Consider the following 115343-nt stretch of genomic DNA (forward strand, 5'->3'; position numbering starts at 1 on the left):
CTCAAATTTTATTTCGATATTTTTATGGTTGCTTTGGTGGTCATCAGTGTTTTGTTTCTTCTGTATGAAGTCAAACATCCCGATGGGCACCCTTTTTTAGATGCATTTGTACAGTTCTCTTTGGTTGTTTTTATTATGGAATACCTGCTACGTTTTTGGATTTACTCCGATAGTCACAAACTCTTTTTAGAACGTTATGAGTATGCGATCAACAACAACCTTCCTTTTTCACTCCGCCAAACCCTGTATATGGTTGTAAAGAAAAAAGTGGAATACGTCTTTTCACCTATGGCGATTATCGATCTTTTGGCGATTCTGCCAAGTTACCGTCCACTACGTTTTTTGCGTATTTTCTTGCTCTTTAGAATTTTTAAACTCTTCCGTTATGCCAGAAGTATGAAAACATTTACAGCGATCATTACAGAGAAAAAGTTTGAACTTTTCACCTTAGCGATCTTTGCCAGCTTTGTGATTTTTACAGGAAGCTCCGCCATTTATATCTTTGAAACACACCAAAATCCTAAGATCAACACCCTTTTTGATGCGCTCTACTGGGCGATTGTCACGATGGGTACGGTAGGATACGGCGACATTGTTCCTGTGACGACCGAGGGAATGGTTGTTGCGATGATTCTTATCATTTTAGGTATTGCCACCATCGCTTTTTTAACATCCATCATCGTATCCTCGTTTCAAAACAAGCTGATCGAACTGAAAGAGAGCCGCCTTTTCTCTGAGATCGAAAAACTGGAAAATTATATTGTTATTTGTGGCTATGGACGTGTTGGCGAAGTGGTCGCGAAAATGTTGCATGAAGATGGCTATAAACTGGTCATTATCGATAATGATGATGAGAAGATAAAGCTGGCACAGCAACGTGGACTCATCGGTATTGTTGCCGATGCTTCCAAGAGTCGCATTTTAGGCGAGCTAGGTGTTGGTCAGCGTGCATCACAAATTATTTGTGCAACCCAATAGCGATGAGCTCAATGTCTTTATCACCCTAACCGCTCGAAGCCTGAGCAAACAGATTATTATCATTGCGCGTGTGATCAAAAATACCCATAAAAAGAAGTACTTTTTAGCAGGGGCTAACTACGCATTTAGTGCCGATGAGACGATAGGACTTATGGGAGCACTTTACATTACGCAACCGATTTCCTATGTAGCCCTTGATGAGATGGTGACTGAAAACACGGGTGTTGTTTTTGATATGCTGCCTATTCACGAACATGCTTATTTTGTTGACAAACCCCTTGAAACACTGGAACTTCAAGACAAACATCTGATACTTTTTGGAATTTTACGAAAAGAGTCTGAACCTGTATTCCAGTTCAATCCAAGTCCTAGTTTTGTGCTTCAAAACCATGATATTCTGATTGTTATGGGGCGTAAGCACCACATTAATGCCCTGCGCAAACTGAATGACAAAGGAAGCATGCGATGAGAGAAAGCAAAATTCTCCTTTTTGGCTTTAGCCGATCTGCCATTGAAATTGGAGCCAGACTTAAAGCGCAAGGGTTGGCATTTATCTGTATTGACAATGACGCAAGCCTTCTGCCTAAAGCTAAAAAATTAGGGTTTGAACTGCTGATTGCAGACTACAGCGATGACGAAACGCTTTTGAGTTTGGGCATTGGAGAGGATGTTAGCTTTGTTTTCACTCTTTTTGATGAAGATGTTCACAATGTCTTTTTAACCCTCTCCATTCGATCCTTAGATCCAAAAGTGCAAATTGTCTCTACCACGCACACCAAAGATGCCATTCATAAGCTCGAAATTGCAGGTGCAAGTACCATTTTAGACCCGTATCAGATTTGTGGAAAACGTATCTATAAGCTCATCACACAGCCTGAGATTATGCAGGTGATTGATGCGACTATTTTTGGTGAAGAGGATATTAATATGGAGCAGATCACCATCACTGCCCATTCACCGCTTAATGGGTTACTGCTCAATGAGTGTTACCCCACAGAGCGTTACAATATGCTACTCATTGGCTTACACGACAAAGAGCTCAAAAAAGAGTTTCTCTTTATCACCGAAGGGCATAACCACAAGTTAGATCAGGGCGATATTTTAGTTGTGATTGGAAAAAGTGCTGAGATTGAGCGCTTTAGAATGGATTTTAGTCTATAAAAGGGGTACGATCAAAAAGAGTGTTCCCACACAGGCTAACGTCTCAAGCGTCGTAATGGAAGCCATCAAAGAGACATCGCCACCCAGTTCGCGCGCTAAGATATGCGAAGAGGTCGCCGTTGGCATCGAAGCAAACAAAATGGCAATGCTCAAACTCATACCAGAGAGTCCAAACAAAAGCGATAATCCATAAGCAATCATAGGAAAGAGAACCAGTTTTGCCACGGTTGAGACAACGAGCTCTTTTTTAGCCTCTTTCAGATACTTAAGCTCCAACCCCACACCCACAGACAAAAGTCCCATAGGAAGGGCTGCATGACTGAGGATGGAGACACTTTTTAGAATGAAAAGAGGCACTTCCACGCCCGTAATATTGATCAAGCCACCGATCGCACACGCACCAATCAAAGGATTTTTAATGATCGTTTTGAAAAACACCATCAGTGAAAATTTTCCCTCACGCAGATAAATAGCAAAGACCGAGATGCACAAAACATTGATAAACGGAATGGCAAAAGCGATCACAATGGCAGCTAAAACCAACCCCTCAACACCGTAAACCGCATTGACAAGGGCTAAAAAGACATAGGTATTAAAACGAATGCCGCCTTGCACGATTGAGGTAAACGCCCTATTTTCAAAATGGAGGATGAGATTCAGCATGATCAAAACAACCAAGATGGCAAAAATGCCTCCCAGTGATGTGGCAACCAGAGAGAGGGTGTACGTCAAATCGATTTTGGCAACGGCTAGCTCATACACCAAAAGAGAAGGCATCAGAACATAATAGGTGAACTTATCCATCTTGGGCCAAAAATCCGTTGAAGGAAATTTCGCATGCTTAAACGCATACCCCGCAAAGATGATCAAACAGATCGGTAAAAGAGCACCCAGTACGTAATTCATGCTTATCCCTTAAAGCGAAATTCCTCAGCCATTAAAATCATTTTGAGTTTTTCGCGACATTCGCCTTGAAACTCCATCCACGATTCTTTACATGTACCGCCACTGCCAAGCTTTTTTTTGACTAAAGAGCAGAGCTTTACCAGTGTTTCTTTCTCCAGAAAAAAAGGACCCACGATTGAGACAGGTTTGCCTTGGCGCTTTTCCATTTTTAACACTAAAAAATGCTTTGTTGGCAGTTTGATCTCATGAGTCGTTGAGGAAGCTTTCTCTTCCTCAAACTGCCATGCGGTACCTCGATCTAATGCAGAGACGATGGAAAAGAGGGGCTTATTTGCCATGCGTCTCTCTAAAGGCTTCGTAATCGCCTTTAAAATCAATCATCGTTCCATCCGCATGGAGTTCAATGATGCGGTTTGCAAACGCGTCAATAAGCTCCCTATCGTGTGTGACACAGATAACATTACCAGGGAATTTATAAAGCCCCTCACCCAGAGCGATAATCGCTTCAAGATCAAGGTGGTTATCGGGCTCATCAAGGACTAAAAAGTTACCTCGTTGAAGCATCATTTTAGAGAGCATCATACGGTGTTTTTCACCACCACTGAGCTGACTCACACTCTTTTTTTGCTCCTCACCAGAGAAAAGCATACGCCCTAAACACTTTCTAATTTCGTCCAAATCTTTTTTATCATCGTACTGTTGCAACCACTCAAAGAGTTGAAAATCTCCCGTGATCATATCGGTAGCATTTTGAGGGAAATAGCTCGACGTGATCGTAGCACCCCATTTTACACTACCCGTATCAGAATCAAGTTGTTCCATAAGGATGTTGCACAGTGTCGTTTTACCCACACCATTGTGTCCAATGAGGGCAATTTTTTCACCTTTTTCCACTTTGAAGCTGATGTTATGAAGTACTTTTTGATCCCCATAACTCTTCTCGATGCCTTCGACGTCCAAGACTTCGTTGCCAATGTCACGTCCCATGCGAAACACAATGCTTGGATCTCTGCGCGAAGAGGTTTGGATGTCTGCAATGTCCAGTTTTTCAAGTCTTTTTTGACGTGAAGTGGCTTGTTTGGCTTTAGACGCATTGGCAGAGAAGCGTCTTACGAACGCTTCAAGATCTTCTTTCTCTTTCAATTTCTTATCGCGATCAGTCTCTTGCTGTTTCGCAATCAAGTTGGCCGCTAAATACCACTCATCATAGTTACCTGAAAATTCACGAATTTTCTTAAAATCGACATCTAAGATATTGGTCACAACTGAGTTAAGGAAGTGTCTATCGTGCGAGATGACAACCATCGTGCCTTCATGGCGAATGAGTTGCTCTTCTAACCACGAGATCGCTTCAAGATCTAAGTTGTTGGTAGGCTCATCGAGAAAAAGGACGTCAGGTTTTGGGTAGAGCACTTGGGCAAGCAAAATCTTAAACTTATCGCCTCCGGTGAGTTCACTCATTAACGTCTCTTGTGCATCAACAGGAAAACCTAAAGAAGCCAAAATTTTCTCGATATTCACTTCCACTTCATACGTCGGATCTTCTTCCGCACAGATGATCTCTAGCTCGGCTAAACGATCATTGACCTTCTCATCGGAAAAATCGCCCGTAACATACAAGTGCTCTTTTTCTTTAATCGCATCGTACAGTCTTTTGTTACCGTACATAACGGCATCTTTGAGCGTAAACTCTTCAAAAGCGTACTGATTTTGATTTAAAACGCCGACACGAAGACCATTTTCAATCGAAATATTGCCACTCGTTGCATCAATTTGCTTCGACAAAATTTTCAAAAAGGTTGTCTTACCTGCACCATTCGCACCGATAAGTCCGTAACGTTTGCCTTTGTCAAGCTTTAAACTAATATTTTCAAATAAAAGCTGATGCGCAAAACGCATCGTTAGATTGTTCACTTCGACCATAGATTCTCTCTTTGTTTTTCGCGGATTATAGCACTATGTTGCTTGTTTCAAAATTTAGCATACACAAAGTCACCTACTCTCTTAAAAGAAAACCTTGGTCCTTTGGTTCAAAAAATGTTACAATTTAAAATGCTTGAACCTTTTTTAAAGGATATTTCGTGGCAATTTTTAAAAAAAACATTTGGCTTATTTTTTATGTTTTAGCACTAAGCGCTGCTCTATTCTTTTTAATCATCTCCTATTTTAAATGGCAAAACACCTACCTCAAATACCAAACTTCGCAAGAAAACATCGTTGAACTCATGGCAAATGCAACACACTCTGTATTTGATACCCAAGAGCGATTGATGGATATATTGGGTGTCACCATCCAGACAGATCAGCACTATCTTAATGATCCTCAAGGCATCGAAAAACATGTCAGCTCTTTATTGCAAAACCCAGATGTTCTTGCCTTTGGTGTGACAACCCCTGAGGGTGATTTTATTTACGGCAGTTCGCATAAAGATCCAACCAAAATCCCCAATATTGCGAAGCAACGAGATAGTCATGCCTCTTTTGCTGAAGCACTTTCGTATGAAACCATGTTTTTGGACGAACCTATTTTTCGCCAGCGGTTCAAAAATGGGCGATGCCGATTCGTAAAACGGTTCGTGACGAACAAGGACGTCCTCTTTTTGTGATGACAACGCTGTTTAAACTGACCAGCACCTTTGATCGGTTGATCAACAGTGTACGTCATCGCCAAAACCTGATTGTCTCAATCATTAGAGACAGCGATCTTTTTCAACAATACAACTCGTTAGGACAAAATGAATACAACCTCACCTACCAAACACCTTTTCCCAAAGCGTCGATGGAGCGTATGTTTGAGACCATCTTTGACAACTACCACCTCACGCCTCACAATCTCAAAAGAGATGAACCGCTTGTCTCTTTTCGGTATCAAGACAGCCAAGGGATAGAGTATCTTACCTCCATCAAATACAATAAAACCTATAAACTCTGGATCGTTGTTCACACTTATGTAGATACCATTATCGAAGATTTCCTTGAAACACTCGCACTCTATTTTGCTGTATTTATCACCTCTGGCGGACTCTTTTTCTTCCTCTTTCACTTAATCGCACATGCGGAGGAGAAACGCCGTAATGACCTTTTATATCAAGCCACCTACGATCAGCTCACAACCCTTCCCAATCGTAGCTACCTGCATCAAAATATTTTTAACTGGGCCTATAAAAATGCACCTGCTTTTAGCCTTTTTTACATTGATATGGACCATTTCAAAAACATCAATGACAGTTTTGGGCACCAATTTGGAGACTATGTTTTAGTGGAAATCGCCAAACGTTTAAAAGAGATGCTGCCAGTAGATGCAGACGTCATTCGTTACGGTGGCGATGAATTTGTGATGATGACGCATCTTTGTGAGCGCCAAGAGTTGATCTTTTTTGCGACACAGCTTATTGACGCACTCTCACGTCCGTATGATGTGCAAGAGCTTCACTTTAATATCGGTGCTAGCATTGGTATTGCCCTCTATCCCGATCATGGGCAAAGCCTTGATATGCTACTGCGCGCTTCGGATATTGCACTGTATGAATCCAAGAAAATCAAAAATAGCGCGCATATTTTTGCCAATGCCATGCAAGAGGGATTTTTAAAAAATGTCCACATTGAACAAGAACTTCGCAAAGCAATGGCGCATCATGAGCTCTTTATGGTGTATCAACCCCAGATGGATGTTGAAGGCTCGGTTTATGGAGTTGAAGCACTGATACGGTGGAACAGTTCTCATTTGGGTCTTGTTCCACCCAATGACTTCATTCCTTTAGCCGAAGCTTCGGGGCTTATGCCTAAAATTGGGCGTTTTATTGTTGAAACGGTCTGTTTGGAGATGCAAGCGCTACACCAAATTTTGCAGCACCCGTTCCAAGTCTCCATTAATATTTCGGTGCGTCAGTTTATGGACGCTGGATTTTTGGAGCATCTTCTTCAAACCATTGAACAAACACAGATGCGCTCTCTTTCTATCACACTGGAAGTGACTGAAAATCTTTTCATTGAAGATGTTCACTCCCTTTTACCACTCTTAAAACAGATCAAAGCGATGGGTATTCAAATCTCCATGGACGACTTTGGCACGGGCTATTCTTCGTTAAGCATGCTACGCAAACTCCCCATAGATGAGCTCAAAATCGATAAAAGCTTTGTGGATGAGATGTTTGAAGATGATGCAGCACAAAAGATGGTGCAAAATATCATCGCCATTGGAAAAAACTTTGGCATGCACATTGTCGCAGAGGGCGTTGAGACGAAAGAGCAAAAAGAGCTTTTAAGCCTGTTTGGATGCGACCGTTTTCAAGGATACTACTTTGCAAAGCCACTTCCCAAAGAAGATCTTCTGAAATTTCTTCAAGAAAACAGCTTTACATGTAACGTATAATACGTCACTACTTTACATGTAAAGAAATAAGGAGAAAAGCATTCTTGAAAGAAATAATAAATTTTTAAACTACGCTATTTTCATGCTATACATTTAAGGTAGTATTCTCCATGAGAAGGGTGAATATCATAGCTAAGTCATTTGGCAATGATATAATTCTTAAATTGCTATTCTAGTTTATTTATTAAGATAAATATCCCTTAGAGGAACGTCTATGTCCAAAGTTCATAAATTCGTTATTACCAATCCCGATATGTGTATTGCCTGTAATGCCTGTATGAAAACATGTATTAAACATGCCTACATGCGTGGCAAACTCTCCAAGAAAAGACTCGATGTGCTTACACTAGAGAGCGGGAAAATGCCCAACCAGTGTCGTCAATGTGACGATGCGCCGTGTGCCAATGTCTGCCCAACCGGTGCACTTCGTATCGCCAATGCGTGTGTTGAGCTGTGTGAAGAGATTTGCATCGGCTGTAAGCTCTGTACGATTGCCTGCCCTTATGGTGCGATCAACATCGATGCAGAGTTTCCCCCTTCTATTATCGAAGAAGTAGAGCGCCACCTAGAAGCAGGTTGCATCAGTGGGCTCAAAAGCATTGCCATCAAATGCGATATGTGCGATGGTATCGAAAGTGGACCTGCCTGTGTAAGTGTCTGTCCAACGGGTGCACTGGTGATGATTGACCCAGTGCTAGGTGAGTGCAAATTTGGCAAAAAAATCAAAGGCGATCTGGCACCTTTTTTAAAAGCAGTTGTACCGGATGTTACGTTTGAAAACATTCCTGCACCTGAGGTGAAAAAGCCTAAAGAGCCTAAACCTGCGCCGACCCCTACGGAAACGTCAGAAACCAATCAAGAGGAAGCATAATGCAAACAATATACACTCTCTTTTTGTTAACCTCCCTTCTTTCCCTAGCTCTTTACAAAAAACCACTCCTTGCCCAAAAGATAGGATTTGGTTTGTCCAGTCTCATTTCACTTTATGCAGCGATCTTTTTCTTCTCTCATCTTGGTGAAACGATGACATGGCAATTACCGGGGAATTTTATCAGTTCACCTCTTTTTAGACTGGATTCAATTGAAATGTTCTTTAGCTTTTTGGTAAGTTTAATTGCGTTTGCAGTTTCACTTTTTAGCTTTGATTATGCGAAGTTCTATGAGAAGAAAGCAAATTTAGCCGTTTTTGCTTCGTTGTTTAACGCGTTTATTCTCTCCATGCTCTTAGTCATTGCAAGCGATAATGTCTTCTCGTTTATGCTTTTATGGGAAATGATGACATTAATATCCGCACTTCTGATTTTAATTAACGATGGTGAGGGTGCTGGGAAAAAGGTTATGATTTACCTAGGAATTGCCCAAATCGGAGCCTCTTGTTTAATGGTTGCGCTTTTAATTATGGCAAGTTTTGCAGGCAGTTTTGAGTTTAGTAAGTTTGCAGATCTAAACATTGGTTTTGGCATGAGCATCACACTGTTCACCTTGCTTCTTGTCGGTCTTGGTTCCAAAGCAGGTATGTTTCCTTTTCATGTATGGTTGCCTTTAGCCTACTGCCAATCTCCATCAAACGCCTCAGCACTGATGAGTGGTGTTATGATCAAAGTAGCCCTCTTTGCGTTTATCAAATTTTCACTCCTTTTGCCACAGTTTGCCCAGTTTGGGTATATCTTACTCTTCATGGGAGCACTCAGCTGTATCTTTGGAATTATCTATGCACTTGCTTCCAACGACTACAAAGCATCCATCGCGTACAGTTCATGTGAAAACGTCGGCATCATCTTTTTAGGATTAGGTGGCGCTTTTTATGGACTGGGAATCAATTCCCCAATGATTGCACTGATGGGCTTTATCGCAGCCTTCTTTCATATTTTGAACCATGCCGTTTTCAAATCACTCCTGTTCATGTTAAGCGGTAATGTCTTCACGGCAACCAAAACACGCGATATGGACGCGCTTGGCGGACTTCATAAAAAGATGCCTATCACCTCTATCATCTTTTTTGTTGCCGCTATCTCCATCTGTGCACTGCCTCCGCTCAATGGATTTGCAAGTGAATGGGTCATCTATAAAACGATGGTGATGGGCGGTATTGATGAAGGTGTTGCATCACGCTTCTTCTTTACACTCGCCATCATCGCTCTTTCCATCACGGGTGCTATGGCTATTATGGCATTTTCAAAAATGTACGGCTCCGTTTTTTTAGGTATAGCTCGTAATACCAAATGCGTCGAAGAAGCAAAAGAGGTCTCTTTCATAAGACTTCTACCACTAGGACTACTCGCAAGTCTTTGTGTGGGAATAGGCATCTTTATGAGTGATGTTGTGGGTATGCTCTCAAAGATTGTTCTAACATTGATACCCCAAACAAGCCAGAGTGTTTTTGGATTGATCTCCATGCCTATCATTATTATGATTATGCTTCTATGCGCCATCATTCCGTTTGTGTTCCTTTACCTCTTAAAGGCAAATCATAAAGAAGTGAGAGTTACCGAGCCATGGGCATGTGGTTTTCTTTACAACAAAAATATGCAAATTGGTTCAAACTCCTTTACGGGTGATATCCGCAAAGCATTGAGCTTTATTTTGAGACACGAACAAGAGATTAAGATTGATGGGTACTTTTCAAAAGCAGTCTATACGCAAAAAGTCCATGACCTCTTTTGGGATAAGCTTTATGCACCCGTGATTCATTCTGTCATGGTGATTGCGGATAAGATAGGTATCTTTCAAAATGGTAGAACCAATCTTTATGCGGGCTATATCTTGATTTATCTTTGTTTTGTACTCATCTTTGGGTATTACTATCTATAAAAGGGAGAATAAATGGACTTTTTTTATCTATTATTACAACTTATTTCAGCAATACTAGTCGCTCCTCTCTTTGATGGAATTTCAAGGAAACTCAGAGCCAAATTTCAATCAAGAGTGGGACCTAGTATTTTTCAAACCTATCGTGATCTTTTGAAACTGTTAAAACGGGGTCGTACAAAGTCGCACAGTACAAGCTATATTTATCAAATCGCACCTTATGTACTCTTTGTGAGTGCGGCGGCGATGTTTTGTGCTTTACCCATTGCGTATGACATCCGTTCTTCTGTTTTATCACAGTTTTCTGATATCTTTGTCTTGCTCTATTTGGGTGCCCTTTTTCGATTTATGTTTATCATTGCAGGTATCGATACCGCCAACCCTTTTGCAGGGGTGAGTGCGAGTAGAGAAGGCACACTTGGTTTTTATACCGAAGAGATTGCCGTCATTTGTCTTGTCGTTGTCATGATGGGGACAGGAAGCACAAATCTAGCGTATATTACTAACTTAGTGCAAGAGGGTCAATACGGTTATGCTTTTCCTTCGTTTTCGATTGCAGCCACAGCATTTTTGTGGGTCATGTATGTTGAAACGGGTCGAAAACCTTATGACTTGGCTGAAGCTGAACAAGAGCTCCAAGAGGGTGTTTTGGGTGAATATTGCGGTAAAGACCTTGCCATCATTGATGTAGCAATACTGCTTAAGCAATTTACGATGCTGGGATTTTTCCTCGTCATTTTTATACCGTGGAGTTTTGAGAATCCAATTTTATCCTTGATTGCTTTCTTGGCTGAAGTAGGATTTCTTTATGTTATGGGCGTTTTTATCGATAACTTTGGACCAAGGTTTACGGTCAACAATGGAATAAAAAGAACCATGCTCTTTGCTCTTGCAATTTCATGTACTTCATTATTACTCTATATTATGGGAATATAACTATGGCAAATATTAATATTATTGATGTCGTTGCAGTGTTAATGATGATCACGAGTTTTGCGGTATTTGGTTTAAGACAATACCGTCATAGCATTCAAGCGTATGCACTGCAAACGCTTTTGTTGGTCATTATCTTTTTGGCTTTATATTTTAAATACGGCACGCATGAACTTCTTATCTGGGCAGGCACCGCTTTTGTGATCAAAGTGCTCTTTGTGCCTTTATATTTAATGAGCCTCGTCAAAAAACTGGGTCTTGTTGTTGAAGATGAACCCGTGGGTGGGTTTTTTATATCGCCTGTTGTAGCGCTTAGTTTTTCACTCGCAGTTGCCATGATGCTGTACAAAGTATTTATACATTTTTCACTTTTTCAAGATGTCTTGCCACTTTATGCGGCTTCATTTATCTTTATGATGGGTATTTTTGGATTTATTTTGAGAAACTCATTTCTCAAACAAATCCTCTCGTACTGCCTCTTTGAAAATGGCATACACCTAAGCCTAGCGCTTATGGCATACAGTTCTCATGAACTTGTTGAGATTGGTATTTTAACCGATGCTATCTTTGCAGTTTTGATTATGAGTGTTTTGGCGAAGCGATTTTATGCCGCTTATGGAAGTCTTGATACCTCCAAAGCCGTAAATTTAAGGGGATAAAATGGATATTTTAGTATTAATACTCACCGTACCTTTTGTTTTTGGCGTGATCATGTTTTGCATGCCACTCCATTTTAAGCTCTTACAAAGTCTCCATATCGTTTTAAGTGTGGCTGTTTCTATTCTTTTGCTGAGTGCTGTGGGAAAAGTGGTCAATGGAGAAGAACTTTCTATTTTTCATAACTATATTTTCTTAGATTCCCTAGGCGCTATCTTTTTATCATTGATTGCAATTACTGGCTTACTGGTCAATGTCTATGCCACGACCTATATGAAGTGGGAGTTAGAAGATGGACATATCGATATTAAAGAGGTCAAAAACTACTTTGCACTGAGTTTCATCTTTACGTGGACAATGAGTTTAAGTGTCGTTTGTAATAACATCGCCTTTATGTGGGCGGCTATTGAAGCAACCACACTCGCTTCGGTGTTTCTTGTAGCGGTTAAAAAAGATAAAAAATCCACAGAGAGTGGATACAAATACATCGTTTTATGTAGTATTGGTCTAGCGTTTGCCCTGTATGCAACGATATTACTCTTCTCAGCAGCCAATGGCAAAATTGATGGTGAAGCAATGCTTTACACCAATCTTCTTGCCAATGCCGCCAACTTAGACAGTGTGGCTTTAAAGCTGGTCTTTATCTTTGCACTCATTGGTTTTGGAACAAAAGCGGGACTTGCCCCTACACATACATGGTTACCCGATGTTCACGCAGAGGGTCCTGCACCTACATCGGCTCTACTTTCAGGCATACTTTTAAAATGTGCCATGTTAGGGCTTATTCGTTACTATGCCATTGTCGCTAATGGAGTTGGTTTTGACTTTGTTCAAACGGTGATGGTTGTCAGTGGAACACTCACTCTTTTTATATCTGCTTTCTTTCTTATTCGTCAACACAATGTCAAGCGTATGTTTGCGTATCACTCGGTAGCCCACATGGGTGTTATCGCGTTTGGACTAGGAGTCGGTGGCGCTATCGGTCTTTTTGCAGCACTCTTTCACTGTGCGGCGCACTCATTTACCAAAGCGTTAGCTTTTTGTTCAACGGGAAACATTGCTCGAATTTACGGCACCAAAGATATGACGAAGATGGGTGGCATGATACGCATAGCTCCACTTACGGCAGTTTTATTTGGTATTGCCATCTGTTCATTGGTTGGTGTTCCTGGATTTGCGATTTTTGTGAGTGAATTTTTGATTTTTAAAGCTGCCGCTATCGGTGAGCAGTACCTTTTGATGGGTATTTTTGCTGTTGCCTTAGCTATTATTTTTATAGCTGACTTTTCACACTTCTTTTTAGCTTCGTTTGGTAAAGTAGAAGGAGAAGTGGTTCATAATAGTGAGATGAAATTCAGTGAAAATTTTCCATTGATTGCCTTAGCCATTTTAATTGTAGCATTTGGTATATGGCAATTCGATTCCTTTACGTTTCTTTTAGATGAGAGCGTAAAAAGTATAATGAAAAAATAGGACTCAAAATGAAATGCGATAAATTTATAGAAGCTCTAGGAACTAGAGTAAAAATTTCAGAAGTCACCAGGCAATGCGACGATCAAGTCACCGCCTTGGTTGAACTAAATGACCTTCCTGAAGCAGTTCGCTTCTTATATTACGATATGGGTGGCTATCTCACGACTATGGTTCCTAATGATGAGAGAAGCATCAATAAACACTATGCACTCTATTATGCTCTCTCTATGGAGGGTGGAAAAATGTTTGAAGGTGATGAGATAGCGCAAGATGAAAAATGTTTTGTCACCATCAAAACGCTCATCTCGCCTGATAGCCTTGTTTACCCCTCTGTTACGCCATTGGTTCCTGCTTGTGTTTGGTATGAAAGAGAAGCCTACGATATGTTTGGACTCGTAGCAGAAGGGTTGCCTGATAAAAGGCGTTTGGTACTCAGTGATGATTGGCCAGATGATCTTTTCCCACTACGAAAAGATGCAATGGACTACCGATACCGCCCTGATATGAAAGATCATTATATGGAACCTGAATATGAGTTCCTAAGACCTGAAGGCTCAGGAATCATTGACGTGCCTCTAGGACCTTTGCATATCACGGCTGATGAGCCTGGACATTTTAGACTTTTTTGCGATGGCGATACGATTATTGATGCCGATTATAGACTCTTTTACCAACACAGAGGCATGGAAAAACTCGCTGAAAACCGTATGAACTATGACCAGATGGGCTATTTGGCTGAGCGTGTGTGTGGCATCTGTGGTTATGCCCATGCCATTGCGTGTATCGAAGCGGCGGAAAAAGCGATCAACTTAGAGATCCCAGCTCGAGCGCAAGCCATTCGTGTGATCTGTTCAGAAATTGAACGTCTCCACAGCCATTTGCTCAATATCGGACTGGCGTGTGAAGTAACAGGTAACTACAACGCGTTCATGCACATTTTTAGAATCCGTGAATACTCTATGAAACTAGCAGAACTGGTTACGGGTGGACGAAAAACCTATGGTAACGTGGTTATGGGTGGACTTAGACGCGATATCACCGGCGTTGAGATCAAAGAGAGCTTACGCATCTTACAAATCATCGAAACACAAGTTGATGAAGTCTGGGATGCTGTTATGGATGACAAACGCCAAATGAGCCGTTGGAAGGGTGTGGGTATCCTTGATAAACAAGTAGCGCGTGATTTCTCGCCTGTGGGGCCTAATATCAGAGGAAGTGGAATCAAGCGCGATACCAGATATGACCATCCGTACGACTTTTTCAAACAGATTCAATTTGATGTCGCGGTTGTTGAAGGTGGCGATGTGTTTGCTAGGGAGATGGTTCGTTATATGGAGCTTAAAAGCTCTGTTTCTATCATTCGTCAATGTTTTGAACTTATGCCACAAACACAAATCATCGTCGATCCAAAATTCCATGTCAAACCTGAAAACTACGCTTTAGCGTATGTGGAAGCACCAAGGGGAGAGAATGTTCACTGGATTATGCAAGGTAGTGCGCAAAAGGTCTTTCGTTGGAGATGTAGGGCTGCTACGTATAATAACTGGCCAAGCCTTCGCTTTCAGTTCCGTGGAAACAATCTTGCCGATGCCGCCCTCATCGTGTGCAGCTTAGATCCGTGTTATTCGTGTACAGAGCGTGTAACCGTTGTCGATATAAAAAGCAAAAAAAGTAAAATTTTGACCAATGACGATTTGAAAAATTTCGCTAGGACACAAAAAGATAGTCCGCTAAAGGATTTAAGATGATGAAACTTCTTGATATCAGCAAAAAATACGGTGAAATTACCCATAAATATCCGTTTGAACCTTATAAAGTTTCGGATAATTTCAGGGGGAAACCCGCCTATATCTTTGATTTGTGTATTGGCTGTGCGGCGTGTGGTATAGCATGCCCCTCCAATGCCATAACGGTTCAATTTAACGACGATAAAAGTAAGCTTGTTTGGGAGTTTGACTGTGGACGTTGTATCTTTTGTGGTAGATGTGATGAAGTCTGCCCAACAGGTGCGATTAAGCTCAGTGAAGAGTTTGAACTTGCCGTCAAATTTGATAAATCAGCCCTGATTCAAAGAGGCGAACTTGATACCCAATATTGCACAACCTGTCACAAACCCTTTAGTGCCAAAAGACTGGTGAAGTATAGCTTTGAGTGTTTAAGCAAAGCCAATGTCAGTGAAAAAAGGCTTGAAGAAGCTAAAAATTATCTGTGTATGTGTCCTACATGTAAAAAAACTGCTACGGTGGCAACCTTTACCAGTGGCAAAGAGATGGTGATAGAATGAAAACGTATGAAATTCCAAACGAAATCGAACTTGCCAATACGTTAGAGCAAAAACTTGAGCTTTTAAAGCAGATAGGCAGAAGTTTTAGTGTTTTCCGTATCGACTGTGGCAGTTGCAATGGCTGTGAAATCGAAATTTTTGCTGCCATTACACCGCTTTGGGATCCTGAGCGCTTTGGTTTTAAACTGGTTGCTAACCCAAGACATGCCGATATTTTACTCTGTACGGGTCCCGTTACTCGTCAGATGTATTACCCACTTCTTCGTGCTTATGAAGCCACACCTGATCCAAAAATTGTTGTAGCACTGGGTGCTTGTGGTGTAACAGGCGGTATTTTTTACGATGCGTACAGTGTTCTGAGTGGCATAGACAAAATCATCCCTGTTGATGCCTACATTCCAGGCTGCCCTCCTCATCCTGCAAGTATCATCTATGGACTCACAACAGCACTGGGCGTTTTGGAGCAAAAACTTCATAAAGTAAGTTTTGACCATGATGGAGATATGCCTCCACTCGTAGAAGACTCCGTACTTGGCAACACACTGTTTGAGAGAGATCTATTGGTTCAGGCTAAAAGGCTTATGAGCTATGTATTTGGACGAAAACTGTTTGATAAATACATCAAAGCGCTTGTGCAAAGTGGCAATACCAAAGATGCAAAAGCTACCAAAATCTCTGTCACTGAAGCGATGCAAGTAGAAGATGATCCACGCTATGCAGAGTGTATGGGTATCTTACACAATGAGATTTATACCCAATATGTCCTGTGCGAAGAGGAAGATAAAATCGACCTCCATCGCGTTATATGGGGAGCAAAATAAGTGGTAGAAGTTTACAAACTCATCAAAAGACATCTTGATGGCGCAAAATCAGGTGATGCGAAGGCTGATCAGATCAAAATCTTCTCAACCTGCATCGGGCATGGTGTTGGAACGATTGATTTTAGTGAAAAAGTCTTAGAGATTGATGAAGTTGAATACGAACAGATTTTGCAACATGGTGGCGAATATCTGAAGTTTAAAATTGGACATTTGAGTAAATATTTTGAAATAGAAATCTTTCCCGAACACGCAATGAAGCTTTTACCCGAAATGATGGAATGCCCGCTTAAAGAGATACTCAAGGGCTTAAATGAAGGCTACTTGGTTCTTAGAAAAGATTTTAAAAACACATAAAGTTTAAGGAAAAGCATCGTGAAAAAAGCACTGTTATGTGTTGGCAATGAACTCAGAGGGGATGATGGCGTTGCTATCGCTGTGGGGCGACTGGTTGAAGAACAGTTGCCCCAGTGGAAAGTCTTTTATGGCTACGATACACCTGAAGATGAGTTTGCACATTTGCGTGACTTCGAACCCGATGTCATCGTTGTCGTCGATGCGATGAGTGGTTTTAAAGAGGATAAAATCGAGTTTTTAGACCTCAGCGATGAACGCACGTACATCTACTCCACACACAACCTCCCAACCCCCATTCTGCTTAGTTATCTCAGAGACATCTGCACCAAAACAATCTTTTTAGGTATTTGCGTTTTGCTTGAAAATGTCTTGCATTTTACCGAAGGGTTGAGCGAGAATGCAAAAACTTCCGCCATTACAGCCCTTGATAAACTCAAAGCGTTTGATGCACTCCTTGATGCATAGCCGTATTCACTAAACAACTTCCAAAGAGGCGTTCTTTGCCTCTTTAAAAGCACAAATCTTTACATGTAAACGTCATACTTCATTTTTTTAAACAAAGTTGTTGTAAAATCGTGCAACTTTTTAGTCTCCTACGCAATGGTAGTACGGCTGGAGAGAACTCTATCACTTTTTTCGGAGCATACGGTTGAAATATTTCAAATACATCCTACTTTCCCTCGTTGTAACATCCCTCATTCAAATTTTATTCTGGACAAGAGCTGGCGATAAAATCGTCACGTCACCGCAAATTGGTGAAAAACTAGAGTCTCTCTCCTACACACCCTACCGTGGATTTGAAAAGGCGCCTAAGAGCGATCGTGAAATTGCTGAAGATATGAAAACCATTGAGCACATTGCACGCAAAGTAAGAACTTATGCGATTGATGATGCCAAGCGTGTTTTAGAAAATGTGAAAGATACTAAACTCAAAGTCGATGTCGGTCTTTGGCTCTCAGGGGATAAAGGCGCAAACGAATCTGAAATCGAAACGCTTTTTGAATTGACCAAATATTACAGCCCTAAAATTGCTTCCATCATCGTCGGAAACGAGGTTTTGCTGCGAGCTGATCTGACACCTGAAGAGCTTATGGAGTACATTGATCGTGTCTCAAAACGCACACGAATCCCTGTCACCACGGCAGAAGTTCAACACGTTTGGCTCACCAACAAAGAGCTTGCACGTCATGTTGATTTTATTAACGTTCACATTTTACCGTATTGGGAGAAAATTCCTATTGAGCGAACCCTTGCGTTTGCCAAAGAGAAATACGACTCGATTGCGGCAATGTACCCTAAAAAACCCATTACCATCGGAGAGTTTGGCTGGCCAAGCAGTGGCTATAACAACGAAAAAGCGGAAGCCACTCTGACCAACCAGATCGCTGCCATTACAGGCTTTTTGGAGATGGCAAACGCTGAGAAATGGAGCTACAACATCGTTGAAGCGTTCGATCAGCCGTGGAAAGGGGTTCATGAAGGCAGTGTAGGACCGTATTGGGGACTTTTTGACATCAATAAACAACCTAAATTTCACTTTATCAAACAGACCATTATCAACCCACTGTGGCGTTACCAAATGGCAGGCTCGGTCTTCTTTGGACTGCTTCTAACGTATTTTGGTCTTAGAAATCAGCGGGTTAACTTTGCCCATGCCATTACGTATGGTTTTGCAGCGCAAGCGATGGGCTTTGGTATAGCGATGGCTGCAACGTATCCGTTTATCTACTACATGAACTTTGGTATGTGGGTTATGTGGACAATGGGAATTTTCTTGATGATTCCTCTGGTCATCATTACCTTAGCTAAGATTAATGAGCTCTTTAAATGCACCCTTGGTATTGCACCCAAACGTCTTGCACCGCTTAATCTTAAGTCGGATCATATCCCCTTTGTCTCCATTCATGTGCCAGCCTACAAAGAACAACCGCAAGTTTTGATCGATACCCTCAATTCACTCGCGCAAATAAAGTACACCAACTATGAAGTTTTGGTGGTGATTAACAACACGCCTGAAGAGTTTTACTGGAAGCCTATCGAAGAGCATTGTCAAAAACTCGGCGAAAAATTTGTCTTTTTGAACATTACATGTAAAGGTTTCAAAGCAGGCGCACTCAATGAAGCACTTAAACTCACCCATGAAAAAGCAGAGATTTTAGCTGTTATTGATGCAGATTATGTGGTCGATGAAAACTGGCTCGTTGACCTTGTTCCACTCTTTGATGATCCAAAAGTGGCTCTTGTTCAAGCACCACAAGATCACCGTGATGGACAAGAATCGCTCATTAAACAGGCGATGAACGCTGAATATGCAGGCTTTTTTGACATCGGTATGGTTGAGCGAAATGAAGAAAATGCCATCGTAGCACACGGAACGATGCTGATGGCTCGCTTGTCTGCGATGCACGAAGTGGGAGACTGGACAACGTACACGATCGTTGAAGACTCTGAGCTAGGACTTCGCCTTTTTGAAGCGGGTTATACGGCACATTACACCAACCGACGTTACGGTTGGGGACTCTTACCCGACACCGTGGAAGCGTTTCGTACACAACGTCACCGTTGGGCGTATGGTGCCATTCAGATCTTAAAACGTCACTGGCGTCACTTTATGCCTTCATCCAAAACGTTAACGCCGTACCAAAAGTACCATTTCGTCGCAGGTTGGTTCTTCTGGCTTTCTGATGCCTTTGGAGCGTTGACCGCTTTTTTAAATATTTTCTGGGTGCCATTTATCATTTTTGTCGGTGTGACGATTCCAACACTGCCACTCACCTTGCCTATCTTAGTCGCATTTTTGGTCAACATCTTACATGCGTTTATCTTGTACCATACCAGAGTCAAAATGAGTGTAAGAGAAACAATGCTGAGTGCCATCGCTTCGATGAGTTTGCAACTGGTGATCTTCAAAGCGGTATACGATGGATTTGTTAAAGATGGACTTCCGTTTAAACGCACGGAAAAAGGTGGAAATACCAAAAAAGTCAATAAAAGCCCAATTCAGCATGAGATGATTTTAGCCACCCTGCTTACCATCTCTTTCTTCGCGCTTTATTTTACCAACTACACACGCATTACCGAAATTTATGTCTTTGCCTTCACCCTTTTGATTCAGAGTGTCCCTTATTACTCCGCAATTATCCTTCGTATCATCGAACTTCAATCCTTTAAACCTCAAAAGTAGTGGCATTTGGCCACTGCTTTCTTAAAGTAACTGTGTAAAAAAAGATATGCTAAAAAAGCATGTTTTTGTTTTAAGGTCTTTCATTGACTTTGCTATTTTCATGCTATAAACTTTAAATATTATGGTTGAAACAACCGTATTTAAAGGAGTTATTATGGCTGATCTAATTTATCGCGTTAACATGTCAAACCTAAGTTTTAAAATTGAAGAGGTTCCTTCCAAATGGATGGGATTGGGAGGTCGTGGACTTACTTCTACGATCGTGGCTGAAGAGGTTGATCCTGAGTGTCATCCCTTAGGACCCAATAATAAAATGGTTTTTGCCCCAGGGCTTCTCTCTGGAACATCTGCTTCCAACTCAGGTCGCAACTCATTGGGTGCGAAAAGTCCATTGACAGGTGGTATTAAAGAGTCCAATGTGGGTGGAACGAGTGCGGGTATTTTTTCAAAACTGGGTGTTAAAGCACTCATTATCGAAGGTTTACCAAAAGATGAAAATACCTTCTATCAATTACATGTAACCAAAAACAACGTTGAATTTATCCCTGTTCCAGAACTGGTTGGCAAAGATAATTATGCCGTATTAGATGCGATGATGGCAAAATATGACAAAAAAGTCGCCGTTATGAGTATCGGTCGTATCGGTGAAATGCGCATGAACATCGCGAACGTTTCAGTAAAAGACCCTAGTGGAAAACTCAGAAGTCATGGTCGTGGCGGTTTGGGCGCTGTTATGGGTTCTAAAAAGATCAAATGTATCACCGTCGATGCGGCTGATTATAAAGAAGTGACGATTGCTGATCCTGAAAAATTCAAAGAAGCAAGTAAAATCTTCACCAAAGCGCTTCAAGAAAACCCTATCAGCGGACAAGGTTTACCAGCATTTGGAACGAATGTTTTGGTTAACATCCTCAACGAGGCAGGCGGTCTTCCAACCCGTAACTTTAGACAAGGCAACTGGGAGCACGCTGAAAACATCTGTGGTGAGACGATGGCTGAAAACATTAAAGCCAGAGGTGGAAAAACAACGCATGGCTGTCATGCAGGCTGTGTCATCCAATGTTCCCAAGTCTATAACGATAAAGAGGGTAAATACCTCACATCTGGCTTTGAATATGAGACCATTTGGGCACTTGGAGCGCATTTGGGTATTCAAGATTTAGATCTGATCGCAAAGATGGATGGTCTTATGGATGACTTGGGTGTCGATTCGATTGAAACTTCTGTTGTACTTGGACTTGCCGTTGATGCAGGCATTCTTGCTTACGGTGATGGTCAAAAAGCGTATGAATTGCTCTCTCATGATATACCAACGGGAACTCCGATGGGGCGAATTCTAGGAGCAGGAACGCATATTTTGGGAAAATCATTTGGACTCGTACGTGTTCCTACGGTCAAAGGTCAAGGTATTCCAGCCTATGAGCCAAGAGCGGTTAAAGGTCAAGGCATTACGTATGCTACAACACCTATGGGTGCAGATCATACGGCAGGTTACGCCGTTGCGACTAACATCCTTAACAGTGGTGGACATGTTGATCCACTCAAAAAAGAGGGACAAGTGGAACTCGCACGCAATCTCCAAATTGCCACTGCTGCTGTGGATAGTACCGGTATGTGTATCTTTGTTGCGTTTGCCGCACTCGATGATGCAAAATGTTTGCCTGCTTTAGTGGATATGATTAATGCGCGCTTTGGCTGTAGTCTCACGATTGATGACGTTGTCAATTTGGGTAAAACCATTCTTAAACGCGAACATGAATTTAACATCAAAGCAGGGCTTGGCAAAGCCGATGACAGGTTGCCAGAGTTTATGAAGTACGAAATGCTTCCTCCTCACAATGTCACTTGGGACTTCTCAGGTGAAGAGATTGATGCGTTCTGGAATTTCTAATGCACGTTGTCGTTAAACTCTTTGCTCAGTACCGAGAAGGTCGCTTTAAGGCTGAGCAGAGGGAGTATGCAAATGGTACAACGGCTCAAATGATTATAGAGGCATTGGAGCTTGAGAGCGTATCACCGTTAGGTGTTCTCATGGTCAATGGAAGGCATGTTGATACGTCGTATTGCATACAAGAGGGTGATGAAATCGCCCTCTTCCCCAAAGTGGGTGGCGGTTAATCCCCTTTAAGCCCAGAGAGAAGACGAAATGAGCCAGGTGTTCCAGGCGGCAGAAGTGCTACACGGTCATTTTCATGGAGTTCTGTCTCTTTGGGCACAACAGTGTTATTGAGAAAAACTGCTTCCACCTCTTTTGGCTCAAGCCCTAAAGAATCGATCAAATCAACAATGCGTGTTTTATCCTCAACAACCCATGGAGCATTGAGATAAGGTATGCCTTGTTGTTTGAGTTTTTCGCGCAAAAATGAAAAAGCATTGAGTATAATGTGCATGAAATCTCCTTCTAGAAAATTATACACTAGGATACAGAAAATGGAACTTTTAACCTTTTTAAAAGAGCAAGCCTGTGATGGATTTCTCCCGCTTCAAGCATCTTATGCGGCAATGGAACGCTTTACATGTAAGTTTGCAGAAGTCGAAGAGATGGCGCTTAAGCATGATATTTTACCGCTTCGCTACAAACGCAATCAAAAGACCATCTCCACACAAGAGCAATACCGCCTTTTTCAATCCACCGTGCTGATTATTGGCTGTGGCGGTTTGGGTGGCTTTGTGGCTGAAATGCTGACACGCATTGGTGTGGGAAAGCTCATATTATGCGATGGCGATGTCTTTGAAGAGCATAACCTCAATCGTCAAAATTTTTCATCACCCAAAACGATAGGACGTTTGAAAGCCGAAGTGTTAAAAGAAAAACTTGAAGAGATCAACCCCGCTTTACATGTAAAAACAATAACAGCTTTTTTTGACCCACAAAAAGACACTCATCTTCTCCAAGAAGCCGATGTCGTGGTGGATGCACTGGACAATCCTGATCTGAAATGCCTCCTTGCCAATCTCTGTCTCAAAGAACAAAAACCTTTTGTGCATGGCGCGATTGCTGGCTATTACAGCCAGTTTTCAACCTCTTCTTCCCTCGACCAACTCTACCTTCAAAAAGGCGATGGAGCAGAAAAGCGTTCAGGCAATCCTTCTTTCACCGTATGCTTTGCCGCCTCTATTCAAAGCACAGAAGTGGTAAAATTGCTGTTAGGAAAACCTCATCTTCACGCACCGCTTATGGGTAATTTATGGGAGTATGAGCTAATTTCGCTATAATCGCAAAAAAACAGGGATTGAAATGCAACGACTCACAGACGCTCTTTCGACTTTTCATGCACTCTGTTTAGGGATGATTATCTTCGCACTATTAGTGGTAGAACTAGAGCTCATTCCCACATATGCTTATTACTTTATCTGGCAGAGTACCTTTGTTTTTTTACTGATTGGGATCGCGTTAAGTGTCTATTTCAATAAAAGCAAACTCTTTGTCCTCCTGCTTTTTCCTCTCTTTTTTGCACTCTGTTTAGCCTTTCCCACAACCCTTTTTACCAAACTGGGTGTTTCAGCGTTTTGGCATATGGTGCCTCTGATCACAGCGCTTGGATACTTGCTGATTTATGCACTGCAAGAGCGTGGACTGTTTAGCTCGTTTGGAGCACTACGTACCAGCATTGGTCTGATCATCCTTGGCATTGGTTATGCGGGACTTAAATATTTTTCACCAACGATGCAAAAAGCACTCGATACCCCCATTTTACATGTAAGCCTTCAAGGTCTTGCAAAAGCCAGCGATTTTACCCTGATTATTGCGATTGTATCGCTGCTGTTTATCTTTTTAATCTCAATGCTTTTTGAAGTTCAAAGCCAAAAAGCCCCATTTTGGATGCTTGTCGCGCAGATGATTCCCCTGCTCTTTTTGCAAGAGAGCAACCATTTCATTCTCTTCTGCCTTGTGGCGTCACTCATAGCGATTGCGGCACTCGTTCATGATGCGTACCGTATGGCATACATTGACACGCTCACTGGCATTCCTTCAAGGCGCGCATTGGAAGAGCGTTTCTTGCGCCTAGGTTCTAACTACATCATCGCCATGGTCGACATCGACTTCTTTAAAAAGTTTAATGACACCTTTGGACACGATATAGGCGATGACGTTTTAAAGCTCGTCGCCAAAGAGATCAGCCATGTCAAAAATGGCGGAAAGGCGTACCGTTACGGTGGCGAAGAGTTCACCATTTTATTTAATGGGAAGAAAAAAGAGGAGTGTATTATGGCGCTTGAAGAGGTACGAGAGCATATTTTCAGACGTGGTTTTGTCATTCGCGATAAAAATCGTCCCGAAAAAGCGCCTAAAGAGAAACTTAAAGCCACCTCCCTTAAAAAAGAACGACTCTCTGTTAGCATTGGTGTGGCACTCTCCGCCAAAGGCAACACACCTCAAGAGGTGATTAAACGTGCGGATGACGCGTTGTATAAAGCCAAAGAGAGTGGACGGAACTGTCTCATTTACTTATAATCAACACATAATTACTTTTTTTAATGTGCTACAATAAATTAAAATATTCCAAGGAGTTTTTCGATGAGTAGCTCACCCCTTAAATGCTCGCTTTCTGAGTGCAAAGCACGTCTCAAAGCAGTCGATGGCATGAGCTTAGCAGAGCTTGAAGAGTATGCGACGAGATGTTCCACCTGTGGTAATTGGATCTTAAAAGATGATCCCATCGCGCATGAAACGTATATGAAAATTTCAACAAAATGGGCTGAAAATTTCAATAAATCCCTTTTAAAGAACCATTAATCATTTTCTTTCAGTTGTAGCTTGGTATTTTCTTCCTATCATATTCCTAACTTTATCCTTATAAAGCCTCTTTTTTTGATTTTATCATTTTCCTAACAAGGAGATACCATGAAACAAGAGCGTCCTAGATGCAGTGAAGAAGAGTGTCAACGTAAAAGTGAACACTTTGTTTTTATGAATATGGATCAACTCTCAGCTCAGATTGAGCAGTGTGAAGGGTGTAATAAAGCTCTTGAGACCAAGAATGCACGAACAGCGCAGACCTATCAGCTTATCGCATTGCTATGGGCAGAAAAACACAATGAAACAACGGGGAAACTTCGTTAAAAAGTTTCCCTCATCCTACATTTAATGAAGCTCACTGTTAAGTTTAATCTCGCGTTTACTTCTAACGGCGACGATCATGCCATTTAAGCTATTTTGGCGAAAATGAATGCCATTTAACCCTGAAAGCTCCAAGCCTTTAAAGAAGTGCATCTCCTCTTTACCTGCTTTTTTAAGTTTTACTTTAGGATTCGCTTCGATAATCTTCGTAAGCTCACTTGCACTCACCCCAATTTTCGTTCCTTCCAAAATTGCAATACCAGCGTCGACGATACATCCATTTCCCAAAGGAATTCCCGTGACTGAGTTAGCGCCAAGCAGTGTGTTTTCACCAATGCTCACAGGATTGCCGTTGGTGCCACTGAGCACGCCTAAGATGCTTGCTCCACCACCGACATCACTGCCACGACCTACAACCACGGAAGAGCTAATGCGCCCTTCTACCATGACAGCACCCGTCGTGCCAGCATTGAAGTTGACATAACTCGCACCTGGCATAATGGTCGTTCCTGCATGCAGGTGTGCGCCCATTCTGACTTTACTGGCGTCTAAGATGCGGGTATTATCAGCTGGGATGATATGCGCTAAGAAACGTGGAAATTTATCGACTGACTCGATGAGTGGGAACTCACCCAAGAGTTTCATCTCAACTTCGTGCATTCTCAGCCATTCAAGTTCAATCGGTTGTCCTAGTGACCATGCCACATTCTCTAGCACACCAAATGCACCGGTGAGATTCAGTGAGCGAATCGGAGCTTTTCCCGTTGAAAGAGCGTAAAGCTTCAAGTAAACGGCTTCTGGACTCAAAGGGGCATCATCTTCAAACAAAAAGACAATACGGTAATCTTTTTTAAGCTTCTCTGTTTGCGCGATCCAGTCCAGTGTTTTAATCACTTGAACATTTTTATGCGCGTCACCCAAAGCAAGATTGAGATAAGGCGTAAACGCGTTCATCGCATTTTTGACAAATTTTTTCTTGACATCATACACAAATTCACTGCTGGTAAAATCCACAACAACACCACTTTCTTGAAGTGCTGCAATTAAAATAGCAGCACTTCCAAAGTTTTCATTCCAGTTAATAACAGGAAAGTTTGCTTGTAAAATTTTCTCAGGATTCAATTGCCCGCGATCGACTCTAGCGATACCAAAACCAATCGGTTTTTTATACCCCTCTTGTGCTTCAATCTCTTGAACCAATGCTTTAAAATCTGCTTCATCAATACTCACGCGTAACGCCATCTCTTCTCCTTTTAATGCTTATTTTTTTGTACTTGAACAGGCACTGGGTGCTCCGTTAATGCCCATCGTTGGTTGAATCGCTTCATTGCTAGCGCCCCCCTCTGCATTGACTTTTTCAATGCACTCCCACAATTTGCGAGCAGATGCTTGATAACGCTTTGCTGTTTCACTCTCAGGATGAAAGAAGCTCACAGGTTTTCCAGCATCTCCACCTTCGCGAACAGCAGGCTCAATAGGAATCTCACCAATGACGATGGTTTCAAACTTATCCGCCAATGGTTTGGTCGTTCCTTTACCGAAGATATCATACTCTTTCTTCGTCTCAGGACAGATAAATCCACTCATATTTTCCATGATTCCAGCGATTGGAATGTGCAATTTTTGGAACATATCTAAACTTCGCTCGGTATCATCAAGGGCGACTTGTTGCGGCGTTGTGACACAAATACCTGCTGTTACAGGCACACTTTGCGCCAAAGTTAATTGTGCATCACCGGTTCCTGGAGGCATGTCAATAAATAAAACATCCAAATCACTCCACAAGATGTCGCGTAAGAGTTGCTCGATCGCTTTCATGACCATTGCACCTCTCCAGATAAGCGACTGACCATTTTCCATTAAGGAGCCCATACTCATCATCTCAACGCCATACGCAACGATAGGTTTGACTTTTTGTCCTACAATTTCAGGATGCGTATCTACCACACCCATCATACGAGGCACGTTTGGTCCATAAATATCGGCGTCCAAAAGCCCTACTTTTTTGCCTTGACTCGCAAGTGCAATCGCTAAGTTTACGGTAGTGGTTGTTTTACCCACACCGCCTTTTCCTGAGCTTACCATAACGAAATTTTTGATGTGAGGTGCCATGTTTTTACCAGATTGTGAGTTGCTTTTCTCAACAGGAGGCTTTGGTTGCTTAACCACAACATCGACACGACTTGCGCCAATGGCGGCAACTGCCTTCTCGATTTTACTTTTTAATTCGTCACTAACCTCTTTACTTGAAGAGACAATTTCCACTTCTATATAGACATTATTATCAGAAATATCGATATCTTTAACAAAACCAAATGTCACAATATCTTTATCAAAACCTGGGTATTTTACGCCACCTAACGCGCTTAAAACAGTATCTTTATTTAACATTTTTTTGACCTTTATGCTTAAGTGATGGCAGAATTTAACACAAAAAAGATAAAAAAAAGCTTTCAAAATGTATAATATTGTAACACTTCAGAAAAAAGGACAAAGTTTGCCCGATTTAACGCTTGTGATGTTAGGAGCAGGAAGTTCGACGCGCTTTAACCAACGTGTTAAAAAACAGTGGTTACGCATAGATGAAACTCCATTATGGCTTTTTGCAACCCAAAATCTTCAACAGCTTTCTTCTTTTCAACACATTATAGTGACAACCTCACCCGATGAGCACTTCTATGCCCAAAAATTTAGCGATACGATTACCTTTGTCAAAGGCGGCGAAACCAGACAAGAGTCGCTTGCCAATGCCCTTTTACATGTAAAGACGACCTATGTCCTCGTCAGCGACATCGCACGAGCGTGTATCGACCAAGCCATGATAGATCGAATCCTTGATGAGAAAGAACATGCAGACTGTGTTGTCCCCTACCTCACTGTTGTGGACACCGTTGTTTACGAAGAGCAGACGATCAACCGTGATCAGATAAAACTCATCCAAACCCCACAACTCTCACGCACCGACATGCTCAAAAAAGCCCTGCAAACAGGCACGATCTACACGGATGATAGCAGTGCGATTAAAGCGATGGGTGGAAAGGTAGTGTATGTTTTAGGAAATCCTGAGGCAAAAAAGCTTACATGTAAAGAAGATAGTGCTACTATCTCCTGCCTTAAAGCGCCTTCCTCCAACATTTTCGTGGGGTACGGTTTTGATGTACACGCCTATGAAGAGGGAAAAGTGATGATGCTTGGCGGTGTGGAGGTGCACCCAACGACAGGGTTTAAGGCACATTCCGATGGTGATGTCGCGATTCATGCGCTGATTGACGCGCTTTTAGGTGCTGCGGGTGCGGGTGACATTGGTGAACTTTTCCCCGATTGTGACCCACGTTATAAAAATGTTGATTCAAAACTTCTCCTCAAAGAGGTCTGCGCTTTTTTAGCCAAGGTAGGATTTGAAATTGTTCATTGTGATGTGTGCGTTATGGCAGAGTTTCCACGCTTAAGTGCTTTTAAGGATAAGATGCGTTTTTGTCTTGCCGACATTATGGAACTCTCTCCCATCCACGTCAATGTCAAAGCAACGACAACGGAAAAATTAGGATTTGTGGGAAGAGAAGAAGGTGTTGCTGTCAGTGCAACGGCTACATTAAAATATTATGATTGGACGAATGTATGAAGATTTTAATCGTTGAAAACGAGATTTATCTCGCGCAAAGTATTGCCTCTAAGTTGATGGAAATTGGACATGTATGTGAGATCGCTACCAGCATCAAAGATGCACTTAAAGATGAAAAATACGATGCCATACTCCTCTCAACCAACATTTCTGGACAAAATTTTTACCCTGTGATCGAAAAGCATCGCTCTTCCATCATTATCTTGATGATCTCGTATATCAGTAACGATACGGTCACCAATCCGATCAAAGCAGGTGCATGTGATTACATTCAAAAGCCTTTTATGATCGAAGAGTTGATCCGAAAACTCCAACACTTAAGCGATTTTAAAAACCTCAAAAAAGAGAACGAAACGTACAAAGAGTATGTTAAAAACCTCTTTAGTAGCGCTAATCTGGAGCCTCTTGATAAAAAAATAAAATTCCCAGTTCTGATCAAAACCAATTTTCAAAAACATGCGGATGCACTTGTTTTCAACTATGCTCAGACGCAAAATGAGACGTTTACCTTTATCTCTTTGACACAAAGCAATGTCTACGAAAAGATCGCACGCAGTGGAAATGAGGAATTACTCTACATTATTGATCTTCAAAATCTCAAAAAAAGTGAAAAACTCAAAATCTATAACGTCCTGGAAGGCAAACATGCTATTATTTGTAGCACTGATCCTAATGAAGAAAGTGACTTTTCAAAAATCGAAATCAATACCGACAGTAAAATCTTAGACCAAGGTGATATTTTGTGTATTGATGATTATGTCAAATATGTCATTTTCAATTTTCAAAATAAATTCCCTGACACGGAACTCTCTAAAAAATTAGGAATATCACGTAAAAGTCTTTGGGAGAAAAGGAAGAAGTATGGAATCAACAAGAAAAAATAACCGACAACTCTTTTTAGATAAAGAATTTTTAGCAACCCTTGCCTTGGCAAAAGAGGGTATATTGCACCCTGTTGATAAGCTGATGAACAGCGCAGAAGCCAAAGAGGTTGAAGAGAGTGGTTACTACAAAGGCAAGCCTTTCCCTTTCCCCTTTATCATAGCGCCCGCCGGTGAAAAAAACAGAGAGGTGTTAACCACAGCGTATCAAGGAGAACCTCTTGATTTTGTGGTGGATGGCAAAATCAAAGGCACCATCATCGTGGATGAAGTTTTTGAGGTCGATAAAAAAAAGCGCATCGAGCAAATTTTTGGAACCTATGACGTCTCAAATCCTGAGACACAAACATTTCTCAAGCGCCTGGGTGATATCGCTGTGTGTGGTGAGTATGAACTGCAATTTGAGGACATTAAAAATGTCAAAAATAAAATTGCTGATGCCAAAGCACAACTCGGAGCCAAAAACGTCTCAGCCATGATGATCAACGCAAAGCCGTTTCACAGAGCCCATGAGCGCGTTATTCGTATTACCCTTGAGAAGTGCGATATGCTCGTTATCTTTTTGCTCAAACCTTATAAACAAGACCTTCTCTCCTATGAGTTGCGTCTGAAGGCGTTGCAATATTTTGTCGATAACTATTTGCCAAAAAACCGTGTCGTAATCGTTCCCTTTGAAAACACTTACCTCTTTACCAGTTATAAGAACGCTGTTTTAGATGCCATTTGTGCCTCAAATTTCGGATGTAATAAGCTCGTTCTAGGACAACATCACAGCGGTATTGGCGTCTATTACGATCAAAATGAGATGAAGTCTATTTTGGATCATTACGAAGATTTAGAGATTGATATTGAGATTATCACTGAATTTGTCTACTGCAATGAGTGCAAAACACTGGTCAGTACCAACACTTGCCCGCACGGTGGACACCATCATATCAAGTATCATGCTGAGTCGTTGCTTGAGATTTTAAAAGTGGGAATGCTTCCACCTGCTATTTTTATGCGCAAAGATATTTCAGCACTGCTTTTAAGTGACCTCTTTAAAAATCGTTTTGAAAATATTGGAAAGATTTATGACGCCATTTTCCCTAACAGCGGACTTTTAGAGAACCATGATGAACGTGATTTCTACCTTGAACTGATGCGTTTACACCAAACCACTTCACTGACATAACCCCTCTTATCTAGAGCATTTTCCCACTTTGTGGGAGAATGCTTTTTCCTATTCGCTTCGCGCTGAATTCTGATATAATAAGTGCGTCTTCAATCAAAACACTGATGGATCTCAATCATGAAAACCAATGCTTTTTTGAACAACGACACTCAAAAGTTAGAAGAGAGTTTAGCGCTTTTTTTAAAAGAGTTTAAGCCTCTCTTTGAAGATTTTTTCACCTCCTTATGCACCAAATTCGATCCAACCATCGAAGCTCATAGTGCAAAAGAGATGGCGATCGCTCTAACACAAAGCCTCCTAAACACGCAAGATGCACCTCTTTTGTATGAAAAGATTTTCCTAGCACTGCGTCAAGACCACCCTTCCATAGACTTTGTGATACAAAAATCGATGGTTTATGTGCTTGAACACTCTGTTATCTTTGCACAAACACATTCGATACCTTTGAACGTTGAGCTTCTATGTGAGCGTCTTTACCAGCTGATTGACTCCCTTGCCTTGCATGCCAATGCTCTTTCGTTGCAGAGCGATGCCGTGATTGATTATACGGATGTGATGGGGAAAATGCCCTCAAAAGCGTTTCAAAGTGATCTCAGCAATGATGTTCTCTTATCGCCACGTTATGAAATGATGAATATCTTTCAGCAAATGCTCGTCGAAAATCAAAAAAACATCTACTGCCTCAACCTTTATGAGGGCATTCCTATCAGCTCAGAAGCAACGGTTGTAGAGATTTTGGATGCAAATGTAACGTTTCAAATGAGCCCACTGCAAGAAATAGCCATGCTTTTAGAAAATCAAGCGTTTCTTGTGAAAAATAGCTATTTTCCCAACCATCTCAAAGCCGATATTGTTCACATTGCTTTCAAAACCAATCACGTCACCTTGACTAATTTTAGATACGTCCAAAGCATGCCCGCACTTCAACGAGAAGGGGTGCGCGTTTATCCTTCCAAAACATCAAACATCGCGTTGTATCAATCAGACGCACTTTATTTAAACGGCATTCTCCATGACATTTCAACCAAAGGCTTGAGCATTTTAAGCAATGAAAAAGAGGGACTTCATGCAGGCGAAGATGTGTTGTTGGAGTTTGAGCTTCAAGACGAAAAGGACTCCATCAATGGGAAGGTTGTGAATATTATCTCCTATACAAACTCTTTTCGATACTGCATTCACATTGTGCCCAACGAAGGCATAAGCCGCATGATAGCAAACTACATCGAACAGCGCGAAAAAGAGATTACCGCAAAGCTTCAGATGGAACTGCAAAAATACGCCTAAGAAGCGCTTGAATATATAGAGTTCTTACAGAACTCTTGACACGTCTTTAAAGCAAAGCTCTAAAGACTACGTTAACACTGCGTTTTCTTCGGCAGAAAGCTCACGCACCTTTGGCGCTTTTTCTTCTTGCAAAATGAGTTTTGCAAGAAGTCTTATGCTACAATTCAACCACTAAACTACACACATAGGATCGTTATGCCAAATGCTTTTTTGACTTTTTTCTACACAGGGCTCTCGCCCAAAGCGCCTGGAACGGCAGGTTCTTTGCTTGCGGTTATTTTGGGAGCGGGAATTATTCGCTATATTTCCATGGAAACGCTCGTACTTTTGAGCATTCTTTTTACGCTGATGGCGGTTAAACAGATCAATGCGTATGAAGCAACCAGTGGCAATCACGACGATGGTCGCATTGTTATTGACGAAGTGGTGGGCGTGTGGATTGCGCTGATTTTAAGCTCAGGCACCCTCTTTCAAATCGTACTCAGCTTTGCTTTTTTCCGTCTGTTTGACATTTGGAAACCTTCACTCATTGGCAAGATCGACAAAGATGTCAAAGGTGGTTGGGGCGTTATGGGAGACGATATGCTAGCCGGTGTGGTTGCAGGTATCTGCAGTGCGGGCACATTTCAACTCTTTGGGTATTTTTCAAACACTCTCTTAAAGTAAAACATTACTTTTACATAATACGAAAGCCATAAGCGTCATACAACTATACTTTTCATAGATTTTATCAAAAGGACAGACCTATGAAACACCTCTTAAGACTCCTTATGGCGACCACCCTCCTTCTCTCTTTTGCGCAGGCGAAAGAGTTTATCATCGACAATGCGCACTCCAATATTGGCTTTTCTATCAAACACATGATGATCTCCAATGTGAAAGGCAATTTCAACGCGTACACGGCAGACATTGACTTTGATGCAGAGAAAAAAGTCTTTAACAAACTGGGCGCAAAGATTGAAGTGGCGTCCATTGATACGGGCATTACCAAAAGAGATGACCACTTACGAAGTGCTGATTTCTTTGATGTGAAAAAATTTAAAACGATTGATTTTGTGATGACATCCATGAAAGATGGAAAAGTACACGGCAAAATCACGATTCATGGTATTACCAAAGATGTGGTACTTGAGAGCAAAATTCATGGCGTGATCAAAGATTTTCAAGGGCATCAAAGAGTCGGTTTTACGTTAGAGGGTAAACTCAACCGTAAAGACTTTGGACTTGTTTGGAATAAAATCTTAGAAGGTGGCGGACTCACGGTCGATGACACCGTCAATTTAACGATTGAAGTCGAGGCTATCGAGCTTTAAGCGTTTAAATCCATCGCGTTCAAAAGGGAGAGCAAAGTCTAAAAACTGCGCTTTCTCCTCTTCACTCATCTCTATCTCCCACACAACACCATCACTTTGAAACTCCCGATGCTTTACATGTAATGCATGATGCAAGCTGTAGTGTTCAAACCGCGGCACAAGCGGATAATCTGTTTTACATGTAAAGATCTCTTTGAAAACAAATGGGATGAGCGAAGCCGCGGCAATGACCTCTTTGGCACTGCTTCCATAGGCTCGCACTAATCCACCTGTACCGAGCTTTATGCCACCAAAATAGCGCACAATCAACAGCCCAGCATTAACCAGTTCAACCCCTCGCATCACATTTAAAACAGGAGGTCCCGAGGTGCCTTTGGGTTCGCCATCATCGCTATTATTTTCCACAATTTGGCGAAATTCATTGAAAAAACGCTTTGCCCAGACAATGTGTGCCGCTTTGGGATGGTCACTTTTGAGCTTTACATGTAAAGCGTCAAAGTCGCTCATTGGGCAGAGGTATGCTAAGAATGTCGACTTTTTCTCTTCAACCTCCGCAGCAAATATCTGCTCAATGGTCTGCATTAACCCTCTTTTGAGATCACGACTTTAATGTCGGCAGGTTTTGCATGATACGGCGAAGAGGTGACAATAAAATCAACCCCCGTTTTGGCATACGCAACAATGTTCTGCTCACCAATGCCGCCTGTGGCGGAGAGAAGCAGATGCGGAAACTCTTCTTTGAGTGCCACACAACGTTCCAGTGTTTCAAAACTCATCTTTTCACATTGAAGTATCTGCGTTCCCAGTGTCGCAAAATAATGTGCCTCTTCGTAACTATCCACTTCCACGACAATCTTTTTTTCCAAATACTTCTGCTTCATTTTGGCAAATTGTGCTTCAAACGCCGCGTCGCTCTCAAAAAAGACACGATGTTGTTTAAAAACTAAAACCGAGTCATACAACCCCAAACGATGATGTGCCCCACCTCCTGCGTAGACCGCTTTGAGGGCTAACTCTTTGGTGCGAGGGAAAATTTTACGGGTGGTTAAGAGTTCAATTTTAGGATTAACTTCGCGCGCAAGGGTGATCATTGTGTTGGTTTTGGTCGCAATACCGCTTAAAAACTCTAAAATATTTTGAGAGACTTTCCATGCTTTGTGCGTCGCGTCCGCTCTACCATACGCTTCTAAGATCAGCTCACCTGCTTCTAGTCTATCGCCACACGCTTTGTAGGCATAGGTTTCAAGTCCGAGCTTTTGACACATCTCCGTAACAAACTCTACCCCACACAGCACGATAGGCTCTTTAGAAGCAAACGAAATCTTGGCTTTGTGAGACCCAATATCTAATCCAACCGTGGTCATGTCGATCAAACCGACATCTTCACGTATCATATCCATCATAAGCAAACCTTTACTAAATTATAATATTGTAACACAAGAAAATTAAAGAAACTGCTCCTCTTTTTGAAAAAAATGCAGCGCTGTAAAAACCGCCAACGAGATGACGATAAGAATCGCACACAAGAGCAGTGCCAAGCGGTATTCGCCATCAAAAACGGCATTGTAGATGGCAAGCGAGATCGTATCGGTTTTGCCGATTAAATTTCCTCCAAGCATCAACGTAATGCCTACTTCGCCCAAAGCACGAGCCAAAGCAATTAAAAGTGCCGCTACCACACTTTTTTTAATGCAGGGAAGGATAATAAAAATAAAGGTATAAAACCTGCTTCTACCACCCATATAGGCGGCTTCTTTAATGGTTTTGGGGAAAAGTTCGATGGCAGATTGAAGTGGCTTGACCATCAAAGGAAGCGCGGCAACAAACCCCGCGATCACAAGTCCTTTAAATTCAAAGATAAAACGTATGCCCATCGCATTAAAATAGCTTCCAATCCAGCCCTGTTTTCCTAAAAGAAGCAGCAGTAAAAAACCAATCGCAATGGGTGGAAAGATCAAGGGAAGCGTCACGAGTGTTTCAAGAAGCCATTTGTATTTTAGCTCTTCTTTGGAGAGATAATAAGAAAGTGGTATACCCAAAAAAACCAAAAGGAGTGCAACCACACCGATGGTTTTCAGGCTTAGCACCAAAGGGTGCCAAACCTGAACCATTTCATAGCCCATATTTTGTAAATATCTCTTTCGCTTTAGGTGTTTTCAAAAAAGCAACAAATGCTTGACACGCTTGATCGGCTTCGCAGGTACTTAAACTTCCTGCAACGATCTCAATGGGCGTGTAATAGGTTTGTGGGATTTTGATGTAGCCACCCATTTTATCGATGCTATCCAGCGCTGCAGTAAGGTTCATAATGCCCACATCCACCTCGTGTGTGGCGACATACGAACTCACTTGTGGCACTGTCGCTACAACCAAAAGCTTCTCTTTGACACGCGCATACAGCTTTGCATTGTTTAAAAATTCCATACCTGCATCGCCATAAATCGCTTTTTTGGCTTCAGGCATAGCAATGCTTTTAATACTCTCTTTGGTGAGATCTTCGATGCTATCAAAACTCACTCCTTTGGCATACGCGATAACTGCGACTCCCGTGCCAATGGTTTGATACGTCGCAAAACTCAGCTCTTTTTGCTTCTCAAGAAATTTCTTATCGGCTATCACTAAGGAAATTTCAGCCTGTTTGGCATGGGCAAAAATCTGCGCCATATTGCCATACATCGCGTCTATCTTTCCATTCCCACTCGCTTCGTACGCTTTGAGCACTTCCACAACGGGTTTTTTGTACCCTGCTCCCACGGCAATTTTAAGATCATCTGCACACACATGGCTTAACAGTGCCACACATAAAAATACTAAGATTTTTTTCATGATTTTTCCTTCAATCGTTGAATCATAGGGGCAAATGCTTTCGTTCCAATGCTGACGATGTCGCCTACATGTAAATCATTCGCCTCACCGCCATCAAGGACCACTTCGACGATCTGCTGACCAATGGCGATGATCGCGATGTATATGACATCAACCTTCACAATGTCCAAAAGCTCTCCCTCAAAAGAGAATTTTTGACTGCCTTGGGTGCGAAGTAGTACACTTTTTGCATCGCCATCTTGCATCACTTTACCTTGTGAAAGAACCACAACGCGTGAACTCAAACGGTAAATTTCACTCGGATCATGACTGACCATAATGGTCGTCGTACCAAAGTTTTTATGAAGCGTTAAAATCTCATGTTGCAATTTGTTGCGCATGGTTGGATCAAGCGCAGAGAGCGGTTCATCCATCAAAAGGAGCTTGGGTCTATTCATCATCGCGCGGCACAAACTCACGCGTTGCTTTTGACCGCCCGACAACGTTGCAGGCTTACGACTTGCTAGCTCTGCAAGCTCAGTCAACTCTAAAAGCTGTTTGGCTAGTTCTCTGTCTTTGCGCACAAAAAGAAGATTTTCCAAAACGCTCATATTGGGAAACAGAGCGTAGTCTTGAAAAACAAACCCGATACCTCGTTGCTGAGGCGCTAAGCAGTTCGCACCATCAAGCCATAGCTCATCATCGACCCTAATTTTACCTTGTGCATTTTCAAGCCCTGCGAGAATGCGAAGCAGTGTCGTTTTACCACTACCACTTTGACCTGAAAGCGCCACAAAATTTTTGCTCTCAATGCTAAGGTTGACATCCAGCTCCATCTTGCCCATAGAGCCTAAAAGCTCTTTGTGAACATCAATTTCTATCATGAAAGCCCTCCTACATGATGGCTTTGATTGCGGTTAAACATATATACCAACAGCAGCACCAAAAAGCTAAGACTTACCATAATTCCACTGTAAATATGCGCACTCGTATAATCCATAATTTCGACCATCTCATAAATTGCTACCGACGCCACTTTTGTTTCACCAGGAATGCTTCCACCCACCATCAAAACGACACCAAACTCGCCAACCGTATGGGCGAAGGTAATGACAATCGCCGTCATTAATGAAGATTTGATATTGGGAAGTGCTACAAACAGAAGTGTTTGAAGTCTATTTTTACCCGCGATATATGAGGCTTCCAACATATTTTTAGGCAATGCTTCAAAACCACTTTGAAGCGGTTGCACCATAAAAGGAAGCGAATAAAAACAGCTTGCGACCACAAGTCCTGTGAAGTTAAAAACCAATTTCAGACCAAAAACATCTTGGAAAAATTGCCCAATGGGTGAGTGAAACGAGAGTGCATAGAGAATGTAAAAGCCCAAAACGGAGGGAGGCAAAACAATTGGAAGCGCAGTAATGGACTCAAAAACAGGTTTGAATCGCGATTTGCTTTGCGATAAATTCCAAGCGATAAAAAGGGAAATCACAAAGAGAATTGCGGTGGTAATGGACGCGAGTTTAAATGAAATGAGAAAAGGGGTAAACTCCAATGCCATCAGCTTTTCAAGCATTGAGCACCTCCAAAACAAACAGCTCGCTTGCTTTGATAAGCAACGTAACCTCATCGTTTTTTTGAAGATTCATCCGCGTTGAAGAGCTTAACGTGATAAAACTTTGCACCTCATTTCCGTTTACATGTAAAAGAATAGTGCTGAGCAATTTTCCATTTTCGATGCTCACAATCGTCGCAGGAAGTTGGTTAGCATAACTGAGCTCACCTCGAAGATTTTTCGCAATGGCAACATGCGAAGGCTTGATGCCAAGGGTGACATGTGCGTTTACATGTAAACCCTTTGGCAGATCAAGACCCATCATTTTTAGGCTCACACCTTCATAATCGAAACTAATGATATGAAGATTTTGCTCGCCCTCAATATGCGTCACAACGGCACTAAGTCTATTCATTGACCACATATCCATAATTTTTAAAGACTTCTTTTGCTTTAGCGCTGAGAACAAAGTCATAGAACGCTTTTGCATCAGCATTTTTCTCTGCTTGTTTTAAAAGAACGATACCTTGAGCAATAGGTTTGTAGAGTTTTGGATCAACATCAACCCATTGAACTCCTTTTTTGTACTCTTTCATTTTGTCGCTGTAAAAAGCAGACGCATTAACAAAACCAACATCAGCCGCTGTCAATGAAAATTGTAATGCTTGTCCAATACTATCGCCTTGAACCAATTTTGGCTCAACTTTATCTAAAACATTTGCGTTTTTAAATGCTTCAATACTGGCAGTTCCATACGGCGCTGTTTTTGGATTGGCAATCGCTACTTTCTCGACTTTTGGATCTGTAAGTAGCGCAAGACCTTTACTTAAATCAAGACCTCGTGTACTCACCATAGCTAAAGCGCCACTCGCATAGACAACAGGTTTTGTCACAGCAATGCCATCCGCATATAAGCTTTCAGGGAATTTCATATCGGCACTTAAGAAAACATCAAAGGGAGCACCGTTTTTAATTTGGGTAGTAAATTTGCCGCTGGCACCTAAAACGGTATTGACTTTGATCGCTGGGTTTGTTTTAGCAAACTCCGTTTTAAGCGACTCAACCGCATCCGTCAAATTGGCAGCAACCGCAACACTAATCTCTCCTGCAAGCAAGCTTGCACTTAAAATAACACTAGTTAAAAATAGTTTTAACATAGAAACTCCTTCATAAGATTTTTATTTTCCGATTAAAATACTACTGGATTTGATGATGGCGCAGACGCGAGAACCAACCCCAAGGCTTAAAGCTCTGACCGATTCTGATGTAATGGTGGAGACCACCACATCGTTTTGACCGATGTCAATGCTTACTTGTGCATTGACTTCACCGATTTTGATATCTGTGATCACGCCTGCAAGCTTGTTGCGTGCACTCGTTGCGATGTCAAGAACATTGGAAATTAACACCGAAGAGGCTTTAATGATGCCAACCACTTCATCGCCAATCTCAAGCCCTAACTCTTCGACCGCGCTGTTGGTGATGGTGGAGACAAGAATCACCCCACTTTTGAGCACAATGCTCACCTCTGCATTCACTTTGGCTTGTTTGATCTCACCGATTTTTCCCATCAGCTGATTACGCGCACTGATCTGCATAGCAATCCTTTGTATGTGTTTTAAACTGTTCATCTCAAAGTCACCGACCGTCGAAAGTCTATTTAAAAATCTTTCATACTCTTTTTTTAAAACGCTGTAGTTGGCAATCACCTCAATACCTAAGGGTGTTAGGGTTGTTCCGCCGCCTCCACTACCACCTGTAACACGTGTCACAAGAGGATGGTTGGAGAGGTTATTCATCGTATCAACGGCTTCCCATGTCGCTTTATAACTCAGCCCCACTCTTTTGGCGGCACTGCTGATGGAACCTGTCTCGGCAATCGCCTCAAGGAGCCTAATGCGCTTTTCTAAAAGGGCTGGTTTGTCAAAACTCATCACACCAGAGGTAATCCCTTCCATATATCTTCCTTATGTAATTAAAGTATATAACGGTAGATCGTACTTAAACTATTTGGAGCATTATAACGTTATTACCTTAAGCGTTATAACGCATTCTGTTTATTTTTTCACCATTTGAGGCAAAGTGGCTATTTTAGCCATTTTAAAAGGGGAATTTTAAGAAATTTTTACTAAAATCAAAAATCTATTTTTAAAAGAGCCTTATGACACACAAAATTTTATCGCTTATCTGCGGCGCATGCATTATCACAAGCTCCCTTAGTGCAGCTTACCTTGACAAAGAGACCGCGGATCGTATTAGACGCAACACCGATTCGATCATTGCAAAAGACTTAAGTACAAAACAACTTATCTTCGCCAAAGATGAACAAAAAATCAACCAACCCGCAAGTTTAACCAAAATTATGACCGCCCTGTTAGCCCTAGAGAGTGGTCGTATGAACGAGGTTGTAACGATTACCCGTGAAATGATCCAAGTTGAACCCACTAAAGCAAACCTTCGTGTGGGTGAAAAATTCTACTTAAGAGACCTTGTTAAAGCGGCAATGGTCATGTCTGCTAATGATGCTGCGATGAGCATTGGCGTCTTTTTGGGGGATGGGGATGTCGATAAATTTGTAGTACAAATGAATAAAAAAGCCAAAGCCATTGGCATGAAAAATACCAACTTCACCAACCCATGCGGATTTGACATTGGTCGTCACTACTCCACCGCACTGGATCTTTTAACGATGAGTGAATATGCAATTAAAAACAACAATTTTAACGAGATGGCAAAACTAAAGCGTCACGATTTTAGAGCGATCAATACCAAAAGATCGTATGCCGCCTACACCCATAATAAACTGCTCAACAACTACAAATACGCCGTCGGAATCAAAACAGGCTACACCCAAAAAGCAGGCCCATGTCTCATTGCGCGTGCTAAAAATGGGAAAAAAGATATCTTAGTGGTGATGCTCAACTCCGAACACCGTTGGAATGACATTAGAACCATTTTTGAAGATGTTCTACCTGACATCACCCACTCTAAAGTAGCCTCTCAAAAAGCAACTGCGCCATCAAAAAGCAAAAAGAAAACCACCGCAAGCAAGAAAAAAGCACAAAAAATCGCGTAGGCTTGTCAACAGACAAGCCTTAATCGTTTCTACTTTGAAAAACCCTTTGCTCTCTCATACGATGCTTCCATCGCTTTGATAAAACTGTCTCGCACTTTTCCCTCTTCCAGTTTGGCATAACCCGCCGCAGTCGTGCCAGCAGGGGACATCACTTTGTCTTTTAAAAGGGCTGGGTGTTCACTTTTGAGCACTTCGCCCACGCCTTCAAAAAGCGTTGCGATGTATTGGTAGGTAATCTCTCGCTTCATTCCAAGATTGACGGCACCATCACTCAGCGCTTCTGCGACCAGTGCGATCCACGCAGGGGCAGAACCAGCGAGTCCTGTTGCGATGTCGAGCTCTTTTTCACTCTCTAACCAAAAACAACGACCGATGGAGCTTAGAATATCCATCGCTTCATCTTTAAGTGCCACATCCCCGCACAATGATGTCGCAGATTTGCGTACGAGAGCTGCCATATTGGGCATAGAGCGAATGTAATGCTTTGCCATAATGCCCGATTTCAGTTTTTCCAAACTCACACCCGCCATAATGGAAATCACGCCCTCCGCGATGCCTTTGGTGTGCAGCATGCTAAACGATTGGGGTTTGATCGCAAGGATGACCAGATACCCTTCTAAGGAGGGAATCTCGCTCACAATGGTGATTGTTGGATAAAGCGTTTGAAGTTCTAGTACTCTTGGTGGGTACGCTTCAACAACTGTAATATCGTTTACATGTAAACCTTGAAGCATCGCTCCACCCATATTGCCCGCACCAATTAAAAGTAATTTCATTGATCTTCCTATGCTAATTTTGAAGAATTATAGCGCAATTATTGGTACCGCAACGCATCAATAGGTTCCAGATTGGCTGCTTTTCGTGCGGGGTAAAATCCAAAAAAGACACCAACCCCTGTTGCAACCAAGAAAGAGATAAGGATGGAATTTTGAGTAATCACCACGCTAATAGGAAAGAAATGCGCCACCGTATAAGCTCCACCCACGCCCACACAGACGCCAATGAGACAGCCAATGATCGAGATCATCAGCGCTTCAAGTAAAAACTGCATTAAAATATGACGCTGTTTCGCGCCAATCGCGATGCGAATACCAATTTCACGGGTACGCTCCGTCACAGAAACGAGCATAATGTTCATAATACCAATGCCCCCAACAAGCAGAGAAATCGAAGCAATCGCAGCCAACATCAAAGACATCGCTTTAGTCGTCTCTTGCGCTGTATTGGCAAGCGCGGTGAGGTTACGAATCGTAAAATCATCTTCCGCATTTTCACGCAGTTTATGACGTTGTCGTAAAAGTTCTCTCATCTCTTTTTCGGCTTGATCCATCACGCTATCATTAAGCGCTTCGACCATAATGAATCGCACGACGCCTTTAAACTGCGTTCCAAAAAGCTTCGTTTGTGCTGTCGTAATAGGCACAATCGCCGTATCGTCTTGGTCCCTGCCATCTAAACTTTGCCCTTTTTTTGCTAAAATACCCACAACCAAATACGGACTGTTTTTAATTCGTATTGTTTTGCCCACAGGGTCTTCATCGCCAAAAAGATTTTGTGCAATCGTTTTACCCAAAACCACGACACGTGTGGCACCTCTAACATCCGAGTCCGTAAAAGAGTAACCATTTTCGATCTCCCAGTCGCGCACTTCAAAGTACGAAGGAGTTGTTCCTGTCACTTGCGTGTACCAGTTCGTGGATTGGTAGATGAATTGAGCAGAGCTCGAAGTGGTGGGAGCTGCGGCTAAAACCGTATCCATCTCTTCGATGGCAGTCGCATCGGAAGCGGTAAGTGTTTGAACCCCACCACTTCCCAAACGTACCCCGCCTGAGCTCATAGAGCCTGCAAGAACGATAAGCAAATTGCTTCCCATCGACGCGATGGAGTCTTTGACTTTGGCTTGCGTACCTGCTCCCACCGCGGACATCACAATGACGGCTCCCACGCCGATGACCATGCCAAGCATCGTCAAAAAGGTTCTCAGTCTGTTAGCTCCCATGGCGCGCCATGCTTCAAATAACATCGCCAAAATCATGCGATCTCTTTTACATGTAACGCTGTTGGTCCATCGTGCTGAATCCTGCCATCGACGAAATTAACCAACCGTTTAGCGTAACGCGCGATGTCAGGCTCATGGGTTACGAGCACAATCGTAATGCCCTCTTTTTCGTTTAGATCGCAAAAAAGTTGCATGATCTCTTCACTCGTTTTGGTGTCAAGATTACCCGTTGGCTCATCCGCTAAAATCAGTTTAGGGCGATTGACCAAAGCGCGCGCAATCGCAACGCGTTGCTGTTGTCCGCCTGAGATTTGATTGGGCAAGTAGGTTCCAAACGCTTCAAGCCCCACACTTTTAAGGATCTCTTTGGCGCGAATTTTACGCTCGTGTGCCTTCATGCCTGAGTAGACCAAAGGTAGCGCCACATTGTCGATAAGGTTTTGTCGTGGAATCAGGTTGAAGCCTTGAAAGACAAAACCGATCATGTGATTTCGAAGGTCAGCAAGCTCATCTCTGCTCAGATTTTTGGTGTCTTTAGCGCCTAAAAAATAGTTTCCACCCGTGACTTTATCAAGGCAACCCAATATGTTCATAAAGGTCGATTTTCCAGAGCCTGAGGGTCCCATGATGGCGACAAATTCGCCTTTTTCAATCGTAATATCCACACCTTTAAGCACATTAACTTCACCCGCATCGGTGTGATAGTTCTTGCTTAAATCCTGTATCTTAATGATCTCTTCCATTAAAAAGGCCTCATGGGAGGATGAGAACCACCTCCTGTGGCACTCGTGGCCGTCGAATATTTATTCTCTTCCACAATGATTTTATCACCAGCTTTGAGCTCATCCGTGATGATTTCACTCATACGATTATCAGAAATCCCGACACTGACTTTGATAGGTTTTGGTACGCCATTTTCAAACACAAACAGTGTGGCACTGCCTCGCTCTTTTTTCTCTTTTTTTGGCGTAGTAGGTTTGGCATCTTTACTTGGCGGCATCGTTGGTTTATAACGTAAAGCCGCATTGGGCACTATCAAGACATTTTTCTTCTCCGCAAGGATGACATTGACATACGCCGTCATGCCAGGGATGAGGATTTCATCGGGATTTTCAACCGTTACGACCACATCATACGTTACAACATTGGAAACGGTGGTCGCGTTGAGTCTGACTTGCTTAACCACGCCGACAAATGCATTGTTGGGAAATGCATCGACCGCAAAGGTCACTTTTTGCCCTACTTTGATACGCCCAATGTCTGCTTCGGCAAAGTTAGAGTCGATCTGCATCTGCCTTAAATCTTGTGCAATTTTAAAAAGCACGGGTGCCGATAAACTCGCCGCGACCGTTTGTCCTACATCGATCTGGCGGTCGACCACGACACCTGAAACGGGGGAACGCACAATCGTATATCCTTGGTTGGTGCGATCTTTTTGCGATTGCGCAAGGGCAAGATTGAGCGCCGCACGCGCCGCTTTAAGCTCTTGGACACTCACGTCTAACTCTTGTTTTGAGATGTACTCTTTAGAAAAGAGTTCGCGAGAGCGTTTTTCATTGGCAATGGCAAGTTCCAAAGAGGCTTCGGCACTTTGAACGCTTGCGGCACTTTGCGCGGCTTGTGCATCCAAAAGCGCAGGATCAAGTTCGGCTAAAATTTGCCCTTGTTCCACACGATCGTTAAAATCAACATACAGTTTAATGACTTTTCCTGAGACTTGCGTACCCACCGTAACGAGCACTAACGGGTTCAGCGTGCCATTGGCAGAGACACTTTGCGTGACATCGCCAAGCTCCAAGGTGTGAAATTTATACTTCGCTTCGAGAGGCGGTTTTGTGTACTCTTCCCAACCATAATACCCACCAATACACAGTGCAATCAATGCAAAGATAATAGTAAATTTGTGAAGTAGCATCTTTTTTACAATGTTCATGGTTGTCCTTTTATCGTTGAGAAATCAAGTGAGCCCATCGCTTTGGCGAGGCTTGCTTTGGTAATGTACCAGTTGTAAAGTGACTGGATGTGTTGCTGTTTAGCACTCGCAAGGGCACTTTGAGCGCTTAAAAGATCAAGAATCGTTCCAACTCCTGCTTTGTAGCGGCCAAGGGCAAGATCGTACGAAGCTTGCGCACTGGCGACCAAATCGTTACTCGTGCGTGTGGCTTGGGTTTCGCTAATCAAGGTTTGGTACGTTTTATAGACGTCTAAGTTCGCATCTTGGGAGAGCTTTTCATACTCTGCTTCGCTGATTTTGAGCTGTTGTTGCGCTGCTTGAACTTTGTACTTCGTATTAAAGCCTGAAAAAATAGGAATGCTTACGTAAAGTCCAATGCTGGAACTTCGCTGAGAGGTATTGAACACCGTATCGGTATTGCCCGATGTTGCTGAGAGGGAAAAGGAAGGCATGTGATCCGCTTTGGCAGCTTTGAGCTGTGCTTCATACGCTTTGATCTTCGCACTTGCCGCCATCAAATCGGGACGAAGCCGTTGCGCCTCATCCATCAAAGCTCTGATATTACTCTCAAAAGCGATATCAGGAATAGCAAGACGTGGATTTTGCAGCAAAATCGTGGTGTCAGGCATCATGCCCAAAACACTCGCCAGCCCACCTTGCGCGCTTTTCACGCTCCCTTCGGCTTGAATACGGTTGAGCATCGCTTGCGAATACGCCGTTTGCGCTTGCAAGGTATCTGCAGGGGTTGCGGTGCCTACAGAGTAGCGTGTTTTAGCAGCATTGAGACTCTCCAGTGCGGAGCGTTCGGCTTCAAGACTCGCTTCCAATGAAGCGTTGGAGCCAAAAAGCGTGTAGTAGGCTTCAACAGCGGAGAGAAAAACGCTTTGAATCGTGTCGTTTTCCGAAAAAAGGGCTGCATCCAAAAGCGCTCTTGCGTTATCGTACGTCGCGTCGCGTTTGCCAAAATCGTAGAGCAAATACGAGAGCGTCACGCTGATATTCTCTTGATCACCATTGCGTGTTTCACTGCTTTCACTCTGCAAAATCGAGCCTGAGGCACTCAGTGTTGGCAGATACGCAGAACGACTTACTCCCACTTGTGCTGCTTGGTAGAGCGATGTTTGCCACGCAATGTTTGTTTGCGGATTGTTGCACAGTGCTGCCATCACGACATCGGACAATTCCAAAGACTTACTCAGATCGGTTGTGGTGCAGGTCACAAACGTCGCTTGCTGTTTTGGCAACAGCGCGTATGTGCCCAGTGGATCAAAATCCTCCGCTAACAGCACACACGCCACGCCAAAAACCATGCTCCCTATGAATTTCAAACGCATTGGTATCCTTACGTCATTGACTGTTTTTTTAGGCTAATATTACCAGTAATTTGTTAACACTTCTTTACATGTAATACTTTAGTTCTATTTTAGGAGTATCATTTGAAAAGAGTTTTTACAAGGAGTTTTTATGGCTACACCTTTTTCCCTCATCTCAATCTCGCTTCCGACTCCTTTTACCAGACAAGAGGTGGAAACAAGGCTCGATTGCACGTTGAAAAAAGGAATCGAAAAGGCGTTTTTTCATCAATACCGCGACACCTTTTTGGTCTATACGCAGTTCCATGTCCTCACCTTTATCAACTGGAAACAAGAGGCGATGGATGAAGCGCTCGTCAAATTGGGCATCAAAGATGCCTCTTTTTTGGAACAGCGCTACATTTTTCAAGACTATCCGATTCTCATTGAGCCCAATTTAGAGTTTACATGTAAAGTCAGTAATGAGCAAATTATCCTCAAAGAACCCTTGCCGCTTTACCTCATCATCATAGCGCTTGTCATCTCGCAAAGCGTGGGGTTGGAGAAGTATGAGCAAGACCTTGATGTGCATTTTGAAAAGAGTCAACAACTGCTTGATCTCACACAGAGTTATGCCCTGCTCAAACGCTCCAAACTCATCGAATTTGCACGCAACCTCACCGCCATTCAACACGGCATGGTGAGTGATCTGTTTTTGCTTGATAAACCTAATATTTTGTGGGACAACGAAGAAGCAGAAAAGCTCTACAATAGACTTTCATCCATCCTAGAGCTCAAAGATCGCTTCGAGATCGTCGAGCACAAACTCACTAACCTCAAAGACGACATCAGCATGGCGCTGGATATGTTCAACCACAAACACAGCGAGTTTCTAGAGTGGATCATCATCGGCCTCATCGGCTTTGAAATCGTGATGGGACTGATCGAGTTTTTTAAACATTAAGATTCAATAATCAGCTTTTTAACAAGCTTTCGCACGATTGGAACAACGATCAAGATTGCAGGAAATGCGACTATATAAGCTCTCCAAAAGGCTTTAAACCATTGCAAGAAAAAAGTATCCGTAAAACCTACGTTGATGAGTGTGATAACAAATGACATCAACAAGGTCATAAACAGCGACATAAAAAAGGCAAATGTGATAAACTCATACTTCTTTGGAATCAAATTTTTCTCCTAAAATTCTTACTTCACGCTGCGGGTAAGGAATGCTGATATTGTTTACATGTAAAGCGCTATAAAGCGCTAAATTGACCTCATACTGTACCTTAAAATAGCGCTTCGTCGGCACCCAATAGCGAAGCCCAAGGGTGATGGAACTCTCGCCAAATTGTGCAATGCCAATGACGGGTTTATGCTCTTTGGAAACCTCGCTAAAGCCATCCAAAACCTCGTGCATCACGGCAATCGCTTTAGCAGGATCTTCTTCATACGCCACACCAATACTGGTCTCCACAACCCTAAACTCAAACGAGTTGACCAACACATCGCCGATCATCTTTTTATTGGGAATCGTGATGAGCTCTTCATCTTCATTGCGAAGCACGGTGTAGGAGAGTTTGATCTCTTCGACCACCCCGTAAAAACCACCGATGGAAAGCGTATCGCCGACTTTAAACGGACGCGAAATGATGAGTAAAACACCTGCTGCATAGTTGGAAACACTGCCTTGAAGAGCCAAACCAGCCGTCAAAGAAACCGCACCAATCGCCGCAACAAACGGAGCGATGGAAATGCCAATTTTTCCAAGGGCAATGACGATCATCGCAGTAAAAACCAGCATCTTAACCACGCTCGCGACAAACTTAGCCAGCGTGCTATCAAAATGGTTACTCTCAAACAGACGCATCAAAAGCGCATACACATACTTCGCCGCAAACCAACCTAAAACAACGATGATCAGCGCCCCCAAAAGCTGAAAACTGTAATGGGTCAAAAACTCAATCACAACCGTGTAAAACTTCTGAAGCGTTTGCAACTCTTTGTCCATCGCGCACTCCTCATCTCATGAGAGTTCTTACAGAACTCTTTTATCACGGTTTTTAGGCAAAGCCCAAAAACCTACGCTACGCCGCTGTGGCACTAAAGCTTGCCTCTAACGAGGCAGAAATTTATGTGTATCATTATAACAAAACTATTTTTTAATGGAATAAGCACTCTCTTTCGTCCCCGCATAAAAGACAACGATCTCGACGGACTCATCGCCCTCATTCACGCCATAATGCCACTTCTCCACCACTTCAATGAGGGCATCACCCGCTTTGAGCTGCAACGTTTTGTTCTCATCCGTCACAACTTTCAGTGCGCCTTTGACCATATACCCCGCATTGATGATGGGATGCTTGTGAAGCGGAAGCTCCGTGTGAGCAGGAATGGTGATCTTCAAAACCGAAATCTCAGGCGCCTCTGTGGGGTAAGCGGGCAAGCTAGAGCCATCCCAGCTCTTGTCTGACTTGACAAGGGTTACAGATTCTACATTTCCAGCGGCAAAAACAGCGCTTGAAAGAAGCAGAAAAAAGCAGAGTAATTTTTTCATGATCGACCTTTTGATGGGAGTTTTGAGACCATTTTACTTTACATGTAAAAGGTTGTCAAGGATGATGGAAATGGTTTACATGTAAAGATTGATCACTTTTAATAAACCTCTTTACGATGCGCGATGCGGATAATGGTAATGAGCAAAATGGTGCCCTCTTTGAGATACACAATACGATAATCGCCTGCGCGTTTGCGAAATTTGCCTTTGTGGTTGCCTTTGAGAGCTTTATCGTTCGTAAAATTGCCGACGTTTAACTCTGCAATTTTTGACCAAATGAGCTGTTGCACGTCATGTTCTAATTGTGCCAACTCTTTAAAAGCTCGTTTGTCAAAAATGACCTCAAACATTGGCAAGACTCAAGTTTTTTGCGACCTCTTCTAAGCTCATGACGCCCGCTTTGCCTGATTTGATCTCATCAATGCGCTTATCGGCGATCATTTCATCCAGCGTATCCATGTAGGCAGAAACCGCTTTTTCGATGATCCACGTACGATTGCGGTCGATTTCTTTGCCGATGGTATCGATCTCATTCAAAAGCGTTTCATCCAACCTGATGTTAATTGCTTTTTTCATGGCATCTCCTTTTTTGTAGCTATTTTACTCCATATGTAGATACATGTCAACTTAAAATCTTTACATGTAAACTAAATTCATGCAAATACGCTACACTCAACAAAAAGGAACACCATGAACTTCAAAACCTTGCATTACACCTGCATTCTTGACGCAAGTCCTGAAGCAGTCTGTGCGTTTCACACCGACACACACAATCTTCCGCTGATTACGCCGCCGTCGATTAAGGTGAACATCGTAAAAATGGAGCCAAACAGCGTTATACTTGACATCAAAAAGTTTGGGATTACGACACGTTGGGAGATGGCACTGGAGATTAACTGCCCTCAAAGCATTGTCGATGTGATGATCAAAGGCCCTTTTGCGTCGTTTCGACATGAAAGACTTTTTGTCGCAGAAGGCGAAAATCGCACGCGTATGGACGAAACCATCACCCTCTCATCTCCCCTTCCCGTTTTCCAATCGCTCTTTTTCTGGTTCGTTAAAAGAGATATGGACGCCATGTTCGCTTACCGCCATGCCAAAACCAAAGCGCATTTTTTAGCTAAATGAGTTTACATATAAGCCTTACTCAATAAAATAACTGTTCTTAATTTTCTCGTAGTTTTTGCATCCTGTCTCATCTCCCAGCTCGCACGCCTTTTTGAAAAACAAGATGGCGCGCTCTTCATTTTGCTCGACGGCGCCACCCACATAGTACATGCTCCCAAGATGCACACATTCACTGGCACCTCCTGCATCACAACTGTTTTGGTAATACGTTACGGCATACTCCATATTGCCATCTTGCTCGTACAAAAGTCCGAGATGTGCGCAACTACTGCTATCTCCACCATTGCAAGCGCGATCGTAATAATCAATGGCTTTTTGCATATCTTCGCTGACTCCTTTGCCATTTTCATACAGCATCGCTAAGCTTTCACAACCCGAAGCATCACCATTGACGCATGCGCGTTCATACAATTCTGCCGCTTTTGGAAGGTTGGTACCTGCGTGTCCATTTTCGTACATATAGCCTAAACTGGTGCACCCTTTGGAGTTGCCTAAATTGCAGGCTTGCTCGTACAAAGTGCGGGCATGGGAAAAACTTTGCAATACGCCTTCCCCGACGTGGTACATGCTTCCAAGTTCCAAACACGCCTTCCCATCGTTATGGTCACATCCATTTTGAAGCTCACTCTCGCGTTCAAAATCCAGCGCAAACAGTGAAGATGCGATCATTAGAACCATGATACAAAAGAGTTTTTTCATGCCCTTCTCCTTGCTAACATTTAAATAATTATATTACAATACTTTTATGAACGAGACAAAAACCAATCTGATTTGCTATGAGCAGGCACCTTTTTTGCAGATTCGCCAAACACTTCAAAGTGAGCGCGCGTATGAAAGTCATGCCCATCCAACCCTTTCCATTGGCTTTATGGTGGAAGGTACAACGACGTTTCAAACGCCCAATGGTTCGTTTTTACTCCAACGCGGCGCCCTTGCGATCATTCCACCGCACACCCAACACGCGTGCAATCCCTTACCTCATACCAAACGAAGTTACATTATGGTTTATCTAGACGCAGAGCTTTGCGCGCGCATACAAGCCAAACACTTTAAAGAAGCCACAACCCTGCTGCCACTCACCACGCCATTGGTATTTCATAAGGCTTTATTTGAGGCGTTTGAGCGCATTATTACCGCACTCATAGAGGGGTTTTCATCTTTACATGTAAAAGAGTTAGAGGCATGGTTGGAGCACTTTTTTTGGCTTTACACGAAGCAAGGCGTGAGTCAAAAAAAAGGCGATGTGCTCCAAGACGTAGCGCACTTTTTAGAGAGTCGCATGGATGAAACACCCCGTCTCGACGAGCTTGCTAAACGCTTTTCCATCAACCCCTTTGTTCTCGCTCGCCACTTTAAACAGACTTACGGATGTACTCCAAAACACTACGCGCTGGATGTGCGCATCGAACACGCAAAGCAGTTGCTTCGCCTTGGCACCTCACTTGCCCTGTGTGCTCAATACTGTGGCTTCGTCGACCAAAGCCACTTCCACCGCTTTTTCAAACGTCACACCGCCCTCACACCCAAAGAGTACCAAGTCAATTTTATACAATAACTTTTTTCGCGTTTGCTTTATGCTTACATGTAAAAAAGGAATGACATGTTTGAGCCTCAGTTTTTCACCCTAACATCCATCTATTTTTTAGCGCTTTTAAGCCCAGGGCAGGACTTTTTTCTCATTATTAAACACGCGCTAAGTCATGGCTACAAAAAGGCGTGGTGGAGTTGTTTGGGGATTGCGAGTGGGAACGCGCTTTACATTGCTTTAGCGTACATTGGGTATGAATTTTTAAGTCGCTACAGGATGATTCTCTCACTCGTTGAAATGGGCGGTGCGGCGTTTTTGTTTTACCTTGGCTGTCTGCTCTTTTTTGCACCCAAACCACGCCTTGAAAATACGTTACATGTAAACGCAAAAATGGCGTTCAAACTCTTTGTACAAGGGCTTTTCTCAGCATTTCTCAATCCTAAAAATATTCTCTTTTATTTCTCTTTGCTTTTTACGATCATTCAGCCTGAGACAGCTTTACATGTAAAGATTTTTTACGCGGCGTGGATGATAGCGTTATTACTCGTGTGGGACATCTTTGTAGCGTTTTTGTTTGGCAATCAAAGAGCGTTAAAACTGCTTCCGTACCTTTTCATTGTGCAAAAAGTGGTAGGCGTTGGGTTGATCGGCTTTAGTCTGCACCTTGCGTCAACATGGTTTTTGAACGCCAAATAAGTTTGGTGGTATCAAAACCTAGCGTCGTGGCAAGAGAGAGAATGTGGTCGATGTCAGATTGCGCCATCTCAGGAGTGCGCGAAAGGATCCAAAAATACTCCTTGCTAGGCTCACTGATAACCGCATAACGGTAATCTTCGGCTAAATCAATAATCCAATAATTGCCGTAAAATGGCCAAAAGAAGGTGACTTTGAGTTTAGAATTGCTTTTTTCATCGACACTGTAAGCGCGTCCATTGGCTTCTTTGGTACGATTTTCATCGGCTACATAACAGCTGTTTTTAACGCCGATCATGCCATCTTCTCTGAGCGTGTAAAAGGCTTCAACACGACTGCAGCCACGCTCAAAACGATGATCAAACCGTGCGATCTCATACCAACGCCCCAGATAACGATTGATGTCAACAGATGCAACCGTCGGCAGTTCTGAAGCGTAAACCAAAAGTGTGCTCAAGCAGAGCACAATCCATTTTGTCATTTTTTTCCTTGCTTCAAACGTTTACATGTAAAAAATTACGCTTGAGTTTTGAGAAACATCGCCAGCTGTGAGTCGATGTTGCGAATGTGCAGATCCAAACGATCGCCCACACCGTTTTTGATGTAGTTTTTGGCAAACAAAGTATTGCCCTGCATCGCCATTGCTAAGAACTGGCTCATTTCGCCAAGAATTTTTTGGTGCTCCTCAAAATGCTCCATGTAACCTTGAAAATGAAGCTCTTTCATCAAGCGCTCTTCGTTAGCAAAATGCTCTTTCGTATGGTGGATCAGCGCGCTAAACGATTCCGTAAAATGAGTGTAGTCAAAAGAGCTTAACAGTTCGTCACACTGAAGATGGTAGGTATCGAGTTCGGGGCAGTTCAGGCTCAGCATCTATCACTCCTTTTTCACACAGTATACCCAAAAGGAGCGATAGATGAAGGTTATTTTTTGTGCGTCACGCCTTTGCCAAACGGTTTGAAAAAGACCACTAAAAACGGTGAGAAGAGAAGATCGGAGACAATCGCCGTTATCAAAACGATGACCGTTAAAAGTCCGAAGATAAGGGTGGGGATGAAGTTGGATGTCACCATCACCAAGAAGCCTACAATGGTAGCCAACGAGTAGTAAAACATACCAAAAGCAATCGTTCCGTGTGCTCGGTGCATCGAAGCGATGTAGTCACCATCAATTTGAAGCTCTTCACGGAAGCGGTAATAGTAGTGAATCGTATTGTCCACCGTAATGCCCAGCGCAATCGACGCAATTGTAATGCTCATCATATCAAGAGGAATGTTAGCAAACCCCATGATGCCAAAGATGACACTTACAGGAACCATGTTGACGGTCATCGCCAAAAGTGCAATTTTTAAAGAGCGGAAGAGGAACAAAAACATAGCGCCCAAGGAGAGTACCGCCAACCCAAGGGTCGAAATCTGTGAGGAGAAGAGGGATTGAAGCATGTTGTTATACAGCACCATCATGCCCACAAGATGATAATTTTGCGGATCAAGCCCGACCTCACTCTGCAACCCTTTTTGAATACTCTCCAACAGCTCAGAACGCCTGAGCTCTGGGTTGGAGTCTACAACACGCACCACAAAACGCGCTTCGTCATGCTCAATATTGATATACGGAGAGAGTAAAATCTTTTTGTATCGCTCAGGCAGTTCATTGTACAAAAGAGCTAGCTCAAAGTTGTCAAAATCGTTGCCATTTTTAACGATGCGCCCTACTTTTGCAAGCGTTCCAAGTGAGGAGACATTGCCAATTTCAGGTAACGAGAGCAGATAGTCGTGGACTTTTAAAATAGTCTGCATTTTCTGCGCCGTGAACCAATACTGTGCTTCGTTGTTCATGGCATTGAACTCCTCTTCAAACCCATCGATAGCAGAAGCTGCGTCCTCATTGTTTTCTTTCTGCGCAGGTGCTTTTGGAAATTTAACCACAATTTCTAAAGGAGTCGTTCCACCTAAATTGTTGTCAATCTTCTTCATCCCTTTGTAAATCTCAGTACTCTTTTTAAAGTAGTTGATAAAACTGTTTTCAACCACCAACCGAGATGCCCCAAGAATACTAAATAACCCAAGAGCGATGGCCACTGTTACAATGATTCGGCTGTGATGTTCTACAATTTTGGCGAAGGTTTCATTGAGGGTAAAGGCTTTGTCAAACACCAAAACGGGTGGCTCTTTTTTGAAAAGCATCATCATCGCAGGGAAAAGGGTATAGGTCACGATTAAAGAGATGGTTACACCAATGTTCATCATCGTACCAAGATCGATGATCGGCAAAATACCACACGTCATCAGCGAACCAAAGCCCGCAATAGAGGTTAAAATGACAAAGATGGAAGGAATACTCATACGCTCAAAGACAATGCCTAAAAGCTCTTTTTGTGACGCATCAGGGTAGAGCGCATACTCTTCTCTGTAGCAGACGATGAGATGGATGACCAACGAAAGTGTCGTGATAAGCTGCATCGCCACGTAGTTGGAGGAGATAACCGTGACTTCAAGCCCTAAAAGAGCATTGATGCCTGTAGTAATGACCACAGCGCTGATCGAGACGATAATGGGCAAAACCACAAAGCGAATTTGACGGAAGATAATCCACAAAATGGCAATCATAATGACTAAAATAGCAATACCGTAAATCTTGATGTCATCTTTCACAAAGCTGATCATGTCATCCGCAATCATGATAACTCCACCCAAGAAAAGATCCCCCTCGCCTTTGTAAGGTGCAATGGTTGCTCTCACCGTTTCAATCAGACGATGCGTCTCATCACGGGTACTATCACGATACGCTTTAAACGCTTTCTTGGCAGCTTCATACTGGGTTGTTTCCTCTTGAGTGAGAGCTCTTTCTTGCTCTAAAAGAAGGTATTTGTTGCGATTTGTGAGTAACTCAGTGTAGGTGAAATCATCTTTAAGATTGACCACAATCGCCGTTGTTTTAAAATCTTCACTGACAAGATTTTGCGCATACAAAGGGCTTGTGGTCAGCTCTTTTTGCACTAAGGCTTTGTCAATACCAGGCGATTCAAGTGTTTGAACATTGCCAATGAGCTCTTGAATCGGTCGAGGGGGACTTTGCAAAAGTGGGACATCTAACAAAGATGTGACGCTCTCAACACCTTCAATTTTGAGCAAAGAGGCTTTGAGATTTCGAATGGTGGAAAGCGTGGTATCGGAGAGTAGAGACTCTTTAGGACTAAACGAGATGACTAAATAATCGGGACTGATGTAACGAGCATGCACTTCGCGTGTGAGCTTAAGGTCTTGATCATTTTCAAGCAACAGTGTCTCAGCCGAAGCATCAATGCTCAAATATTGCGCGTAATAGCCAAAAATGCCCGTAAGAATCGTAACAGCGAACAGTACGGCTTTAAAGTGCTTTGTAATAAAATGGGTATAGTGTTTTAACATTCTGATTCAACTTTCTTCTCAAAATATACATGTAAAGGCAAACGCACAGGCTCTCAGTCCCACTCAGTCCCACACCTGTTTTTTCATTATCAGAAGAGGCTGTACCTTTTGTTTCAATATCAATTGATTTAACCCAAACTGCTAGTTAAACAGAAGAGCTTTTTTGTCATCACTAAGCTTCAAAAAGCAGTTGATAGCATACGCAGTGATGAAAAGTCTAAGCTTTGTTAAAAAGCCACCAATGGTTGTAGCCTTAATCACTTTACCAAACTTAGCAGTGATCATAGAAAAGGCAGTTTCAACACCTTTTCTAATTCTACGCTTGGTAAAATACTCTTCTTTGTTTTCTTGTTGCATGTTGTTACGCCCAATGGGTGAAAGTACAATCTCAAACTGTTTTAAAAAAGCTTCTAACTTTGATGAAACATACCCTTTATCTCCAATCGTGATTGATTTTTGGGGTAGATAGTGCATAAATTGATACCCCGCCGTAACATCGTGTATGGAGCCTTCTGAGATATGTACCATTACAGGCTCTTTATCGGCTGTGACTACCATATGGACTTTAAGCCCATAAAAGAATCTTCCTTTGGATGCATTATACCCCTTCAAAGATGGATCACTCCACAATCTGACTCTGCTTTGCCTTGTGATTTGGCACAATTCAACAGGAAAAGAATCAACAGAGTAAATCTTTGCACCGTTTAATCGCTGAAACAATGAGCCTAAAAACAAAAAAAGTGTGGACAACACGTCATTTATTTTTACTAAGCGGCGCAAAAATCTCGTGTAGTCAATCTCTTTCACCAAGTGCATCATCTTAACATACTGATGTGCTTTGAAATAGTTGCCATTAAAATCATTCACTGCCATATACCCGATAAGCAGCACTTCTGCATTACTAATCTTAGCTCTAACATCATCTTTTATCCCTGATACCTTCAAATACTCATCAATTAAACAATAAACGGCTATAATATCTCGATCCATAATCTCGCCTCCCACGGCTTTCTATGGAGTTTAAAGCAACTTTCAAACCATCTTCTCAACTAGCAGTTTGGGTTGATTTAAGATAAAAAGAGACTTTTAACGCATCGTAAAAGAGGTCAAGTGCCAGTTTTTCACCAATCATATAGTCTAATTTATCAAGATTATACCCCTCATCAATCGCTTCATCAATGATGTAATAGGTATTAAATTTATTGTAAAAAACACCAAGAGACAACGCCCAATTGAAACTTTTTGTGGGTTCATAATTGAGCAATGAACTCTCATGCGCCCCTATAAAATTTCCAGTGGTGATAAAACTGCGCATAGGAATACTGCTCAGCCTCAAAGAGGTGCCTACTAACGTTCCCGTGTAAAAATTTCCCAGATCGGCTTTGATATGTGTCGTAAGATCTAGGCTTAAATCTTGAATCGAAATAGGATCTGTTTTATAACCAATATTATACGAAGCTCCATAGGTAAATTCATCATCCAACTGGTTATCCCAGCCCTCTGGTTTATCAAATCCAAACACCGAATGAAAGCTTTTTTGTAAGGTGTCGGCTTGTGCAAAGGGACCAACCATGCCGATATTCACACCCACTTCATGAAAGAAATTTGCAGATGATTTGTAAGCCAACATGTTTAAGGCGACATAACCAGCATAAGGAGAATCATTTAGATCTCTTGTACGGATGTCTTTGTTTTCAGGTGTAAAAATCGCATGTGAGATCGAAAAAGCGACATTTTTGTGTTCTAAATCAATAAAAGGCAACAGATCAGGAAACGTCGTATCATGTTCACTCATCCAAGTAAAATACATCCCATTAGTATAATGATGGTCTTGCCCAACCATAGCATCATTTTCCAAAACAAGCGACGCGGTGTCCGCATAGACCCAAGAAGTAATTAAAAATAAAAAACTTTTTTTTACTAAACCCATTTTCACTGTTGCCCCCAATAATATTAAATCATGCTAAACCGTGTATTATAGCAAAATTGTCCTATTTTAAGAAATTTCTCAGCATTAAATACCTTGAAATAGGCACATTGACGTTTTATCTTCATGGATAGCTATGCCAATGACGCTGGAATGAAAAAAATCAGGGGGAAATAAAAGGTGGCGGACAGAGAGAGATTTGAACTCTCGGTCAGGTTACCCCGACGCATCCTTAGCAGGGATGTGGTTTCAGCCGCTCACCCATCTGTCCATTAAAAAGTAGAGTGAAAGTATAGCAAAAGTATCTAATAAACGGCTTAAGAGCGTTTTCTTAAGCCGTTTATCGCTTAAACATAAGCGGCATCGTGTGATTTTAAAAGCTTTTCAAGCAATTTCTGAAGCTTTTGGACACTGGCTTGATCTGTTTTTTTCGCCTCTTCAATCTTGTTTTTAAGCATTACAATCAGCTCAACACCTTCAATTAAATGCATGGGGTACTCCTTTTAGATCGGTATTTGATCTAAAAAAAGCAAAATTTATTCCCCCAAAGGCGTTGTCGTTACAACAGGATGTTTAATGACCCCTTCATAAAAAACCGTACAGTTCTCATCATTTTTTTTGGGTGTGATGGGCGCTGTTTTAGGCTTCGTTGAAAAGGAGAGTATCACATTGCTGAGTGCTGTTATCGATGCGTCATCAACTTTTAAAGAAGGCTTGGCAAACGATCCGCTCATTTTTTGTTCAAACGTTGCGCATCCTCTTGCGTCTAAAAGCGCTGTTTTAAGATCGATGAATTTTTCATCAATTATATTAACAGCCCCTTTCATTGCAACACGATTCGTTGCCGTACTGAGTGCTACGTCACTGAGGTGTATTTCAGAATAGCCTATGTCTATTTTGGTATTGATCTCTTTTAAAAGGGTATTGCCGCCTTTTAAGACACCTGTTGCACCAGAGATAAGATTGCCAAGAGAAAACCCTTTTGAGCGCTGATTGGGATCAAGCATGAATGCGATTTTATCGACGTCATACCCTTTAAGTGTCACATCTGTTCCATACAGTTGGACAAAACCGTTTAAGGTGCTCTTAAATGCGTGAGAATCACCGACAAAGAACGAGAGCCTAAGATCGCCATTGACATTACCTTCAAGCAATTCTTGATTGAGTAATTCACGAGAGAGCATTGCCAACTTTAAATCAACAATTTTGCTTTTAATCGAAATCTTAGGTTGTTTGCCACTTAAGTCAAATTTGCCACTTCCTTGGATGGGTGTCTCAAAAAGCGTATAATGGAGGTTTTCGCTGACGGCTATTGCATCTTTGATCTCAAAAGACATCGACAGGTCTTTAAGCGCATAACGACCGTATTGAATCTTATCGATATGGGTGTCTGCCGTAAAAAAGAGCGCTTGAAGATGATGTTTTGAAGTATCGTACTGGATGTGATTGATGTCTAAATCGATCTTATCAAAATCAATTTGTGTGTTGCTTTTTTGATCAACATAGACAATATTTGCATTACTAAATTTAATTTTTTTAACATTAACAAGGGGGAATCCATCTTCTTGTTCAAGGATTATATCTCCCTCTTTAGCCTTCTTATCAGTGATTTTTGGCACGGGAGGCAATTCATAGTTAAACGTGCCCTCTTTGGTCTTTTCAACCAACAAACTGAGGCTATCAATCGCGATATGTCTTACTTTAATCTCTTTTTTCAGCAAAGCAGAAAGATCCAGTGCCACATCAAAGCTTCCTAGTTTTGCAAAAGGAACTTCAGCGTGGTAGGATGGATTGGTAATTTCAACATCAAAGATGCTCACCCCAGCAGGTGAGAGAGAAAGCGTGATGTCGCCACGAATCATCACTTCATAGCCCGTACTCTCTTTAATCGCTTTTTGAATGCGAGGCTTGTACTCGTTAAAATCAATGACTTTAATAAGCAAGAAAAAAGCAACGATACTAAAGGCAAAAAACAACACGATACTTAACACTATCTTCTGAAACATTTCTACCTCTTCGTGTCTAAATATTTTCGATAATTTTCTTTACGATGCCCAGCGGATCTGCGCTATAATAGATCGGTCGCCCCACCACAATAAAATCAGACTGCTGTGCTTTAGCCATTTCCAAATCAGCAACTCTTTCTTGGTCATTACTGCTCTCACCAAAAGGACGAATGCCTGGTGTTAGCGTTAGAAATGAAGACGCCGTATGCGCTTTAATATTTAAGCTCTCATAGACGGAGCAGACCACTCCATTCAAACCACTCTCATACGCATCTTTAGCAAAATCAACCGCTTTTTGGGCAATCGGCGTTTTATAAATCGCTTCAAAAGAGGCGTTGTCAAAACTAGTCAATGCGGTTACGGCTAAAACAATCGGTGGGTTTGGAAGTGCATTCACACGCTCCATGACCATACGCATCGCTTTAACGCCACTTGAGGCATGAACGTTGAACATATCCACACCTAAACTTACCATCGACTCCGCGGCATCTGCCATGGTGTTGGGGATGTCGTGGATTTTGAGGTCTAAAAAGAGTTTAAAATGAGGGTTGATCGCTTTGATCTCATGCAAAAGTGCTTCGCCGTCTCGAATAAAAGAGCGAAGCCCCACTTTAAGCCAAACGTCTTCACTTTTGAGTTTTTGAATCAGAGCGATATTTTCAGCCTTACTTGGTAAATCAAGCGCAACACAGAGCTTCATCTATTTGGCTTCTCCATCTTTACAAATCGCGTCTAAAACACCGTTGATAAACTTAGGGCTTGTCTCGTTGCAGAGCTTTTTCGCCAGTTCAATCGCTTCGTTGATTATGACCGCATTATCGAGTTCTGAGTACAAAACTTCATACGCGCCCAGTCTTAAAATGGCACGTTCAAGCGTTCCAATTTCACTGAGATTCCACTCTTTCAGATGAAGATTGATCGCTTCATCAATGATGACTAAATGCTCTTTTACACCATGGTACAACCCAAGGGCAAACTCTTTTTGCTGATTTCGAATCTTTTTTTCTTCAAAAAGTTCATCTATAAATTTTTCAATTCCAGGATTTCCAATATCTTCTGCGTACAAAAGGGTAATAATGCTCTCTCTTGCTTGATGTCGTGTTGCCAAAGCGTTTCCTTATAGGTGTTTGTAAAGGCTAATGAGTTCGATCAAACCTGTCATGGCTTCAAAGCCTTTATTGCCGGCTTTACTGCCCGCACGCTCGATCGCTTGCTCGATATTATCGGTGGTTAAAACACCAAAGGTGACGGGTTTTTGGTACTTAAGTGCCGTATTGGCAACGCCTTTGGTCGCTTCTGCCGCAACGTAGTCAAAATGAGGCGTACTGCCACGAATAATCGCACCCACACAACACACAGCGTCATACTTGCCACTGCTTAAGATTTTATCGAGCGCTAAAGGAATTTCATACGCCCCAGGGACTAAAATAAGGTCTAAATTCTTCTCATCGCCGCCATGACGAATAAACGCATCTTTCGCACCTTCAACTAAACGATCAGTGATAATATGGTTAAATCGGCTGTTGATAATCGCCACTTTTTCTTTACCATTTAGGGAGAGTTTTCCTTCAATAATATTCATAATGTTCCTTTTTTACTTTCTCTCATAATACACTATTTTTCGTTACACTTTGATTAGAAGCGGTTGAGGAACTATTTAAAGATGCCTAAAGGCTTACCAATCGGTAAAAATGACTTTCCAAAATGATGATTGAGCAAAATTGCTCCAGAGCCATAAAACGAGAGAAATGCAATGCCAAGTTCCGCATAAGCAGCTAGCGTGTGTGCGCCATGAAACCAGCCAAATGTGTCGCCAATCAGCCCTAAAAAGAGAAGATCAATCAAAATAAAAATCGCAAGCAGAACCTTGTTGGTCTCTACCGCACCAATGGTCATAAAAAGCGTGAAAACAAGATACCCAATGAACGCAAAACCAAGCTGTTTGCCATCAGCTTGTGACGCAATAACTTCACCAAAAAGACCCAGCTTAATCATCCACGAAAGCGCCACGCCAAACCAAAAAAAGGCATACGCGCCAAAGGCAGTTGCCCCAAACGTATTATTGTGTTTAAAGTCAAAGAAACAGGCAATGAGCTGAACAAATGCGCCTAAAAAAATAGCCCAAGGTAAGACGAGTGAAAGACCCAGCGTCAACCCCAATTTTTGCGATGAAGCGACCAGTGTCACCATAGCCAAACCAAAAAGCCCCAGTGGCGTTGGGTCAGCAACAATAGTTTTAATGTGTTGAATGTCTTGAGTCACGATACACTCTCCCTTTATTTAAAATAAAGAGAGAATTGTAGTCTAACGTTCTAATAATCGCGTGACAATTTACTTTTTCTTCCACACGCTTACATGTAAAGATTTTACGACCTCTTTTCGCGCACTTTCATGGGTGCTCAAGCGCATTTCCACAGGCGTTACATGTAAATCAAAAAAGGGCGATAAATGCTCGCTTAGTGCATCGAATGTACTGTATTTTTCGCCATTTTTCTTAACACCACCGAGCCATTTGGCACGAGGTGTTTTGGCTTCATCCCAGTCGTAGCTACTGGCAATAACCAAAAATCCTTGTGGGTTCAGACGCTCTTTGATCTTCTCTAAAAAAAGCGCAGGATCATACAAGGTATCGAGCACATCATTGGCTAAAATGAGGTCATATCCATCAAAATAGGGCTTCATATTGTGCGGATCAGCCTGCCAAAATTCGACTTTTTGAACACGTGGATCAATGCCAAAATCACTCAAATTTCTCTCGATAAAGAGTGCGAGTTCGCCCTCTTCTTTTAAAGTATATTTGAGTTTGCCACTCTCTTTAAAGTTGGTCGCAAGTCTGACAACGCGTGCGGTGAATTCAATGCCATGCACCATCTCAAAATGACGCGCAAGCGCAAAGGTTCCACGCCCTACCCCACAGCCAATTTCAAGCGCTCTGTTTTTTTCGCCACCAAGTGCGATGCAAAACTGAGCCATTGTTTCATAGTAGTTGTTCTTTTTTTCTCCAAAATGGGCATCGCACATTTTGGCAAGTGCAAAGTCTGTCTCGTAAAAGACCGAATGTGTCTCCACAGACTCATTGGATTCAATGTAGCGAAAACCCGCATGTTGGTAAAAATGACGACGAAACGCGTAACGTGAAGCTCGAATGATTTCATTGCCCGTGCTAATCCACGAGCCGCCTTTGATGATGTTATGTCGATCGTCAAACGTCGGAACGGAAAAATCATCGTAGAGCGGATGGACGCAAAAACCATCAAACCCATTCATCGGCGTCTCACTCCACTGCCACACATTGCCGATCACATCGTAAAAATCACCAAAGGCGAAGGTATCGATAGGCACACTTGAAGCAAAATACTCTAGGTTGATATTAGCAGGGGCTTTGTCCCAAAACAGCTCTTCAACCTTTACATGTAAATCTCGAAGAACATACCACTCCTCTTCACTGGGGAGGCGAATAGGTTTGCCTGTTTTATGACTTTTCCAGTTGCAAAACGCTTTGGCTTCGAGGTAATTAATCTCGACAGGCCAACTCCATGGCATGGGGATTTCTTCTGCCATCAAGCGAAGGAAATAGCCATCCTCATCTTTGCTCCAAAACAGAGGCATCGTGGCATTTTTGTAGGTTTTCCACTTCCAACCCTCTTCATTCCAGAAACGCTCGTTTTCATACCCAGCATCTTCGACAAAGCCCAAAAATTCGGCATTACTCACAAGGTATTTGGAGGCTTTAAAGTCTTTTACCTCTTTTACATGTAAACCGTATTCGTTATCCCAACCGTACAGCGCGTCATCTTTTTTCTTTTCCAAACGAAGCGTTGTGCCGTTTACGCATATCAGTTCATTTTCCACAACAGGCGTATCAAGCGGACACGTTTTCCAAAAATCGCTTGGCGTTACACACTCAAGTGGCAGTTGGCGAATCAGCACCGATGACGTCTCTAAATGAATGCGCTCATGCTCAATACCCATCATAATCGCCCAAAACGGGCTTTCCCATGAAATTGGCATAACAAGCGGTAAGGTATCAATCAGCTCTAAGATTTTCATTTTCACTTGCTCACGATAAGCGCGAATTTCAGCAATTCTAGGCCATTTGTAGTGCGATTGGTTCAGATCATCCCAACTCATTTCATCCACACCAATCGCAAAGATCGACTCGAATGTGGGGTTAATGCGCTTATCAATCAACTTAGCAAGAACCAGTTTATTGATAAAAAAGGTCGCCGTATGACCAAAATAAAAAACCAGCGGATGACGCAGAGGATCTGCGGTGAGATAATAGCTTTCGTCATCCTTCATCAGCTCAAAGAGTTTCTCATAGACCGTGTAGGTTTGGAGAAAATACTCCCTGATTTCTTGCCTTTTTTGCTCGCTTGTTCCTTGATTGAGAAGAATGTTGCGCGTTGGGATCAGTTGCATCTTATGCCTTTAAGCTCTCTTGAATCGTTTTAATATCCTTAATTGCCAAAGCTAAATCATCAAGATCAAGCATATTCGGGCCATCGCAAAGTGCTTCGCACGGGTTAAAGTGTGTTTCAAAGAAGAAACCATCCACACCAACAGCTGCGGCTGAGCGTGAAAGAGGTCTTACAAACTCACGTTTTCCACCGCTTTTGCCACCCTCAGCTCCTGGCATTTGTACCGAATGGGTTGCATCAAAAACGACAGGCGCAAATTCGCGCATGATGCCAAAACTACGTGCATCGACGACTAAATTGCCGTACCCAAACGTTGAACCGCGCTCTGTGAGCCATACGCCTGCTTTTTTAGCGGCTTCGTAGCCCTCTTCTTTCACACCTCTGGTATCCAACACTTTTTTAACCGAATAGCGCATATCAGCAGGATTCAAAAATTGTCCTTTTTTGATATTAACCACGCATTTAGTCTGCGCTGCTGCGACTAAAAGATCGGTCTGGCGACATAAAAATGCCGGAATTTGAAGCACATCAACGACTTCGCCGACAGGTTTGGCTTGGGTGTAGTCGTGAATATCGGTTAAGAGTTTATACCCAAACTGAGCTCTCACTTCATCCAAAAGCTTCAAACCTTCATCCATCCCAGGACCCCTGAAACTATCGATACTGGTACGATTGGCTTTATCAAAACTGCTTTTAAAATAAAAATCAATGGTTGGATCTTCGTGATAGCTCATTAATTTCTCTGCAACCCTAAAAAGGCTGTCTCTGCTTTCGATAACACACGGTCCTGCAATTAAAATCATTCTTTCTCCTTTGCGACAATAACGCCGCTAATAATGACCAAGAGTATACCAAATAGTCCAATAATATCTGGTAAACCATCTCCTAATACCACGCCAATAATCAGCGAAAAGAAAATAATCGAATACCCAGCCGCCCCTACAATTCCCGCTTTTGTGGTCGCAAACGCCTTGGTCATATAGACTTGCCCAATCGCCCCAGACAATCCCATCAAAAGAATATAAAGCCATTGAATCCCCACAGGAGCAACGAATTTTCCTAACATAAAATCAAACATCGGTGTGTGAAAGTATTCACTCAAAACCATAAAAAGTGCGGGGAAAAACGTTCCTGTTGAGACAAAGGCTAAGACAATGACGCGCGTATCGTAGACTCTATTAAGCTCTCTGACACTCGTATACGCAAGGGCGGCGCCCAGACCGCTGAAAAGTCCGAAGAGATCGGTTTTGGAGAGCATGAGTCCGTTTGGCTTCATCACACAAACAATGCCAATAAAGCCAATAAAAACCGCCACCCACCCTTTCCAACCAATGGTCTCCTTTAAAAAGAAAAACGCCAAAATAGCGGTGAAAATAGGCGCGGTTCGTGAAAATGTGATCGCATCGGCGAGGGGAATATGCGCGATATTGTAGAAAAAAACCAGCATGGAAGCAAACCCAATGAGAGCTCGAAAAAGGAGTAACCAAGGCTTTCCACCCACTTGTTTGATGGGAAGTTTGAAGATGCTAAGGGCTACAAAAATCATCGTAACGCCATTACGAAAAAAGACCACTTCCACCGAATCCATATTTTGACTGAGCACCTTAGCAAAAGCCCCATCAAACGCAAAACTAAACGAGGAGATCAGCATAAACAAAACGCCTCTGTTTATACCGCCAATAAACTGTCCCAAAATAACTCCGATCGATCCTAAGTGCGTTATCTTAATCAATTCTGTGTTAAAATCCGTTGATTTTTCGATCTTGATTAGGGAGAGTAGATGAATCTTCAGCCATTTTTAGAGTACACACTGTTAGGACTCCCCGTTGCCCATATCACCATTGCCCTTGCCATTTTTCTCTTTGCACTTCTTTTTAAAAATATTCTTGCCGCGATCATTCTAAAACCCTTTAAAACCATTGCAAAACGCACCAAAACGACGACCGATGATAAACTGATCCTCGTCGCTGAAGAGCCTTTAAAATTCTCAATCATTCTTGTGGGTGCGTATATTGCGACGTTGTGGCTTCCTTTTTCCAACTTTGATCGGGTCGTTGATCTACTGATAAAATCTTTTATTACGTTTATGATTTTTTGGATTTTGTACCGTATTGTCGATAGCTTTTCCAATATTTTTAATTTTTTCTCTTCTAAATTTGGCAAAGAACTGAGCGAAGATATTCAACATTTTATGATCAAAACCATGCGCGCACTGATCATTGTGCTGGGTATTATGGCGGTTTTGCAAGAGTGGGGAATCAATGTGAGTGCATTTGTCGCCTCTTTGGGACTGGGAGGTTTAGCCTTTGCACTCGCGGCTAAAGACACTGTTGCTAATCTATTTGGCTCGTTGGTCATTTTTACAGACCGCCCTTTTAAAGTCGGTGATTGGATCGAAACGCCCGCCGTTGAGGGGATGATCGAAGAGATTGGTATTCGCTCCACCAAAATTCGCACCTTCGCACAAGCACTGGTAAGCATGCCCAATGCAACCCTTGCCAATACCCCAATTACCAACTGGTCGCGCATGGGAAAACGGCGTGTAAAAACGCGTTTGGGGCTGACGTACAACACCTCCGTAGAGCAGATGCAGATGATCCTCAAAGAGATTAAAGCGATGCTCAAAAAACATCCTGACATTCACCAAGAGACGATTTTAGTCAGTTTTGATGAGTTTGATAACAGTGCTTTGAGTATTTTCCTCTATTTTTTCACCAAGACAACCGTTTGGTTAGAGTATTTACATGTAAGAGAAGATGTCAATTTTAAAATCATGGAGATAGTCGCGCGTAACGGTGCGCAGTTCGCCTTCCCTTCTCAGACGCTCTATGTCGAGAGTTTACCAAAATAACAGCAAACACAGAGTATAATCAAGTCAATTATGTACTAAAGGTTACTATGAAAAAAATTGCCATTATCGGGCTGCCCAATGTGGGAAAAAGCTCTTTATTTAACCGTATCGCAAAACAGCGCATCGCCATTACGTCTGATTTTAGCGGAACAACGCGCGACATCAAATCGCATCAAGTTTATATCACCGAAAAACCATGCCTTCTTTTAGACACAGGCGGACTCGACAAATCAACAGAACTCTTTGAAAATGTCCACACGATGTCGATGGAAGCTGCCAAAATAGCCAACATCATCGTGATGGTGGTCGATGGTAAAATGCGCCCCAGTGATGAAGAGAAAAAGATCTTTTACGCCCTTCAAGCACGCAAAAAACCGATCGCTTTGGTTATCAATAAAATCGACAACGACAAAGAGATGGAGCGTGCGTGGGAGTTTGATGAATTTGGAGCCGAATTTGTCTTCCCCATCTCCGTTTCACACAACCGTGGCGTAAGCGCTCTTTTGGAGTGGATCGGCGAGCTTCTTCCTGAGGTTGAAGGCGCTACACCACTTCCAATTGAAGAAGAGGACGAGAGCGAAGAAGACGCATTAGACGATGAAGATGAATACTGGGACAATGAGGGTGTTGTTGACGATGAAGAAGAGCCCTTACTCGAAGAAATCAAAGAAGAGGTCGAAACCAATCAAATCAATATTGCGATCATCGGACGTGTCAATGTCGGTAAAAGCTCCCTTCTGAACGCACTGGTTGGTAAACAACGCGCCGTCGTCAGCAGTGTAGCAGGAACAACGATTGACCCTGTGGATGAGAGCATCGAGTATGAAGATAAAATCCTCAACTTTGTCGATACCGCAGGACTTCGAAGACGTGGAAAGATCGAGGGCATTGAAAAATTCGCCCTGATGCGCACCAAAGAGATGCTGGAGCGTGCGAACATTGCCCTGCTTGTTTTAGACACGAGTGAGCCTTTTTTAGAGCTCGATGAGCGTATCGCAGGACTGGTGGAAGAGAACCATTTGGCATGTATCATCGTCTTAAATAAATGGGACAATCCACTCGCTGATTTTGAAAAAATCACCGCAGAGGTCAGAGATCGCTTTAAGTTTCTCTCTTACGCGCCACTGATCACCGTTTCTGCGAAGAGCAAGCAAAGAGTCGCAAAAATCAAAGATATGATTTTATCGGTCTATGCGAATTATTCACAGCATATTCCAACACGTCAGCTCAACGAGATCATTAAAAATGCTACTATTAAGCATCAGATCCCCAGCGATCACTCTAAAATCGTTAAAATTTACTTTGCAACCCAATACCTCACCAAACCGCCTCGCATCGCTTTGGTTATGAATAAACCGCGCTCCTTGCACTTTAGCTACAAGCGCTACCTTGCCAATAAATTGCGTGAGAATTTCAATTTAGAGGGCTCTCCAATTTTGCTTTATCCACGCGCAAAAGGTGAGCGAGATAACGAACAGGAAGAGAACGGTGCTGAATCTTAAGAATAAAAACATCGTTTTGATTGGCTTTATGGGTGTTGGAAAAGGCACCATCGCTAGAGCGCTGATCAAAAAAACCAAACGTTTTGGGCTGGATACCGATGATTTGATCGAGAGTATGGAAAATCGAAAAATCAAGGCTATTTTTGACACGGATGGCGAAGCGTACTTTCGCAAACTTGAGAAGAAAACGGCTAAATGGCTGGAAAAAAATGTCAAAAATGCCATTATATCCACGGGTGGCGGTTTTTTCAAGGTTGACAATCTGGATGATATTGGAACGATTGTCTACCTTCGCTCTTCGTTTGATGGCATACTCAAACGACTTCATCAACACGAAAATGCCGATCTTAAACTGGCAAAACGCCCTTTGCTGACCGATGAAGCCAAAGCCAGAGCGTTATTTAAAGATCGCTCAGTGTTGTACGAAGAAAAAGCGGACATCATCATCGATGTTGAAGATCGAACCATTGAAGCGATCGTCAAAGAGATCATTGCAGTACTAAAGTTAAAAACAGAAAAAGAGTAGGACAGATTGATGAGAGTATTAACAGGCATTCAACCCTCTGGTGCACTTCACATAGGCAACTATTTTGGTGCGATCAAGCAAATGGTCGATCTTCAAGAAAAAAGCGACCTTTTTATCTTCATTCCTAATTACCACGCGCTCACCTCACTTAAAGATGGCGTGGCACTCAAAAACAATACCCTTGATGCGGCAATTAATTTTATGAGTCTTGGCATTGACCCGACCAAAGCGACCTTATGGGCACAATCCGATGTCAAAGAGGTGTTGGAGCTTTACTGGGTACTCTCTGGCTACACGCCGATGGGTCTGTTGGAACGTGCACACGGCTACAAAGACAAAGTCGCAAAAGGCATCGCAGCCAATCACTCTCTCTTTTCCTATCCTGTTTTGATGGCAGCGGATATTTTGCTCTACGACGCCGAAGTGATTCCTGTGGGCAAAGATCAGATTCAACACGTTGAGATTACGCGCGATATTGCGATTAAATTCAACAATGAGTTTGGTGACATCTTTAAAGTGCCTGACTTCAAAGTCGATGACAATGTGGCAACGGTTCCAGGTTTGGACGGTGCTAAAATGAGCAAAAGCTATGGCAACACGATTGATATCTTCTGCACCGAAAAAGAGCTCAAAAAAGCGACGTCACGCATTGTGACTGACTCAACGCCAATGGAAGAGCCAAAAGATTATCTTACATGTAACGTGTTTGCGTTGGCTAAACTCTTTTTGGAAAAGGACGAAGTAGTTGCATTGCAGGCACGCTATCAAAAAGGTGGCGAGGGATATGGGCATTTTAAAGCGTATCTTGCCACACTCATTTGGGACTATTTTGCGCAGGCTCGTGAAAAAAGAGCCTATTATGTAGCGCATAAAGAGGAAGTATTCGCTATTTTAGATGAGGGAGCTGCAAAAGCGCGTGCCATTGCCTCTGAGAAAATGCGTGTTGTTCGTGATCTTGTTGGAATTTATCGTTAAGGGAAAGCATGTTAGATATTAAACTCATACAAAATGATTTTGAAAGTGTTGCACAAAGCCTCAGAAAGAAAAAAGTCGATGAGAGCCTTTTAGAAGAGCTTCGAGCCATTTCGTTGGAACTTAAAAGTGCACGTCTTGTTTTAGAGCCGCTTCAAGCAGAACAAAATTCTAAAAGTAAACTCTTTGGTGTGTATGCGAAAGAGGGAAAAGATGTTAGCGCGCTTAAAGCGGAACTCTCAGAGAATAAAGCAAAAATAGCTGATGCGCAAGAGGTCGTACGTGCATTGGAAGAGAAACTGGAAGCGTTAGCCACTATCATTCCAAACATGCCCTCTCCTCTTGTGCCTGATGGCGAAGATGAGAATGACAATGTAGAACTCAAGCGTGTACTTGAGCCAAGAGTTTTTTCCTTTACACCCAAAGAGCATTGGGATATTGACAGTGCGCAAAATTGGATCGATTTTGAGCGTGGTGTTAAACTGGCTAAGAGTCGTTTCAGTGTGTTGAAAAATAAAGCGGCACGACTGGAACGCGCTTTGATTAATTACATGCTTGATTTTAACCGAACACGAGGCTTCGTTGAAGTCGCCGTTCCTTACATTGTAAATCGTGAAACGCTTATGGGAACAGGACAACTGCCAAAATTTGAAGATGATCTCTTTAAAATTGAGGGCGAAGATCTCTTTTTGATTCCAACGGCGGAAGTGCCTGTGACCAATCTTTTTAGAGATGAGATTCTCACAAAAGAAGAACTCCCTCTTAAAATGACCGCCTATTCTGCTTGTTTTAGAAAAGAGGCTGGTAGTGCTGGCAAAGATACGCGCGGTATGATTCGTCAACACCAATTTGACAAAGTAGAATTGGTCTGCATCACGACACCTGAACAAAGCGAAGCGGTTTTTGAGGAGATGCTTACATGTGCCTCCGATCTTCTCACCTCCCTTGGACTTCCACATCGTCATTTGATGCTTTGTGGTGGTGATCTTGGCTTTAGTGCCGCCAAAACGGTGGATCTTGAAGTCTGGCTTCCAGGTCAAAATAGGTACCGTGAAATTAGCTCCGTCTCTAACACGTTTGATTTTCAAGCAAGACGGGCGAAAATTCGTTTTAAAGACGAGGGTAAAAACCGTTTAGCGCACACACTCAATGGCTCTTCCTTAGCCGTGGGTCGAACGCTTATTGCCATTATGGAAAACTACCAAATGGAAGATGGTACTGTCTCCATTCCAGACGTTTTGAAAAAGTACATGTAAGATGGCAGAAGAAGTCGTTATCCTCGAAGCGGATCCTTTAAGCACAAGCGACGAAGAGGGATTTGCGCCGATAGCAGAGGAAGGCGCTGAAGAAACAGCCGCCGCTTCTGCTGTCCAAAATGAAGAGGATGAGCAAAAAAGCAAATCGAAGAAAAAATTGCTGATTTTACTCATTTTGGGATCGATACTACTTCTTGGGATAATGATCGCCATTGTAATCATCATCCAAAATAAAAACAGAGCCGCCAATACGCCTGTGGCTGTAGCGCCAGTGGTGGAAAAACCTGTGCTCAAAGAGCAATTTTCCCCTTCGAAATTGGAAGGTATGATCAAAAAAGCGCATCTTTTGTATGAGCAAGGAAACAAAGATGACGCCCTTAAAATCTATGAAAAAATTGCCACCTTTAATGAAGCCATCTCCTACTACAACATCGGTGTCGCAAAACTTAAAGAACAAAATTTCCCAGAAGCCTTAGAAGCGTTTAAAAAAGCGATTCAAAACAGAGAGCACCGTACCATTAGCGCTATTAATGCTGCGGTATGCGCACTTGAGATGAAAGATAACACGCTTTTTACCTATTACATCGATCTTGCTTTTGCGTACCTGCCTGAGGAGAGTAACGCCCCACTCTACTCCTATTATGTAGGACTGGTGCATTACTATAAAGATTTTTACTATGAAGCACTGAGTGCTGTGTCGCATCCGAGCAATGATTTTTACAAAGAGGATCAAGAGTACCTCTCGTCTAAAATATTAGCGTCGCTCAATTACAATGCGTATGCCCTCTCAACGCTTGAAAAAATCGAAAAAATGAGCGATTATTTTACCCTTGGTCTTTTGCAAGCAAAACTAGGCGAGTTTTCAAAAGCGAAAACATCCTTGCTAAAAGCACTTCAAAATGACCGCGAAAATCCAAAAATTAAAATGGCATTGGCGATGGTTGAAAATAAAATGGGCAACCTCGGTAATGTCGCTTCACTGATGGGCGAAGTCTACAAAGTCCGCGACACGGATGCTCAACCCATCTATAAAATGCACGCTATTTTAAAACCGTCTCTTTTTGATGTGGACAAAGCGCAAATCGAGTTTGAAAAAGAGCTCTTTTTCAATGATGAAAATACCTATAGCCTTATCTTTTACTATGCTCCGTATAAAGTGTTTGATGCCAAGCAGACGATTGATTACATCCGAAAAGGCAGTATGAATATTTTTATTGATGAGATAGGACCTGCCCTTTCGTATTTAAAAGCGAGCTCTACGATCTCTAAAGTCAATATTGCGATCAGCAAAGGGATCAAAAAAGCACTCGATTTTCATGTCTACGAAGCGAATGATATTTTTGCAAAAATGGTGGAAGAGTATAAAAATCACTCCATTTTGCACTACAATTTAGCCCTCACCTACGCACAAATGGGCGATTATGCCGCAGCGTATAAAAACTTCTCTAAAAGTTACCATCTCGATAGCAATAACTACCTTGCCGGTGTTTTTGCTTTAATGAGTGGAAATTTGATCGGCAAAGACATCACCAAACTCTCTGAAGATGTCAAAGAGAGTATTAACAAAAATCAGACACTGGAAAAAGATAACCTTTACGCTTCGCTTACACACCTCACCGATGGAAACCACTTTTCTCTTACACGTTGGATTGAAAAAGAGAAAGAAGATAGCCCTCTGAGTCTTATGCTCAACATCATCGCAGCACACAAGCTGAATAATGAGCGCATCTACCGCTTAAGCACGCAAAAGCTTCAAGCACTCCTCCCTAAAGATATCATTTCCAATATCATCGCGTTTAATGTAAAGCATAACAAAGAGGACATTAAGAATTATGCGAAAGCGATTCAAATGGAGTTTAACCGCCTGCCTTTGGAGTACGATGCCTTCTATTTTGGTCCTAAAATTGTGAAAGAACAGTACATCAAACTGCTTCAAATTGGTGGTTTACTGCATCAAAAACGCAACAGTGTAAGGGTTAAGATGGAAGAAGAACTTGTTGATATTCCTTCCATCATGCAAACGCTTGCGTACATGGAGATCTATACGAACAATTTTGAAGAGGCATTTTCTCTTTACAATAAACTCATTGATGATTATGGGAAGAAAGACACCCATACGATTTTTCTAGCCTCGGTTGCGGCTATTAGTGCAGGACATAGTGAAAATGCGATTGCTCTTTTGGAACTCTCAAAGTTGACCGATCCGAGTAATGTGGAGAGTAAATATGCGCTTGGATTGCTGTACCAAGAAATAGGAAATTTTGAAGCAGCCAATGCGCAGTATCGTAGTATTGGAAATATTGGTTTTATCTCAGATTATTTTAGTTTTGCGATTCAACGATAAGCTTACATGTAAAGGAAAAAACCTTTACATGTAAAGATTTTCAAGAGGCTAAATGCCCTCTTCATTGCCCATTTTAAGGGTTCGTAAGTTATCTCGCATCGAGATGTAACTGTTGAGTGCGCCAATGTACGCTTTAGCGGTTGCTAGCATCGTATCGACACTTAAACCATGCCCCATAATTGCAGGTTTGCTCTCATCAAAAACCACTTTTACAAGCACTCTTGCCATCGCATCTTTGCCTTGCGAAACAGCGTCCACTTTATAATCTTTAAGCTCACCACTGACCCCACACACACGATCAATCACTTTAAAAATCGCGTCCATCGTGCCATTGCCAATCGCCGCATCGGTGATCTCTTTGCCATCATGCAAAATAGTCACAGCCGCACTCGGAACGCCTCCAGGTGCACAATCAGAGAGTTGTAAACGTACCAAGTCAAAGACCTGAGGAATTTTCGTGATCTCCTCCGCCACAAGGGCACGCAAATCATCATCAAAAATCTCTTTTTTCTGATCGGCCAAAATTTTAAAACGATCAAACGCCTCATTGATCTCTTCATCTTTCAACTCATATCCAAGCGTGCTCAGTTTATCTTTAAACGCATGTCGACCTGAATGTTTACCAAGAACGATCGAGTTTTTATCCAATCCAATATCTTTTGCACTCATAATCTCATACGTTTGAGTATGTTTCAACACGCCATCTTGATGAATGCCGCTCTCATGCGAAAAGGCATTTTTACCGACAATCGCTTTGTTAGGCTGAGGCTCAATACCCGTAATGGAAGAGACCAATTTACTGGTGGGGTAAATCTCTTTAATGTTGATGTTCGTCTCATAACCACTAAAATGATCTTTACGCGTACGAAGCGCCATCACGATCTCTTCTAACGCCGCATTTCCAGCGCGCTCACCCAAGCCGTTGATCGTACACTCCACTTGACGTGCACCATTTTCAATACACGCCAAAGAGTTTGCCACAGCAAGCCCTAAGTCGTTATGATTGTGTACAGAGATGATCGCACGATTTCCTACAAACTCGCTCAACGATTTGATGATAGCGCCCATCTCTGTGGGCAAACGGTATCCTACGGTATCGGGAATGTTCAACGTTGTCGCACCCGCATTAATGACCGCATCTAACACCTCTTTCATGAAGCTTACATCGCTTCGTCCTGCATCTTCACAGCTAAACTCGACATCATCACAAAATGTTCTAGCATACTGAACCGCTTCCACCGCTTTTTTGATCACTTGCTCGGGTGTCATTTTGAGTTTATATTCCATATGAATCGAACTGGTCGCAATAAACGTGTGAATCCGATTCATCTTAGCCTTTGCTACCGCCTCACCCGCTGCTTTGATGTCACGATCCAGTGCGCGCGCAAGCGAACAGATACGACTCTTGGTTACCGCCTCACTAATGCGCGCAATTGCATCAAAATCACCAGGACTCGCCGCAGCAAACCCTGCTTCGATGACATCAACACCCAATTTTTGGAGTTGCAACGCAATTTGAATCTTCTCTTCGGTATTCATAGAAGCCCCAGGGCTCTGCTCACCATCACGTAAAGTCGTATCAAAAATGATAATTTTAGGGTTATTCATCGGTTATTCCTTAGTAGGTTTGTTTGAAAAATTAGAAAAGTAAAAAAGGGGTTAGAAGCAGAGGAGGTTTTGCAGGAGAGCGTTTTTAATCTCTATCTTGGGTAAATTTTTGATCGATTTCATAATGCCAATATCAACGCTGTTCATCGCTTCTCCTTTAAGTAAGATACGTGAGGTAAAGTAATTTTACCTCAAAGTACGCGTATTATACTAATTTTTATGAAATTTGGCAACGACGAAGTTATAAATACCGCGCGTCAGACCATACGCTAAATAGGCGGTAATTAAAAATGTTCCGACTTCAATCGGATAGAGATAAAGCATTGAAAAAAGAAGAATCAAATAGACCAAAATTTTGATCAAATGACCTTTGTGCATATCGATCTTCTTAAAGCTTGGATAGCGAATATTGCTCACCATTAAAAAAGAGAGCACGCCCAAACCAATGAGCATAATCCACTCAATGCCGTGCATAAAGGGATGTTCACGGTAAAGTAAAATCCACATGGAAACAACAACCGCCGCTGTAGGAATGGGAACGCCGATAAAAACGGAGGGTTCAGAGACACCAATCATAATGTTAAAACGAGCCAACCTAATCGCGCCAAACACGACATACATAGCGCACATCAGTGAGCCTAGTTTGCCATACATATGCCCTACGCTAAAGTAAAACAGCATAGCAGGAGCTACGCCAAAAGCAACAATGTCGGCCAAAGAGTCAAACTCAGCACCAAATTTACTCGTAGCATTGGTCATGCGAGCGACCCTTCCATCCAATCCATCAAAAATGAGAGAGAGTAAAATATAGACCGCGGCTTTTTCAAATTGTCCATTGGCGGAAGCGATAATACTAATCACACCTAAAAAAGCACTTGCTGCTGTAAAGAGATTGGGGAAAATATAGATCAATTGGAGTTTATTGCCATTGCTATTTTCTATCATCGGTATCCTTATACGCAAGATAGCCTAATACGCTTGACCCTGCTTTGACTTCATCACTTAATGAAACTTTAATGCGCGTATCAAGAGGCAGTAAAAGTGCCACCTCTCCATCGCGTAAAAAGCCCAATCGTTCACCCGCTTTAAAGGCGCCTATTTTGGAGAAAAGTGTAATCTTTTGGCTCCATAGACCCGCACTCACAATCATTTTGATAGGGGCAAAAGCACTTTTACATGTAAGCCCTTTGCGCTCTGCCATCGAGGCAAAAAGAGGTGATGTTGAGGGCATAAATAGCCCAAAACGTTTTTTGACCTCTAAAATTTCCATGCCAAGCGGTGCGCGTAAAACACCCACATCCCAAAAGGATTTTCGAATGACAATGCGCAACGCTTCACTGCCATCACTCAAACTTATTTTCGAAATGTCAGTCACCTTACCATCCAAAGGCGCAATTAAACAACGCTCATCATCTTCTTCGGCAATACGTTCAGGATTGCGGTAGCTATAAAGTGTTCCTGCAAAAATTAGAAAAAACACCCATGATAAAAACGAGAGTGCGTAAAAAAGGAGGAAAACCATAAACGCTAAAACGACTTGGTTCCATCCCTCTTTTGCAATAATGTGTGTTGAAGTAAACGACCCGTTACGCATCGGTCTTAGGTTCTTCTTCAGAAATTTTTGACTCGTGTCGCACGAGGGGAGCTTTGAGCTTTGAAGGAATGTTAAATTCAATTTCAAATGCTTCAATGACCGCACGTAACTGAACGCCATCAATCGTCTCATACTCACTCAGTTTGGACACAATGCGCTCAATACACTCACGATACTCTTCTAAACGCTCCTTCACAATAACGTAGCGCGCTTGAAGCGTCTCTTTAATGTGCTCATCCAGTTTTTCAGCCATTTTTTCACTGTAATCTTTACTAGTTCCACCATTTAAAAAAACATTACGCTGTTTTTCAAGAACCATCAATCCTGCAACATCGCTCATTCCGTAAATGCTGACCATCGATTTGATAATGTCTGTTGCACGCTCTAAGTCATTGCCTGCACCTGTTGAAATTTCGCCTAAGAAAACCTCTTCCGCCGCACGACCGCCCAAAAGCACATCGACTTCAGCAATCAGCTCATGCTTTTGCATTAAAAATTTATTCTCTTCGGGTGTATTAAGCGTATAGCCAAGGGCTGCCAATCCTCGTGGGATGATAGAAACCTTCGAAACTCTCTTCGCTCCCTTGGTTGTCTCCGCAATCAAAGCATGACCACTTTCATGATACGCTACGATGCGTTTCTCCTCTGGATTAATGCGTCTACTTTTTTTCTCCAAACCTGCAATGGCTCGTTCAACTGCATCAACTAAATCAATTTGCTCTACATGATCTTTATTTTTACGTCCACCAAGAAGGGCTGCTTCATTAATAATATTAGCAAGATCCGCACCTGCAAGACCCGCTGTTAACCGTGCAATCTCTTCAAGATCAATATTTTTACCAAGCTTGATATCCGCACTGTGTACTTTTAAAATATCTTTCCTGCCTTGGAAATCGGGCTTATCAACCAATACTTGTCTGTCAAAACGACCAGGTCTAAGAAGTGCTGCATCCAAAACTTCGGGACGATTCGTTGCGGCAAGGACAATAACCGGTGATTTATCGGAGCTAAAGCCATCCATTTCGGCGAGCAGTTGATTGAGGGTTTGTTCTCTCTCATCATTACCACCCATCATACCGTTCGCAGCTCTACTTTTACCAATGGCATCAATCTCATCAATAAAGACAATAGCCGGAGCCTCTTTTTTAGCGTTTTCAAAAAGATCCCTCACACGACTTGCACCCACACCCACAAACATCTCGATAAAACTTGAACCTGAAACAGAGAAGAAAGGAACACTCGCCTCTCCTGCAACCGCTTTGGCAAGCAGGGTTTTACCCGTACCTGGAGGGCCTACTAACAGGACACCTTTAGGAATTTTAGCGCCTAAACTCATGTAGCGATCCGGGAACTTAAGGAAATCAACAATCTCTTTCACTTCCTCTTTGGCCTCTTCCACACCTGCGACATCTTCAAATTTCACTTTTGGTTTTTCTGAATTGACAAGCTTTTTACTGCTTCCCATGCCGAGGATGCCACCACCCATATTTTTTTGCATTTTGTTTGCTAAAAACATCCAAATACCAAAGAAAACAAAGACAGGAAGCACCCATGAGAACAGAATCTCGGTTAAGATGTTAGACTCATTGTAACCACCATAGCCCACTTTTTTCTCATCCATCAAAGGAATAAGGGTGCTATCTTCTCCCACTTTTTTGACCACATACACTGTTTTTTGAGCACCTTCAGGTGAAAATGCTTTGATCGTGGTTTGACCAATGGCAACATAACTGATTTGATTATTGCGAATGAGCTCTTTGAGTTCATAATAACTAATATTTTTAGTCGCGCTGTTTTGCCCACTAAACGTAGCACCCACAGCAGGGTCAGAAACCGTCGTAAAATTTTTAAATAAAACGACGATGACAATGGCAAAAATTGCGAACATTAAAAGTGGATTTTGATTAAAAAAGTTATTTTTCTTTTCGTTTTTGTTATCGTTTTGATTATTTTGACTCATCTAATTCCTTTGTAGCACGAGTGTAAACCACTCTTCTTTTTGATACTTTTCAACCAATTTCATCGAAGAAAACTTACTTTCTACTTTATCGACGTATTTATCTAAAATGCCAGAGAGTATCAATAATCCACCCTCTTTGACTGCTTTTTGCAAGTCACTGGTGAGCATAATCAGTACATCCGCGATAATATTGGCAACAACAATGTCATACTCTTTGTCACGTTTTTGAACCGAACCGGTCCAAATGCGATTAAACTGCTCTTGATTGAGCTTAAAATTTTCCGTTGCGCTATCTGTCGCTTGTGCATCCGTATCGCACAGATCCACAATGGCACCACATTTTCGTGCCGCAATGCTTAAAATGCCACTACCGCACCCAACGTCTAAAAGTTCATTGCCTTCTTTGACATAGTTTTGCAATAACATCAGACAACCGTACGTTGTTTCATGGTGTCCTGAGCCAAACGCAAGGGCTGGATCAATAATAATATTTTTCTTACCTGCAATGCCCTCCACCCAGCTTGGATGAATGTAAAAATCGTTTACATGTAAAGGTTGTACAGAGTTTCGGTACTGTGCTATCCAATCTTCATTCTCTTTCACCAAAAGCTGTGTATCAAGCTTGATCTCTTTGCCTAAGGATTTGGATAACTCTTGAGCAAACGTCTCCACGCCAAAAAGAAGCATCTGCAAATCTTCTTCACTGCGCAAGATAATCGTACCATTGGCTTCTTCAATAGCCTCATCGCTGAGACTTAGAATAAAATCAAGAAAAAGTGAATATTCACTCTGCGGGGTTATTTGAAGTTCGTTATAGGTTTTTTCCATTCAAATTAACCTAAAACATCCTCAAGTTTTTCTTTAAGAACTTGTGGGGTAAAAGGTTTAACGATATAGTTGTTGACACCCGCTTTAAGCGCTGTAATCACTTCTGCCTTACCACCCTCAGTTGTGACCATGATGATAGGCATACCTTCATATTTTTTTTCAGCTCTAACTTTACGAACCAAATCCAACCCATTCATCTCAGGCATGTTCCAATCGGTAATCAGCACATTAATATCCGGTGTGCGCTCCATGATCTGCCAGGCTTCCACACCATGTTCTGCTTCCAAAACGTCATCAAATCCTAATCGCTGTAAGGTGTTCTTAATAATACGGCGCATTGTCGAGCTATCATCTACTACAAGCAGCTTCAATGTCACTCCTTTTGTCGTTAAGTTATTGCTATGGGTTAAATTCTAACCAAGTTTAGTTTGAACTTAGTTTAAAGCGTTTCTTTAGCGATATACGCAAAAGCTTCACGCAAATCTAAGCTCCCCTCATAAAATGCTTTTCCCACGATGACACCAGAAACCTTGTGGCTCTGCTTCAACGAGATAATATCGTCTAAATTCTTTAATCCTCCACTCGCAATCGTGGCAATGCCTGAAGCTTCTGCGATGGCAAGTGTAAAATCAAGATTGACCCCACTGAGCATTCCATCACGCCCGACATCGGTGCAGATGATCGCTTCAACCCCTGCATCGGCAAACGCACGTGCCAAATCCGTCGCTTTCATCGTGGATTTTTCAGCCCAACCTTCTACGGCGACATACCCATCAATAGCGTCAATACCAACGACCACACGGTATTTTTGTGCCATTTCTTTGACAAAAGCGGGGTTTTTCAAAGCGATGGAACCTAAAATGACGCGATCAATGCCTAACGCCACATAGCGGCGAATCGTCTCTTCATCACGAATCCCGCCACCCAGTTCCAGTTTTAAACGACAATTTTGACGAATTTTTTCAATTTGCTCAAGGTTTTTAGGCTCGCCTGCGAATGCCCCGTTTAAATCAACCAGATGCACCCATGTTGAGCCCATCTCTTCAAACACCTTTGCCACTTCCCAAGGCTCATTCGAGTAAATTTTAGCACTCTCCATCAGCCCTTTGGTAAGGCGTACGGCTTTGCCATCTTTCAGGTCTATCGCTGGTAAAATATCCATCATAACTCCACAAAATTCTTTAAAATTGCCAATCCATTGGCATGGGATTTCTCAGGGTGCGGCTGAAAACCAAAGACATTGTTTTTTTGAACCGCACTGGGAAATTCATACCCGTACATTGTTTTACCAATGGTGTATTGATCATCACACTGCGCATGAAAACTGTGCACAAAATAGAGGTAAAACGACTCGGGCATCCCTTTAAACAAAGGTGTCTCTTTCTTTACATGTAATTGATTCCAGCCCATGTGTGGTACTTTGAGACGTTGATCAAACCGTGAAGTATCAAACTTCACGATCTCTCCTTCGATCAAACCAAGCCCTGCACAATCACCAAACTCAACACTGCTTTCAAACAGCAGTTGCATGCCAAGGCAAATGCCTAAAAGCGGTTTGCCTGAAATAGCAAACGCTCTTACTGCCTCATCAAGATTTCGCTCTTTTAGGCAGCCCATCGCATCTTTAAAAGCACCAACTCCTGGTAAAATGATCTTATCAAATTTTGAAACCGTGTCAGCATCTTTGACAATTTCAACCGCAACACCAAGCTTTTCAAACGCATTGGTAACGCTTCGAAGATTGCCCATATTGTAATCAATCAATCCTATCATGAATCTCTCTTTTGCGGAATAGATTTAAGGTAAAACGCAAGCCCAAAGAGAAGGAATGTCACACCTCCAAGCAGATAAACCGCGTATAAAATGTGCGCCGCGTCAATAATTGCAAATTTAAAGACGAGCATTAATGCCTCAATGGCAAGGGCGATAATGATGGAGCCTAAAAAACGCACCATCGTTTTGTGCATGCCTCCACCTTCATCTTTTTCATTTCGACCTAACACTTCCTCTTCAAAGATCGTTTTCACCAGATCAAAAATGGCTAAAGAGAGTGTGACCAAAATGGTTGATTCAAACATCGCTTTAATATCAAGAAGATTAAACTCAAATCCATGCATAAACAAGCTACGCATCCCATTAAAAAGTAACAGAAGAGCTATCGCCAATAAGCAAAGCGAAAAAACGGTATAGATCACTTGGGAACTTTTTCCAAAAACAGACTGTAACGACGAAGGGTGGGCAATTTTTAAAATGTGCTCCAAAGAGACATCGATACAGGCAATAAATTTTAAAATCCCTTGCTCATCATAAATAGGATAAGAGGCTGTCACTGTTAAATCGTTGGTCAATGTTGAAGGATACGGGTCGCTTAAAACACAACGTTTTTCGCGCACAGCACGATAATAATAGGACTTGCCACTACGATTTTGTCCCAGTCCTCCCTTGCGGTGTGGATCATCGGTGATGTTATTGATGACCTGATCGCCTTTGTTATCCAGCAAATAAAGGGCTTCAAACTCTTCCACTTCGTGGACAATTTTATCTAAACTCGCGCTGATGACATCCAAATTGGGTTCAGGCATACGGTTCGGGATATTGCGCGTAAAGAGATAGCACAAATACGCTCTTGCTCTGGTTCTAACTTCAGAAAATTGCTGAATCTCACGAATAACCATATCGCTTCCCTTTTGTTTTTTTCGTATTGTAACTAAATTTTGAGCCGATAGACTTTAGCGTATGCCTCTAAACTAATCGGTTCGAAAAATCGTTCGTCATAATTTTCCAACACAAAGAGTTGAATGTAGCTCGAACGGAACATCGCTTCATCAAGAATCAAAAACGTATTGTACGCTTGCATGTAAATAATCGAAAAAAGCCCATCAGGATGGATGATAGTTTGCTCTTTAACCAGTTTAAACTCAGGCGTATACGCTGTTTGGATAAAGTTTTTAACAGGCACTTCTTGATTACCAATTTTAAGCATTCCTTTGGCTTTATCTAACACAACACCGCCGCTGAAATTAAGCAAAGAACCTGTATCTTTAACCTGTGAGGTTTGAAAGAAAAACGGCTGGCGCGTCATCTTTCCACTCATAAGATCCATACCACTAAATTGCGCGACCGTTGGGAAAATACTCATCATACGGTATGGCAGGTAGAAATAAATTTCGCGTGTTTTAGCCGGTAACGAAAGAGGCGTTTGAAGCGCATCCAGAAAATCATTGGCATCTTTAAAACCATAATCCAAGCTCATTTGAGCCGTGTTGTTTATAATTTTAGACTGTTGCTCTTTAGCTTTGGTCTCATTCTCTTCGGCCGTGATAAATGCTTTTTCCGTGTATTCTACTTCCAAACGAGCAAGCTTCGCCGCACTTTCTTGATCGTTGGTTAACATAAAACTCACAGGGAAATTGACATCGCCACTGTGCTTACCACCATCAATCAATGTTTTCGTATCAGCGTAGTAGCGCAAAGGATAGCCATAGTCCCACCACGCAACAATATAATCGTCTCGACCTGCAATGTTTCGAAGCGAATCGAGCTGTTCCACTTCGGTTTTATTCATCACCGTTGGCACACGATAATCGATTACATGTAAAAGGTTTGGGTACAAAACTCCAAGACTTGAGAGGATCACAAAGCTCGATTTAACCAGCCCTCCAAGCCGCTCATTGATAAACACTCCCGTGATATAAGCGCTACATGTAAAAAGCAAATACGCCATCCCCAAAGCACACACCGGCACAGCATAAATCGTAAAACGAAGTCCTCCCCAAAGGGCTAAAAAGCCAAGCCCTAACAGTGGCAAGCCTAAAAGCATCGCAGGGTATTTTTTGACCATCAAAACGTAGCCAATGAGAGAGAGAATAAACGTGATCGTATGCCCACTAATGCGTTCTGCAAAGGTGATAAAGTCAATTTGACCCGCTTCGCGTACGGTTTGCATTACGGAGAAAAAGTGCAGCGGTAGCACGTCTGGACTCATCTCAATCGCATCTTTAAAAACATACCCTTTGAGCTGTGCCCAAATCGGTGCCAATCCCCCTGTTACAAAAAAGAGCGCTATAGCCAACGCTAAAAAATACCCGATGTATGTGTCCCAATGCTTCTTTTTAAAACTCACATAAATGCCAATGACAACTACCAAGCGTACTATATTTGGCAATCCCATCATCGCAAAAAGCATAATCGTTAAGAGTTTGAAATGAAAAATATTTTTCCGATCAAAGAGGAGCGCATACGCCAAGATCAATCCAAAATACGAAAATTCCAACGAGTAGCTTTGAGGATACCACCAACGATAGGCAATAATTTCTAATGCTGTGATTAAAAGGTATTTTTCTTCTTTCGTTCGTAAGGCTAAAATCAGCGACCATAACAGAAATGTGGGGAAAACAATATTGAGCATATCGGTATCGTAATAGCCAATCATCGTTCGGTTGTAATAACTCACCGCAATCGAAGCAAGAAGTGCCGCTAAAAACCCCATCTCAATCATTTTAAAATGGTGTGCGATTAAGATAATTGGCACCACAATTAACGAGCCTAAGAGAGAAGGCATATAAAAAATTGTTGTTTCTAATGAGAACGGAAACAGTTTAACCGCAAGGTAAGTCAACCATGAAGCCGCTTCATTGACAGGAGAAAGCGCATGTTTTTGCGATATGCCATACAAAAGATCTCTTGCCCCCTCCGCCCAAAAATAGCCATCATTCGTGTTAATCATAAATTGCCCAGCAAATTTAAAACTTTCATAGTCGCTAAACTGATAAACCCAAATCAAACGTACGCAAAAACTAAATGCAAAAGCCAGTACAATAAGACTTGTAATAACATAGGTGCTTTTTTTATCTCTTAAATCTTGATTCATACCGATCCCTAGTGTGCATTATGATTAAATTCAGGAACAATCTCTTTTAATTTTGCTATTTTATCGTTACATGTAAACAGTTCTTCGATATCAGTACAGAGTTTATCAATCGCATACGGTGTTTTGTTTGTGACCATAATTGACTCATAGGCTGTCTTTTTATCGCTCTCATGGATGAGTAACTCTTCATACAGTTTTTCACCAGGACGAAGCCCTGTAAATTCAATCACAATCTCTTTTTTACCCGAGAGATCGATCATTTTTTGTGCCAAATCAGCAATTTTGACAGGCTCTCCCATATCCAAGATAAAAAGCTCTCCGTTCTCGCCGATAGCCCCTGTTTGAAGCACCAATTCACACGCTTCGGGAATGAGCATAAAATAACGCGTAATTTCAGGATGCGTTACCGTAATAGGTCCGCCTTTTTCAATTTGCGCCTTAAACTTTGGAATCACAGAACCGCTACTGCCAAGAACATTGCCAAAACGAACAGCTACGATGTGTGTTTTTTTCGCATCCACATTTTGAGCATAAAGTTCGCAAATGCGTTTGGTCGTCCCCATAACGTTCGTTGGTCGTACCGCTTTATCGGTAGAGATTAAAATAAATTTTTGAACTCCATGCTTGATCGAAAGATCAATACAAATTTTTGTTCCTAAGACATTGTTTAAAATGCCCTCTTCCACATTGGATTCGACCAAAGGAACATGTTTGTAAGCAGCTGCATGCACGACAATTTCAGGTTTATACGTATCAAAAGCTTTATCCATTAAGGATTCATTCAGCACACTTTGCATAATCGGTACCAATTTATCGCTTTGCAACTCTTCCATCAATTGATACAGATTAAATTCACTGTGATCAATCAAGATGAGCTTTCTAGCTCCATATTTAAGGCATTGGCGAACAATCTCACTGCCAATACTTCCCCCAGCTCCCGTGATCATAACTGTTTTACCCTTGATAAACTGCGAAATTTTCATTTTATCAAGATCTTTAGGATGCCTTGCTAAAAGATCCTCAACCGTAATCTCTTTAAGTTGATGGGATAAAAAAGTATCCGATAAAATCGTATCTAAGGAAGGTAAGATTTTAATCTCATGAAAATAAGGTCTGAGCTCTTCATAAATTGCATTGATGTTTTTTGCAGATGTGGAAGGGATCGCGATTAAAAGAAGATCGTATTTATTTTCACTCAATTTTTCTTTGAGCTCATCTTTTGAGATAATACGAACACTATCAATGCTACGCTTTTGAAGCCTTATGTCATCATCCACAAAATAACGCATTTTATACGCTGTATTGCGGTACTCTTCTTCAAGTTTTAAACCTGATTTCCCCGCACCATAAATCACCAATGTTTTATCTTTATGGGTACGACTATGGTTGATCCAAAAATAGTAGAGGTACATCACAAAGGTGATCGAAAAAAGATAAAAGAAAAGCTCTGAGAGCATGAGCGATAAACGAACATGGGTATAAAACAGTGGCGCATAAACACAAAAGGCGACAATATAAACAAGACTTTTCAATAAAAAAGTCTTTTGTGTCACTTTTGACCAAGAGAGTGAATAGTCTTTAAAAAGAAATATGGAAGCGATAATACGTACAACAATGACCACACCAATCACTTCAAATTGCACAGGATAATGAAAAATCCAATAGGTCCATAAAAAGGTAATGAATGTTAATGTGATGATGACTAAAAGATTTAAAATGCGTTTATCAATTGCAAACATTATTCAAACTTCTTTCGTTTATCCACCATCTTCACAGCACCGTAAAGCACTAAAATTGCTACCATAAAATACCCCATTGCGTTGCTTGGTTGAGTGAACGCACTATACCCTAAAATCAATAAAACAAGATTAATTCCAAGTGCAAAAAAGACAACGCGATCATGCAAAATGCCACTTTGTACCAAACGCTGATAAGCATGCTTACGGTGCGCTTGTGAAAGTTTTTCGTGATTTTTGTATCGACGTATAAGCGTGAGGGTTGCATCAAACCAAAAAAGACCAAAAAGAATAATCCAAATAAAAATGGAAAATCCACTGTTTTGATAATAAAGGGCAAAAATAGCAACCGTATAACCCAAAAGTGTACTGCCAACATCACCCATGAAAATTTTAGCCCTATGCCAATTCCAAACTAAAAACCCAGCGACAGAAGCTACTAAAATTAAGAAATGATCCCCTCCGAACAAGAGCCATCCTGCGATGGCTAAAAAGATCGCTTCACTTCCAGCATAACCGTCAATGCCATCCAAAAAATTATAGAGGTTGATAAACCACATGATTCCCAAAAAAGCTAAAACATTGGTTATCAATGGATTTTCAATCATCCAAAACCCAAAATCAATTTGCTCAAGTCCACCAAGTACATAAAGCCCTGCAACACTGACACCCGCTTGCACCAAGAGCCTTAATTTTGGCGATAATTCATACAGATCATCAAAATAACTTACAACCGAGAGCAAACTTCCACACAGTAGCGCATAAAATAAGGTGGGCTCAATTTCTTTACATGTAAAAAGATAAACAAGCCCTAAGAACCATGTCACAGCAATAGCAATGCCTCCACCATGCGGTGTTGGTGTTGTATGAGAGCTACGCTCATTAACTGTGGCAAGTAATGATTTTTTAAGAGCATATGTGCGAATAAGGTAGGTTAAAAAAAGTGAAGCCATAAAGATAAAAAGATAAATCATTGCACAGTACCTTGTATCATCATGGCAATACCTTCCTGCGTCGAATAAGGGTTTTTGAAATGTAAAACTTCTTTTGTCCTGCTGTTATCTACGGCTAAACTCTCAAATAATCTTTTATAAAAAGAGGGCTTAACCCATTTTAGAAATCTCGCAAACAAAGGTAGTTGGATCAAAAAAAGTTTTTTCTTTTTAGCTTTGGCAAGTTCTTGTATTAACTCCGTAGTCGAAAGAGGTACATCATCACCTGCTAAAAAGATACCGCCTTTGCATTGATCTATAATCGTATCAAGTAATGCACATAAATTCCCAATAAAAACGAGACTCCGTTTATTATCAATACCATCTAGAGGCAAGAGTGGCATTGTGTCAATCAGTTTGATCAAATTGTGCATATTTGCTTTAACACCACTACCATAAACAATAGGCGTACGGATAATAGAAACAACAAAATTTTCATCAGCCAATTTTTGAAGCTCTTGCTCAGCTTTCAATTTAGTTCTACCATAAGCATCTTCAGGGAAACATGGGCTTGTTTCGGTATATGCAATAGCACTCTCTTCACCATACACTTTAACCGTACTCATAAAAATAAACTGTTTAACGCCATTCTCTTTTGCTTTATGCGCTAACTGTAGCGTCTGATCAACATTGACTTTCTCATAAGCCATATCACTTGCTCCGCCCATCTGATGCACTAATGCGGAGAGATGAATGACTATCTCCACATCGTTTACATGTAAAGTTTCCACCTCATCATTGACAAAAGAAAAAGGCTGAATAGCATATTTTGAAGCATACTGCTTTTGAAAATAACTCCCAATAAAGCCACGAGCTCCTGTTAATATAAGATTCATTTTTGACCGCCAAAAATACTTATCAAAAGGCACGCAAAGAAAAATAAATATTTATCTTTGGGCTTCCTTCGACATTTTTGTGCATGCCAAGCGAGCTTAAAAAAGCCAATTTTATCTAAAGGCGACCATTCCTTCACAAACGGTTGTTCACCCATGCCTATAATAATAGCAATTGTTTTCGCTTGAGCAATTGCACCACCAAATAAAATTTTTTTCAAGCGATACAAAAAAGCTTTCAACCCTTGATTGACGCCAACTTGATTGTTTGTATGTTGACGATATCGCATACTTGGCTTTTCCTCAATTACCCAATGAAAACCATTAGCTCTTGCATATGCATAGCAAAACCAATCATGCAACCATAGAGTATTAACCAAATCCCATTTTTGACAAATACACTGCTTTACATGTACTGCTAAAGCCTGTGTTAGAACATAGGTACATCCAGGACCTGCTGCTTCAAAGAGGTAATCATACTGACATTGTGGCTGTGACTTTACAATCAACTTTTCACGTCCATCTTCCCAAAAGGCTAAGACATTGCTAGAATATCCATCAGATTTTGTTTCATTTAATTTTTGGATTGCGCGACTTAACTTATCTTGGTACCAAATATCATCCTGATCTGCAAAAGCAATAAAATCATACGGCGTAAAATCAACATCACGAATAAGACGAAAGAAGTTTTTTGCGGCACCTCCAAAACGACCTATATCCTCTAATATCATTATTTGAGAGTTATCGGGATAAGACGCTTCTATCCATTCTCGTGTTCCATCGCGTGATGTATCAATACTAAGAAAAATCGTTACCTCAACATCTTTTTGATTTAGAATACTGTCAATCTGCTCTTTTATGTAGGCTTTCCCATTGTAAGCCGCTAGCAAAATAGCAATAGCAGGGTTAGTCATGCTTTTCACCTAAAAGGATTTCAAAAAGTTCTTGCCATGTATGAGAAGCAATACCTTTTGGCTTTTCATTCACATGAGGTTCATACACCAATGTTTCATCGATATACTGTTTGATTAAATTGGCTAAAGAAAAGGCATCTTGTGGCGGAAAGAATTGCACTTTATCATATGAGCCCACCGTTTCATGCGCATATTCCAGATCAGCAGCAAAGATTGGTTTTTGAAACATTTTAAATTCACTGATTGGCAATCCCCATGTTTCAAGTTTAGAAGGGAAGATCAAACCATCTGCTAATTGATACAAACTGAACACTTTATCTCTACTCTGAAGTCCTATGAATTTTAACTCAGGAATTGAACCATAGTGTTGAACAATCCATCGCGAATATCTATTTTCGGTACCATCAACTGTTACGATAACTTCAAGCTTTGCTTTATACTTATCCTCTAAAAGCAAAATTGCTTCGGCAATGATTTCTATGTTTTTGAAAACTCTCGGAAAAGTAGGATAGAAAAAAATATGCTTTTGGTTTTGAGAAGATATCATAGGCTCTGTTTTTAAAACAATGTTTGGATAAGCAACAACGCAATTTCGAATCGGATACATTGCTCTAAATTTTTGACGAAGCCACTCTTGTTGAACAATAACAAAGTCATTTTTTTCGATATTGATCCTGTACAGCCATTTATAAAACCAACAAAAAAGTGCAAATTTTGGATCTAAGAACAACTCTTTTTTTGTAATCTTAAAAAAAGGCGATGGGTTATGACAATAGACTGCTCGTATTGAAGCTTCAACATTAGGGGTAATATCATGAAGAGACAACCAAAGATATGGTTTTAACACTTTAGATAACTTTTTAAAATACACATACTCATAGTAAAGTCGATACACATAAGACTTCGTTGATTTCGGAAATTCGATAAATTCAATGTTTGGAAAAGAAGGGAAAAGCTCTTTACTGTGCACCAAAGCATAAATTTTATAGGTTTTGGTTAAATGACCATCCAAGGCTTTGAGACAATCTTGAAATATAGAGAGTGGACCACCTTGTATAAAGTTAATCCCAGAAATTATAATCGTTTTCACACTCTAACCCACTCATTTTTTTCAAAATCAAATTGCTTAATCACTTTGGCAGGAGATCCTAGTGCAATGCTAAAAGGCGGTATATCTTTCGTGACAACAGACATCGTACCAACGATACTTCCTTTGCCTATCGTAACGCCAGGTAAAATAGATACAAATTCACCTATCCATACATCTTCTTCAACAATGACGGCAGAAGAAGAAAGAGCCCGCTCAAGAGGAGGAACCAAAGGAGAAGTGTGAATATGATTAGCGCCATAACTTCCATGATTATGATCCGTAATAAATACTTTACTCGCAATTAAAACACGATCTTTTATCGTAATAGATTCAATTGCAGCAATATGCACATAGTCATTTATCTGAACATCATTTCCTACATGTAAAACTATTTTGGGTTCACTTGGGAAGGCATCTAAACGGCACCCAACACCTGTTGTGAGTCTTTTCCCAAGATTCATATAGCGACGGCCTCGGACATAAAAAGGTAATCGAATAATCCGACTCTGCTGATAAAACAATTTCGTATAAAGATAATTCATCATTAATCGAAGCGAAAACTTATTTAAGTAGTATGAAAATAATTTCATTGTTTTAATAATTTCCATCCGTCCATTAGTGCTCGTAACAGTTCTTTACGCTCTTTTGATCCATATTGAACATATTTAATAATTCGTGTTGAATAAAAATAGAATAAGGAGATCATTTTTTGCATCAAATTAAAATTTTTACCAATAAAATAGAGGCGATTACGTGTTGTATAATAGATAGAAAAAAGACTGTTTGCACCACCTGTGCTAATGCTAACCTTATGCTGTACAATTGCTTGAGGAAAATATACGATTTTATAACCCGCTAATTGTGCTCTGTAAATAAAGTCTGTATCATCATAATAGACAAAATATTTTTCATCCATCATGCCAACTTTATGAAAAACTTCACAAGAGAGCAACATAAAACATGTTGGCGCAAATCCAATATATTCAATACTATTATAGTCTCCAACATCTTCTTCTTGATTACCCCTCATAGGTGTTAGTGCCTTGTATGTCAGGATTTCCCCACCTGCCATCCATAATTTTGATGTGCCATAATAATAAATTTTTGGCACAATAATTGGCTCATGTTTGGTTTGGGCATAATCCACCATCAATGAAATGGTCTCTTCTGGAAATTCAATGTCATTATTGAGTAAAAGTATATAATCACACTGCTCTTCTAATGCTTTGAAAATACCTTGATTATTCCCTTTTGCCACGCCTAAGTTTGCATTATTATTGATAAATTCGACAGGGATTGCATAATCCTTAGATAATCGCATTGCTTCATTGAGAGCATCATCATTGGGTGAATTATCAATCACATACAGTACATAATTCGTATAAGTCTGTTTTGAAAGACTTTCAAAAAAACCTTCCAAAACTTCTATACCATTATAGAGCACTGTTACAAGTCCTAATTTAGGTAATACACTCATTTATAGAGCCCTTTTTCTTTCATTTCAACAATACTTTTTTCATAATTATCTTCCATAATTTCCTGATTCTCAACCCATGATGTGAATCTTTTAATACCCTCTTCAAAAGAAACTTTTGGTTTAAAACCAAGTTTTTGCTCTATTTTTGTTAAATCCGCATAGTTATGTCTAATATCACCTAAACGGTAATTACCTGTTATAGTGACTTTTGAATCACTTTGATACGCATTGATCAACGTCTTTGCAACGGTTAAGACATCAATGGCTTGCCCCAGTCCAACATTAAAGACTTCACCATTAGCTTCATCTTTTTCGATGCCTAAAATGGTAGCATCAACCACATCATCCACATACACAAAATCTCTGCTTTCTAGCCCATCTTCAAAAATAGCAATATCATTGCCATTTTTAATTCGTGTTGAGAATATGGAAAGTATGCCAGTATATGGATTTGAAAGTGACTGCCCTGCACCATAGACATTTTGATACCTAAAGGCAACAGAAGGAATACCTAAAGATTGCCCCATCAACATAAACATTTGCTCTTGAACATGTTTGGTAATGCCATAAATAGAAGTAGGATGGATTTTACTCTCTTCATCGGTTGGCTGTAAAGTAACTTCATGTTGACAATAAGGACATTGAACACCAAAATTCCCATGTGCCATATCATTATCAAGTCTCGCAATAGGATAAACTGTACCATGTTCTTTACATGTATACTTTCCTTCACCATAAATCGCCCGTGAAGATGCAACAACAATTTTTTTGACACTATGTGTTTCATTTGCCAAAATATCTAAAAAGATAGAAGTACCTTTGACATTAACATCGGTGTATTTTTCTATCTCATACATGGATTGTCCCGTGCCTGTTTCAGCAGCTAAATGCACCACTACATCAATGTTTTCTAATGCTTTTTTCCAATCATCATAATTTAAAACCGTACCGTGAATAAAGTTGGCTTTGTCTTTAATAGAGTGATATAAAGGAGAATTTTCACTGTGAATTTGAGGCGAAAGATTATCAAGAACTGTAACGCTATAACCTTTTTCAATCAACTTTAAACTTAAATTTGAACCGATAAAACCTGCTCCACCTGTGATTAAGATATGTTTATATTTCATCTTTAAAATTTCCTTTAGCATCTGTTTTTTCCCACTGTTTTGTTATAACATCATAACGTTTTACAATCTTTGCAGGGATTCCAACAATGACACAGTAATCAGGAAATTCACCTCTGACTACGGCGTTGGCACCTACCACACAATGTTTCCCGAGAATAGTACCTGCTTGAATTTTGACGCCACTTCCAAGAAAACAATTTTCACCAATTTTTGTTTTCTTTACATGTAAAGCTTGCTGTGCGATGGGAACATTCAAAGTTTGATAGTTATGGTCTATGTCAGTTATCATAACATCGAATAAAAGCGTTGTATTTCTCCCAACTATTAGCTCATCTGCAGCCGTTATATGACATCGCTGTTCTATCGAAACACCTTCTTCAAGAATCAGATGTGGTGTAAAGATTTGATTGCCTTTTTGGGCGATACACTCAAGCCTTGCATGGTCACGAACAATCACACGATCTTTAAGTGTGATATAGTGAGCATTTTTGAGTAACAATGGATTTTTAATAATGCACGATTTTCCCAATGCTTTTAATGCATACTTATACAAAGTATACGTTTTGACTTTTGCCCATACTAAAGCAAGATAATTGCATTTTTCATAAAAAGGTAATTGCAAAAAGAGCATTATTTTTTGAATCATGCCATATTTTCCAAAATAAGATCACGATGCTTATCATTAGCTTCTTCAATGGTTGCTGTGGATAAATCATGATTTTTCTCATACACTTTCATATTTTTCACAAAAGCATAAAAAATCATTAATAGCGTTAGAGAAAGCCCCGCGAATCCTGCCTTGTAACCTTTTTTTAAAATATACTGTTTTAGAAAGTAGTATCCAACTAAAGCCAAAGGATACCATAGTCCTTTTTTCTCGGTATAACCAAAGCGCATTTCAGTCTCAGTATATCTATTAATGACATTCAGATACGATGCTGCCGTATTACTAATAAAATGATGTACAAAAAAAGCACCTTCTAAATAATAAACTTTCTCCGAAGGAACAATACATTTACCAAAACCATGAATAGGATTGTCGGTAAAATCAATCGCATGCTTTTTAAATATTTTATTGGTGCGAGCATTAAAAGCATCATGACAGAATTGACCATAAAAATAATTTTTACGATCAATGCTAATCACTTCATAACGATTAGATGCAATAATTTTTTGAATTTCAACCAATGTTTTTTGATCAAGCATTTCATCTGCAAAACCAAAATACAACCATTCCGTCGAAATTTGATCGTAGAGAAAATCTACCAATTCCTGATTTTCAACATATTCATATTCTTTTTCTCTTGTAAATACTTTGCACCCATAACGATGCGCTATTTCTGTCGTTTTATCGGTTGATTTGTTATCTGCTAGTAGGATTTCACCAAATTGTTGAAAGTTCTTTATAACGCGCTCAATACGCTTCTCTTCATTAAACGTAAAAATAACAAATGTAAGATTATTCAATTTCACATCCTTTTTTGTATTTATAAAATACTAAGTAGATCATATAGATAACGACGCCTAACTGCGAAAATATAATAGGAAGACCGATTGTCCAAACTGAAAAAATATTCAAAAAATATAAAAATCCAAAAGAGACGATAAACGTTATTAACCCTGCCCATGAGGCTACAATCGTTTTTGCGGTTAAGTTATGAATCATAAGATAAATAGATAGACCACCTATTATCATATTGCTTCCTTCCGCTAATATCCCATAAAAAATTAAATAGGAATATTGAGAAAAAAATGAGTTTGTTAGTAGTGTAACAATTTCTTTTGAAAAAAATGTACTAACCAAAATGACTACTAAAATAACACCAAATGCTATTTTAGTATATCCAAAGATATCTTTTCCATTTGTTTTATAGAGATTTGGAACAAATAATTGTGAATAAATAACAGATGCTGCATTCATGCCACTTTGCCCCACATTTGATACGGTTGTATATAACCCCATAATTTCAATATAGCCTAGCGGCGCCAACAATACCCTATAGCCCTGCATTTGGATCCAATTGATAATGGCGCTAATGGATATAGGATATGAAAAGTGAAAGACTTCTTGAGAGCTAAACGTAGCTTTTTCAGGTATTAAATACTCTTCTTTTTTCCGTAAAAGTAAATATAAAATGACACTTATACAAAAAGTTGCTAATATCGTTGCCACTAATAAAAGAACTGCTGAAGCATTAAAATATTGAATCAGTAATAAGAAAAAACTTATCTTTATAAATCCTTCTCCAACAAGTGTATAAATGGCATTTCGCCTATAATCCAAATTATTTAAAAAGCCACGGACTACTGTATTAAAATAGAATAATGGTGATAATAAGAAAATGAGTAATACAGTAAAAAGTAAAGAAGAATCAATAAAAAATATTGTACATTCAGTAAGCACCATTAAAAATACAACAATATAAAATATCTGTTTATTAAGTGGTAAAAATGACCTTAATGATTTTTGTGCTGACTTTAAATAATGTAACTTTGATTGCTGAAAATAATCTAAAGGAACTAATAAAAAAGCATTGATTGAATATGAAAGCGTAACCAAAAGATAATATATTCCTAACTCATAAACACTTAAATAGTTTGAATACAATTTCAAAAATACGAGTTGCAGTACAATACTGAGACTTCTAAAAAATATAATTTCAAAAAATACTACTTTATTGATCGTCATGCTCAATAACTTGTAATATAACATTTAGAAATATAAATAATCATCGACAAAATTTATCTCTTAGAAATAATGAAATCACAAATTTTCTGAATCATATACGCTATAGCATCATCGCCCATTCCAGGGTAAAGTCCAATCCAAAAACTATCATTCATAATCTTGTCTGTATTTGGAAGTAACCCTACAGTTCTATAGTCTTTATCTTTTTCAAGTGACTCAAATAGGGGATGTCGTAGCATATTACCAGCAAACAGATTGCGCGTTTGAATATTGTTGTTTTCAAGGTATTCGACGAGATCATTACGAGAAAACTTCACACCTTCCTTCAGTGTCATTATAAAACCAAACCAGCTTGGATCACTCAGTGGTTGCGTCTCAACAAAGGTTAATTCTTGAACATCTTTGAGTCCATTGTAAAGCTTTTTAAAATTCTCTTTCCTTTTTTCGACGAAACTAGGGAATTTCTCCAGTTGCGCACATCCAACGGCTGCTTGCATGTCTGAAACTTTGAGATTAAAGCCAAAATGGCTATAGACGTATTTATGGTCATACCCTTGAGGTAAACTTCCAAACTGCTGGATAAAACGACACCCGCACGTATTATCTACCCCACTCTCACACCAACAATCTCTTCCCCAATCACGCATAGAAAGCATAATCTTTTTAAGAAGCGGATTATCCGTATATGTTGCGCCACCTTCACCCATCGTCATATGATGCGGTGGGTAAAAACTACTCGTTCCAATATCTCCCCATGTGCCGGTGAGTTTACCATCATACATAGAACCAAGGGCATCACAATTATCTTCAATGAGCCAAAGATTGTGTTTATCACAAAAGGCTTTGACAGCCTTGATGTCAAAAGGATTTCCTAACGTATGCGCTATCATCACTGCTTTTGTTTTTGGGCTCAGTGCTTGTTCTAACTGTGTAGCATCAATATTAAAGTGTGTGAGTTCCATATCTACAAAAACAGGCACTGCACCATATTGGACAATAGGAGCTACAGTGGTTGGAAAACCCGCAGCTACGGTGATGATTTCATCGCCACGTTTGACTTGTCTCTCTTTGAGCAAGGGTGATGTCAGTGCATAAAAAGCCAACAAATTGGCAGAACTGCCACTATTGACTAAGAACGCCCATCTTACATGTAAAAACTTTGCTAACTCTTTTTCAAACTTTTTCGAATAATCCCCATACGTTAACCAAAAATCAAGGGAACTATCAACCAGATTGACCATCTCTTTTTCATCAAAGACACGTCCTGCATAATTAACGCGACTCTCTCCTGCAACAAAGGGTTTATTTTGGCTTTTTTTATGAACAAGTTCATAATACTCTTTAGTTTTTTCTAAAATTTCTTGTTTGAGTTGCTGTTCTTTTGTCATTCTATATCCTGTAAAATTCTTTTTATTCCATCTTCAATTACAACTTTTGGTTGCCAACCTAATTGTTCGAGCTTTGAAATATTTGCTTGCATCATCATATTTTCATTTTCACGATAAGGGATAGCTCCAAAATTTAGTTTTGTAGAAATATCTTTTTTTCTTTTGAACTCTCTTACAATTTGATTTACAAACTGTCTTACTTCAATACTCTCTCCTGTTCCTAACTCAAATTCTTCAAAACTTGAAAAACAATTCATATTTTTTAGAATTATTTCATATGCATTAACGATATCAGAGATATAAATAAAATCTCGTTTTTGAGTACCTGAAGTTAAATCTATTTTCTCTACATTTTGTTTTAGTTGATGAATAAACCAATAGATAAATTTATTTTCATCATCTTTTACTCCATACATATGTTCTATCTTCACATTAATCATCTTAGTATCTGAACTTGATAAAAATTTCATCCAATCAACCAATTGGTTTTTTGAAAGTGCATACATCGTAATATTTTTATCAAGCAACGTATCAGTATTGATAAAGGCTTTAACTTTTACATGTAAAGATTCTTCTAGTAACTTTAATCCAAATAATAAATTTGTTTCTACAATTAAAGAGGGTTTTGTATCTTTTCTTCCATAATTTGTAACCGTATTAATCACAACATCAATAATATGGTTTTGAAAAATTTCTGACAAATCTATTTTATCACTATCATAGCAATGGATTTTGTCCAAATAATCTTTTATTCTAAAAGTATCTGAAGTTGATCTTTTTAAGGCAACAACCGTATATCCTTTTTCAATAAAAAACTTTAAAAGGTGACTTCCTAGAAACCCTGTTGAACCACTTAATAAAACCGTCATAAATTATATTGCCCACTCAATTTTTTTACATACAGCATCACTAATATAATGTTCTAAATCGTGTTGTGTCAAAATTATATTTTCTTCATAGAAAGATCTATACCATTTTACGGTCTTCTCAAATGTTTTTTTGCTATCCCAAACGTCCTTCCAATGAAGCTTTATATGCGCTTTTGAACAATCTAATTTCAAAAGACTAGCCTCATGAAGCTGATTCGGTACTTGATTGATCTCATAGTCAATTTTATCCCAATGTTGTTTTACATGTAAAACAACCTCTTCAACGCAAATACTTCCTTCATCACTTGGTCCAAAGTTCCAAGCCTCTCCAAATGCTACTTTTTCTTCAAGAAGTTTTTGCCCTACTTGCAAATAGCCACTAAGAGGCTCGAGCACGTGTTGCCAGGGTCTGGTTGCTTTTGGATTGCGAATACTCACTTTTTTACCTTGTGAAACAGAGAGCATAATATCTGTTATCAATCTATCGTGAGCCCAATCGCCTCCACCAATCACATTACCGGCTCGGCACGTTGCAAGCAGTGTCTGATGCGATTTTTTATATTCATTGATATTAAAATAAGAGTTTCGATAAGAGGTTGCTAGCAAATCGGCACACCCTTTGGAGGAACTGTAAGGATCATACCCACCCATTGGGTCATTTTCGCGATATCCCCAAACCCATTCTCTGTTTTCATACGCTTTATCACTGGTGATATTTACAATCGCTTTAAGCTGATGTTTACGACATGCTTCAAAGACTTTAAGGGTTCCTATCACATTAGTTTCATAGGTTTCTATTGGATTTACATACGAAGGTCTGACTAACGCTTGCGCAGCAAGATGAAAAACGATATCTGGCTTGTAGGTATCAAATGTATGATCGAGCTTTTCTAAATCTCTTATATCTCCAATAACAGAGACGATATCCAATTTTAAAAGTTCAAGATGATTAGGAGTTGTAGGAGCAGATAGAGAATAACCTATAACATTAGCACCCATTTGTTTTAGCCAAAAAACAAGCCACGAGCCTTTAAAGCCTGTATGTCCTGTGACTAAAACGGTTTTATTTTTATACATTCCACCAAAAAGATGTTGCATTACCAAACTTTCCATGGTGCTTTGCCACTATCCCAAAGCTTTTGCAATTCTTGTTTATCTCTTAATGTATCCATCGGCTTCCAAAAACCATTATGTTTGAATGTAAAAATTTCACCATCTTTGGCTAAATTTTGAAGAGGAGTTTGCTCAAAAATAGTATCATTACCCTCTGTAATATAATCAAATACTTTAGGCTCACAGACAAAAAATCCTGCATTAATCCATCCACCATCGCCTTTTGGTTTTTCAAGAAAATGGGTAACTTGGCTGTTATCTGCAATATTCAGAGCGCCAAATCTTCCATCTGGCTGTGCACTTGTCATTGTCATGGCTTTACCATGAGATTTATGAAAGGTTACAAGTTCTTCAATATTTATATCACTTACGCCATCACCATAAGTAAGCATAAAAGGCTCATTGCCAATAAAATCTTGAGCTCTTTTAACTCGTCCACCTGTCATACTTTCAAGACCTGTATCAAGAAGTGTGACTTTCCATGGCTCACTGGAATTGTTGTGTACTTGCATAGAGCCATCAGACATATCTATCGTAACATCACTCTGGTGTAAAAAATAATTTGCGAAGAATTCTTTAATATAATAACCTTTGTAGCCAAGCAGTATTACAAACTCATTAAAACCATAATGAGAATATATTTTCATAATATGCCATAAAATTGGTTTGCTCCCGATATCTACCATAGGTTTTGGGCGAATATCAGTCTCTTCAGAAAGTCTCGTACCAAATCCACCTGCTAATAGCAACACTTTCATTTTTGTAGTCCTTGCGATACAAAAAGCTCATAAACTGTCTTAATCCCCTCATCCAATTCCATCTTATGGTTCCAACCCAAAGCATGTAATTTGGAAGAATCGCAGAGTTTCAACATGGTTCCATCAGGTTTTGAAGTATTGTAAATAAGCTTTCCTTCATACCCAATCACCTTTTGGACTAATTCTGCTAATTCTTGAATACTAACCTCTTTGCCTGTGCCAATATTAATATGCGTATTGCGAACCTCTTTTTTATCTTTCGCAACATCTTTAAAATCAACTTTTTCCATGATAAAAACACACGCATCTGCCATATCTTCAGAGTATAAAAACTCTCTTCTTGGTTTTCCGCTTCCCCAAATTTCAACTTCTTTGTCCACACGTTGCTTTGCTTCGTGAATTTTGCGAATAAGCGCAGGGAGAACATGGGATGTTTGAAGATCAAAATTATCATTAGGTCCATACAGGTTGGTTGGCATGACAGAGATAAAGTTAGTGCCATATTGAAGATTATAACTCTCGCACATTTTGATACCTGCAATTTTGGCTATGGCATAAGGCTCATTGGTATATTCAAGCTCATTCGTAAGTAAAGATTCTTCATTCATTGGCTGTGGTGTATTTTTAGGGTAAATGCAGGTTGAGCCTAAAAAGAGCAATTTTTTTACACCTTGTACATAGCTTTGATGAATGACATTATTTTGAATCTGTAAATTCTCATAGATAAAATCCGCTCTATAGGTATTGTTTGCGACAATCCCCCCAACTTTGGCAGCTGCTAAAAAAACATACTCTGGTTTTTCTTGCTCAAAAAAACTTTTGACGGCTTCTTGATGGGTCAAATCAAGCTCGGCATGGGTTCGTGTAATGATGTTTGTATACCCTTTACATGTAAGGTTTTTCACAATCGCAGAACCCACAAGCCCTCGGTGCCCTGCGACATAAATTTTGCTGGTTTTATTCATGAGGCATCTCAACTTTATAGTTATTTTTCAAATTTTCAAAAATATGTTTTAGCGTATCGAACTGTGCGAAGATATCATTAATCGCTTGACTCATCGCTTCAGGCTCATCATCATATTGATGGGCAATATTATTTCTAACTTTTCTTAAAAGTATCCAATCTTCAGCACTGGTAAGAATTTCTCTTTTTTCTAGTTCATGCAAGAAATCTAAAAAACTTAACTTTTGAAAATCAGGATTGTAATTTTGCAAAATTAGTTTGAAGATTTTATCGCCTATCGTATCTTGTAGCTTTGAAAATCTAAATAAAAATTGATCGATATTTTTCACTTCTTCATCTGTTAAATTGCTATATTGATGATGAGAAAGGGGTAATATCTCTTTCGTTACGTCATAAGCTTTTTTCATTCTTTGTAAATGCTTTTCACATTCTTGAAAATATTTTTGAAGTTTAATTTGATCCATATTTAATTCCACCTTGTGCTTGTGAATCTCTTGCTCTATGAGCCTTGTATCATCTCTTTGAAACACTATATCAACTTTTTGCTCGCCTATTTTTTCTTCAAGTTTGATTAAAAACACGGTTTTTTTTGAGTAGATATCTTCACTATAAGGAACATCCAAAAAAAGGTCAATATCACCACCTTTTTGTGTATCGTCTGCACGACTACCAAAAAGATATATTTTTCCCTGTCCAAATACCTCTTTAAATGTCATAACAATAGATTCGACTTCAAAAAATGATAAACGCATGTTTGTCCTTACTCAAAATAACTCATAATTTTATAGCCACCCTCTTTGAGGTAGACATCTTTGGTCATCAGTTTAAGATCAGATTTCATCATATCATTGACCAAATCTTCAAGATTGTGCTCCCTCGTCCATCCTAACTTTTGCTCTGCTTTACTTGGATCACCCAAAAGCAGATCAACTTCGGTTGGTCTAAAATAGCGTGGATCAACGGCTACAACCTCTTTACCGATTTCAACGTGATAGAGTGGATTTAAACACGATTTTACAACACCCATTTCATTCACACCTTCGCCTTTAAACTCAAGCTCAATGCCACAGTATCCAAACGCCATGCGTACAAAATCACGCACCATTGTTGTTGTTCCTGTTGCAATCACCCAGTCTTCTGGCTCTGGAGCTTGAAGGATCATCCACATCATACGCACGTAATCTTTTGCATGACCCCAATCACGTTTTGCGTTAAGATTGCCAAGGTAGAGTTTATCTTGCAATCCAAGCGCGATTTTACTCGCTGCTCGTGTGATTTTACGGGTTACAAAGGTCTCTCCACGCACAGGAGATTCGTGATTAAATAAAATGCCATTACACGCAAACATACCATACGCTTCTCTGTAATTCACCGTAATCCAATAGGCATACATTTTAGCCACAGCATAAGGACTTCTAGGATAAAACGGAGTCGTCTCTTTTTGAGGCGTTTCTTGCACTTTTCCGTAAAGTTCTGAGGTACTGGCTTGATAGATTTTTGTTTTTTTCTCTAAGCCTAAAAGACGCACCGCTTCTAGGATACGAAGCGTTCCTGTACCATCCGCATTCGCAACGTATTCAGGTGTTTCAAATGAAACAGCCACATGACTCATCGCCGCAAGATTATAGATCTCATCAGGTTGTGTCTCTTGGATGATACGCGTTAAATTCATACTATCAGTCATATCGCCGTGATGCAAAATGAGATTTCTATTTTCAACATGGGGGTCTTGGTAAAGATGGTCGATTCTATCGGTATTAAAGAGTGAACTTCGTCGTTTGAGACCATGAACGATATACCCTTTTTTGAGTAAAAATTCTGCTAAATAACTTCCATCTTGTCCTGTTATACCTGTAATAAGTGCTACTTTTTGATTCATACATTTTCCCTTTTATAATCATCTTCTATTCTTACAATATCATCTTCGCCCGTGTAGCTTCCCACTTGCGCTTCAATCAGCACAATAGGAATTTTACCCTGATTTTCAAGGCGGTGAATCTCTCCTGCTTTAATATACGTCGATTCATTCTCTCTTACGATGTACGTCTTATCTTCCACTTGAACCGTTGCCGTTCCACTGACCACGATCCAGTGTTCATTTCGGTGGAAATGCTTTTGAAGACTCAGCCTTTTACCGGGTTTAACCATAATTTTTTTAATTTTATAACCCGGTTTATCTTCTAAAACACTGTAGGTTCCCCAGGGTCTATGCACCGTTGCATGGGTTGTTGTCAGCTCAAGATTTTCTTTTTTGAGCCTCGTTACAATCTCTTTAACCTTTTGGGAACTCCCTTTTTGGCTAATCAACAGTGCATCTTCAGTGTCAATTACAATCAGATCATGCACATCAATGAGGCTGACATGTTTGTTGGACATAATAAAATTATTGCTCTCATCATTGTCTAATTCATGGCAAAGTGCATCGAAACTTCCCACATCGCTCCAACCGATATCACTGGGTATCACTTTCACTTTTTGGCTTTTTTCCATCACCGCATAATCAATGCTATCTTCAGGAATCAAGAGCATATCCTCATGAAGAATACGAATCATCCCATCACTCTTAGCATGCTCATACGCTGTTTTACATGTAAGAAAAATTTCTGGAGCATACGCTTCAAGCTCGCTCAAAAATACACCCACTTTAAAGCAGAACATGCCACTGTTCCAGTAGTAATTGCCCGCTTCAACATACATCTCTGCCGTTTTACAATCGGGTTTTTCATGAAAAGCTTTGACATCGGTGCCACTTGCTTCAATATATCCAAACCCTGTCTCAGCAAAGGTGGGTTTGATACCAAACGTCACTAAAAAACCTTCTTTAGCTAAGATTTCAGCTTCCACAATCGCTTTTTCATACGCTACTTGGTTTTTAATCAAATGATCGCTTGGTGTTACTAAAATAATCTCTTCTTTACCTAAAGCCATGCAGGCAAGTGCAATAGCAGGAGCCGTATTGCGACCGATGGGTTCGAGTAAGTAACGATTATTGACTTTTTTAAGCTCTTCAAGTTGATCGAGCGCTAAAAAGTATTGTTCCGTGTTAGAGACAATCAATTGCTCCCTGCAAAGAGTGCTATTGCGCTCAATCGTTAACTGAAAAAGCGATTTATGATTGAAAAGTTTTACAAACTGTTTGGGCATCAACGTACGACTAAGAGGCCATAGTCTTGTGCCACTTCCTCCGCAAAGTATTAAGTTAATCACATTTTTCCTTTTTAATCTTTACCAAATAGATCCCTCGTATACACTTTTTCTTTGACATCTTCAAGTTCAGGCATTAAACGATTCGCCACAATGACATCGCACATTTTTTTAAACTCATCTAAGTTTTTAACCACGCGTGAATGAAAAAAGCTCTCCTCTTCCAAAACTGGTTCATACACAACGACTTCAATTCCCTTAGCTTTAATACGTTTCATCACACCTTGAATCGAAGAGGTCCGAAAGTTATCACTTCCTGCTTTCATAATAAGACGGTAAATACCTACAATTTGAGGGTTTTGCTTCACAACAGATTCCGCAATGAAATCTTTACGCGTACTATTGGAATCCACAATAGCGCGAATAAGATTATTAGGCACTTCATTGTAGTTCGCTAAAAGTTGTTTAGTGTCTTTGGGCAAGCAGTATCCACCATAGCCAAAGGAAGGGTTGTTGTAAAAATTGCCAATGCGAGGGTCTAAACAAACGCCTTCGATGATCTCTTTGGTGTTCAATCCATGAATCTGCGCGTAGGAGTCAAGCTCATTAAAAAAGGCAACGCGCATGGCGAGGTAGGTGTTGGCGAAGAGTTTGATGGCTTCGGCTTCGGTTGATTCTGTAAACTCAATCGCAATATCTTTTTTTAAAGCGCCCTCTACGAGTAAGGCTGCGAATTTTTGTGCTCGTTCGCTCTTCTCTCCCACCACAATACGTGAAGGGTAAAGATTGTCATACAAGGCTTTACCTTCACGTAAAAATTCAGGAGCAAAAATAATGTTTTGAGTATTGAAACGCTCACGTACACTTTTGGTATACCCCACAGGAATGGTTGATTTGATCACCATCGTTGCGCTCGGATTATAGGTCAAAATATCCTTAATGACACTCTCAATCGACTTTGTATTAAAATAATTCGTCTCAGAGTCATAGTCTGTTGGTGTTGCGATGATAATAAACTCCGCATTTTCATACGCCTCTTGTTTATCCAACGTTGCTTTAAAATGGAGTGGTTTTTCTTTCAAGTATTCTTCAATCTCTTTATCTTCAATCGGAGAGATTTTGGCATTGATCATCTCTATTTTTTCAGGAACAATATCGAGAGCGACCACTTCATGATGTTGTGCCAATAAAATACCGTTCGAAAGCCCGACATACCCTGTTCCAACAATGGCTATTTTCATTAAATTATCATCCTTATATCTCTTCTTTCATTCGCATATACACAGGAAACCGTGGCTTTCCGCCTTTAGTTAGCTCTTGAAATTTATAGGTGATCTTCGAGCCAACGGAGGGAGGATTTTTGCGCTCAGTGTCACTGAAACCTGAGCCGATATCAAACATCACACCTTCATCGTTTTTACATGTAAGCGAACCAAAACTGTTTTTATACTTTCCCTCACCCTTATGATGCTCCACAACTTCGCATTCTGCATCTTGGAAACTTTTTACTTTCAGGCTGTTTGGGTCGCGCTTAGAAACGTACTTGCTATCAGGATGGCGAACCACAACGCCCTCACCTCCACCTTTTTCAACCTCGGCAAGGAAGCTTTTAAGTGCTTCATTATCTTTACATGTAAACTGTTTTGCAATTCTAAGATAATCCGCTTGATTGAGTTTGAGATAATACTCCAACTTCACTAAACGCTGGATCAAACCGCCATTTTCATGAGGAATATCAAAGGCGTAAAACGCGATAGTTTTCCATCCATCGTGCGGCTCTTTTTTCCTGACGATGGAGATGATATTTTCAAAATCGCCTCGTTTACTCCAAAGCTCACCATCCACAGCAAAAGGAGGAAATCCTTCGGTAAACCAAGCAGGAGCGGCAAGTTCAATACCGCCACGGGAGATCAGTTTTTGCCCATCCCAGTAGGCTCTCACGCCATCCATTTTCTCACTCATAAGCCACCCTGAGACATCTTGCCCATTCCACTCTTGCAACAGCAGCAGTTCAGGATTCGCGCCAAACAGCGCACTTATCAAAACGAGCCACGAGAGAATCAATCGCTTCATTTAGACCTCAACCGTATATTTTTTCAAATACCATTGAATCGTTTTAAGAATGCCCGATTCAAAGTTCTCTTCCGCTTCCCAGCCCAGTTTAGTCTCGATCTTCGTCGCATCAATCGCATAACGTCTATCATGCCCTGCTCTATCTTCGACAAAACTGATTTGCTCTTTGTACGAGGTCGCTTTGGGTTTTAAGGTATCTAGGATTTCACAGATTTTATGCGCGATATAGAGATTATCTCGCTCATTGCGTCCACCGATATTATACGTTTCACCTCTGTTTCCTTCATGAAAGACAAGGTCGATTCCTTTGCAATGATCTAAGACATACAGCCAATCGCGGATATTTTGACCATCGCCGTAAATCGGAATGGGTTGATTGCTTAGCGCTTTTCGTATGATGGTAGGAATGAGTTTTTCATCGTGTTGTTTAGGGCCGTAGTTATTGGAACAATTGGTGATGACCGTATTCATTCCATAGGTGTGATGGTAGGCTCGTACAATCATATCACTTCCTGCTTTGGACGCGGAGTAAGGCGAATTAGGTGCGTAAGAGGTAGATTCTGTAAAAAGCCCCGTAGCACCAAGGGTTCCATACACTTCATCGGTAGAGATATGATGAAAACGACACTCCTCGTATCCCTCTTTCAACACAAAGGGTTTTCCCATCCAGGTTTTATACGCCACATCAAGGAGCGTAAACGTTCCATTGACATTGGTTTCGATAAAAACGCCTGGATTTTTAATGGAGTTATCCACATGGCTTTCTGCGGCAAAGTGAATCACGCCTTGGATAGAATATTTTTCAAACAAGGATTCGACTAAAGTACGATCACAAATATCACCCTCTACAAAGGTGTAACGAGGTTCATCTGCAACTTCACTGAGGTTTTCTACGTTGCCCGCATAGGTGAGAAGGTCTAGGTTAATGAGGTGATACTCTTGGTATTGATCTAAAAAATAAGGGACAAAGTTTGAGCCGATAAACCCTGCACAGCCAGTAACTAAGATGTACTTTTGACTCATTTAACCAACTCCTTAAGGTATTCACCGTATCCATTTTTACTCAGAGGTTTTGCAATCTCTAAGACTTGTTCTTTTGTGATCCATCCATAATGATACGCGATCTCTTCCAAACAAGCAATTTTAAAACCTTGGCGTTTTTCAATCGTTTGGACAAACAATCCCGCTTCCAACAGACTCTCATGCGTTCCCGTATCAAGCCAGGCGAAACCACGACCTAACACTTCTACATGTAAATCGCCTCGTTTAAGATAAGCTTCATTAACATCGGTAATTTCAAGTTCGCCTCGATGAGAAGGTTTAACCGCTTTAGCGATCTTAATCACATCGTTATCGTAAAAATAAAGTCCCGTCACGGCAAAAGGTGATTTGGGGTTGAGAGGTTTTTCCTCAATGCTAATCGCTTTTTGATTTTCATCAAACTCCACCACACCAAAACGCTGTGGATCTTTGACCTTATACCCAAATACAATCGCACCTTTTTCGAGCTTGGCGGCATTTTGCAACAATGGTGTAAAGCCTTGACCGTAAAAGATATTGTCCCCTAAAATAAGACAAACGCTATCATCGCCTATAAATTCTTCACCTAAAAGAAACGCTTGCGCCAATCCATCGGGGCTGGGTTGAATTTTATACGAAAGCGAAAGACCCCAACGTGAACCATCGCCAAACAGATCTTCAAACTTGCCAATATCCTGAGGGGTTGAGATAATCAAGATTTCGCGAATACCTGCTAACATCAAAACAGAGAGCGGATAATAGATCATCGGTTTATCATAAATGGGCAACAACTGTTTGCTAATCGTTTGCGTCACAGGATACAGTCTCGTTCCGCTTCCGCCTGCTAGGATGATGCCTTTCATATTAGTGAAGCTCTGCTTTAGCGTACGCAATCAGCTCGTTGAGTTTTTTCTCGTACAATTTTGCATTATCCGCATTCGTCGATTCAAAACGTGTGACAAGGACTGGCGTTGTATTGCTCGCTCTCACCAAACCCCAACCATCGTTAAAGATAACCCTGACACCATCAACATCGACAATCTCTTTGATGGCAGGAAAGTCTTTTGGAGGGTTTTTCAAAAGCTCTTTGACTTTGTCAACTAAGGGGAATTTTTCACTCTCATTGGTCTCAACTTTAAGCTCTTCGGTAGAATAAACGACGGGTAGTTTTGCGATCTCAGCATCCACATCCAAACCATTTTTAACCATTTCAATCATACGAAGTGTGGCATAAATTGCATCGTCATAGCCAAAGTAACGGTCATTAAAGAAGAGGTGACCACTGACTTCCGCTGCAAAATCAGCGTTCGTTTTAGCGATCATCACTTTGAGGTTACTGTGACCCGTTTTGTACATAATCGCCCGCCCTCGTTTGTTGATCTCATCGTACATCACTTGAGAACATTTGACTTCGCCAATGACCGTTGGATTTTTCATGGCACTGGAGAAAAGAATCGCCATGATGTCACCTTTGACATTGTTGTGTTTGGTCAAAAATGCCAATCTATCAGCATCGCCATCATAAGCAAACCCAAGCGCATACTCGCCTTCAAGCTCTTTTTTAATGTCTTTGAGATTTTTCTCAACCGTTGGATCGGGATGATGATTTGGGAAAGTACCATCAGGATCGGTGTACAAACCTTTACATGTAAAGTCTAAAGCTTTGAAAACATCTTGGACCACAACGCCTGCAACGCCATTGCCACAGTCATAGACAAACGGCTGTTTGAAGCCTTTAAGGTGGTCAAACTCTTTGATAAGATAGGCGATATAACGCTCTTTCGCATTGATAAACGCAGAACTTAGGTCATCTTCAATTTCAGTATCATAATTGGCAATAATCTCACGACCAAGTGCGTAAATATCTTCACCAAAAAACGGTTTTTTATCAATCGTGATTTTAAAGCCATTGTATTCACTTGGGTTGTGAGAACCTGTAATCATAATAGACGCATTAGGCGTTACACCATTAAAATCTTGAAAGTTACTAAAATAATTAACCGGTGTCGCGACAAGTCCCATTGTAAGAACTTTACAGCCAGCTTTGTTAAGTCCGCTTGTGAGATACTCACACAAAATCGGTGAATGCGAACGCGCGTCATACCCAATCGCAACATTTTTGCCCACTTTGACAATCTGTTTTCCTAAAAAATACCCAATTAATTTGACTGTCTGCTCGTTCAACTCTTTTTCGTAAATACCTCTAATGTCATACTCTCTAAAAATCGTTTTCAATGGTTCTCCTTGTACAATTCTTCTTCAATTGCGATGCCAAAAACATCCGTATAGGACTTATGGACCCGTAAATTTTCCTGCATTGTAACCAATGCACGCTGATAATCCTCTATAATGAGGTTCCCTTTGAGCAGTTCATACTTCAAAAAAAGCCAATAGGTATTGAGTACATCGCTCTCGCAATACTCCTTAATTTTATCAATTTCACCTGCATAAAAAAGCTCTAACACCTGATCGCCATGCACATCATACTTGCCAGGAAGTCCAACCATCGAGCAGACGTGATCAAGTTTAAGCCCGCGTACTGCGCCAAATTCGCACAAGTGATCTAACAAATCCACATGAAAACGATCTGAATAACGCGCACGGTAATTTTCCCATTTATTTTTATTTAACTCTTTGTTGTCTTGCTCAAAATAAGCGTTACATGTAAGATTGTATTGCATCGCGCGAAGCATCAGAAGTGGCATATCAAAACTACGCCCATTAAAACTCACCAACTTTGGATTGTGTTTGTTGATGAAGCCTAAAAAGCTTTTGATCATCTCCTGTTCGCTGTTTCCCTCAATGCTACTCACCTTGCGAAAGATGCCAAAATCATCAGCAATAACCGCCGAAATCGCCACAATTTTATGAAACGACAGCGGTAAAAAACTGCTTCCACTCTTCTGCTCTTGCTCTTTTTGCGCTAAAAGTGAGACCTCAAGATCGTCTCCTTCAAGGCTCAGGACGCTTCGAATTAGCTTGGTATCAGGGATAGTTTCAATATCGAACACACAGATCATTAAGTACCTCTTTGGCTCAGTTTAGCTACAATTTTACCTTAATTCAATTTTGAAAGTGATGAGATGAGAATTTTTTTGGAATACTACGCCCTCAAAGGTGTTCTACTCTTAACCAAATTGTTGCCAATACCTTTGATTTATGGGTTTTGTAAGCTATTAGCAACACTTTTTTTTACGCTCGATAAGCGAAGACGTACCATTACCCTCCAAAACTTAGCCCTTGCCTACCCCCATAAAACAGAAGACGAACGCTACACATTGGCAAAAAATATTTATAAAAGTGTTGCCATCAGCATTGCAGAAATGCTTCTTATGATGCACCAACGACTCGACATCGATGCCATGGTTTCAAACTATGAAGAAGCGCTTCATGAGTTAAAGCTCTATTTTGACGATGTAAACAGAGGTAAACTCCTTCTTACCGCACATTTTGGTAACTGGGAATTGCTGGCACACTTTCTCGCAAAACATGGCTATCCTATGGTCGTCATCGGGCGTAAAGGCAATAATCACCTCATTGAAGAGCACATCACAACCCCTTTTCGTACACGCTATGGCAACACGCTTGCCCATAAAAGCAAAGCTATGGCGGCCATTGTGCGTGTCTTAAACCAAAAAAAAATCGCAGGAATGCTGATCGATCAAAAATCAGGTGGCTCCAGTAGCATTAAAATCAATTTCTTTGGTCACCCTGCCGATACTATCAACTCGATTGGACTGCTTAAGCTTCGTTATGATCCTTCTGTTGTCCCACTTTTTATGGCGCGTCAGAGCGATGGGCGATACAAGCTCATCATCGGATCAACCCAAGAGATTGTGTTGCCAGAAGAGCTTAACGAAACAGAGCACATTAAACGTCTCACCCAACACTACAACGACATCATTGAAGCGGTTATCAAAGAGTATCCTGAGCAATGGTTTTGGATGCACGATCGCTGGAGACTCTTTAAGTGACCCTGCTCATTTTAAGTGATGGGCGTATGGGGCACCTCAACCAGTCAATCGCCCTTGCCAAACACCTTGGAGCACACTACGAGATACGTTCTGTGCACTTTACATGTAAAGCGTACAAACTGCTCTCTTACCTGCTGGATCGTCTCAAAATTTACACTTCTTCTTTGTTTAAACTGGATCAGCCTCTAACGCAAAACTACGATTGTATCGTCTCTACAGGTTCAAGCACGTATTATGCGAACAAAACGCTTGCTCGCGCTCTTGGCATCAAGTCGATTACGATGATGCTTCCGCAAAGTTACCGTTATGATTTTGATCTGATCTTTGCACAAGCACACGACCATCCACCTAAGCAAACTAACATCATTCCCTTGCCTGCCAATTTTAGTTACGTGGAACCTAAAGGACTTTTTGCACCTAAAGGCAAATCGGTGGGGATTATTATCGGTGGAAATAATGCGCTTTTTAGGATGGATAAAGCCCATCTCAAAAGCCAACTGGACTTTATCTTTGAACAGTTTCAAGGCTATGAAATCGCTGTAACCACGTCACCAAGGACACCTAAAGAGATTGAAAAGTTGGTGGAAAACTACCCTTTTGCGTACAGCGTGATTTTTTCAAATACTAAGATCAATCCCATTGCCGATTTTGTAGCGCATTGTGAGGTCGTTTTCATCACGATTGACTCCACGTCGATGATCAGCGAAGCGATCAGTTATGGCACCTCATGCGTTGAGATACTGCCACTGGGAAAAACGCAAAACAATAAATTTTTCACGATGACCCAAACCCTTGAAAAAGAGGGATATCTGCACCTTTTTGATGGCACTCTCGCTCATAATAGTCGAAAAATAGACTTTAACCACTACGCACAAAAGGTAAACGCATGAAAATCGTTCAACTCATCCCAGAACTGAATGAAGGTGGCGTAGAGAGAGGGGTCGTTGAGCTCTCACGCGAATTGGTGAAGAGAGGATTTGAGAGTGTTGTGATCAGCAACGGCGGCAAATTGATCGAACAATTAGAACGTGATGGATCGTTACATGTAAAGGTCAATGTCTGCTCCAAAAACGTTCTCACTGCACCTTGGCGTATCTGGAAACTCTACCAAGCCCTTCAAAATATCAAGCCCGATCTTTTACATGTAAGAAGTCGCGTGCCTGCGTGGATGGTCTTTTTTGCCAATAAACTGTTGCACCTTCCCATCGTTTCAACCGTACATGGCTTTAACTCGGTCAATCGCTACAGCGCCATTATGGTTAAAGCAGATCAGATTATCTGTGCAAGCTCTTTTTTAATCGATCACGTCATCCAACATTTTCATGCCGATCCTTCCAAGATTCACCTGATTCCAAGAGGGATTGACTTTAACTATTTCAATACCCATGAATTAGATACGAAGTTTATGGAGACCTTTCAACACGAGCATCATTTAACCCATAAGCGTGTTATTTTGCATGTGGCACGCATTACACACTGGAAAGATCAAGCCACTACGATTCGCGCTTTTTTAGAGCTTCGTGCGAAGAGAGATGACATCAAGCTCTTTTTTGTGGGCGGCATTGATCCTAAGCGTCTCTCCTATTTTGAGGAACTTCAACGTTTAGTTTTCGATTCTGATTTTGCGAAAGATATTGTTTTTCTAGGAAGCCAATCCAAAATGAAAGAGCTTTACGCATTAGCGGACCTTACGATCTCCGCTTCCACCAAACCCGAAACCTTTGGACGCGCTAATGTCGAGAGCCTTGCGATGGGCGTACCCCTTTTGGCAACACCGATTGGTGCGACACAAGATTATATTAAAGAGGGCGAAACAGGATTTTTCTTTGAGCCAAAAAATCACACTTCGTTAGCAAGTCTGATGCAAAAAGCACTCGAATATCCCTTTGATAAACAGAAAATTCAAGCGTTTGCCAAAACCCATTTTTCGCTCGAACAGATGGTGGAAAAAAATGTGGCGATTTACACCACATTCTCTTCTGATTTATGAAGGCCTCTTTTCCTGCAAATATGCCTTTTGATAATTGAAAATCATCACAAAGACAGAAATTGATAAGATCATAAAGAAGGACCACGTTCCACTTGAGAGCGAAAATCCACTATTGAGGAGCGAGAAAGAGTACCACACGCCCATACTTCCAATTAAAACAACAGGACCTGAGCGGTAGACTATTTTTGCAATTGTAAAAAGTAAGAAAAGGGCAAATGCAATTCCTACAAGACCTTGTTCTGCTAGAATATCCATCCAGGGGCTATGCGCATGAAATTGTCCTTCTCCCGTTTTAGGATTAATCTCATGGCTTTCAAAAGAGTCTTTGTAATATTCAAACTGCCTATCGCGAAAATTTTTAAAACCAACCCCTAAAATTGGGTTATCTTTAAACTCTTCAAAGGCCGTTAGCCAGATGGAAACGCGTGTATGCTTTTGATCTTCAAAAGGATGTGCCAATGTTAAGATGCGTGCTTGCAATTGAGGTGTCATAGAGACAACAACCGCTGAGATGACTAAAAAACTGCCTAATGCCATAAAGGCCCATTTACGGTACGGGCTGACCCAGGCAATGAGTGGTAAAAAGATGGCGAGTAAAAGAAGTGGCCCTCTTGCGCCTGATAAAGGCATCGTTAAAAGCATACCCATCAGTACCACACCATAGAGAAGATACTCTTTTGTTCTCTGTCCCTTCAGTGCTAATAAAGCACCAAAAAAACCGATCCAGAGAGGAAAAACGTAAGCAAAAACTCTATTGTGACCAATCAAATCCGTCACACGTGAGGCTTGGATTGGTGTGCCCAAAAGATTAAAACCGATGATAAATTGAATAAGAGCATTCGCTACAATAAACAAAATAACAATCATCTGTACACGTATGTAACGATCGATGTACGCTTTGTTTATAAACGTTGATTTGATGGCAACATAAAGCAAACACCATAAAAAAACCTGAAGTGCGCTACGCATAGCACTGTAGGGATTTACGGCCCACAGTGCACTGCTAAAGATGTATGAACACCAACATGCTAAGGCAATAAAAATAGGATCATTAAAAACATCCCAACGCCTTTTTACAATCACATCAATCAAAAAAACCAAAACGATTACCCCAGTCACAGCCTTATAAGACTTTCCAATGAAAAAGCTAAGGGAGAGTAGGTAAAACAGATATTCTAAAATTTTATCGCGATTTATTGCCATGGGTATCCTTTATGCCGCGTTAACTGTGCGCAGGAATTATAGCATATTGAAAAAACTCCTGCAAATGTTCTGCACACTTATTTTAGGTCGTTATCATTGAAAATGGGTTATACTTGAAACTCTAAACTTATTTTATTGAGGATATTTGATGCTTCACTATCTTTTTAGACACAATAAAGATTATTCACGTTTTAATATTATCAAACACCTCTTAAAAGATGTTACATGTAAAAATGATATTTTTATGTTATTGCCTTTCTCCAAGAACCAGTTTTTCAAACATTTTTTTAAACGTAACCGCATTGTCAATGATTTTTTTATCTCAAACTATGACACCTACGTCTATGATAGAGAAAAAATCAGCAAATACAATCCAAGAGCATGGTGGAAATACCTTCAAGATTGGGTTAATTTTAAATTCTCAAAATATCTTTTATCCGACACTCAAGCACATTTTGACTATTGGCAGAAACTGTTTGGAACCTTCAAAGGAGAGCATTTTGTATTACCGGTTTTGGCAGATACCTCTCTTTACTATCCTGCAAAAGACCCACGCATAGATGAACCAAAACGTATTTTATTTTATGGCTCTTTTATCCCTTTGCATGGGATTGATATTATCTTAAAAGCTTTTGCACTGCTTGAAAAAGAGCAGATTTCCTTTCAAGCGCAGGTGATCGGCAAAGGTCAAATGTTTGCAGCAATGAAAGCGTTACATGAAAACCTTCATCTTTGCAATGTCGAAATGAATGGTCTTTTTATGAATGAGCAAGCACTGGTTGATGAGATACGAAAAGCCGACATCGTTCTTGGTATCTTCGGACATAGCCAAAAAGCTTTTTCAGTGATTCCCAATAAAGCATACCAAGCACTTGCCTGTCAAAAGGCACTGATTACGATGACGACCCCTACAATGTATGAATTTTTTAATGATCATGAAATCCTCATGTGTCCCAATACCCCCGAAGCGTTAGCAGAGGCGATGAAAACACTGATCAACGACACGGCATTATTGCAGCAATATCAAACCAATGGCTACCAAGCCTTTAACATGCTCTATGAACAGACGCAAAAACGTTTTGCACATTTTATTCATACGATAGATCAATCATTGGATTCATAGAGCCAATGACGCTATCAAACGTTACATGTAACGTTTGATGTGATACCATTTTCGACCATCTTAACCAACTCTAAAGGTATTTAAAACGATGAATTTAGCTGTTATCAAATTTAGTGCTCTTGGCGATATTGCTGAGAGTTTACCTGTTTTAAGAGCGTTCAAACAGACTCCAACCATTATTACGTCGCCCCTTGGCAAAGCTTTGCTGCAAGATGAATTTGATGATTTTATGCTTTTATCCAATAAAAAAGCACTCACCCTGGCTAAACTGATTTGGGAAATTCGAAAACAGAAGTTTGATTGGTTGGTTGATTTACAAAACAACGATCGAAGTCGTTTGATTGATTACCTCTCTAACGCTACACGTATTGCGAACCATGACACCATTGTACTGACACAAAACATTAACACGATTTTATATCAAATTGCACAAAAAACGTCACTTGTTAACCCGTTAGATACGACCTTTGTACTTAAAGAGCGCTCTTACATTGTCTTAAATTGTGGTTCAAGCCCCAAGTGGTCTTCCAAGCGTCTTCCAGCTCATAAATGGCACGAGATCAGTGCCCTACTTTATGAGCGATTTCACCTCCCCTTTATCCTAACGGGTGACGTCTCAGAGAAGGAATACGTTGAAGAGATATTAAAATCAATCGTCGGAGAAAAAAAGAGTGTTGCAGGGAAAACGACGCTTCAAGATCTCAAAAAAATTCTGAGTGAGGCTTTCTTAACGGTTTCCACCGATTCGGGTCCTATGCATCTATCTGCTGTTCAAAAAACACCGACTATTGGTCTTTTTGGACCGACAAACTGGATTAAAGCAGCCCCTTATGGACCGTGGTCAACTGCGGTATATGATACGCACTTTTATGCGGATGCGATACCGCCAAAGAGAAGTTTGATGGAACACGATCACTATTTTGATCACATCAGT

General features: G+C 41.0%; 120 protein-coding genes and 1 tRNA gene (2 of these 121 cut by a window edge). 44 read left to right on the forward strand and 77 right to left on the reverse strand.

From position 1 onward, the window contains the following. The 3 genes in view from SMUL_RS11840 to SMUL_RS11845 are tightly spaced (each overlapping or abutting the next) and all read left to right on the forward strand, a layout consistent with a single transcriptional unit that may run on beyond the window. Window positions 1-978, forward strand: partial view of an ion transporter gene (locus SMUL_RS11840; protein WP_051492697.1) — the 3' portion only. 114 nt of this gene lie to the left of the window's left edge; 978 of the gene's 1092 nt are visible here — the last part of the coding sequence; its start codon lies off the left edge, out of view; its stop codon occupies window positions 976-978. Next, a complete protein-coding gene (locus SMUL_RS17570) occupies window positions 947-1447 on the forward strand; it encodes a TrkA C-terminal domain-containing protein (RefSeq protein WP_148295300.1) in 501 nt (166 codons plus the stop codon). The genes SMUL_RS11840 and SMUL_RS17570 overlap by 32 nt, the downstream gene beginning before the upstream one ends. After that, entirely contained in the window at window positions 1444-2139 is a 696-nt protein-coding gene (locus SMUL_RS11845; protein ID WP_025345468.1) for a potassium channel family protein, read from the forward strand. The genes SMUL_RS17570 and SMUL_RS11845 overlap by 4 nt, the downstream gene beginning before the upstream one ends. On the opposite strand, the gene SMUL_RS11850 is transcribed toward SMUL_RS11845, so the two are convergent. Genes SMUL_RS11850 through SMUL_RS11860 form a run of 3 tightly spaced genes read right to left on the reverse strand, consistent with a single transcriptional unit; the run spans window position 2134 to window position 4968 of the window. Further along, window positions 2134-3045 carry an AEC family transporter gene (locus SMUL_RS11850; RefSeq protein ID WP_025345469.1) on the reverse strand — a complete coding sequence of 304 codons (912 nt, stop codon included), beginning with the start codon at window positions 3043-3045 and terminating at the stop codon, window positions 2134-2136. The two genes, SMUL_RS11845 and SMUL_RS11850, sit on opposite strands and share 6 nt — an antisense overlap. 2 nt (window positions 3046-3047) lie before the next feature. Then, entirely contained in the window at window positions 3048-3383 is a 336-nt protein-coding gene (locus SMUL_RS11855; RefSeq protein WP_025345470.1) for a translation initiation factor, read from the reverse strand. Further along, complete coding sequence (locus tag SMUL_RS11860) at window positions 3373-4968, reverse strand: ABC-F family ATP-binding cassette domain-containing protein (RefSeq protein ID WP_025345471.1); 1596 nt, start codon at window positions 4966-4968, stop codon at window positions 3373-3375. The genes SMUL_RS11855 and SMUL_RS11860 overlap by 11 nt, the downstream gene beginning before the upstream one ends. Before the next feature lie 158 nt (window positions 4969-5126). On the opposite strand from SMUL_RS11860, the gene SMUL_RS17500 reads away from it, so the two are divergent. The 15 genes from SMUL_RS17500 to SMUL_RS11930 all read left to right on the forward strand — a co-directional run bounded on the left by SMUL_RS17500 (window position 5127) and on the right by SMUL_RS11930 (window position 22049). Next, complete coding sequence (locus SMUL_RS17500; RefSeq protein WP_223809699.1) at window positions 5127-5651, forward strand: hypothetical protein; 525 nt, start codon at window positions 5127-5129, stop codon at window positions 5649-5651. Then, a complete protein-coding gene (locus SMUL_RS11865) occupies window positions 5600-7417 on the forward strand; it encodes a putative bifunctional diguanylate cyclase/phosphodiesterase (protein WP_223809700.1) in 1818 nt (605 codons plus the stop codon). The genes SMUL_RS17500 and SMUL_RS11865 overlap by 52 nt, the downstream gene beginning before the upstream one ends. 214 nt (window positions 7418-7631) lie before the next feature. Beyond that, the gene (locus tag SMUL_RS11870; protein ID WP_025345472.1) at window positions 7632-8288 is read left to right on the forward strand and encodes a 4Fe-4S dicluster domain-containing protein; all 657 of its coding nucleotides are present in this window, start codon (window positions 7632-7634) and stop codon (window positions 8286-8288) included. Continuing rightward, window positions 8288-10228 carry a proton-conducting transporter transmembrane domain-containing protein gene (locus SMUL_RS11875; RefSeq protein WP_025345473.1) on the forward strand — a complete coding sequence of 647 codons (1941 nt, stop codon included), beginning with the start codon at window positions 8288-8290 and terminating at the stop codon, window positions 10226-10228. The genes SMUL_RS11870 and SMUL_RS11875 overlap by 1 nt, the downstream gene beginning before the upstream one ends. Before the next feature lie 12 nt (window positions 10229-10240). After that, entirely contained in the window at window positions 10241-11161 is a 921-nt protein-coding gene (locus SMUL_RS11880) for a respiratory chain complex I subunit 1 family protein (RefSeq protein ID WP_025345474.1), read from the forward strand. Between the two features lie 2 nt (window positions 11162-11163). Further along, complete coding sequence (gene hyfE, locus SMUL_RS11885) at window positions 11164-11817, forward strand: hydrogenase 4 membrane subunit (RefSeq protein ID WP_038533381.1); 654 nt, start codon at window positions 11164-11166, stop codon at window positions 11815-11817. Window position 11818: 1 nt separating this feature from the next. Continuing rightward, the gene (locus tag SMUL_RS11890; RefSeq protein WP_025345476.1) at window positions 11819-13288 is read left to right on the forward strand and encodes a hydrogenase 4 subunit F; all 1470 of its coding nucleotides are present in this window, start codon (window positions 11819-11821) and stop codon (window positions 13286-13288) included. Between the two features lie 8 nt (window positions 13289-13296). Continuing rightward, complete coding sequence (locus SMUL_RS11895) at window positions 13297-15036, forward strand: hydrogenase large subunit (protein ID WP_025345477.1); 1740 nt, start codon at window positions 13297-13299, stop codon at window positions 15034-15036. Further along, a complete protein-coding gene (locus SMUL_RS11900; protein WP_025345478.1) occupies window positions 15033-15572 on the forward strand; it encodes a formate hydrogenlyase complex iron-sulfur subunit in 540 nt (179 codons plus the stop codon). Before SMUL_RS11895 ends, SMUL_RS11900 begins: the two co-directional genes overlap by 4 nt. Continuing rightward, window positions 15569-16393, forward strand: coding sequence for an NADH-quinone oxidoreductase subunit B family protein (locus SMUL_RS11905; protein ID WP_025345479.1), 825 nt, complete (start codon window positions 15569-15571; stop codon window positions 16391-16393). The genes SMUL_RS11900 and SMUL_RS11905 overlap by 4 nt, the downstream gene beginning before the upstream one ends. Then, window positions 16394-16747 carry a formate hydrogenlyase maturation HycH family protein gene (locus SMUL_RS11910; protein WP_025345480.1) on the forward strand — a complete coding sequence of 118 codons (354 nt, stop codon included), beginning with the start codon at window positions 16394-16396 and terminating at the stop codon, window positions 16745-16747. 18 nt (window positions 16748-16765) lie between these two features. Further along, on the forward strand, window positions 16766-17212 hold the full coding sequence (locus SMUL_RS11915; RefSeq protein ID WP_025345481.1) for a hydrogenase 3 maturation endopeptidase HyCI: 447 nt from the start codon (window positions 16766-16768) through the stop codon (window positions 17210-17212). A gap of 184 nt (window positions 17213-17396) precedes the next feature. After that, window positions 17397-19931, forward strand: a complete 2535-nt coding sequence (locus SMUL_RS11920) for a glycosyltransferase family 2 protein (protein WP_025345482.1) — start codon at window positions 17397-17399, stop codon at window positions 19929-19931. Between the two features lie 154 nt (window positions 19932-20085). Beyond that, entirely contained in the window at window positions 20086-21822 is a 1737-nt protein-coding gene (locus tag SMUL_RS11925; RefSeq protein ID WP_025345483.1) for an aldehyde ferredoxin oxidoreductase C-terminal domain-containing protein, read from the forward strand. Beyond that, the gene (locus SMUL_RS11930; RefSeq protein WP_025345484.1) at window positions 21822-22049 is read left to right on the forward strand and encodes a MoaD/ThiS family protein; all 228 of its coding nucleotides are present in this window, start codon (window positions 21822-21824) and stop codon (window positions 22047-22049) included. Before SMUL_RS11925 ends, SMUL_RS11930 begins: the two co-directional genes overlap by 1 nt. Here SMUL_RS11930 and thiS read toward each other — a convergent pair. Further along, entirely contained in the window at window positions 22046-22321 is a 276-nt protein-coding gene (thiS, locus tag SMUL_RS11935) for a sulfur carrier protein ThiS (protein ID WP_025345485.1), read from the reverse strand. The genes SMUL_RS11930 and thiS overlap by 4 nt on opposite strands. A 40-nt stretch (window positions 22322-22361) precedes the next feature. Here thiS and SMUL_RS11940 point away from each other — a divergent pair, with 40 nt between their 5' ends. The 4 genes from SMUL_RS11940 (at window position 22362) to SMUL_RS11955 (ending at window position 24996) form a co-directional block, all read left to right on the forward strand. After that, window positions 22362-23147, forward strand: a complete 786-nt coding sequence (locus SMUL_RS11940; protein WP_025345486.1) for a HesA/MoeB/ThiF family protein — start codon at window positions 22362-22364, stop codon at window positions 23145-23147. Between the two features lie 22 nt (window positions 23148-23169). Further along, complete coding sequence (locus SMUL_RS11945; RefSeq protein WP_025345487.1) at window positions 23170-24387, forward strand: GGDEF domain-containing protein; 1218 nt, start codon at window positions 23170-23172, stop codon at window positions 24385-24387. Window positions 24388-24450: 63 nt separating this feature from the next. Next, window positions 24451-24669, forward strand: coding sequence for a hypothetical protein (locus SMUL_RS11950; RefSeq protein ID WP_025345488.1), 219 nt, complete (start codon window positions 24451-24453; stop codon window positions 24667-24669). A 108-nt stretch (window positions 24670-24777) separates the two neighbouring features. Beyond that, window positions 24778-24996, forward strand: coding sequence for a hypothetical protein (locus SMUL_RS11955; RefSeq protein ID WP_025345489.1), 219 nt, complete (start codon window positions 24778-24780; stop codon window positions 24994-24996). Between the two features lie 21 nt (window positions 24997-25017). On the opposite strand, the gene SMUL_RS11960 is transcribed toward SMUL_RS11955, so the two are convergent. Together SMUL_RS11960 and SMUL_RS11965 are read right to left on the reverse strand one after the other, a co-directional pair. After that, window positions 25018-26235, reverse strand: coding sequence for a tetrahydrodipicolinate N-succinyltransferase N-terminal domain-containing protein (locus tag SMUL_RS11960; protein ID WP_025345490.1), 1218 nt, complete (start codon window positions 26233-26235; stop codon window positions 25018-25020). A gap of 18 nt (window positions 26236-26253) precedes the next feature. After that, window positions 26254-27384, reverse strand: coding sequence for an Mrp/NBP35 family ATP-binding protein (locus SMUL_RS11965; protein ID WP_025345491.1), 1131 nt, complete (start codon window positions 27382-27384; stop codon window positions 26254-26256). A 106-nt stretch (window positions 27385-27490) separates the two neighbouring features. On the opposite strand from SMUL_RS11965, the gene SMUL_RS11970 reads away from it, so the two are divergent. From SMUL_RS11970 to SMUL_RS11995, 6 genes are all read left to right on the forward strand, one after another. Further along, a complete protein-coding gene (locus SMUL_RS11970; protein ID WP_025345492.1) occupies window positions 27491-28615 on the forward strand; it encodes a bifunctional 2-C-methyl-D-erythritol 4-phosphate cytidylyltransferase/2-C-methyl-D-erythritol 2,4-cyclodiphosphate synthase in 1125 nt (374 codons plus the stop codon). After that, on the forward strand, window positions 28612-29499 hold the full coding sequence (locus tag SMUL_RS11975) for a response regulator (RefSeq protein WP_025345493.1): 888 nt from the start codon (window positions 28612-28614) through the stop codon (window positions 29497-29499). The genes SMUL_RS11970 and SMUL_RS11975 overlap by 4 nt, the downstream gene beginning before the upstream one ends. Then, entirely contained in the window at window positions 29477-30670 is a 1194-nt protein-coding gene (locus tag SMUL_RS11980; RefSeq protein WP_025345494.1) for a sulfate adenylyltransferase, read from the forward strand. The genes SMUL_RS11975 and SMUL_RS11980 overlap by 23 nt, the downstream gene beginning before the upstream one ends. Window positions 30671-30787: 117 nt before the next feature. After that, complete coding sequence (locus SMUL_RS16755; RefSeq protein WP_025345495.1) at window positions 30788-31954, forward strand: PilZ domain-containing protein; 1167 nt, start codon at window positions 30788-30790, stop codon at window positions 31952-31954. A 195-nt stretch (window positions 31955-32149) separates the two neighbouring features. Beyond that, a complete protein-coding gene (locus SMUL_RS11990; protein ID WP_025345496.1) occupies window positions 32150-32620 on the forward strand; it encodes a phosphatidylglycerophosphatase A family protein in 471 nt (156 codons plus the stop codon). 80 nt (window positions 32621-32700) lie between these two features. After that, window positions 32701-33267 (forward strand): YceI family protein, encoded by a 567-nt coding sequence (locus tag SMUL_RS11995; protein ID WP_025345497.1) that lies wholly within the window; start codon window positions 32701-32703, stop codon window positions 33265-33267. On the opposite strand, the gene SMUL_RS12000 is transcribed toward SMUL_RS11995, so the two are convergent. From SMUL_RS12000 to SMUL_RS12040, 9 genes are read right to left on the reverse strand one after another with little or no spacing between them, the layout of a single operon-like run. After that, window positions 33235-33849, reverse strand: coding sequence for an IMPACT family protein (locus SMUL_RS12000; RefSeq protein WP_025345498.1), 615 nt, complete (start codon window positions 33847-33849; stop codon window positions 33235-33237). The two genes, SMUL_RS11995 and SMUL_RS12000, sit on opposite strands and share 33 nt — an antisense overlap. Further along, window positions 33849-34670 (reverse strand): ModD protein, encoded by an 822-nt coding sequence (gene modD, locus SMUL_RS12005; RefSeq protein WP_025345499.1) that lies wholly within the window; start codon window positions 34668-34670, stop codon window positions 33849-33851. Before modD ends, SMUL_RS12000 begins: the two co-directional genes overlap by 1 nt. A gap of 42 nt (window positions 34671-34712) precedes the next feature. Further along, the gene (gene modB / locus SMUL_RS12010; protein ID WP_223809701.1) at window positions 34713-35378 is read right to left on the reverse strand and encodes a molybdate ABC transporter permease subunit; all 666 of its coding nucleotides are present in this window, start codon (window positions 35376-35378) and stop codon (window positions 34713-34715) included. A 1-nt stretch (window position 35379) separates the two neighbouring features. Next, window positions 35380-36093, reverse strand: coding sequence for a molybdate ABC transporter substrate-binding protein (modA, locus tag SMUL_RS12015; RefSeq protein ID WP_038533388.1), 714 nt, complete (start codon window positions 36091-36093; stop codon window positions 35380-35382). Beyond that, a complete protein-coding gene (locus SMUL_RS12020; RefSeq protein WP_025345502.1) occupies window positions 36090-36956 on the reverse strand; it encodes an ABC transporter ATP-binding protein in 867 nt (288 codons plus the stop codon). The genes modA (SMUL_RS12015) and SMUL_RS12020 overlap by 4 nt, the downstream gene beginning before the upstream one ends. Continuing rightward, a complete protein-coding gene (modB, locus tag SMUL_RS12025; RefSeq protein WP_025345503.1) occupies window positions 36953-37651 on the reverse strand; it encodes a molybdate ABC transporter permease subunit in 699 nt (232 codons plus the stop codon). Before modB (SMUL_RS12025) ends, SMUL_RS12020 begins: the two co-directional genes overlap by 4 nt. Beyond that, on the reverse strand, window positions 37644-38045 hold the full coding sequence (locus SMUL_RS12030) for a TOBE domain-containing protein (protein WP_025345504.1): 402 nt from the start codon (window positions 38043-38045) through the stop codon (window positions 37644-37646). The genes modB (SMUL_RS12025) and SMUL_RS12030 overlap by 8 nt, the downstream gene beginning before the upstream one ends. Then, a complete protein-coding gene (gene modA, locus SMUL_RS12035; RefSeq protein WP_025345505.1) occupies window positions 38038-38787 on the reverse strand; it encodes a molybdate ABC transporter substrate-binding protein in 750 nt (249 codons plus the stop codon). Before modA (SMUL_RS12035) ends, SMUL_RS12030 begins: the two co-directional genes overlap by 8 nt. A 21-nt stretch (window positions 38788-38808) precedes the next feature. After that, entirely contained in the window at window positions 38809-39588 is a 780-nt protein-coding gene (locus SMUL_RS12040) for a TOBE domain-containing protein (protein ID WP_025345506.1), read from the reverse strand. A 203-nt stretch (window positions 39589-39791) separates the two neighbouring features. Here SMUL_RS12040 and SMUL_RS12045 point away from each other — a divergent pair, with 203 nt between their 5' ends. Further along, a complete protein-coding gene (locus tag SMUL_RS12045) occupies window positions 39792-40706 on the forward strand; it encodes a D-alanyl-D-alanine carboxypeptidase family protein (protein ID WP_025345507.1) in 915 nt (304 codons plus the stop codon). A 29-nt stretch (window positions 40707-40735) separates the two neighbouring features. Here SMUL_RS12045 and proC read toward each other — a convergent pair whose 3' ends face one another. Genes proC through SMUL_RS12070 form a run of 5 tightly spaced genes read right to left on the reverse strand, consistent with a single transcriptional unit; the run spans window position 40736 to window position 45993 of the window. After that, a complete protein-coding gene (gene proC / locus SMUL_RS12050; RefSeq protein WP_025345508.1) occupies window positions 40736-41482 on the reverse strand; it encodes a pyrroline-5-carboxylate reductase in 747 nt (248 codons plus the stop codon). A gap of 38 nt (window positions 41483-41520) precedes the next feature. Then, window positions 41521-42741: an ABC transporter permease gene (locus SMUL_RS12055; protein WP_025345509.1), complete on the reverse strand. Its 1221-nt coding sequence runs from the start codon at window positions 42739-42741 to the stop codon at window positions 41521-41523. Continuing rightward, entirely contained in the window at window positions 42738-43448 is a 711-nt protein-coding gene (locus SMUL_RS12060) for an ABC transporter ATP-binding protein (RefSeq protein ID WP_025345510.1), read from the reverse strand. The genes SMUL_RS12055 and SMUL_RS12060 overlap by 4 nt, the downstream gene beginning before the upstream one ends. After that, window positions 43448-44638, reverse strand: coding sequence for an efflux RND transporter periplasmic adaptor subunit (locus tag SMUL_RS12065; RefSeq protein ID WP_025345511.1), 1191 nt, complete (start codon window positions 44636-44638; stop codon window positions 43448-43450). Before SMUL_RS12065 ends, SMUL_RS12060 begins: the two co-directional genes overlap by 1 nt. Then, complete coding sequence (locus SMUL_RS12070; RefSeq protein WP_025345512.1) at window positions 44635-45993, reverse strand: TolC family protein; 1359 nt, start codon at window positions 45991-45993, stop codon at window positions 44635-44637. The genes SMUL_RS12065 and SMUL_RS12070 overlap by 4 nt, the downstream gene beginning before the upstream one ends. A gap of 130 nt (window positions 45994-46123) precedes the next feature. Between SMUL_RS12070 and SMUL_RS12075 the strand changes: the two genes are divergently transcribed. Further along, entirely contained in the window at window positions 46124-46915 is a 792-nt protein-coding gene (locus SMUL_RS12075; protein WP_025345513.1) for an RMD1 family protein, read from the forward strand. Here the strand turns inward: SMUL_RS12075 and SMUL_RS12080 are convergent. The 5 genes from SMUL_RS12080 to SMUL_RS12100 all read right to left on the reverse strand — a co-directional run bounded on the left by SMUL_RS12080 (window position 46912) and on the right by SMUL_RS12100 (window position 49084). Next, window positions 46912-47139 (reverse strand): DUF2798 domain-containing protein, encoded by a 228-nt coding sequence (locus SMUL_RS12080; protein WP_025345514.1) that lies wholly within the window; start codon window positions 47137-47139, stop codon window positions 46912-46914. The genes SMUL_RS12075 and SMUL_RS12080 overlap by 4 nt on opposite strands. After that, a complete protein-coding gene (locus SMUL_RS12085) occupies window positions 47120-47962 on the reverse strand; it encodes a mechanosensitive ion channel family protein (RefSeq protein ID WP_025345515.1) in 843 nt (280 codons plus the stop codon). Before SMUL_RS12085 ends, SMUL_RS12080 begins: the two co-directional genes overlap by 20 nt. A gap of 144 nt (window positions 47963-48106) precedes the next feature. Continuing rightward, window positions 48107-48508, reverse strand: a complete 402-nt coding sequence (locus SMUL_RS12090) for a cupin domain-containing protein (RefSeq protein ID WP_025345516.1) — start codon at window positions 48506-48508, stop codon at window positions 48107-48109. A gap of 98 nt (window positions 48509-48606) precedes the next feature. Further along, window positions 48607-48858, reverse strand: a complete 252-nt coding sequence (locus tag SMUL_RS12095; protein WP_025345517.1) for a type II toxin-antitoxin system RelE family toxin — start codon at window positions 48856-48858, stop codon at window positions 48607-48609. Then, window positions 48851-49084 (reverse strand): CopG family ribbon-helix-helix protein, encoded by a 234-nt coding sequence (locus tag SMUL_RS12100; RefSeq protein ID WP_025345518.1) that lies wholly within the window; start codon window positions 49082-49084, stop codon window positions 48851-48853. The genes SMUL_RS12095 and SMUL_RS12100 overlap by 8 nt, the downstream gene beginning before the upstream one ends. Before the next feature lie 114 nt (window positions 49085-49198). Here SMUL_RS12100 and SMUL_RS16760 point away from each other — a divergent pair, with 114 nt between their 5' ends. Continuing rightward, window positions 49199-49636, forward strand: coding sequence for an SRPBCC family protein (locus tag SMUL_RS16760; RefSeq protein ID WP_025345519.1), 438 nt, complete (start codon window positions 49199-49201; stop codon window positions 49634-49636). A 15-nt stretch (window positions 49637-49651) separates the two neighbouring features. Here SMUL_RS16760 and SMUL_RS12110 read toward each other — a convergent pair whose 3' ends face one another. Then, entirely contained in the window at window positions 49652-50335 is a 684-nt protein-coding gene (locus SMUL_RS12110) for a tetratricopeptide repeat protein (RefSeq protein ID WP_025345520.1), read from the reverse strand. Between the two features lie 46 nt (window positions 50336-50381). Between SMUL_RS12110 and SMUL_RS12115 the strand changes: the two genes are divergently transcribed. Together SMUL_RS12115 and SMUL_RS12120 are read left to right on the forward strand one after the other, a co-directional pair. Continuing rightward, window positions 50382-51191, forward strand: coding sequence for an AraC family transcriptional regulator (locus SMUL_RS12115; RefSeq protein ID WP_025345521.1), 810 nt, complete (start codon window positions 50382-50384; stop codon window positions 51189-51191). Between the two features lie 45 nt (window positions 51192-51236). Next, entirely contained in the window at window positions 51237-51860 is a 624-nt protein-coding gene (locus SMUL_RS12120) for a LysE family translocator (RefSeq protein ID WP_025345522.1), read from the forward strand. On the opposite strand, the gene SMUL_RS12125 is transcribed toward SMUL_RS12120, so the two are convergent. From SMUL_RS12125 to SMUL_RS12190, 15 genes are all read right to left on the reverse strand, one after another. Beyond that, window positions 51817-52338 (reverse strand): lipocalin family protein, encoded by a 522-nt coding sequence (locus SMUL_RS12125; protein WP_025345523.1) that lies wholly within the window; start codon window positions 52336-52338, stop codon window positions 51817-51819. The two genes, SMUL_RS12120 and SMUL_RS12125, sit on opposite strands and share 44 nt — an antisense overlap. A gap of 35 nt (window positions 52339-52373) precedes the next feature. Then, a complete protein-coding gene (locus SMUL_RS12130) occupies window positions 52374-52730 on the reverse strand; it encodes a bacteriohemerythrin (protein WP_025345524.1) in 357 nt (118 codons plus the stop codon). A 50-nt stretch (window positions 52731-52780) separates the two neighbouring features. Next, window positions 52781-55267, reverse strand: a complete 2487-nt coding sequence (locus tag SMUL_RS12135; protein ID WP_025345525.1) for an efflux RND transporter permease subunit — start codon at window positions 55265-55267, stop codon at window positions 52781-52783. Between the two features lie 141 nt (window positions 55268-55408). Beyond that, entirely contained in the window at window positions 55409-56257 is an 849-nt protein-coding gene (locus SMUL_RS12140; RefSeq protein WP_025345526.1) for an IS982 family transposase, read from the reverse strand. Window positions 56258-56312: 55 nt separating this feature from the next. Further along, a complete protein-coding gene (locus SMUL_RS12145) occupies window positions 56313-57197 on the reverse strand; it encodes a lipid A deacylase LpxR family protein (protein ID WP_084613166.1) in 885 nt (294 codons plus the stop codon). A 178-nt stretch (window positions 57198-57375) separates the two neighbouring features. Further along, window positions 57376-57465: transfer RNA gene (locus SMUL_RS12150), tRNA-Ser, on the reverse strand. 76 nt (window positions 57466-57541) lie between these two features. Beyond that, window positions 57542-57685 (reverse strand): hypothetical protein, encoded by a 144-nt coding sequence (locus tag SMUL_RS17270; RefSeq protein WP_169730529.1) that lies wholly within the window; start codon window positions 57683-57685, stop codon window positions 57542-57544. A gap of 45 nt (window positions 57686-57730) precedes the next feature. Next, a complete protein-coding gene (locus SMUL_RS12155; RefSeq protein ID WP_025345528.1) occupies window positions 57731-59200 on the reverse strand; it encodes an AsmA family protein in 1470 nt (489 codons plus the stop codon). A 16-nt stretch (window positions 59201-59216) separates the two neighbouring features. Further along, the gene (gene pyrF, locus SMUL_RS12160) at window positions 59217-59900 is read right to left on the reverse strand and encodes an orotidine-5'-phosphate decarboxylase (protein WP_025345529.1); all 684 of its coding nucleotides are present in this window, start codon (window positions 59898-59900) and stop codon (window positions 59217-59219) included. Then, window positions 59901-60308 carry a transcription antitermination factor NusB gene (gene nusB, locus SMUL_RS12165; protein ID WP_025345530.1) on the reverse strand — a complete coding sequence of 136 codons (408 nt, stop codon included), beginning with the start codon at window positions 60306-60308 and terminating at the stop codon, window positions 59901-59903. It lies immediately after the preceding gene. 9 nt (window positions 60309-60317) lie between these two features. Beyond that, window positions 60318-60782 (reverse strand): 6,7-dimethyl-8-ribityllumazine synthase, encoded by a 465-nt coding sequence (ribH, locus tag SMUL_RS12170; RefSeq protein ID WP_025345531.1) that lies wholly within the window; start codon window positions 60780-60782, stop codon window positions 60318-60320. A gap of 71 nt (window positions 60783-60853) precedes the next feature. Then, window positions 60854-61462 (reverse strand): acetate uptake transporter, encoded by a 609-nt coding sequence (locus tag SMUL_RS12175; protein WP_025345532.1) that lies wholly within the window; start codon window positions 61460-61462, stop codon window positions 60854-60856. A 69-nt stretch (window positions 61463-61531) separates the two neighbouring features. Continuing rightward, entirely contained in the window at window positions 61532-63622 is a 2091-nt protein-coding gene (ovoA, locus tag SMUL_RS12180) for a 5-histidylcysteine sulfoxide synthase (protein WP_025345533.1), read from the reverse strand. 1 nt (window position 63623) lies between these two features. After that, window positions 63624-64424 (reverse strand): 3-deoxy-8-phosphooctulonate synthase, encoded by an 801-nt coding sequence (kdsA, locus tag SMUL_RS12185; protein WP_025345534.1) that lies wholly within the window; start codon window positions 64422-64424, stop codon window positions 63624-63626. Then, window positions 64421-65272, reverse strand: a complete 852-nt coding sequence (locus tag SMUL_RS12190; protein WP_084613132.1) for a DMT family transporter — start codon at window positions 65270-65272, stop codon at window positions 64421-64423. Before SMUL_RS12190 ends, kdsA begins: the two co-directional genes overlap by 4 nt. A gap of 129 nt (window positions 65273-65401) precedes the next feature. Here SMUL_RS12190 and SMUL_RS12195 point away from each other — a divergent pair, with 129 nt between their 5' ends. The 6 genes from SMUL_RS12195 to SMUL_RS12220 are packed head-to-tail and all read left to right on the forward strand — an operon-like array spanning window position 65402 to window position 73072. Further along, window positions 65402-66472 carry a mechanosensitive ion channel family protein gene (locus tag SMUL_RS12195; RefSeq protein WP_025345536.1) on the forward strand — a complete coding sequence of 357 codons (1071 nt, stop codon included), beginning with the start codon at window positions 65402-65404 and terminating at the stop codon, window positions 66470-66472. A 47-nt stretch (window positions 66473-66519) separates the two neighbouring features. Then, window positions 66520-67974: a ribosome biogenesis GTPase Der gene (der, locus tag SMUL_RS12200; protein ID WP_025345537.1), complete on the forward strand. Its 1455-nt coding sequence runs from the start codon at window positions 66520-66522 to the stop codon at window positions 67972-67974. Beyond that, entirely contained in the window at window positions 67964-68500 is a 537-nt protein-coding gene (locus SMUL_RS12205) for a shikimate kinase (RefSeq protein ID WP_158506035.1), read from the forward strand. Before der ends, SMUL_RS12205 begins: the two co-directional genes overlap by 11 nt. 9 nt (window positions 68501-68509) lie before the next feature. Next, a complete protein-coding gene (trpS, locus tag SMUL_RS12210; protein WP_025345539.1) occupies window positions 68510-69475 on the forward strand; it encodes a tryptophan--tRNA ligase in 966 nt (321 codons plus the stop codon). Window positions 69476-69483: 8 nt separating this feature from the next. Beyond that, window positions 69484-70728, forward strand: a complete 1245-nt coding sequence (gene serS, locus SMUL_RS12215) for a serine--tRNA ligase (protein WP_025345540.1) — start codon at window positions 69484-69486, stop codon at window positions 70726-70728. A gap of 1 nt (window position 70729) precedes the next feature. Then, the gene (locus SMUL_RS12220) at window positions 70730-73072 is read left to right on the forward strand and encodes a tetratricopeptide repeat protein (RefSeq protein ID WP_025345541.1); all 2343 of its coding nucleotides are present in this window, start codon (window positions 70730-70732) and stop codon (window positions 73070-73072) included. Window positions 73073-73120: 48 nt separating this feature from the next. Here SMUL_RS12220 and SMUL_RS12225 read toward each other — a convergent pair whose 3' ends face one another. The 35 genes from SMUL_RS12225 to SMUL_RS12395 form a co-directional block, all read right to left on the reverse strand. Continuing rightward, entirely contained in the window at window positions 73121-74680 is a 1560-nt protein-coding gene (locus SMUL_RS12225) for a 2-isopropylmalate synthase (RefSeq protein ID WP_025345542.1), read from the reverse strand. 210 nt (window positions 74681-74890) lie between these two features. After that, window positions 74891-75625 carry a CDP-diacylglycerol--serine O-phosphatidyltransferase gene (pssA, locus tag SMUL_RS12230; RefSeq protein WP_038533397.1) on the reverse strand — a complete coding sequence of 245 codons (735 nt, stop codon included), beginning with the start codon at window positions 75623-75625 and terminating at the stop codon, window positions 74891-74893. Further along, entirely contained in the window at window positions 75612-76274 is a 663-nt protein-coding gene (locus tag SMUL_RS12235) for a phosphatidylserine decarboxylase (RefSeq protein ID WP_025345544.1), read from the reverse strand. Before SMUL_RS12235 ends, pssA begins: the two co-directional genes overlap by 14 nt. Continuing rightward, a complete protein-coding gene (ftsH, locus tag SMUL_RS12240) occupies window positions 76267-78234 on the reverse strand; it encodes an ATP-dependent zinc metalloprotease FtsH (RefSeq protein WP_025345545.1) in 1968 nt (655 codons plus the stop codon). Before ftsH ends, SMUL_RS12235 begins: the two co-directional genes overlap by 8 nt. Then, the gene (locus SMUL_RS12245) at window positions 78235-79062 is read right to left on the reverse strand and encodes a 50S ribosomal protein L11 methyltransferase (RefSeq protein ID WP_025345546.1); all 828 of its coding nucleotides are present in this window, start codon (window positions 79060-79062) and stop codon (window positions 78235-78237) included. 5 nt (window positions 79063-79067) lie between these two features. Then, window positions 79068-79433, reverse strand: a complete 366-nt coding sequence (locus SMUL_RS12250; RefSeq protein ID WP_025345547.1) for a chemotaxis response regulator CheY — start codon at window positions 79431-79433, stop codon at window positions 79068-79070. Window positions 79434-79501: 68 nt separating this feature from the next. Then, window positions 79502-80224 carry a 1-(5-phosphoribosyl)-5-[(5-phosphoribosylamino)methylideneamino]imidazole-4-carboxamide isomerase gene (gene hisA / locus SMUL_RS12255; RefSeq protein WP_025345548.1) on the reverse strand — a complete coding sequence of 241 codons (723 nt, stop codon included), beginning with the start codon at window positions 80222-80224 and terminating at the stop codon, window positions 79502-79504. Continuing rightward, window positions 80224-80835, reverse strand: coding sequence for an imidazole glycerol phosphate synthase subunit HisH (gene hisH / locus SMUL_RS12260; protein ID WP_025345549.1), 612 nt, complete (start codon window positions 80833-80835; stop codon window positions 80224-80226). The genes hisA and hisH overlap by 1 nt, the downstream gene beginning before the upstream one ends. Continuing rightward, complete coding sequence (locus SMUL_RS12265) at window positions 80832-81737, reverse strand: PDC sensor domain-containing protein (protein ID WP_025345550.1); 906 nt, start codon at window positions 81735-81737, stop codon at window positions 80832-80834. The genes hisH and SMUL_RS12265 overlap by 4 nt, the downstream gene beginning before the upstream one ends. Window positions 81738-81769: 32 nt before the next feature. Next, window positions 81770-83932 (reverse strand): STT3 domain-containing protein, encoded by a 2163-nt coding sequence (locus SMUL_RS12270; protein ID WP_025345551.1) that lies wholly within the window; start codon window positions 83930-83932, stop codon window positions 81770-81772. Between the two features lie 8 nt (window positions 83933-83940). Continuing rightward, complete coding sequence (pglF, locus tag SMUL_RS12275) at window positions 83941-85671, reverse strand: UDP-N-acetylglucosamine 4,6-dehydratase (configuration-retaining) (RefSeq protein ID WP_025345552.1); 1731 nt, start codon at window positions 85669-85671, stop codon at window positions 83941-83943. Next, window positions 85671-86642 carry an MraY family glycosyltransferase gene (locus SMUL_RS12280; RefSeq protein ID WP_025345553.1) on the reverse strand — a complete coding sequence of 324 codons (972 nt, stop codon included), beginning with the start codon at window positions 86640-86642 and terminating at the stop codon, window positions 85671-85673. Before SMUL_RS12280 ends, pglF begins: the two co-directional genes overlap by 1 nt. Beyond that, window positions 86639-87496: an NAD-dependent epimerase/dehydratase family protein gene (locus tag SMUL_RS12285; RefSeq protein WP_025345554.1), complete on the reverse strand. Its 858-nt coding sequence runs from the start codon at window positions 87494-87496 to the stop codon at window positions 86639-86641. The genes SMUL_RS12280 and SMUL_RS12285 overlap by 4 nt, the downstream gene beginning before the upstream one ends. Next, window positions 87493-88407 (reverse strand): glycosyltransferase, encoded by a 915-nt coding sequence (locus SMUL_RS12290; RefSeq protein ID WP_025345555.1) that lies wholly within the window; start codon window positions 88405-88407, stop codon window positions 87493-87495. The genes SMUL_RS12285 and SMUL_RS12290 overlap by 4 nt, the downstream gene beginning before the upstream one ends. Next, window positions 88400-89497, reverse strand: a complete 1098-nt coding sequence (locus tag SMUL_RS12295; RefSeq protein ID WP_025345556.1) for a glycosyltransferase — start codon at window positions 89495-89497, stop codon at window positions 88400-88402. Before SMUL_RS12295 ends, SMUL_RS12290 begins: the two co-directional genes overlap by 8 nt. Next, a complete protein-coding gene (locus SMUL_RS12300; protein ID WP_223809704.1) occupies window positions 89494-89958 on the reverse strand; it encodes an LbetaH domain-containing protein in 465 nt (154 codons plus the stop codon). The genes SMUL_RS12295 and SMUL_RS12300 overlap by 4 nt, the downstream gene beginning before the upstream one ends. Window positions 89959-90083: 125 nt before the next feature. Then, a complete protein-coding gene (locus SMUL_RS12305) occupies window positions 90084-90974 on the reverse strand; it encodes a glycosyltransferase family 2 protein (RefSeq protein ID WP_025345558.1) in 891 nt (296 codons plus the stop codon). After that, a complete protein-coding gene (locus SMUL_RS12310; RefSeq protein ID WP_025345559.1) occupies window positions 90971-92101 on the reverse strand; it encodes an SDR family NAD(P)-dependent oxidoreductase in 1131 nt (376 codons plus the stop codon). The genes SMUL_RS12305 and SMUL_RS12310 overlap by 4 nt, the downstream gene beginning before the upstream one ends. After that, on the reverse strand, window positions 92091-92747 hold the full coding sequence (locus SMUL_RS12315) for an acyltransferase (protein WP_025345560.1): 657 nt from the start codon (window positions 92745-92747) through the stop codon (window positions 92091-92093). Before SMUL_RS12315 ends, SMUL_RS12310 begins: the two co-directional genes overlap by 11 nt. Continuing rightward, window positions 92744-93568, reverse strand: a complete 825-nt coding sequence (locus SMUL_RS12320) for a glycosyltransferase (RefSeq protein WP_025345561.1) — start codon at window positions 93566-93568, stop codon at window positions 92744-92746. Before SMUL_RS12320 ends, SMUL_RS12315 begins: the two co-directional genes overlap by 4 nt. After that, on the reverse strand, window positions 93561-94790 hold the full coding sequence (locus SMUL_RS12325) for a hypothetical protein (RefSeq protein ID WP_148295301.1): 1230 nt from the start codon (window positions 94788-94790) through the stop codon (window positions 93561-93563). The genes SMUL_RS12320 and SMUL_RS12325 overlap by 8 nt, the downstream gene beginning before the upstream one ends. A gap of 53 nt (window positions 94791-94843) precedes the next feature. After that, window positions 94844-96178, reverse strand: coding sequence for a lipopolysaccharide biosynthesis protein RfbH (gene rfbH / locus SMUL_RS12330; RefSeq protein ID WP_025345563.1), 1335 nt, complete (start codon window positions 96176-96178; stop codon window positions 94844-94846). Then, window positions 96175-97047, reverse strand: a complete 873-nt coding sequence (locus SMUL_RS12335) for an NAD-dependent epimerase/dehydratase family protein (RefSeq protein WP_025345564.1) — start codon at window positions 97045-97047, stop codon at window positions 96175-96177. Before SMUL_RS12335 ends, rfbH begins: the two co-directional genes overlap by 4 nt. A 3-nt stretch (window positions 97048-97050) precedes the next feature. Further along, the gene (gene rfbG / locus SMUL_RS12340) at window positions 97051-98160 is read right to left on the reverse strand and encodes a CDP-glucose 4,6-dehydratase (protein WP_223809705.1); all 1110 of its coding nucleotides are present in this window, start codon (window positions 98158-98160) and stop codon (window positions 97051-97053) included. Next, window positions 98145-98918: a glucose-1-phosphate cytidylyltransferase gene (gene rfbF, locus SMUL_RS12345; RefSeq protein WP_025345566.1), complete on the reverse strand. Its 774-nt coding sequence runs from the start codon at window positions 98916-98918 to the stop codon at window positions 98145-98147. Before rfbF ends, rfbG begins: the two co-directional genes overlap by 16 nt. After that, entirely contained in the window at window positions 98915-99883 is a 969-nt protein-coding gene (locus SMUL_RS12350) for a GDP-L-fucose synthase family protein (RefSeq protein ID WP_025345567.1), read from the reverse strand. Before SMUL_RS12350 ends, rfbF begins: the two co-directional genes overlap by 4 nt. Further along, the gene (locus SMUL_RS16765) at window positions 99876-100634 is read right to left on the reverse strand and encodes a nucleotidyltransferase domain-containing protein (RefSeq protein WP_025345568.1); all 759 of its coding nucleotides are present in this window, start codon (window positions 100632-100634) and stop codon (window positions 99876-99878) included. The genes SMUL_RS12350 and SMUL_RS16765 overlap by 8 nt, the downstream gene beginning before the upstream one ends. 8 nt (window positions 100635-100642) lie before the next feature. Continuing rightward, window positions 100643-101761 carry a GDP-mannose 4,6-dehydratase gene (gene gmd / locus SMUL_RS12360; RefSeq protein WP_025345569.1) on the reverse strand — a complete coding sequence of 373 codons (1119 nt, stop codon included), beginning with the start codon at window positions 101759-101761 and terminating at the stop codon, window positions 100643-100645. Continuing rightward, the gene (locus tag SMUL_RS12365; RefSeq protein WP_025345570.1) at window positions 101758-103089 is read right to left on the reverse strand and encodes a mannose-1-phosphate guanylyltransferase/mannose-6-phosphate isomerase; all 1332 of its coding nucleotides are present in this window, start codon (window positions 103087-103089) and stop codon (window positions 101758-101760) included. Before SMUL_RS12365 ends, gmd begins: the two co-directional genes overlap by 4 nt. 11 nt (window positions 103090-103100) lie before the next feature. Next, complete coding sequence (locus SMUL_RS12370; protein ID WP_025345571.1) at window positions 103101-104267, reverse strand: nucleotide sugar dehydrogenase; 1167 nt, start codon at window positions 104265-104267, stop codon at window positions 103101-103103. 13 nt (window positions 104268-104280) lie between these two features. Continuing rightward, window positions 104281-105099: a DNA ligase gene (locus tag SMUL_RS12375; protein ID WP_025345572.1), complete on the reverse strand. Its 819-nt coding sequence runs from the start codon at window positions 105097-105099 to the stop codon at window positions 104281-104283. Further along, complete coding sequence (gene rfbB, locus SMUL_RS12380; RefSeq protein WP_025345573.1) at window positions 105100-106122, reverse strand: dTDP-glucose 4,6-dehydratase; 1023 nt, start codon at window positions 106120-106122, stop codon at window positions 105100-105102. It lies immediately after the preceding gene. Beyond that, window positions 106119-106982 (reverse strand): glucose-1-phosphate thymidylyltransferase RfbA, encoded by an 864-nt coding sequence (rfbA, locus tag SMUL_RS12385; protein ID WP_025345574.1) that lies wholly within the window; start codon window positions 106980-106982, stop codon window positions 106119-106121. The genes rfbB and rfbA overlap by 4 nt, the downstream gene beginning before the upstream one ends. Before the next feature lies 1 nt (window position 106983). After that, window positions 106984-108354, reverse strand: a complete 1371-nt coding sequence (locus SMUL_RS12390) for a phosphomannomutase/phosphoglucomutase (RefSeq protein ID WP_025345575.1) — start codon at window positions 108352-108354, stop codon at window positions 106984-106986. Further along, window positions 108351-109139, reverse strand: a complete 789-nt coding sequence (locus tag SMUL_RS12395) for a 3'-5' exonuclease (protein WP_025345576.1) — start codon at window positions 109137-109139, stop codon at window positions 108351-108353. The genes SMUL_RS12390 and SMUL_RS12395 overlap by 4 nt, the downstream gene beginning before the upstream one ends. A 63-nt stretch (window positions 109140-109202) precedes the next feature. Here SMUL_RS12395 and SMUL_RS12400 point away from each other — a divergent pair, with 63 nt between their 5' ends. Genes SMUL_RS12400 through SMUL_RS12410 form a run of 3 tightly spaced genes read left to right on the forward strand, consistent with a single transcriptional unit; the run spans window position 109203 to window position 112083 of the window. Then, complete coding sequence (locus SMUL_RS12400; protein ID WP_025345577.1) at window positions 109203-110093, forward strand: lysophospholipid acyltransferase family protein; 891 nt, start codon at window positions 109203-109205, stop codon at window positions 110091-110093. Continuing rightward, window positions 110090-110983 carry an ELM1/GtrOC1 family putative glycosyltransferase gene (locus SMUL_RS12405; RefSeq protein ID WP_025345578.1) on the forward strand — a complete coding sequence of 298 codons (894 nt, stop codon included), beginning with the start codon at window positions 110090-110092 and terminating at the stop codon, window positions 110981-110983. The genes SMUL_RS12400 and SMUL_RS12405 overlap by 4 nt, the downstream gene beginning before the upstream one ends. Further along, complete coding sequence (locus SMUL_RS12410; protein ID WP_025345579.1) at window positions 110980-112083, forward strand: glycosyltransferase family 4 protein; 1104 nt, start codon at window positions 110980-110982, stop codon at window positions 112081-112083. Before SMUL_RS12405 ends, SMUL_RS12410 begins: the two co-directional genes overlap by 4 nt. Here SMUL_RS12410 and SMUL_RS12415 read toward each other — a convergent pair. Then, window positions 112078-113286, reverse strand: a complete 1209-nt coding sequence (locus SMUL_RS12415; RefSeq protein ID WP_025345580.1) for an O-antigen ligase family protein — start codon at window positions 113284-113286, stop codon at window positions 112078-112080. The two genes, SMUL_RS12410 and SMUL_RS12415, sit on opposite strands and share 6 nt — an antisense overlap. Window positions 113287-113434: 148 nt before the next feature. Here SMUL_RS12415 and SMUL_RS16770 point away from each other — a divergent pair, with 148 nt between their 5' ends. Both SMUL_RS16770 and SMUL_RS12425 read left to right on the forward strand, forming a co-directional pair. Next, window positions 113435-114409: a glycosyltransferase gene (locus SMUL_RS16770; protein WP_025345581.1), complete on the forward strand. Its 975-nt coding sequence runs from the start codon at window positions 113435-113437 to the stop codon at window positions 114407-114409. Window positions 114410-114497: 88 nt separating this feature from the next. Continuing rightward, window positions 114498-115343, forward strand: partial view of a glycosyltransferase family 9 protein gene (locus SMUL_RS12425; RefSeq protein ID WP_025345582.1) — the 5' portion only. 42 nt of this gene lie beyond the right edge of the window; the window shows 846 of its 888 coding nt (coding positions 1-846); it begins with the start codon at window positions 114498-114500; the stop codon falls past the right edge of the window.

It is taken from the genome of Sulfurospirillum multivorans DSM 12446, from assembly GCF_000568815.1.
Lineage (GTDB): Bacteria > Campylobacterota > Campylobacteria > Campylobacterales > Sulfurospirillaceae > Sulfurospirillum > Sulfurospirillum multivorans.

Excerpts from the sequence above, each read along its gene's own strand:
- SMUL_RS12280 (WP_025345553.1), bottom strand. The coding sequence starts at position 86,642 with ATGATTTATCTTTTTATCTTTATGGCTTCACTTTTTTTAACCTACCTT.
- SMUL_RS12110 (WP_025345520.1), bottom strand. The coding sequence starts at position 50,335 with ATGAAAAAACTCTTTTGTATCATGGTTCTAATGATCGCATCTTCACTG.
- SMUL_RS11940 (WP_025345486.1), top strand. The coding sequence starts at position 22,362 with ATGGAACTTTTAACCTTTTTAAAAGAGCAAGCCTGTGATGGATTTCTC.
- SMUL_RS12135 (WP_025345525.1), bottom strand. The coding sequence starts at position 55,267 with ATGTTAAAACACTATACCCATTTTATTACAAAGCACTTTAAAGCCGTA.
- SMUL_RS16760 (WP_025345519.1), top strand. The coding sequence starts at position 49,199 with ATGAACTTCAAAACCTTGCATTACACCTGCATTCTTGACGCAAGTCCT.
- SMUL_RS12100 (WP_025345518.1), bottom strand. The coding sequence starts at position 49,084 with ATGAAAAAAGCAATTAACATCAGGTTGGATGAAACGCTTTTGAATGAG.
- SMUL_RS11980 (WP_025345494.1), top strand. The coding sequence starts at position 29,477 with ATGGAATCAACAAGAAAAAATAACCGACAACTCTTTTTAGATAAAGAA.
- SMUL_RS11995 (WP_025345497.1), top strand. The coding sequence starts at position 32,701 with ATGAAACACCTCTTAAGACTCCTTATGGCGACCACCCTCCTTCTCTCT.
- ribH (WP_025345531.1), bottom strand. The coding sequence starts at position 60,782 with ATGAATATTATTGAAGGAAAACTCTCCCTAAATGGTAAAGAAAAAGTG.
- modD (WP_025345499.1), bottom strand. The coding sequence starts at position 34,670 with ATGATGGATATGATACGTGAAGATGTCGGTTTGATCGACATGACCACG.
- SMUL_RS12090 (WP_025345516.1), bottom strand. The coding sequence starts at position 48,508 with ATGAAAAAATTACTCTGCTTTTTTCTGCTTCTTTCAAGCGCTGTTTTT.
- SMUL_RS12335 (WP_025345564.1), bottom strand. The coding sequence starts at position 97,047 with ATGACGGTTTTATTAAGTGGTTCAACAGGGTTTCTAGGAAGTCACCTT.
- SMUL_RS12220 (WP_025345541.1), top strand. The coding sequence starts at position 70,730 with ATGGCAGAAGAAGTCGTTATCCTCGAAGCGGATCCTTTAAGCACAAGC.
- SMUL_RS12120 (WP_025345522.1), top strand. The coding sequence starts at position 51,237 with ATGTTTGAGCCTCAGTTTTTCACCCTAACATCCATCTATTTTTTAGCG.
- SMUL_RS12270 (WP_025345551.1), bottom strand. The coding sequence starts at position 83,932 with ATGAATCAAGATTTAAGAGATAAAAAAAGCACCTATGTTATTACAAGT.
- SMUL_RS12350 (WP_025345567.1), bottom strand. The coding sequence starts at position 99,883 with ATGAATAAAACCAGCAAAATTTATGTCGCAGGGCACCGAGGGCTTGTG.
- rfbB (WP_025345573.1), bottom strand. The coding sequence starts at position 106,122 with ATGAGTCAAAAGTACATCTTAGTTACTGGCTGTGCAGGGTTTATCGGC.
- SMUL_RS12060 (WP_025345510.1), bottom strand. The coding sequence starts at position 43,448 with ATGGAAGAGATCATTAAGATACAGGATTTAAGCAAGAACTATCACACC.
- SMUL_RS16755 (WP_025345495.1), top strand. The coding sequence starts at position 30,788 with ATGAAAACCAATGCTTTTTTGAACAACGACACTCAAAAGTTAGAAGAG.
- SMUL_RS12020 (WP_025345502.1), bottom strand. The coding sequence starts at position 36,956 with ATGATAGAAATTGATGTTCACAAAGAGCTTTTAGGCTCTATGGGCAAG.
- modB (WP_223809701.1), bottom strand. The coding sequence starts at position 35,378 with ATGGTTCAGGTTTGGCACCCTTTGGTGCTAAGCCTGAAAACCATCGGT.
- SMUL_RS12095 (WP_025345517.1), bottom strand. The coding sequence starts at position 48,858 with ATGTTTGAGGTCATTTTTGACAAACGAGCTTTTAAAGAGTTGGCACAA.
- SMUL_RS11975 (WP_025345493.1), top strand. The coding sequence starts at position 28,612 with ATGAAGATTTTAATCGTTGAAAACGAGATTTATCTCGCGCAAAGTATT.
- SMUL_RS12410 (WP_025345579.1), top strand. The coding sequence starts at position 110,980 with ATGAAAATCGTTCAACTCATCCCAGAACTGAATGAAGGTGGCGTAGAG.
- SMUL_RS11965 (WP_025345491.1), bottom strand. The coding sequence starts at position 27,384 with ATGTTAAATAAAGATACTGTTTTAAGCGCGTTAGGTGGCGTAAAATAC.
- SMUL_RS12115 (WP_025345521.1), top strand. The coding sequence starts at position 50,382 with ATGAACGAGACAAAAACCAATCTGATTTGCTATGAGCAGGCACCTTTT.
- modB (WP_025345503.1), bottom strand. The coding sequence starts at position 37,651 with ATGCTTGAAAAGCTGATGGCATTGGAGTTTACCCCTTTTCTCATTTCA.
- modA (WP_038533388.1), bottom strand. The coding sequence starts at position 36,093 with ATGAAAAAAATCTTAGTATTTTTATGTGTGGCACTGTTAAGCCATGTG.
- SMUL_RS11855 (WP_025345470.1), bottom strand. The coding sequence starts at position 3,383 with ATGGCAAATAAGCCCCTCTTTTCCATCGTCTCTGCATTAGATCGAGGT.
- proC (WP_025345508.1), bottom strand. The coding sequence starts at position 41,482 with ATGAAATTACTTTTAATTGGTGCGGGCAATATGGGTGGAGCGATGCTT.
- SMUL_RS11860 (WP_025345471.1), bottom strand. The coding sequence starts at position 4,968 with ATGGTCGAAGTGAACAATCTAACGATGCGTTTTGCGCATCAGCTTTTA.
- SMUL_RS12395 (WP_025345576.1), bottom strand. The coding sequence starts at position 109,139 with ATGATCTGTGTGTTCGATATTGAAACTATCCCTGATACCAAGCTAATT.
- SMUL_RS11955 (WP_025345489.1), top strand. The coding sequence starts at position 24,778 with ATGAAACAAGAGCGTCCTAGATGCAGTGAAGAAGAGTGTCAACGTAAA.
- thiS (WP_025345485.1), bottom strand. The coding sequence starts at position 22,321 with ATGCACATTATACTCAATGCTTTTTCATTTTTGCGCGAAAAACTCAAA.
- SMUL_RS12155 (WP_025345528.1), bottom strand. The coding sequence starts at position 59,200 with ATGTTTCAGAAGATAGTGTTAAGTATCGTGTTGTTTTTTGCCTTTAGT.
- SMUL_RS12290 (WP_025345555.1), bottom strand. The coding sequence starts at position 88,407 with ATGACTAACCCTGCTATTGCTATTTTGCTAGCGGCTTACAATGGGAAA.
- serS (WP_025345540.1), top strand. The coding sequence starts at position 69,484 with ATGTTAGATATTAAACTCATACAAAATGATTTTGAAAGTGTTGCACAA.
- hisH (WP_025345549.1), bottom strand. The coding sequence starts at position 80,835 with ATGATAGGATTGATTGATTACAATATGGGCAATCTTCGAAGCGTTACC.
- SMUL_RS11950 (WP_025345488.1), top strand. The coding sequence starts at position 24,451 with ATGAGTAGCTCACCCCTTAAATGCTCGCTTTCTGAGTGCAAAGCACGT.
- SMUL_RS12265 (WP_025345550.1), bottom strand. The coding sequence starts at position 81,737 with ATGGTTATTCGTGAGATTCAGCAATTTTCTGAAGTTAGAACCAGAGCA.
- SMUL_RS12145 (WP_084613166.1), bottom strand. The coding sequence starts at position 57,197 with ATGGGTTTAGTAAAAAAAAGTTTTTTATTTTTAATTACTTCTTGGGTC.
- SMUL_RS12285 (WP_025345554.1), bottom strand. The coding sequence starts at position 87,496 with ATGAATCTTATATTAACAGGAGCTCGTGGCTTTATTGGGAGTTATTTT.
- gmd (WP_025345569.1), bottom strand. The coding sequence starts at position 101,761 with ATGAATCAAAAAGTAGCACTTATTACAGGTATAACAGGACAAGATGGA.
- SMUL_RS12300 (WP_223809704.1), bottom strand. The coding sequence starts at position 89,958 with ATGAATCTTGGGAAAAGACTCACAACAGGTGTTGGGTGCCGTTTAGAT.
- SMUL_RS12045 (WP_025345507.1), top strand. The coding sequence starts at position 39,792 with ATGACACACAAAATTTTATCGCTTATCTGCGGCGCATGCATTATCACA.
- SMUL_RS11870 (WP_025345472.1), top strand. The coding sequence starts at position 7,632 with ATGTCCAAAGTTCATAAATTCGTTATTACCAATCCCGATATGTGTATT.
- SMUL_RS12315 (WP_025345560.1), bottom strand. The coding sequence starts at position 92,747 with ATGATTCAAAAAATAATGCTCTTTTTGCAATTACCTTTTTATGAAAAA.
- SMUL_RS11945 (WP_025345487.1), top strand. The coding sequence starts at position 23,170 with ATGCAACGACTCACAGACGCTCTTTCGACTTTTCATGCACTCTGTTTA.
- SMUL_RS11905 (WP_025345479.1), top strand. The coding sequence starts at position 15,569 with ATGAAAACGTATGAAATTCCAAACGAAATCGAACTTGCCAATACGTTA.
- SMUL_RS11880 (WP_025345474.1), top strand. The coding sequence starts at position 10,241 with ATGGACTTTTTTTATCTATTATTACAACTTATTTCAGCAATACTAGTC.
- SMUL_RS12075 (WP_025345513.1), top strand. The coding sequence starts at position 46,124 with ATGGCTACACCTTTTTCCCTCATCTCAATCTCGCTTCCGACTCCTTTT.
- SMUL_RS12040 (WP_025345506.1), bottom strand. The coding sequence starts at position 39,588 with ATGGAAGGGATTACCTCTGGTGTGATGAGTTTTGACAAACCAGCCCTT.
- SMUL_RS12030 (WP_025345504.1), bottom strand. The coding sequence starts at position 38,045 with ATGAATAGACTTAGTGCCGTTGTGACGCATATTGAGGGCGAGCAAAAT.
- rfbG (WP_223809705.1), bottom strand. The coding sequence starts at position 98,160 with ATGGAAAGTTTGGTAATGCAACATCTTTTTGGTGGAATGTATAAAAAT.
- pssA (WP_038533397.1), bottom strand. The coding sequence starts at position 75,625 with ATGATAGAAAATAGCAATGGCAATAAACTCCAATTGATCTATATTTTC.
- SMUL_RS11930 (WP_025345484.1), top strand. The coding sequence starts at position 21,822 with ATGCACGTTGTCGTTAAACTCTTTGCTCAGTACCGAGAAGGTCGCTTT.
- pyrF (WP_025345529.1), bottom strand. The coding sequence starts at position 59,900 with ATGAAGCTCTGTGTTGCGCTTGATTTACCAAGTAAGGCTGAAAATATC.
- SMUL_RS11865 (WP_223809700.1), top strand. The coding sequence starts at position 5,600 with ATGCCGATTCGTAAAACGGTTCGTGACGAACAAGGACGTCCTCTTTTT.
- SMUL_RS11890 (WP_025345476.1), top strand. The coding sequence starts at position 11,819 with ATGGATATTTTAGTATTAATACTCACCGTACCTTTTGTTTTTGGCGTG.
- SMUL_RS12190 (WP_084613132.1), bottom strand. The coding sequence starts at position 65,272 with ATGCTGATCTCCTCGTTTAGTTTTGCGTTTGATGGGGCTTTTGCTAAG.
- SMUL_RS12000 (WP_025345498.1), bottom strand. The coding sequence starts at position 33,849 with ATGCAGACCATTGAGCAGATATTTGCTGCGGAGGTTGAAGAGAAAAAG.
- SMUL_RS12195 (WP_025345536.1), top strand. The coding sequence starts at position 65,402 with ATGAATCTTCAGCCATTTTTAGAGTACACACTGTTAGGACTCCCCGTT.
- der (WP_025345537.1), top strand. The coding sequence starts at position 66,520 with ATGAAAAAAATTGCCATTATCGGGCTGCCCAATGTGGGAAAAAGCTCT.
- SMUL_RS12065 (WP_025345511.1), bottom strand. The coding sequence starts at position 44,638 with ATGAACATTGTAAAAAAGATGCTACTTCACAAATTTACTATTATCTTT.
- SMUL_RS12130 (WP_025345524.1), bottom strand. The coding sequence starts at position 52,730 with ATGCTGAGCCTGAACTGCCCCGAACTCGATACCTACCATCTTCAGTGT.
- rfbF (WP_025345566.1), bottom strand. The coding sequence starts at position 98,918 with ATGAAAGTGTTGCTATTAGCAGGTGGATTTGGTACGAGACTTTCTGAA.
- SMUL_RS12370 (WP_025345571.1), bottom strand. The coding sequence starts at position 104,267 with ATGAAAATAGCCATTGTTGGAACAGGGTATGTCGGGCTTTCGAACGGT.
- SMUL_RS11895 (WP_025345477.1), top strand. The coding sequence starts at position 13,297 with ATGAAATGCGATAAATTTATAGAAGCTCTAGGAACTAGAGTAAAAATT.
- pglF (WP_025345552.1), bottom strand. The coding sequence starts at position 85,671 with ATGTTTGCAATTGATAAACGCATTTTAAATCTTTTAGTCATCATCACA.
- SMUL_RS11875 (WP_025345473.1), top strand. The coding sequence starts at position 8,288 with ATGCAAACAATATACACTCTCTTTTTGTTAACCTCCCTTCTTTCCCTA.
- SMUL_RS12310 (WP_025345559.1), bottom strand. The coding sequence starts at position 92,101 with ATGAAATATAAACATATCTTAATCACAGGTGGAGCAGGTTTTATCGGT.
- SMUL_RS12055 (WP_025345509.1), bottom strand. The coding sequence starts at position 42,741 with ATGATTTTGGCGATGTTATTTGAAGCATGGCGCGCCATGGGAGCTAAC.
- hyfE (WP_038533381.1), top strand. The coding sequence starts at position 11,164 with ATGGCAAATATTAATATTATTGATGTCGTTGCAGTGTTAATGATGATC.
- SMUL_RS12085 (WP_025345515.1), bottom strand. The coding sequence starts at position 47,962 with ATGGACAAAGAGTTGCAAACGCTTCAGAAGTTTTACACGGTTGTGATT.
- SMUL_RS11850 (WP_025345469.1), bottom strand. The coding sequence starts at position 3,045 with ATGAATTACGTACTGGGTGCTCTTTTACCGATCTGTTTGATCATCTTT.
- SMUL_RS12235 (WP_025345544.1), bottom strand. The coding sequence starts at position 76,274 with ATGCGTAACGGGTCGTTTACTTCAACACACATTATTGCAAAAGAGGGA.
- SMUL_RS12245 (WP_025345546.1), bottom strand. The coding sequence starts at position 79,062 with ATGGAAAAAACCTATAACGAACTTCAAATAACCCCGCAGAGTGAATAT.
- SMUL_RS12325 (WP_148295301.1), bottom strand. The coding sequence starts at position 94,790 with ATGACGATCAATAAAGTAGTATTTTTTGAAATTATATTTTTTAGAAGT.
- kdsA (WP_025345534.1), bottom strand. The coding sequence starts at position 64,424 with ATGATTTTAATTGCAGGACCGTGTGTTATCGAAAGCAGAGACAGCCTT.
- SMUL_RS12305 (WP_025345558.1), bottom strand. The coding sequence starts at position 90,974 with ATGAGTGTATTACCTAAATTAGGACTTGTAACAGTGCTCTATAATGGT.
- SMUL_RS11845 (WP_025345468.1), top strand. The coding sequence starts at position 1,444 with ATGAGAGAAAGCAAAATTCTCCTTTTTGGCTTTAGCCGATCTGCCATT.
- SMUL_RS17270 (WP_169730529.1), bottom strand. The coding sequence starts at position 57,685 with ATGCATTTAATTGAAGGTGTTGAGCTGATTGTAATGCTTAAAAACAAG.
- SMUL_RS12070 (WP_025345512.1), bottom strand. The coding sequence starts at position 45,993 with ATGCGTTTGAAATTCATAGGGAGCATGGTTTTTGGCGTGGCGTGTGTG.
- SMUL_RS12225 (WP_025345542.1), bottom strand. The coding sequence starts at position 74,680 with ATGAATAACCCTAAAATTATCATTTTTGATACGACTTTACGTGATGGT.
- SMUL_RS11925 (WP_025345483.1), top strand. The coding sequence starts at position 20,086 with ATGGCTGATCTAATTTATCGCGTTAACATGTCAAACCTAAGTTTTAAA.
- SMUL_RS11900 (WP_025345478.1), top strand. The coding sequence starts at position 15,033 with ATGATGAAACTTCTTGATATCAGCAAAAAATACGGTGAAATTACCCAT.
- ftsH (WP_025345545.1), bottom strand. The coding sequence starts at position 78,234 with ATGAGTCAAAATAATCAAAACGATAACAAAAACGAAAAGAAAAATAAC.
- modA (WP_025345505.1), bottom strand. The coding sequence starts at position 38,787 with ATGTTAAAACTATTTTTAACTAGTGTTATTTTAAGTGCAAGCTTGCTT.
- SMUL_RS11990 (WP_025345496.1), top strand. The coding sequence starts at position 32,150 with ATGCCAAATGCTTTTTTGACTTTTTTCTACACAGGGCTCTCGCCCAAA.
- SMUL_RS12140 (WP_025345526.1), bottom strand. The coding sequence starts at position 56,257 with ATGGATCGAGATATTATAGCCGTTTATTGTTTAATTGATGAGTATTTG.
- SMUL_RS16770 (WP_025345581.1), top strand. The coding sequence starts at position 113,435 with ATGCTTCACTATCTTTTTAGACACAATAAAGATTATTCACGTTTTAAT.
- SMUL_RS12375 (WP_025345572.1), bottom strand. The coding sequence starts at position 105,099 with ATGAAGCGATTGATTCTCTCGTGGCTCGTTTTGATAAGTGCGCTGTTT.
- SMUL_RS12400 (WP_025345577.1), top strand. The coding sequence starts at position 109,203 with ATGAGAATTTTTTTGGAATACTACGCCCTCAAAGGTGTTCTACTCTTA.
- rfbH (WP_025345563.1), bottom strand. The coding sequence starts at position 96,178 with ATGACAAAAGAACAGCAACTCAAACAAGAAATTTTAGAAAAAACTAAA.
- trpS (WP_025345539.1), top strand. The coding sequence starts at position 68,510 with ATGAGAGTATTAACAGGCATTCAACCCTCTGGTGCACTTCACATAGGC.
- ovoA (WP_025345533.1), bottom strand. The coding sequence starts at position 63,622 with ATGCAACTGATCCCAACGCGCAACATTCTTCTCAATCAAGGAACAAGC.
- SMUL_RS16765 (WP_025345568.1), bottom strand. The coding sequence starts at position 100,634 with ATGCGTTTATCATTTTTTGAAGTCGAATCTATTGTTATGACATTTAAA.
- SMUL_RS11960 (WP_025345490.1), bottom strand. The coding sequence starts at position 26,235 with ATGGCGTTACGCGTGAGTATTGATGAAGCAGATTTTAAAGCATTGGTT.
- rfbA (WP_025345574.1), bottom strand. The coding sequence starts at position 106,982 with ATGAAAGGCATCATCCTAGCAGGCGGAAGCGGAACGAGACTGTATCCT.
- SMUL_RS12415 (WP_025345580.1), bottom strand. The coding sequence starts at position 113,286 with ATGGCAATAAATCGCGATAAAATTTTAGAATATCTGTTTTACCTACTC.
- SMUL_RS12125 (WP_025345523.1), bottom strand. The coding sequence starts at position 52,338 with ATGACAAAATGGATTGTGCTCTGCTTGAGCACACTTTTGGTTTACGCT.
- hisA (WP_025345548.1), bottom strand. The coding sequence starts at position 80,224 with ATGGATATTTTACCAGCGATAGACCTGAAAGATGGCAAAGCCGTACGC.